The organism is Geodermatophilus sabuli (genome assembly GCF_900215145.1).
In the GTDB taxonomy this organism is placed as follows: domain Bacteria; phylum Actinomycetota; class Actinomycetes; order Mycobacteriales; family Geodermatophilaceae; genus Geodermatophilus; species Geodermatophilus sabuli.
Window position 1 is genome coordinate 55,965 of the sequence record NZ_OBDO01000006.1, and the last position, 115,343, is coordinate 171,307.

General features: G+C 70.3%; 98 protein-coding genes and 6 pseudogenes (2 of these 104 cut by a window edge). 64 read left to right on the plus strand and 40 right to left on the minus strand.

Annotated elements, in window-relative coordinates; genetic code table 11:
* On the plus strand, positions 1-3,032 hold the 3' portion of the coding sequence (locus CRP39_RS14545; RefSeq protein WP_097207108.1) for a LysM peptidoglycan-binding domain-containing protein. It extends 175 nt beyond the left edge of the window; the window shows 3,032 of its 3,207 coding nt (coding positions 176-3,207); its start codon lies beyond the left edge, outside the window; the stop codon is at positions 3,030-3,032.
* 59 nt (positions 3,033-3,091) lie between these two features.
* Here the strand turns inward: CRP39_RS14545 and CRP39_RS26855 are convergent, their stop codons facing one another.
* From CRP39_RS26855 to dndA, 3 genes and pseudogenes are all read right to left on the minus strand, one after another.
* Positions 3,092-3,265: a hypothetical protein gene (locus tag CRP39_RS26855; RefSeq protein WP_172442446.1), complete on the minus strand. Its 174-nt coding sequence runs from the start codon at positions 3,263-3,265 to the stop codon at positions 3,092-3,094.
* Positions 3,266-3,398: 133 nt separating this feature from the next.
* Positions 3,399-3,503 (minus strand): annotated as a pseudogene (locus CRP39_RS28360) (IS5/IS1182 family transposase); the annotation flags it as partial.
* 326 nt (positions 3,504-3,829) lie between these two features.
* Entirely contained in the window at positions 3,830-5,035 is a 1,206-nt protein-coding gene (gene dndA, locus CRP39_RS14550) for a cysteine desulfurase DndA (protein ID WP_097207109.1), read from the minus strand.
* 99 nt (positions 5,036-5,134) lie between these two features.
* Between dndA and dndB the strand changes: the two genes are divergently transcribed.
* From dndB to CRP39_RS14670, 25 genes are all read left to right on the plus strand, one after another.
* Complete coding sequence (dndB, locus tag CRP39_RS14555; RefSeq protein WP_097207110.1) at positions 5,135-6,274, plus strand: DNA sulfur modification protein DndB; 1,140 nt, start codon at positions 5,135-5,137, stop codon at positions 6,272-6,274.
* Positions 6,271-7,809: a DNA phosphorothioation system sulfurtransferase DndC gene (gene dndC, locus CRP39_RS14560; protein ID WP_097207111.1), complete on the plus strand. Its 1,539-nt coding sequence runs from the start codon at positions 6,271-6,273 to the stop codon at positions 7,807-7,809. Before dndB ends, dndC begins: the two co-directional genes overlap by 4 nt.
* The gene (gene dndD / locus CRP39_RS14565; protein WP_097207112.1) at positions 7,806-9,776 is read left to right on the plus strand and encodes a DNA sulfur modification protein DndD; all 1,971 of its coding nucleotides are present in this window, start codon (positions 7,806-7,808) and stop codon (positions 9,774-9,776) included. Before dndC ends, dndD begins: the two co-directional genes overlap by 4 nt.
* A gap of 4 nt (positions 9,777-9,780) precedes the next feature.
* Positions 9,781-10,173 carry a DNA sulfur modification protein DndE gene (dndE, locus tag CRP39_RS14570; RefSeq protein WP_097207113.1) on the plus strand — a complete coding sequence of 131 codons (393 nt, stop codon included), beginning with the start codon at positions 9,781-9,783 and terminating at the stop codon, positions 10,171-10,173.
* On the plus strand, positions 10,170-11,630 hold the full coding sequence (locus CRP39_RS14575) for a DNA phosphorothioation-associated putative methyltransferase (RefSeq protein ID WP_097207114.1): 1,461 nt from the start codon (positions 10,170-10,172) through the stop codon (positions 11,628-11,630). The genes dndE and CRP39_RS14575 overlap by 4 nt, the downstream gene beginning before the upstream one ends.
* A gap of 599 nt (positions 11,631-12,229) precedes the next feature.
* A complete protein-coding gene (locus CRP39_RS14580; RefSeq protein WP_097207115.1) occupies positions 12,230-13,837 on the plus strand; it encodes a sigma factor-like helix-turn-helix DNA-binding protein in 1,608 nt (535 codons plus the stop codon).
* A 53-nt stretch (positions 13,838-13,890) separates the two neighbouring features.
* Positions 13,891-16,008: a helicase-related protein gene (locus CRP39_RS14585; protein WP_172442447.1), complete on the plus strand. Its 2,118-nt coding sequence runs from the start codon at positions 13,891-13,893 to the stop codon at positions 16,006-16,008.
* The gene (locus CRP39_RS14590) at positions 16,001-16,186 is read left to right on the plus strand and encodes a hypothetical protein (protein ID WP_143426645.1); all 186 of its coding nucleotides are present in this window, start codon (positions 16,001-16,003) and stop codon (positions 16,184-16,186) included. The genes CRP39_RS14585 and CRP39_RS14590 overlap by 8 nt, the downstream gene beginning before the upstream one ends.
* A 24-nt stretch (positions 16,187-16,210) precedes the next feature.
* Positions 16,211-18,340 (plus strand): AAA family ATPase, encoded by a 2,130-nt coding sequence (locus CRP39_RS14595; RefSeq protein ID WP_143426646.1) that lies wholly within the window; start codon positions 16,211-16,213, stop codon positions 18,338-18,340.
* A gap of 193 nt (positions 18,341-18,533) precedes the next feature.
* Positions 18,534-18,890: a hypothetical protein gene (locus CRP39_RS14600; protein WP_143426647.1), complete on the plus strand. Its 357-nt coding sequence runs from the start codon at positions 18,534-18,536 to the stop codon at positions 18,888-18,890.
* Positions 18,891-19,753: 863 nt separating this feature from the next.
* Positions 19,754-20,497, plus strand: a complete 744-nt coding sequence (locus tag CRP39_RS14605) for a hypothetical protein (RefSeq protein WP_245853880.1) — start codon at positions 19,754-19,756, stop codon at positions 20,495-20,497.
* Between the two features lie 23 nt (positions 20,498-20,520).
* Positions 20,521-20,877 (plus strand): hypothetical protein, encoded by a 357-nt coding sequence (locus CRP39_RS14610; RefSeq protein ID WP_097207324.1) that lies wholly within the window; start codon positions 20,521-20,523, stop codon positions 20,875-20,877.
* Complete coding sequence (locus CRP39_RS14615) at positions 20,877-21,683, plus strand: hypothetical protein (RefSeq protein WP_097207325.1); 807 nt, start codon at positions 20,877-20,879, stop codon at positions 21,681-21,683. Before CRP39_RS14610 ends, CRP39_RS14615 begins: the two co-directional genes overlap by 1 nt.
* A gap of 28 nt (positions 21,684-21,711) precedes the next feature.
* On the plus strand, positions 21,712-23,316 hold the full coding sequence (locus tag CRP39_RS14620; RefSeq protein WP_245853881.1) for a hypothetical protein: 1,605 nt from the start codon (positions 21,712-21,714) through the stop codon (positions 23,314-23,316).
* Positions 23,313-24,824 carry an SCO6880 family protein gene (locus tag CRP39_RS14625; RefSeq protein ID WP_097207120.1) on the plus strand — a complete coding sequence of 504 codons (1,512 nt, stop codon included), beginning with the start codon at positions 23,313-23,315 and terminating at the stop codon, positions 24,822-24,824. The genes CRP39_RS14620 and CRP39_RS14625 overlap by 4 nt, the downstream gene beginning before the upstream one ends.
* On the plus strand, positions 24,821-26,329 hold the full coding sequence (locus CRP39_RS14630; RefSeq protein WP_097207121.1) for an ATP-binding protein: 1,509 nt from the start codon (positions 24,821-24,823) through the stop codon (positions 26,327-26,329). Before CRP39_RS14625 ends, CRP39_RS14630 begins: the two co-directional genes overlap by 4 nt.
* Complete coding sequence (locus tag CRP39_RS14635) at positions 26,326-27,462, plus strand: M23 family metallopeptidase (protein WP_097207122.1); 1,137 nt, start codon at positions 26,326-26,328, stop codon at positions 27,460-27,462. Before CRP39_RS14630 ends, CRP39_RS14635 begins: the two co-directional genes overlap by 4 nt.
* Before the next feature lie 55 nt (positions 27,463-27,517).
* The gene (locus CRP39_RS14640) at positions 27,518-29,428 is read left to right on the plus strand and encodes a type IV secretory system conjugative DNA transfer family protein (protein WP_097207123.1); all 1,911 of its coding nucleotides are present in this window, start codon (positions 27,518-27,520) and stop codon (positions 29,426-29,428) included.
* Complete coding sequence (locus CRP39_RS14645; RefSeq protein WP_097207124.1) at positions 29,425-29,997, plus strand: hypothetical protein; 573 nt, start codon at positions 29,425-29,427, stop codon at positions 29,995-29,997. Before CRP39_RS14640 ends, CRP39_RS14645 begins: the two co-directional genes overlap by 4 nt.
* Positions 29,994-30,593, plus strand: a complete 600-nt coding sequence (locus CRP39_RS14650) for a hypothetical protein (RefSeq protein ID WP_245853882.1) — start codon at positions 29,994-29,996, stop codon at positions 30,591-30,593. Before CRP39_RS14645 ends, CRP39_RS14650 begins: the two co-directional genes overlap by 4 nt.
* Positions 30,590-30,886, plus strand: a complete 297-nt coding sequence (locus CRP39_RS14655; protein ID WP_097207125.1) for a hypothetical protein — start codon at positions 30,590-30,592, stop codon at positions 30,884-30,886. Before CRP39_RS14650 ends, CRP39_RS14655 begins: the two co-directional genes overlap by 4 nt.
* A 3-nt stretch (positions 30,887-30,889) precedes the next feature.
* Complete coding sequence (locus tag CRP39_RS14660) at positions 30,890-32,188, plus strand: serine/threonine-protein kinase (RefSeq protein WP_097207126.1); 1,299 nt, start codon at positions 30,890-30,892, stop codon at positions 32,186-32,188.
* A gap of 250 nt (positions 32,189-32,438) precedes the next feature.
* Positions 32,439-32,585, plus strand: a complete 147-nt coding sequence (locus CRP39_RS26860) for a hypothetical protein (protein ID WP_172442448.1) — start codon at positions 32,439-32,441, stop codon at positions 32,583-32,585.
* A gap of 10 nt (positions 32,586-32,595) precedes the next feature.
* Positions 32,596-32,820, plus strand: a complete 225-nt coding sequence (locus CRP39_RS14665; RefSeq protein WP_097207127.1) for a hypothetical protein — start codon at positions 32,596-32,598, stop codon at positions 32,818-32,820.
* A gap of 201 nt (positions 32,821-33,021) precedes the next feature.
* Positions 33,022-33,243, plus strand: a complete 222-nt coding sequence (locus tag CRP39_RS14670) for a hypothetical protein (RefSeq protein WP_097207128.1) — start codon at positions 33,022-33,024, stop codon at positions 33,241-33,243.
* Between the two features lie 23 nt (positions 33,244-33,266).
* Here CRP39_RS14670 and CRP39_RS14675 read toward each other — a convergent pair whose 3' ends face one another.
* Positions 33,267-33,755: a hypothetical protein gene (locus tag CRP39_RS14675; protein WP_143426648.1), complete on the minus strand. Its 489-nt coding sequence runs from the start codon at positions 33,753-33,755 to the stop codon at positions 33,267-33,269.
* 380 nt (positions 33,756-34,135) lie between these two features.
* Between CRP39_RS14675 and CRP39_RS28235 the strand changes: the two genes are divergently transcribed.
* Complete coding sequence (locus tag CRP39_RS28235) at positions 34,136-34,414, plus strand: DUF6578 domain-containing protein (protein ID WP_311712152.1); 279 nt, start codon at positions 34,136-34,138, stop codon at positions 34,412-34,414.
* Positions 34,415-34,555: 141 nt separating this feature from the next.
* Here the strand turns inward: CRP39_RS28235 and CRP39_RS14685 are convergent, their stop codons facing one another.
* A complete protein-coding gene (locus CRP39_RS14685; RefSeq protein WP_143426649.1) occupies positions 34,556-37,279 on the minus strand; it encodes a tetratricopeptide repeat protein in 2,724 nt (907 codons plus the stop codon).
* Between the two features lie 365 nt (positions 37,280-37,644).
* The gene (locus CRP39_RS26415; protein WP_143426650.1) at positions 37,645-38,109 is read right to left on the minus strand and encodes a hypothetical protein; all 465 of its coding nucleotides are present in this window, start codon (positions 38,107-38,109) and stop codon (positions 37,645-37,647) included.
* A gap of 263 nt (positions 38,110-38,372) precedes the next feature.
* Between CRP39_RS26415 and CRP39_RS14690 the strand changes: the two are divergent.
* From CRP39_RS14690 to CRP39_RS14700, 3 genes and pseudogenes are all read left to right on the plus strand, one after another.
* Positions 38,373-39,295, plus strand: a pseudogene (locus CRP39_RS14690) (IS5 family transposase).
* Positions 39,296-39,651: 356 nt separating this feature from the next.
* Positions 39,652-40,587, plus strand: a complete 936-nt coding sequence (locus tag CRP39_RS14695) for a GntR family transcriptional regulator (protein WP_172442450.1) — start codon at positions 39,652-39,654, stop codon at positions 40,585-40,587.
* Between the two features lie 166 nt (positions 40,588-40,753).
* Complete coding sequence (locus CRP39_RS14700; RefSeq protein ID WP_446423267.1) at positions 40,754-41,716, plus strand: PDR/VanB family oxidoreductase; 963 nt, start codon at positions 40,754-40,756, stop codon at positions 41,714-41,716.
* A 124-nt stretch (positions 41,717-41,840) separates the two neighbouring features.
* On the opposite strand, the gene CRP39_RS14705 is transcribed toward CRP39_RS14700, so the two are convergent.
* Positions 41,841-42,296: a MaoC/PaaZ C-terminal domain-containing protein gene (locus CRP39_RS14705; RefSeq protein ID WP_097207133.1), complete on the minus strand. Its 456-nt coding sequence runs from the start codon at positions 42,294-42,296 to the stop codon at positions 41,841-41,843.
* A gap of 765 nt (positions 42,297-43,061) precedes the next feature.
* Here CRP39_RS14705 and CRP39_RS14710 point away from each other — a divergent pair.
* Complete coding sequence (locus CRP39_RS14710) at positions 43,062-43,538, plus strand: IS5 family transposase (protein WP_281253779.1); 477 nt, start codon at positions 43,062-43,064, stop codon at positions 43,536-43,538.
* Positions 43,539-43,559: 21 nt separating this feature from the next.
* Here the strand turns inward: CRP39_RS14710 and CRP39_RS14715 are convergent, their stop codons facing one another.
* From CRP39_RS14715 to CRP39_RS14750, 8 genes are all read right to left on the minus strand, one after another.
* Positions 43,560-44,831, minus strand: a complete 1,272-nt coding sequence (locus tag CRP39_RS14715; protein ID WP_097207134.1) for an NAD(P)/FAD-dependent oxidoreductase — start codon at positions 44,829-44,831, stop codon at positions 43,560-43,562.
* Positions 44,828-45,151: a 2Fe-2S iron-sulfur cluster-binding protein gene (locus CRP39_RS14720; protein WP_097207135.1), complete on the minus strand. Its 324-nt coding sequence runs from the start codon at positions 45,149-45,151 to the stop codon at positions 44,828-44,830. Before CRP39_RS14720 ends, CRP39_RS14715 begins: the two co-directional genes overlap by 4 nt.
* A 26-nt stretch (positions 45,152-45,177) precedes the next feature.
* Positions 45,178-46,662, minus strand: a complete 1,485-nt coding sequence (locus CRP39_RS14725; protein ID WP_097207136.1) for a glutamine synthetase family protein — start codon at positions 46,660-46,662, stop codon at positions 45,178-45,180.
* A gap of 32 nt (positions 46,663-46,694) precedes the next feature.
* The gene (locus CRP39_RS14730; protein WP_097207137.1) at positions 46,695-47,357 is read right to left on the minus strand and encodes a type 1 glutamine amidotransferase; all 663 of its coding nucleotides are present in this window, start codon (positions 47,355-47,357) and stop codon (positions 46,695-46,697) included.
* Complete coding sequence (locus CRP39_RS14735) at positions 47,354-47,626, minus strand: hypothetical protein (protein WP_097207138.1); 273 nt, start codon at positions 47,624-47,626, stop codon at positions 47,354-47,356. The genes CRP39_RS14730 and CRP39_RS14735 overlap by 4 nt, the downstream gene beginning before the upstream one ends.
* A 1-nt stretch (position 47,627) precedes the next feature.
* On the minus strand, positions 47,628-48,227 hold the full coding sequence (locus tag CRP39_RS14740) for an aromatic-ring-hydroxylating dioxygenase subunit beta (RefSeq protein WP_097207139.1): 600 nt from the start codon (positions 48,225-48,227) through the stop codon (positions 47,628-47,630).
* Entirely contained in the window at positions 48,224-49,420 is a 1,197-nt protein-coding gene (locus tag CRP39_RS14745) for an aromatic ring-hydroxylating oxygenase subunit alpha (RefSeq protein ID WP_216359745.1), read from the minus strand. The genes CRP39_RS14740 and CRP39_RS14745 overlap by 4 nt, the downstream gene beginning before the upstream one ends.
* Positions 49,421-49,731: 311 nt before the next feature.
* On the minus strand, positions 49,732-50,496 hold the full coding sequence (locus tag CRP39_RS14750; protein WP_172442451.1) for an IclR family transcriptional regulator: 765 nt from the start codon (positions 50,494-50,496) through the stop codon (positions 49,732-49,734).
* A 177-nt stretch (positions 50,497-50,673) separates the two neighbouring features.
* Here CRP39_RS14750 and CRP39_RS14755 point away from each other — a divergent pair, with 177 nt between their 5' ends.
* From CRP39_RS14755 to CRP39_RS14775, 5 genes are all read left to right on the plus strand, one after another.
* Positions 50,674-51,858: a M24 family metallopeptidase gene (locus CRP39_RS14755; protein ID WP_097207142.1), complete on the plus strand. Its 1,185-nt coding sequence runs from the start codon at positions 50,674-50,676 to the stop codon at positions 51,856-51,858.
* A complete protein-coding gene (locus CRP39_RS14760) occupies positions 51,848-53,626 on the plus strand; it encodes a hydantoinase B/oxoprolinase family protein (RefSeq protein WP_097207143.1) in 1,779 nt (592 codons plus the stop codon). The genes CRP39_RS14755 and CRP39_RS14760 overlap by 11 nt, the downstream gene beginning before the upstream one ends.
* A 21-nt stretch (positions 53,627-53,647) precedes the next feature.
* Entirely contained in the window at positions 53,648-55,744 is a 2,097-nt protein-coding gene (locus CRP39_RS14765) for a hydantoinase/oxoprolinase family protein (protein WP_097207144.1), read from the plus strand.
* A 101-nt stretch (positions 55,745-55,845) separates the two neighbouring features.
* A complete protein-coding gene (locus tag CRP39_RS14770) occupies positions 55,846-57,336 on the plus strand; it encodes a purine-cytosine permease family protein (RefSeq protein WP_143426651.1) in 1,491 nt (496 codons plus the stop codon).
* A gap of 425 nt (positions 57,337-57,761) precedes the next feature.
* Positions 57,762-58,709 carry a sensor histidine kinase gene (locus CRP39_RS14775; RefSeq protein WP_245853883.1) on the plus strand — a complete coding sequence of 316 codons (948 nt, stop codon included), beginning with the start codon at positions 57,762-57,764 and terminating at the stop codon, positions 58,707-58,709.
* Between the two features lie 34 nt (positions 58,710-58,743).
* Here the strand turns inward: CRP39_RS14775 and CRP39_RS14780 are convergent, their stop codons facing one another.
* Positions 58,744-61,335, minus strand: a complete 2,592-nt coding sequence (locus CRP39_RS14780; protein ID WP_097207146.1) for a SpoIIE family protein phosphatase — start codon at positions 61,333-61,335, stop codon at positions 58,744-58,746.
* Positions 61,336-61,940: 605 nt separating this feature from the next.
* Here CRP39_RS14780 and CRP39_RS14785 point away from each other — a divergent pair.
* Positions 61,941-62,687, plus strand: coding sequence for a GAF and ANTAR domain-containing protein (locus CRP39_RS14785; protein ID WP_245853884.1), 747 nt, complete (start codon positions 61,941-61,943; stop codon positions 62,685-62,687).
* A gap of 680 nt (positions 62,688-63,367) precedes the next feature.
* Here CRP39_RS14785 and CRP39_RS28240 read toward each other — a convergent pair.
* Positions 63,368-63,532: pseudogene (locus CRP39_RS28240) on the minus strand (site-specific integrase); the annotation flags it as partial.
* 15 nt (positions 63,533-63,547) lie between these two features.
* On the minus strand, positions 63,548-63,943 hold the full coding sequence (locus CRP39_RS27650) for a tyrosine-type recombinase/integrase (RefSeq protein ID WP_216359747.1): 396 nt from the start codon (positions 63,941-63,943) through the stop codon (positions 63,548-63,550).
* Positions 63,944-64,159: 216 nt separating this feature from the next.
* Here CRP39_RS27650 and CRP39_RS14800 point away from each other — a divergent pair, with 216 nt between their 5' ends.
* The 3 genes from CRP39_RS14800 (at position 64,160) to CRP39_RS14810 (ending at position 66,226) form a co-directional block, all read left to right on the plus strand.
* Entirely contained in the window at positions 64,160-65,416 is a 1,257-nt protein-coding gene (locus tag CRP39_RS14800; protein WP_097207148.1) for an IS110 family RNA-guided transposase, read from the plus strand.
* A gap of 127 nt (positions 65,417-65,543) precedes the next feature.
* Positions 65,544-65,948: a VOC family protein gene (locus CRP39_RS14805; RefSeq protein ID WP_097207149.1), complete on the plus strand. Its 405-nt coding sequence runs from the start codon at positions 65,544-65,546 to the stop codon at positions 65,946-65,948.
* Positions 65,945-66,226, plus strand: a complete 282-nt coding sequence (locus CRP39_RS14810) for a winged helix-turn-helix transcriptional regulator (RefSeq protein WP_097207150.1) — start codon at positions 65,945-65,947, stop codon at positions 66,224-66,226. Before CRP39_RS14805 ends, CRP39_RS14810 begins: the two co-directional genes overlap by 4 nt.
* Before the next feature lie 222 nt (positions 66,227-66,448).
* Here CRP39_RS14810 and CRP39_RS14815 read toward each other — a convergent pair whose 3' ends face one another.
* The gene (locus tag CRP39_RS14815; RefSeq protein ID WP_097207151.1) at positions 66,449-66,829 is read right to left on the minus strand and encodes a dihydrofolate reductase family protein; all 381 of its coding nucleotides are present in this window, start codon (positions 66,827-66,829) and stop codon (positions 66,449-66,451) included.
* Here CRP39_RS14815 and CRP39_RS14820 point away from each other — a divergent pair.
* The 10 genes and pseudogenes from CRP39_RS14820 (at position 66,822) to CRP39_RS14870 (ending at position 78,070) form a co-directional block, all read left to right on the plus strand.
* Positions 66,822-67,712, plus strand: a complete 891-nt coding sequence (locus tag CRP39_RS14820) for an MEDS domain-containing protein (protein ID WP_245853885.1) — start codon at positions 66,822-66,824, stop codon at positions 67,710-67,712. The two genes, CRP39_RS14815 and CRP39_RS14820, sit on opposite strands and share 8 nt — an antisense overlap.
* The gene (locus CRP39_RS14825) at positions 67,709-68,647 is read left to right on the plus strand and encodes an anti-sigma factor RsbA family regulatory protein (protein ID WP_097207152.1); all 939 of its coding nucleotides are present in this window, start codon (positions 67,709-67,711) and stop codon (positions 68,645-68,647) included. The genes CRP39_RS14820 and CRP39_RS14825 overlap by 4 nt, the downstream gene beginning before the upstream one ends.
* Before the next feature lie 279 nt (positions 68,648-68,926).
* Positions 68,927-69,411 (plus strand): annotated as a pseudogene (locus tag CRP39_RS14830) (histidine kinase).
* Positions 69,412-70,560: 1,149 nt separating this feature from the next.
* The gene (locus CRP39_RS14835; protein WP_097207153.1) at positions 70,561-72,000 is read left to right on the plus strand and encodes an ABC transporter substrate-binding protein; all 1,440 of its coding nucleotides are present in this window, start codon (positions 70,561-70,563) and stop codon (positions 71,998-72,000) included.
* A 307-nt stretch (positions 72,001-72,307) separates the two neighbouring features.
* The gene (locus CRP39_RS14845; RefSeq protein ID WP_097207155.1) at positions 72,308-72,655 is read left to right on the plus strand and encodes an ArsR/SmtB family transcription factor; all 348 of its coding nucleotides are present in this window, start codon (positions 72,308-72,310) and stop codon (positions 72,653-72,655) included.
* A gap of 434 nt (positions 72,656-73,089) precedes the next feature.
* Positions 73,090-73,281, plus strand: a complete 192-nt coding sequence (locus CRP39_RS14850) for an Asp-tRNA(Asn)/Glu-tRNA(Gln) amidotransferase subunit GatC (RefSeq protein ID WP_097207156.1) — start codon at positions 73,090-73,092, stop codon at positions 73,279-73,281.
* 4 nt (positions 73,282-73,285) lie between these two features.
* Positions 73,286-74,677, plus strand: a complete 1,392-nt coding sequence (locus tag CRP39_RS14855) for an amidase (protein ID WP_097207157.1) — start codon at positions 73,286-73,288, stop codon at positions 74,675-74,677.
* Between the two features lie 109 nt (positions 74,678-74,786).
* Positions 74,787-75,821 (plus strand): agmatinase, encoded by a 1,035-nt coding sequence (gene speB / locus CRP39_RS14860; RefSeq protein WP_097207158.1) that lies wholly within the window; start codon positions 74,787-74,789, stop codon positions 75,819-75,821.
* Positions 75,822-75,899: 78 nt separating this feature from the next.
* Complete coding sequence (locus tag CRP39_RS14865; RefSeq protein ID WP_097207159.1) at positions 75,900-76,523, plus strand: DUF1989 domain-containing protein; 624 nt, start codon at positions 75,900-75,902, stop codon at positions 76,521-76,523.
* A gap of 122 nt (positions 76,524-76,645) precedes the next feature.
* Positions 76,646-78,070, plus strand: coding sequence for an APC family permease (locus tag CRP39_RS14870; RefSeq protein ID WP_172442452.1), 1,425 nt, complete (start codon positions 76,646-76,648; stop codon positions 78,068-78,070).
* A gap of 531 nt (positions 78,071-78,601) precedes the next feature.
* Here the strand turns inward: CRP39_RS14870 and CRP39_RS27660 are convergent.
* Positions 78,602-78,808: pseudogene (locus tag CRP39_RS27660) on the minus strand (2Fe-2S iron-sulfur cluster-binding protein); the annotation flags it as partial.
* A 328-nt stretch (positions 78,809-79,136) separates the two neighbouring features.
* Between CRP39_RS27660 and CRP39_RS14880 the strand changes: the two are divergent.
* Positions 79,137-80,504 (plus strand): alpha/beta hydrolase family protein, encoded by a 1,368-nt coding sequence (locus CRP39_RS14880; RefSeq protein WP_183358941.1) that lies wholly within the window; start codon positions 79,137-79,139, stop codon positions 80,502-80,504.
* Between the two features lie 155 nt (positions 80,505-80,659).
* On the opposite strand, the gene CRP39_RS14885 is transcribed toward CRP39_RS14880, so the two are convergent.
* The 8 genes from CRP39_RS14885 to CRP39_RS14920 form a co-directional block, all read right to left on the minus strand.
* On the minus strand, positions 80,660-81,496 hold the full coding sequence (locus tag CRP39_RS14885; protein ID WP_097207163.1) for a TIGR03084 family metal-binding protein: 837 nt from the start codon (positions 81,494-81,496) through the stop codon (positions 80,660-80,662).
* Positions 81,493-81,702, minus strand: coding sequence for a hypothetical protein (locus CRP39_RS14890; RefSeq protein ID WP_097207164.1), 210 nt, complete (start codon positions 81,700-81,702; stop codon positions 81,493-81,495). The genes CRP39_RS14885 and CRP39_RS14890 overlap by 4 nt, the downstream gene beginning before the upstream one ends.
* A gap of 145 nt (positions 81,703-81,847) precedes the next feature.
* Positions 81,848-83,323, minus strand: a complete 1,476-nt coding sequence (locus CRP39_RS14895; RefSeq protein WP_097207165.1) for a purine-cytosine permease family protein — start codon at positions 83,321-83,323, stop codon at positions 81,848-81,850.
* A gap of 190 nt (positions 83,324-83,513) precedes the next feature.
* Positions 83,514-83,948 (minus strand): nuclear transport factor 2 family protein, encoded by a 435-nt coding sequence (locus CRP39_RS14900; protein ID WP_097207166.1) that lies wholly within the window; start codon positions 83,946-83,948, stop codon positions 83,514-83,516.
* A gap of 36 nt (positions 83,949-83,984) precedes the next feature.
* A complete protein-coding gene (locus CRP39_RS14905) occupies positions 83,985-85,088 on the minus strand; it encodes a 2Fe-2S iron-sulfur cluster-binding protein (protein ID WP_097207167.1) in 1,104 nt (367 codons plus the stop codon).
* A 21-nt stretch (positions 85,089-85,109) separates the two neighbouring features.
* A complete protein-coding gene (locus CRP39_RS14910; RefSeq protein ID WP_143426652.1) occupies positions 85,110-85,574 on the minus strand; it encodes a hypothetical protein in 465 nt (154 codons plus the stop codon).
* A gap of 136 nt (positions 85,575-85,710) precedes the next feature.
* Positions 85,711-86,721, minus strand: a complete 1,011-nt coding sequence (locus CRP39_RS14915; RefSeq protein ID WP_097207169.1) for a helix-turn-helix transcriptional regulator — start codon at positions 86,719-86,721, stop codon at positions 85,711-85,713.
* Positions 86,722-86,934: 213 nt separating this feature from the next.
* Positions 86,935-88,161: an aromatic ring-hydroxylating oxygenase subunit alpha gene (locus tag CRP39_RS14920; protein ID WP_097207170.1), complete on the minus strand. Its 1,227-nt coding sequence runs from the start codon at positions 88,159-88,161 to the stop codon at positions 86,935-86,937.
* Positions 88,162-88,355: 194 nt separating this feature from the next.
* Here CRP39_RS14920 and CRP39_RS14925 point away from each other — a divergent pair, with 194 nt between their 5' ends.
* The 7 genes and pseudogenes from CRP39_RS14925 (at position 88,356) to CRP39_RS14945 (ending at position 95,452) form a co-directional block, all read left to right on the plus strand.
* Positions 88,356-89,393 carry an NAD(P)-dependent alcohol dehydrogenase gene (locus CRP39_RS14925; RefSeq protein ID WP_097207171.1) on the plus strand — a complete coding sequence of 346 codons (1,038 nt, stop codon included), beginning with the start codon at positions 88,356-88,358 and terminating at the stop codon, positions 89,391-89,393.
* A gap of 195 nt (positions 89,394-89,588) precedes the next feature.
* Positions 89,589-90,935, plus strand: a complete 1,347-nt coding sequence (locus CRP39_RS14930) for a glutamine synthetase family protein (protein WP_097207172.1) — start codon at positions 89,589-89,591, stop codon at positions 90,933-90,935.
* Positions 90,936-90,943: 8 nt separating this feature from the next.
* Positions 90,944-92,242 carry a YlbE family protein gene (locus CRP39_RS14935; RefSeq protein ID WP_097207173.1) on the plus strand — a complete coding sequence of 433 codons (1,299 nt, stop codon included), beginning with the start codon at positions 90,944-90,946 and terminating at the stop codon, positions 92,240-92,242.
* A 142-nt stretch (positions 92,243-92,384) separates the two neighbouring features.
* Positions 92,385-93,218, plus strand: a pseudogene (locus tag CRP39_RS28365) (APC family permease); the annotation flags it as partial.
* Positions 93,219-93,285: 67 nt separating this feature from the next.
* Entirely contained in the window at positions 93,286-93,735 is a 450-nt protein-coding gene (locus CRP39_RS27670) for a hypothetical protein (protein ID WP_245853888.1), read from the plus strand.
* A 56-nt stretch (positions 93,736-93,791) separates the two neighbouring features.
* A complete protein-coding gene (locus CRP39_RS27675; RefSeq protein WP_245853889.1) occupies positions 93,792-94,316 on the plus strand; it encodes an Lrp/AsnC family transcriptional regulator in 525 nt (174 codons plus the stop codon).
* An 80-nt stretch (positions 94,317-94,396) separates the two neighbouring features.
* On the plus strand, positions 94,397-95,452 hold the full coding sequence (locus CRP39_RS14945; RefSeq protein ID WP_097207175.1) for a LacI family DNA-binding transcriptional regulator: 1,056 nt from the start codon (positions 94,397-94,399) through the stop codon (positions 95,450-95,452).
* On the opposite strand, the gene CRP39_RS14950 is transcribed toward CRP39_RS14945, so the two are convergent.
* The 5 genes from CRP39_RS14950 to CRP39_RS14970 form a co-directional block, all read right to left on the minus strand.
* The gene (locus CRP39_RS14950; protein WP_097207176.1) at positions 95,404-96,039 is read right to left on the minus strand and encodes a flavodoxin family protein; all 636 of its coding nucleotides are present in this window, start codon (positions 96,037-96,039) and stop codon (positions 95,404-95,406) included. The two genes, CRP39_RS14945 and CRP39_RS14950, sit on opposite strands and share 49 nt — an antisense overlap.
* Before the next feature lie 73 nt (positions 96,040-96,112).
* Complete coding sequence (locus CRP39_RS14955) at positions 96,113-97,645, minus strand: purine-cytosine permease family protein (protein ID WP_172442453.1); 1,533 nt, start codon at positions 97,643-97,645, stop codon at positions 96,113-96,115.
* A gap of 29 nt (positions 97,646-97,674) precedes the next feature.
* Positions 97,675-98,343 carry a gamma-glutamyl-gamma-aminobutyrate hydrolase family protein gene (locus tag CRP39_RS14960; RefSeq protein ID WP_172442454.1) on the minus strand — a complete coding sequence of 223 codons (669 nt, stop codon included), beginning with the start codon at positions 98,341-98,343 and terminating at the stop codon, positions 97,675-97,677.
* Positions 98,340-99,698 (minus strand): glutamine synthetase family protein, encoded by a 1,359-nt coding sequence (locus tag CRP39_RS14965; RefSeq protein ID WP_097207179.1) that lies wholly within the window; start codon positions 99,696-99,698, stop codon positions 98,340-98,342. Before CRP39_RS14965 ends, CRP39_RS14960 begins: the two co-directional genes overlap by 4 nt.
* 58 nt (positions 99,699-99,756) lie before the next feature.
* Positions 99,757-101,004 (minus strand): YlbE family protein, encoded by a 1,248-nt coding sequence (locus tag CRP39_RS14970; protein ID WP_216359748.1) that lies wholly within the window; start codon positions 101,002-101,004, stop codon positions 99,757-99,759.
* Between the two features lie 451 nt (positions 101,005-101,455).
* Between CRP39_RS14970 and CRP39_RS14975 the strand changes: the two genes are divergently transcribed.
* The 5 genes from CRP39_RS14975 to CRP39_RS14995 all read left to right on the plus strand — a co-directional run bounded on the left by CRP39_RS14975 (position 101,456) and on the right by CRP39_RS14995 (position 105,825).
* The gene (locus tag CRP39_RS14975; RefSeq protein ID WP_097207180.1) at positions 101,456-101,881 is read left to right on the plus strand and encodes an organic hydroperoxide resistance protein; all 426 of its coding nucleotides are present in this window, start codon (positions 101,456-101,458) and stop codon (positions 101,879-101,881) included.
* Between the two features lie 245 nt (positions 101,882-102,126).
* The gene (locus CRP39_RS14980) at positions 102,127-103,041 is read left to right on the plus strand and encodes a sugar ABC transporter substrate-binding protein (RefSeq protein ID WP_097207181.1); all 915 of its coding nucleotides are present in this window, start codon (positions 102,127-102,129) and stop codon (positions 103,039-103,041) included.
* A 45-nt stretch (positions 103,042-103,086) separates the two neighbouring features.
* Complete coding sequence (locus tag CRP39_RS14985) at positions 103,087-103,998, plus strand: sugar ABC transporter substrate-binding protein (RefSeq protein WP_143426653.1); 912 nt, start codon at positions 103,087-103,089, stop codon at positions 103,996-103,998.
* Positions 103,995-104,879 (plus strand): SDR family oxidoreductase, encoded by an 885-nt coding sequence (locus CRP39_RS14990; protein ID WP_172442455.1) that lies wholly within the window; start codon positions 103,995-103,997, stop codon positions 104,877-104,879. The genes CRP39_RS14985 and CRP39_RS14990 overlap by 4 nt, the downstream gene beginning before the upstream one ends.
* A 61-nt stretch (positions 104,880-104,940) precedes the next feature.
* Positions 104,941-105,825, plus strand: coding sequence for an SDR family oxidoreductase (locus tag CRP39_RS14995; RefSeq protein WP_097207183.1), 885 nt, complete (start codon positions 104,941-104,943; stop codon positions 105,823-105,825).
* 36 nt (positions 105,826-105,861) lie between these two features.
* On the opposite strand, the gene CRP39_RS15000 is transcribed toward CRP39_RS14995, so the two are convergent.
* Entirely contained in the window at positions 105,862-106,833 is a 972-nt protein-coding gene (locus CRP39_RS15000; RefSeq protein ID WP_216359749.1) for a hydroxymethylglutaryl-CoA lyase, read from the minus strand.
* Positions 106,834-106,955: 122 nt separating this feature from the next.
* Positions 106,956-107,171, minus strand: a complete 216-nt coding sequence (locus tag CRP39_RS27680; RefSeq protein WP_097207184.1) for a hypothetical protein — start codon at positions 107,169-107,171, stop codon at positions 106,956-106,958.
* 682 nt (positions 107,172-107,853) lie between these two features.
* On the opposite strand from CRP39_RS27680, the gene CRP39_RS15010 reads away from it, so the two are divergent.
* Entirely contained in the window at positions 107,854-108,594 is a 741-nt protein-coding gene (locus tag CRP39_RS15010; RefSeq protein ID WP_245853891.1) for an IclR family transcriptional regulator, read from the plus strand.
* A 156-nt stretch (positions 108,595-108,750) separates the two neighbouring features.
* Here the strand turns inward: CRP39_RS15010 and CRP39_RS15015 are convergent, their stop codons facing one another.
* The 5 genes from CRP39_RS15015 to CRP39_RS15035 form a co-directional block, all read right to left on the minus strand.
* Positions 108,751-109,800, minus strand: a complete 1,050-nt coding sequence (locus tag CRP39_RS15015) for an FAD-binding oxidoreductase (protein WP_245853892.1) — start codon at positions 109,798-109,800, stop codon at positions 108,751-108,753.
* A gap of 257 nt (positions 109,801-110,057) precedes the next feature.
* Positions 110,058-110,915 carry an IclR family transcriptional regulator gene (locus CRP39_RS15020; protein WP_097207187.1) on the minus strand — a complete coding sequence of 286 codons (858 nt, stop codon included), beginning with the start codon at positions 110,913-110,915 and terminating at the stop codon, positions 110,058-110,060.
* Positions 110,916-110,958: 43 nt separating this feature from the next.
* Positions 110,959-112,221, minus strand: a complete 1,263-nt coding sequence (locus CRP39_RS15025) for an aromatic ring-hydroxylating oxygenase subunit alpha (protein WP_097207188.1) — start codon at positions 112,219-112,221, stop codon at positions 110,959-110,961.
* Between the two features lie 167 nt (positions 112,222-112,388).
* Entirely contained in the window at positions 112,389-113,564 is a 1,176-nt protein-coding gene (locus CRP39_RS15030; protein WP_172442457.1) for a M24 family metallopeptidase, read from the minus strand.
* 142 nt (positions 113,565-113,706) lie between these two features.
* Positions 113,707-115,343 carry the 3' portion of a BCCT family transporter gene (locus CRP39_RS15035; RefSeq protein WP_245853893.1) on the minus strand. Its footprint extends 139 nt past the window's final position, so only the last 1,637 of its 1,776 coding nucleotides appear in the window; its start codon lies off the right edge, out of view; it ends in the stop codon at positions 113,707-113,709.

A 115,343-nucleotide genomic window follows, 5' to 3' on the forward strand; every position in this document is an offset into this window, starting at 1 on the left:
GCGCGGTCTTCCTCGGGCTCCTCGTCGTGCTCGGCTGGGCCGCGTGGGCGGTGTTCGCCCTGTCCGTGGCCGTCGAACTCGTCACCCAGCTGCGCGGCCGCCCGCCGCTCCGGCTGCCCGGGCTCGCGGCCCCCCAGCAGCTGGCCGGCCTGCTGGTGGCCGCCGTCGTCGGTGCCGGCGGAGCACCGCTGCTCGTCGCCCCCGCGCTCGCCGGCCCACCGGTCGTCGCCGAGCAGCCGGCCGAGGAGGCTCCGCGGGCACCCGCCCCGGCACCGGAGACCCAGCGGGCCGCGCCCGCCGCGGCCGGGCCCGCCTACACGGTGCAGCCCCGCGACACCCTCGGCCGCATCGCCGCCCGCTACCTGGGGGACTGGGCCCGCTTCGAGGAGATCCTCGACCTCAACCGCGGCCGCCCCCAGCCCGACGGCGGCGCGCTCACAGACCCTGGACTCGTCCGCGCCGGCTGGGTCCTCGTCCTCCCGCCCGATGCCACGCTCCCCGCCCCGGAGCCGGCCGCCGATGAGGTGGTCGTGCAGCCCGGGGACACCCTCGTCGATATCGCCGAGCAGCACGGCTTGGACAGCTGGCAGCCGATCTTCGACCTGAACGCCCGCGAACCCGTGCCTGGCGGCGGCCGGTTCACCGACCCCGATCTGATCCGCCCCGGCCAGGTCCTCGACCTGCCGCCGACCGATCCGCCGGCCCCCGTGCCCATCCCGCCAACCGGGCCCGAGCCACCGGCGCCGGGGCCGCCGCACGAGGACGGCTCCGGCGCGCCGACCGAGTCGCCGCCGGCGTCACCGACGTCGCCCGCGACGGAGAGCCCGTCCGATGCTGACTCGGCCGCGGCCGCCGGGGAGGCCGACGCCGCCCAGGAGTCCCCGTCCGACCTGGCGATCGTGTTGAGCGGCAGCGGAGCCCTGCTCGCCGCCGGCCTGGGCGCCGTCTGGCTCGCCCATCGCCGCCGGCGCCTGCGTCACCGCCGCCCCGGGCGCAGGCTGGCGCCCCTGCCGGCCGAGCTGTCCGCCACGCAGACGGCCGTGACCACCGCCGCCGACGCCGGCCGGGCCGACTACGCCGTGCTCGATCGGGCACTCCGCGGCCTTGCGGTGCTGGTCTCCCAGGACCCCGACGGGGCGCTTCCCGACGTCGTCGCCGCCCGGCTCGACGGCCAGCGGCTGGGACTACGGCTGCACACCGCCGCGGACCGACCACCGCCCGCCCCCTGGACCGCCGACGAGACGGGCCGCTGGTGGTCCCTCGAGCTGAGCGACGACATGGGCTTCGACATCGACGTGGCCCGTGCCCGCCTGGCGCCGTACCCGACGCTCGTCACCATCGGCAGCGACGACGGACGACGCTGGCTGCTGGATTTGGAACGCATCGGCGTGCTTCGCCTGACCGGCCCGGCCGACCGCTGTGAGGACTTCGCCCGGCACCTGGCCGCTGAGCTCGGCGTCAACGCGTGGTCGGACCTGCTCACGGTCACCACCGTCGGGTTCGGCCAGGAGCTGGTCGACCTCGCCCCGGAACGGATCCACCCGGCCGACGTTCCCTCCGACGCCGACCTGCAGCCCGCGCTCAAGGACGTCATCGAACGCGACGGCGAAGACACCCTGCAGGGGCGGCTGCACGCGGCGACCGGAACCGGCTGGATGCCGCACGTCGTCCTCGCCCCCCTCGTGGCGGACGACGACGATGCCCTCGCCAAAGCGGCCACCACGTTGGAAGGACGGAAGCATCGCAGCCCGATCGTCGTCGTCCTAGGCGCCGACTCGAAGCAGGAGATCGACGAGTGGCTGCTCACGCTCGACGACGATGGGTCCCTCCTGCTACCGGCACTGGACCTGCGGCTGCCGGCGCCGCAGCTGACCGCCCAGCAGGCCCGCGACATCGCCATCCTGCTGGCCTTCGAGCGCGACACCGCAGACCAACCCATCCCTGCAGCCGACGGCAACCGGCCCTGGCAGGTACACACCGACGCCGCTGGCGCTCTGCGCGGCGATGTGCTTCAGCTCGACGAGAGCGAGCCACCCACGCACGTCCCCGCACCCCGGCCGCCCCGACGCCGCTCGTCGGCGGCCGTCGCCCCCGACTGCACGCCGCAGCCGGTCGATCGGGCAGCGTGCCCCGCGCCCACCGCGGGCGAGTATGCAGCGGCGGTTGACCACAGCCGGGCGCCCGAGCTGCAGAAGCGGATCGAGGACGATCTTGAGCCGCTCGACCGCGACCTCGCCGACTGGGGGGATCCCGACTGCACACGCCCTCGTCTGACCCTGCTCGGCCCCGTCACCCTGCGCGCGCACGGCGACGAGCAGGCCGCCGCCCGGTCCGGGCTGCGCCGCCGCTACGAGGAGGCGATCGCCTACCTCGCCACGCGTCCTCACGGCGCAACCGTCGATGAAGCTGCCACCGCTCTGCAGCCCGCGCGTGGTGGCAGAACCGACCCGGTCAGCGCTCGCGCCTACGTGCACCGGATTACCGCCGGCGCCCGAGCCTGGCTCGGCACCGACCCGACCACCGGCGAGAAGCACCTCAGCTCCGGCCACCGCGGCCCCTACGCGCTGACCAACGTCCTCGTCGACGCCGACCTCTTTCGCCAGCTGCGTGCCCGTGCCGGCGTGCGCGGTAGCGACGGCATGCCCGACCTGCTGGCCGCGCTGGAGCTGGTGTCCGGGCCGCCCTTCGCCCAGCGTCCTACGGGCTACGAGTGGCTGGGCGGCCTGGACCTGTCCCTCACCGCGGGGATCTGCGATGTCGCCCACCAGGTCGTCACGGCAGCTCTCGCCGACGACGACCTGAACGCCGCCCGAACCGCTAGCGCCACCGCGCTCCTGGTTGCGCCCGACGACCAGAGGGTCCTGCTCGACGCCATGGGGGTCGCCTACCGCGGAGGTAACCCGGCCGAAGCCGAGACCTACGTCGCACGCATCATCGATGTCCACGACGGCGACGACGAGATGGACCTACCGCTCAGCACCGCCGAGGCCATCAACCGCGCTCGCCGTCAGTACCTCGATCGCGCTCCGTAATAGCACCTGCTGGCAAGACGACGCCGTCGTACTAATCCGCGTGACTTGCAGCGGATCGACTATCGCCGGAGATGCGGCGCCCCCGGCCGCCTGCTGTTGCCGTCCGTGTTGACTTGTTCGACCAGATCGACGCTGGCCGCCGTGGTGAGGACGACGAATGCGCGCTGATGATCTCCCGGCCGTGCAGTGTTCGATGAGTCGCAAAGCCAGATATCGAAGTAGGCGATCTGCACGGTAGCGCCCTAGCGGACGGGAGGATTCCGTAGCGACAGTTAGCGGTCCAAGTTGATGGTCAGCGGGCGGCGGCCACCGGAGCCCTTCTTCGCCGATGGCCTGCGGGTCGGCCTTGTCCGGGACGGTCTACGGGAGACCTCGACGGCGCAGGTAGGTCCCATCTCCGCGGCTGGAGTGAGTCTTGTCGCCGAACACCCACTCCGGGCGGGTACGCGGCCGTCCCGGTCCCGGCCGGCGCGGCACCCGGCTCTGATTGAGCCCAAGCACGCACAGCGTGCTGTTGGCTGACCTTCCGCGCTTGTGCCCAAGGCCTCTTGACGGGGCCAGGGGAGCGGTCGACCGTGCAACGCGCGAGCAACGCGCGAGGTCGGACGGCGCACGGTGTCAGGCCGAGCCAAGATCGGGTGTCGCAAGGGCCCTGCGCGGGTGCGGGCACGCCTCCGATGGAGATCATCGAAAGCAAGGAGAAGTCGGATTGGCGATCCGGTTCGGCCTGGTTGCCGCCGCGATCGCCCCGCCCCTGTGGCTCCGTCAAACCTGCAGCGGCTCGGATAACCCCTAGGTCAATCACCTGCAATTCTGAGTTGCTTGAGACGGTCAACGATCTGCGGCCAAGGGATTGCTCCTGTCATGTGACACCAGGACAAGCGAATCGCGCCCGCGATGCGCTGGTCTGAATACCCAGCGGCGGTCAGTACATGGCTCGGCTTGTAACTCTGGGCGGTGCACGCCGAACCGTTCGATAGGGCCACGAGGTCCCTCAAGGCAACGATGGCTGCTTCCGAGTCGATCTCGGGCATCGAGAAATTGATGGCATTAGGCAGGCTGCGGTCGGGGTCACCGTTGAAGGACGCACCGAGTGACGCAAGCGTCTCCACGGCGTCTCGCTTGAGGGCCTCGTTGTGCGCCGTGCGCTGCTCATGTTGCTGCAGGGCCAGTCGAGCGGCGGTGCCCAAGCCGGCGATCAAGGCCACCGGCAGCGTGCCAGGTCGCAGACCTCGTTCTTGGCCGCCGCCGTACATCAGGGGCGTGAGTGGGGGTCGCGTGAACCCGCGCCGGCGGGCGACCAGGGCGCCGACGCCCTTGGGGGCGTACAGCTTGTGCCCGGATGCGGAGATGAGATCCATCCGGCGGTTGCGCAGAGGGTTGATCACCTTGCCGAACGCCTGCGCCGCGTCGACGTGGAAGAAGGCCTCGTGGCCAGCGAGAGTCGAGGCGATCTCGTCGATCGGCTGTATGACGCCGGTCTCGTTGTTCGCCGCCATGACGGACACCAGCAGTGTGTCTGGGCGCAGGGCGGCTGCCACCGCCTCGGCTTCAATCCACCCGCCTGCGACCGGTGGGAGCAGGGTGATGTCGAAGCCGCGAGCGCCGAGCGCCTCCAGCGGCTCGAGGACGGCCTTGTGCTCGATCTGCGTGCTGATGATGTGCCGGCGGCCAGTGCGCTCACCGTGTGCGGCCAGCCCGAGGATGGCCAGGTTGTTGCTCTCGGTGGCACCGCTCGTGAGGATCACCTCTTCGGGCTGAGCGCCGACAACGGCCGCTAGCTCCACCCGCGCCTGCTGGACGCGCTCCTTCGCAGCCTGGCCGTAGGTGTGGGTCCGGCTGCCGGCGTTTCCGTACTCCTCGCTCAGGTAGTGCATCACCTCGGCAAGAACCGCCGGCTCGACCGGCGTGGTGGCGTTGCAGTCGAGGTAGACGGGGCGACCGTGGTCGCCCGGCGCGAGCCGGTGCGCGGTCCTGTCAGTGCTCGCCTCTACCGTCCTCATAGGTCGCAAGGTACGGCAACGGGACGACAGGTGTTAGGACACGACAGGCCCTCTGTACGGAACTTGCGATCCGTACATCAGGAGCGTAGACAGACGGGCATGGCCGCACCGCGTGTCAGTCCCGCGGCCCCCGCCAGGACGCGGGCGTCCGCCTTCGAGTACGTCTTCCCGGCGATCCGGGGCATCCAAGCCGGCCGCGAGTACTACGTCACGATGTGCCCCCTGCGCCTCATTCCCCGGCTGTTCGTCTTCGACGAGGAGGAGCTGACGCCGGAGCTGCGCGCGCAACGCACCCTCAACAAGGCGCGAGTCCCCGAGATCGCCCGCTACATCCTGGACAACCCGACCAGCTACGTCTTCTCAGCCCTCACCGCGTCGGTCAACGCCGACGTTCGCTTCGAGGCCTTCGACGCCGACGGCCGCGGCGGCGAGCGGCTCGGCACCCTGACCATCCCGATGGAAGCCAAGTTCGTCATCAACGACGGGCAGCACCGCCGGGCCGGCATTCAACAGGCGCTGGCCGAAAACCCGGAACTCGGGGACGAGAGCATCGCCATCGTCATGTTTCTGGACATCGGGCTGGAGCGCTCCCAACAGATGTTCGCCGACCTCAACCGCCACGCCATCCGGCCGGCCAAGTCGATCGGCGTGCTCTACGACCACCGCGACGAGATGTCGGCCATTTCGCGGCTGGTCGTGTTCCGGTCGGACCTGTTCAACGACCTGACTGAGACCGAGACGAGCAACCTGTCGGCCCGGTCTCGCAAGCTGTTCACCCTGTCGGCCTTCTACAACGCCAACCGTGCGCTGCTCGAGGACATCGAACCCGATTCGCTGGAGCGGCGGGTCGACCTGGCGACGGCCTACTGGGAGGTGGTCGCCGAGCAGTTCCCGGAGTGGACGATGGTGCGGCAGCGCGAGCTGAGCGCCGGTGAGATCCGCCGCGACTTCATCCACAGCCACGGCATCGTCCTGCACGCCCTCGGCATCATCGGCAACAGCCTGCTGCGGGCGAGTACGAGCCGGACGAGCTGGCAGAAGACCCTGAAGGGCCTGCGGCAGCTGGACTGGCACCGAGGGAGTGCCGCCTGGGAGGGCCGCGCCGTCCTCGGCGGCAAGGTCTCCAAGAGCCGCGCCAACGTGCTGCTGACGACGGCGGCCATCCGCAGCGCCCTGGGCCTACCGCTGCCGCCCGAGGAGCAGCAGATCGACGACACCTTTCGACGAGGAGACGCATGACGCGCAGCCTGCCCATCCGGCCCCGCTCCGCCTTCGACGGGTCCGGCTTCGCCGCCACCGTCGAGGCCCTGGTGGGCCAGACACAGCAGCTCTACCTCGCCGACAGCGTTCCGTGGGTGATCGGGTACTCCGGTGGCAAGGATTCGACGGCGGTGCTGCAGCTGGTCTGGCTGGCCCTTGCCGGGCTGCCGGCGGAGCAGCGCACCAAGCCGGTGCACGTCATCAGCACCGACACGCTGGTGGAGAACCCGGTCGTCGCCGCCTGGGTAACGCACTCGCTCGAGGTCATGGCCGAGGCCGCTGCCACGGCCGGGCTGCCGCTGACGCCGCACCGCTTGACGCCTGCCGTGGCCGACACCTTCTGGGTCAACCTGATCGGTCGCGGCTACCCGGCACCCCGGCCGAAGTTCCGCTGGTGCACCGAGCGGCTGAAGATCAAGCCGTCGAACACCTTCATCCGCGAGATGGTGCAGGCGCACGGTGAGGCGATCTTGGTGCTCGGCACCCGCAAGGCCGAGTCGGCCGGTCGGTCGCACCGGATGACCGCCCTGGAGTCGCGCCGGGTCCGTGACCTGCTCAGCCCGAACGACTCGCTGCCCAACTGTCTCGTCTACTCCCCGGTCGAGGACTGGTCCAACGACGACGTCTGGACCTTCCTCATGCAGGTCAAGAACCCCTGGGGCTACTCCAACAAGGAACTGCTGACCATGTATCAGGGGGCGTCGGCGGACGGCGAGTGCCCGCTGGTGGTCGACGCCAGCACCCCTAGCTGCGGCGACAGCCGCTTCGGCTGCTGGACCTGCACGCTGGTCGACCAGGACAAGTCGATGGCGGCGATGATCCAGAACGACGAGCAGAAGGAGTGGATGCTGCCGCTGCTGGAGCTGCGCAACGAGCTGGACGTGGCCGACGACCGGCCCCTGCGCGACTTCCGGCGGATGAACGGCACCGTCCAGCTCTTCAACGACAAGCCGATCCCCGGCCCGTACACCCAGGCATCACGGGAGCGCTGGCTGCAGCGGCTGCTGGAGGCGCAGTCTTGGATCCGCGAGCACGGGCCGGACTACGTTCGGCGGCTCGAGCTCATCACCCTCGATGAGCTGGAGGAGATTCGCCGGCTCTGGGTGGTCGAGAAGCACGAGTTCGAGGACCACCTGCCGGGCATCTACGAAGTGGCCATGGGAGCGCCGTATCCGGGCCGGCCCCTCGATGAGCACCTGCCGCTGGGCCCCGCCATGGTGGCGATCTTGGAGCAGGTGGCCGGCGAGGATCGGCTGCACTTCGAGCTCGTGCGCGAGCTGCTGGACATCGAGCAGCGCCACCGGGCCCAGGCCCGGCGGTCGGGCCTGTTCGAGTCGATTGAGAAGGCCCTCCGCCGCGGCTTCTACGACGACGAGGCCGACGCCGTGCTGCGAGCCCTCGAGCGCAGGACGGCGCTGGACGAGGCCGCCGCCGGGACCGATCCGCAAGGGCCGGATCCGCGTGAGGAGGCTGACCCCTACGTCAACCTGCTCGGGGATCAGGTCACGCGGTGATCCTCGACGAGCTCGTCCTGCACAACGTCGGCACCTTCGCCGGCCGTCACGCCATCGAGTTGACGCCGCCCGCCCGGAACAAGCCGGTCGTGCTGATCGGCGGTCTCAACGGTGCTGGCAAGACGACCATCCTGGAGGCGATCCATCTCGCCTTGTACGGCTCCCTTGCGCAGGCGTCGGGCCGCCGCACAGGAAGCTACGAGAACTATCTGCGCAGCCTGATCCACCGCGGTGTGCCACACAGCGAAGGTGCCGCCATCGAGCTCGCCTTCCACGCGCATCAGCAGGGCAGCGAGCGGCACTACCGGATCCGGCGCAGCTGGCGCAGCACCGGCCAGTCCATCCGCGAGATCGTGCTCGTCTCGGTCGACGGGCGCCACGACAACGCTCTCACCGCGAGCTGGAGTGACTACGTCGAGACGTTCCTGCCGCGCGGCATCGCTGGCTTGTTCTTCTTCGACGGCGAGCAGATCGAGGCCCTCGCCGACCTGGAACGGTCACGGCAGGTACTGGCCTCGGCGTTGGCCGCCTTGCTCGGGTTGGACTTGGTGGACCGCCTCAGCACCGACCTGGCAGTGATCAAGCGGCGGCACCGTGCCCAGCACGTGCCTAAGGAACTGCGTCAGACGGTCGACGAGCGGCGGCTCAGGGTGACGGAAGCGCGGCAAGCGGAAGAGGCCGCCGCGACCGCGGTGGCGACGGCCCGGGGGGACAAGGAGCAGGCCGACAAGCTCGCCTTCGAGCTGACCGAACGCTACCGGGCGGCCGGTGGCGAACTGCTCGATCAGCGGGACGCGGCCGAAGCTCGGGCGAACGTGCTGAAGAAGCAATTCGTCGCCTATGAAGACGAGCTGCGCGCCGAGCTGTCCGAGGCGGCGCCGCTGCTGCTGAACAAGACGCTTCTAGGCCAGGTGGCTGCCCAAGCCCGGGCCGAAACGGCGGCCGCACGAGAGCGCATCATCACCGACGTCCTCGCGGAGCGGGATGCCGCGCTGCTCTCGCAGTTGCGCGTCGCCTTGTCCGACGATGCGCTCCGCTCCGTTGAGCAGCACCTCACTGCCGACCGCCAGACCCGAGCCGGTGCCGCTGACGTGCCAGTGATCACCGGACTGCGGGAGGTCGCGTCGATCGAGCAGATCGCGACCGCCGCGCTGCCGGCAGCGCAGCGTCGCGTGGAGCAACTCGTGCAGCGCCGCGCGGAGGTTCGGGCGGAGCTGGATCAGGCCGAGCGTGTCGTTGTCGCCATCCCCGACGCGGCCTCGCTGGCGCCGCTGTTGGCGGAGCGGGATGCCGCCGCAGCGGAGGCCTTGCGTCTAGATGCCCGGCTCGTCCAGCTCGAGGAGCACTTGGCCGCGCTGCGGCAAGAGCTGGCCCGCGCCGACGCTAGCTACGAGGCTGCCCTCACCAAGTCAGCCCAGGCAGGCTTGATTGCGGACGACGGGCGACGGCTCGTCGACCACGTTGACCGCGTGCAGGTCACGCTGGAGCGGCTCCGTTTGGCGGCCATCCAGCGGCACCTCGACCGCATCGGGGCGCTGGTGCTGGAGGCCCTCGGCCGGTTGCTGCGCAAGTCCGACCTCATCGCGCGCATCGCCATCGACCCGAAGACCTACGGAGTGCAGCTCACCGGTCCCGGCGGCCACCCAGTGTCGGCCGCTGCGCTCTCGGCCGGGGAGCGCCAGCTACTGGCGGTCGCGCTGCTCTGGGGTCTCGCCCGGGCCGCAGGGCAGCCCCTGCCGGTAGTCATCGACACGCCGCTCGGTCGGCTCGACGGCACCCACCGAGCCCACCTGCTGGAGCGCTACTTCCCGTACGCCAGCCACCAGGTGATCCTGTTGTCGACCGACACCGAGATTGACGACGCCGCCTATGACCGACTGGCCCCACACATCGGCCGCCGCTATCAGCTGTGCTTCGACCCGGCAACGAACGCGACGGCGGTCGAACCCGGCTACTTCTGGGAGTAGATCCATGCCTCTGGAACACATCCGGCTGTCGCAGGCGGCGCGGGACCAGCTGGTCACCCTGAAACGCCGAACCGGCATCATGCACTGGAACGTGCTGTGCCGGTGGGCACTCTGCCGGTCGTTGGCCGAGCCGGCGCCACCGCCAGCGGTCAAGCTGGCTCTCGACAGCAACGTGGAGATGACCTGGCGGGTCTTCGCCGGAGACTACGGCGACGCGCTCTGGGCTCTCTTGCGCTACCGCTGCCACCAGGATGGCTTGAGCCTGGACGAGGAGACCCTCGCACAGCAGTTCCGGCTGCACCTGCACCGAGGGATCGGCTACCTGTTCGGCGATCCCCGGGTGACGGATGTCGCCGGGCTGGCCAGCCTGGCGCTCGCCGAGGCGCCGGCCGCATGACGTCGGCGGTGGCCCGCCACCGGACGGCCATGGCGCGGTCGCGCCTGTCCCGGCCGCTCGCCACCGCCCTGAGTGATCAGCTGCTGTCTCCGATGCAGCGCATCTTCGACTACGGCAGTGGCCGAGGTGATGATGTGCGCCACCTGCGCGCGGTCGGCTTCGGAGCTGACGGCTGGGATCCCGTTCATCGCCCAGGCGTCGACCGCACGCCGGCCGAGGTGGTCAACCTCGGTTACGTTGTGAATGTCATCGAGGATCGAGTGGAGCGCGCCGCCTGCCTTCAGGACGCCTGGTCGCTGGCCAAGCGACTGCTCATCGTGAGCGCACGTCTCACCTGGGATGCACGCGACCTCGTCGGCCGGCCGCTGGGAGACGGACTGCTCACGCGCACCGGCACCTTCCAGAAGTTCTTCACCCAGACCGAGCTGGCCGCGTGGATCGAAACGGTGCTCGGGGTGGCCCCGCTCGCCGCCGCGCCGGGCATCTTCTACGTGTTCCGTGATCCCGCCGACGCACAGAACTTCCTCTCCACCCGGGTCCACAGCTACCGGCCGCGGGTCGAGGTCGATCCGCACGCCGTCTACGAGACATACCGCGAGACCGTCGCACCCCTGCTCAACTTCATGACGGCGCACGCGCGACCGCCGCGGCGCGGAGAACTGGACGAGTCGGAGAACGCCGCCCTGTGCACGGCCGTCGGCGGAGTGGGTCGGGCTGTCCGCCTCATCCAGGAGGTGACCAGCCCGGACCTGTGGCAGCAGGTCACGATCCAGCGACGCGCCGAACTGCTCATCTACATCGCGCTGTCCCGCTTCAGCAAGCGTCCGCGCTCTGCGCAGCTGCCACCGACGTTGGCCGCCGACATCCGGACGTTGTTCGGCTCCTACCAGGCGGCTTGTGTGCAGGCCGACCGCCTGCTCCTGGCCTGCGGCGACCCAGCGATGGTGCTCGTGTCGGCCCGCAGCGCCAAGGCCGGCAAGCCGACGCCCAGCGCCCTCTACGTCCACCGCAGCGCCCTTGGCCACCTACCGCCCGTGCTGCAGGTCTACGAAGGATGTGCCCGCGTGCTGGCCGGCATGGTGCAGGACGCCAACTTGATCAAATTGTCGGTCACCCAACCTCAGGTGTCCTACCTGTCGTACCCGACGTTCGACCGGGACGCTCACCCGACGCTGGCGAGCGCAGTCACTGTCCACCTCAGAAGACTGACAGTGGACTGGCGGGACTATCGCCAGTCGGACAACCCGCCGTTGTTGCACCGCAAGGAAGAATTCCTTGGTCCCGACGATCCCAAGCGTTCGCGGTATGAACGACTGACGAATGCGGAGACGCGTGCCGGGCTCTACGCCCATCCGGAGCGCATCGGCACTCTCAAAGGCTGGGAGGCGACACTTGTCTCGGCTGGCGTCCGTCTACGTGGGCACAGGCTCGTCCGACACTCAACCACCGTCAGCTGACGCCGTTGGACGACTGGTAGACCGATACGGGTCGGCGACCCGTCGTCGGTGACTCCGCCAGCCACTGGGTTAGAACGGCGGAGGTAGCGGTGCTCTGAGGCGGCTGCGTCCCACGGTGGCGACGAGCCCAACGGGGTGACACGCAAGCCTCAGTCGCCCCGATTGCCCGTCGACGCTGGCATCCTTCAGGGAGGTCCATGAGCACGGGGGCGCGATGAGTAGGAGCAAGGCGTGGCGATGATGGCACGCCACCTCCTGATCGCTTGGCTGTGCGCGCCGGTCGCAAAGGCGCTCTCATGTCAGCACGCGCGGTCCGTCCACCGCCGTCACGACCGGAGCTCGGCTCCGTCAGGCTCACGACCGGCCCGTCCTGAAACTGCCGCCATGGCCGCACCGCGGAACGACCTTGCAGACCCAAACGCCCTCCGCGGGATGGTGCTCGTGCTCAGCGGCTATCCAGAGGTCGCAGGCCAAGCCGTCGCCAGGCTAAGCCGCCTAGACCCGCCGTGGTTGAAGGGCGGGGCGCCAAACGTCAGGATCAAGGTGAATCGCCTGCGGTCGGCTGGTTGCGGCAAGCGCAAGCCGGCGGACGGCGCTCTATGACGGACGCCTTCAGCTCACCCGGCGAGTGTCTGTTGTTTGATCCCGCGACGTTCGATGCAGATCACGGCGCTGATGCCGTGGGCCTCGCCCTAGCCCGCGTTATCGCATGCGCTGGCGTCCAAGGCGCGGGGCATCTTAGCGACCTCGTTGATCATTGGCCGCCGGCCGCCGCAGGGTCGAGCCTCTCCGATGCGCTTGCTTTCCTCGGCTTCAAGCCTGTCGGACACGCGATACTCGCCGCTTTAGATGCCCTCACCGCACGAGATGCGCACCTCGTAACCGAGCGGCTGTTGCCTGCCCGACCACGATCCGGTGCCGAGGTTGGCGCCGAGCTCGGGATCACGAGGCAACGTGTTAGCCAACTCGAAGTCAAGGCGGCAGCGAGATGGTGGCACAGAGTCGACTCTGACTGGTCGATTCGCATCTGGGGCGAAGCAGTGGATGCGTGGCTCCCCGCGGTCGCCCGCCTATCCGACGTCGCGGCGCTGGCGGACCGGCTCACGGAGGGCATGGTCCCGAGCGAGGTGGCTGTGCCCGTCCTCCTGAGGTTCGGCCAGCGCGTCCTTGACGGCAGTTGGGTCTTGGCCCCCTCGGCTCTTGAGCCGTGGAGTCGTCTGCCAACCATCCTCCGGGACGTCATTGCCTCCGGGCGCCTCGACGTAGCTATCGAAGAAGTGGACAGTTGGGTGCCAGGCCTCTTTTCAACGCCGGACCACCGAAAAGAGAGATTGATTGAGTTGGGTGCTCAGATCTTCCTCGGGCGCTTGTTGCCAGCTCCAACCAGTCGCGCCCGAGCATTGGTTGCCCTACGGCTCAGTGCAGCTCCAATGACAGCGCAGGAGTTGGCGCAGTTGGTCGACGCTACCTCCAGCTACATTACCAATATCCTGACCGAAACTCCCGAGATCGTCCGGACCGATAAGGAGCACTGGGACTTCGCTGATCGCGTTGATTACCCTTACCAAGGGATCGTGGAAGCCATCAGGGATAGAATCGACCAGGCCGGCGGCGCCGTGCCGCTCACCACGTTGCTGCGTGAGTTGCCTCAACGCCTCAAGGTTGCCGAGGCGTCTGTCCGTGCGTATGCCGGCGGATCTCTATTCGAGACCGACGAAGCGGGCTTCGTGCGCCGAGCGGCCACCTACGGGTTTGTGCCCAAGCCTCTCACCCCCAGCGGGACCGTTCGTGAGTTTGCCGAAGGTTGGGGGGAACGGGTCGATATAAAATCGGACCACCTACGGGGCTATTCCCTGCTGCTGTCCCCCCACGTGGCCTACGCCAACGGGCTGCGTCCCGGAGCCAACTTCCGGCTTCCGCTCGCCGACGCGGACAGCGAGGTGAGCGTCATTTGGCGCCTTACAGGCGTCGCTGATCGTCTGGAGATCGGCCGTCTCAGGACAGTTCTCGAAACTCGTCGACTACTCCCAGGCACCGCTGTGTGGCTCATCCCGAGGCCGGACAAAGTTTTCCTGTTCGAAACCGCGTCGGTAACATCCCCGCTGCCGCGCGAGGACCCGAAGCGCGCGGCGCTGACCCGATCTGCAGAGGACGCAGATGAGAACGATAATGCCTTGCTGACTCGTCTTCGTCGGAGACGTTCATGAGATTGTCTTCGGGGGCGTGGAAGACGAATTACGCAAGCGACGAAGATGACCTAGTGCGCGACTTCTACGTTCCTGCGTTGGAACTTGCGGACACTTACGATCGTGCGGTGGGGTTCTTCAGCTCACACGCCTTGGCACTGGTCTCGACGGGGCTCGACTCGTTCGTTGCGCGGGGTGGCCGGATGCGGGTTCTGGCCTCTCCCAAGAATCTGTCCGAGGAGGATCTTGAGGCGATCGTTCGAGGGGAGGCGGCGAGGCAACTGCTAAAAGACTCATTGGCGGATGGTCTCGCGCAGCCGGAAACACCCAGCGAGCTGAACAATCTTCAATTGCTTTCGTGGATGGTCTCTCAAGGGCTGCTCGACGTCCGGATCGCGCTCCGCGTAATGTCAGACGGACGCGTTACGCTGTACCACAAGAAGGTGGGCGTCTTCACATCCTTCGGCGACCCCTTGGAGTGGATGACTTTCACGGGGTCGCCGAACGAAACCGCAGGAGGATTGACCCTCAACGCCGAGGCATTCCCGCTGCACCGAAGCTGGATTGACGGCCAGCGTGAGTTCGCAGTTAGCGAGCGTTCGCTGTTTGATTCGGCCTGGAACAAGAAGCGCCCCGAGATTTGGACGTGGACCGCCACGAGCTGGCTGGGCGACGCCCTTAGGGAGCGTTTTGGCGAGCGGCCTCCGCGTACCCCAGTCGTGTACATTGACGTGCCTGCAAAGCGACCTAGCGCCGAGGACGAGCGTTGGCCGTCCATGCCTGAAGACTTCCGCCCTCGGCCCTACCAGCGCGCTGCCGTTGACGCGTGGATACAAGGTGGCGGGCGAGGCACCTTCGCGATGGCCACGGGCACGGGCAAGACGGAAACCGCACTAGCGGCGAGCGTGGAGGCAGTGGCCGCATCTGTATCCGCGAAGCGGCCGCTGGTCATCCTGGTAACGGTGCCGCTCTCGGACCTTGTTGATCAATGGCTGTCACGTGCGCGCAGGTTTGGCTTCCGCCCAATTCGTTGGGATGGTCAATCATCACCTGCCGAACGCCAGACCGCCCTGGACGCCTTCAGACGCGCTGATGCTGGTCGCACCGGGCCTTATGTGGCGATGGTGGTCGCAACCGCGGACAGTCTTACCGGCGCACTACGAGAAGTCGTGCGCGAATTCCGCGGCGGCCTGATGATTATCGGCGACGAGATGCACTCACTGGGCACACCTAACCGCCTCGATGCGCTTCCGCCGTTGCCGACCTTTACTCTAGGTCTGTCTGCCACGCCGAAGCGACATCATGACGACGAGGGAACCGAACGGCTGCTGGCCTACTTCGGGGATCCGGTCCTAAGTATCAACATCAAGCAAGCAATCTACGAGTATCGAGCTCTTTGCCCCTATCGCTACCACATTGACTTCGTCGAGCTTTCCGCTGACGAGGCGGCTGAGTACAAGCGGTTGTCTCGACTTATTGCCGCTGCTTTGGGCGTCGGGCGAGATGCGGACGCTCACATTCGAGCGCGCAGCAACGTCGTCTCTCATGCCGAAGCCAAAGTGCAAGCGCTCGCCGCTATCATGTCGAGCCCCCCTGACTTCAGGAGCGCGCAACACCTTCTGGTCTACGTCGGTGAGGGGGCTGCACGGGGCGCCCACGAGAGCTCACTCCGCCGGGTGGCCGACCTGCTGGGGAACCGTTTCCAGATGCGGGTCAGTTCCTACACGTCGGAGACTCCATCGGACGAGCGCCGGCGGCTTCAGGAACGCCTTGCGTCGGGCGAGCTTCAAGCTTTGATCGCGATGCGGTGCCTCGATGAGGGAGTTGACATCCCTGAAGCTCGTGTAGGAATCATGATGGCGAGCACGCAGAATCCTCGACAGTTCGTTCAGCGTCGCGGGCGGATCCTTCGGCGGTCTCCTGGAAAAACGATCGCGGATGTGCATGACATGCTCGTCCTGCCGCCCATCAACCACGACATGTTGGATTCCGATCGCACGCTCCTGGCGTCCGAGCTAGCAAGAGCGTACGAGCTCGCCGATGCCGCGGAGAACCGGAACAGTGCAATGCAAGCGGTACGCGAGCGAGCTCTGGCGGGTGGTCTCATCGATGAGGACTTCCCCTGGATGTCGGATCTGACGGACGATGCTTGGGAAGAGTGGACGAGGAGTGAGGGGCGCGGGCGTGGCTGACCGAACGATCGACGACGAAATCGATGAAGTAATCACTACGCTGGATGACAACGTGGCGCGTTTAATGGAGCGGGTGGTGAAGCGAGAGTTGCGTGACCGTCACGCACCGCAAAGTTCAACGCCTGAGGACTATGCCGCTATGGCTATCGAGATCATGAACCCGACAGCGAAGGGTTGAAGGGTGCACTTTACATCGCTGCAGATGCACAACTGGCGGCAGTTCCTCGGGAGCCAGCCGCGGATCGAGTTCGCGGTGGACGAGCGAGCGCCGATGACCCTGCTTCTGGGGCCGAACGGTTCCGGGAAGACCGGTCTGCTGAACGCGTTCACCTGGTGCCTCTACGAAGACTTCACCCCAGGCTTCGATGAGCCTGACAAGCTCATCCATGACCTCGCCCTAGCTCGGGGAGGGGACCCCTATGTAGAGGTGAGCGCAAGTTTCAACGATGACGGTGACGAATTCACGGTAGTTCGCCGAAAGCGACCTGGTGAGACTGGCTCGACCGTTGCGGTGAAGCGCAAGCCTGGGCCTGGGCGCCCGCGCGCCGGCGAGACGCTTGATGCGAGCCTGAATGATGTCTACAACGTGTTGCCCAAGTCACTGAAGGACGTCTTCTTCTTCCCGGCAGAGTCGCTACAGACACTGAGCATTACCGATGGCACAACGGGTGGCGGGATCGACCTTCGCAAGGCAATCGAGAGCCTGTTGGGATTCGATCCCTACATCAGCGCGTCGGCGAACCTTCGCGCAGCCGTAGGTTCCGAGATGCTCCGCATGCCCCCTCGTCTGCGCGATGAAACCATCGAGACGGCGCGTGTTCGTTGGGAAGAAGCGCAGGAGGTGGTTTCCCGCCGCAAGCGTCGTAGGTCCGAGCTTCCCGACGTTATAGCGGCAGCGGCTGTTGCGCTCTCCGAGGCGGAGGAAGAAGAGCGACAGAACAATCAACAGGCGATTGAGCAGTGGATGCGTCAGCGCGACGCGTTGCGTGGCGACCGAGAAGGTGCAAAGGTCGCGGCGGAGGAGGCCGCGGCGGTCTTGAACGAGTGCTTCAGGGATATGGAGCATGTCGTGTATGCGACGTCCTTCGTGGACGACGCTGTCGCCGCTCTCAACAGAGCTGAGCGCGCTGGTCGCATCCCGCCAAGCATCTCGAGTGACATCTTGGACAAGATCCTTGATGACCCAGCGATGCCGTGCGTCGTTTGCGGACGTGAGATGGATGAAGCCGCACATCAACACGTGAAGTACCTACGAGGCGCGGTGACCGACAGCAACATCGCCGCCAATGCCCTGAGTGTCCGCAGCACGTTGACGGCTTGGGGGCGTAATGCTCGCACGCAAGCATTGCGCCTTGCGCAGCGCCTCGACCTAGATACTTCCGATCTCGGAGAGGGTTTGTCTGAGGTTATCTCTCGAGTGATTGCAGAGGCGGACAACGCACTGATCGCAGCCAAGGCACGGCTCGCGGAGGCTGAACGCGCCCTTGAGGAGTTCGAGGCGGACCAGGATGAGGTCGACCCCGACCAGGGCGCGCTGGCGCGGGCCAAACTTCGCGCCAGACAGAGAACTCTGCATGAACTTGAGACCGAGGCCGAGCAGATCGACCGGCTGATCGAGGATGCCGAAGGTGAAGAATCCGAGGCAAAGCTCGAGTATGAACGTAAGGCCTCCCGGCAGGATGAGTACCGGCAGAAGCAGGTCGTGCAAACCTTGCTCGCTGATACAGCCGGTGTCTTCGACAGGATTGCCGATGCGATGCGTAGGTACGGGCGTACTGACTTCCAGCGTGCCCTCAACGCGACTTACTCTCGCATGATCAATAAGCCCTACGTCCTCGAGGTTGCAGACAACTTCACGGTGCGGGCCACTGTTAATGGACGGACACGGGCCTTGTCTCAGTCGGAGAAGACGGCTCTCACGTTAGCGTTCTTGGGCGCAGTCGCTGGCCTTGCGCCACAGTATCGCAATCTGGCCCGAAAGGCAGAGTTGGCCGACATGGGTAATGTGCGGATTGGGGCCGATGCTTATCCGGTCGTCCTGGACGCTCCTTACAGCCCTTTCGATGAAACGTATGCAGGAACGATCACGACTGCCATCGGCGACCTGGGGACTCAGGTGGTAATGACCGTCAGTAAGGCTGCCCTGAAAGACCTTGAGCGAATCGAGCATCGTGTCGGTAAGGCGTACGTATTGGAGCTGAAGACCTCGTCGGATGGGGGTCCCGAGGGGATCTTCGAGAACGAGCTAGTTCGCTGGCGCGGCAAGGATGCGCCGTATGTGACCATAGATGAGTCGTTGAAGGATGCGGTCACGTCGGTGCGGGTGATCTGACGTGGCATCAGTCCGGATCGACCCTAGGCATCAGAGCGTTCTTGATCTGCTGATCACTAGCAGTCGAGTCTCCTCAACGGCGGGACGCGCCCGAACTGGGCCGTTCAACGAAATGCGGCAGATAGTTGCATTCGCTGCCGCCCTTGGTGCGACCGCAGGGCGTCGGCGGCCAGTTGTCACCGGCGGCACAACCGTGCGGGACAACATCATGTGGGAGGCTACCGGCGCATTTGAGTTGGCGTTTTCCCTTGCCTATCGCGATGGCGAGTGGGACTTGTCTGTCATAGCCGACGGTGCAACAGCGGAGGAAGCTAGATTGCGGGCCTTAGAGGAGTATGCGGCGGGAGGCTTTGATCTCTTACTCGAGAGGTATGAGGCGATGGGTGGCAACGTCTCGGCGTCGGACCTGCTATTGGACGTCAACAAGCAGACGCCGGCTCGTGGAAGTGCCATCGTTGACAGATCCGAGGAGGGGCTCGTGGAAGATCCGTTGATCGCGGCGCTTCGTCGCCGCGGCAAGCTGCCTGCTCACCAATCCGTGGCCGACTAAGCAGAAGTTGCACTAGTAGGTCGTGAAGAATCCGTTTCGTCCTCACGGTTTGGCGCGGCGGGCAGGGCATGCCCTTGTCGGTGCTGCCCCCCGCGCCGGCTGGGCCACACCATCTGCGCGCGCTGTTTGAGCCGATCGAATCTGCAGGAGCCGGCGGTTGGGGGCCCACCGCCCGCCCGCACGGTGCCTATCGGCATGTGCTCGGGAGGGTCTTGTCCGTGTCCCTACGGAGTCGGCTGGGCCTCATTGCTCAGAGGTCGGAGCTACGGGTCGTGCTGGATCTGCTGGGGGCGGTTGGGCTCGCGGAGCCAAGCCGGTGTCGGCTCGGTCGTGCACCCGACGGCCTGGCCTCGCTGGGAGCGTGGTCGGGAGACGGTGTGCTTGGCCAGTCTTCGCGTGGTGCCCTACAAGGGGGGGGCGTTGCGTCGCTGAGCAGGTGATCCTCCAGTGAGCCTTGAGTCAAACGGCTGAGTGCCTAGCCCGCTCGCGTGGCGGGCTCTGCAGGGTCCCCGAGCTAAGGCTGGTGCGACCGCTGCGTACCTGAAAAGTCGGCTGGCCTTCGACGACTGGAGGAAGACCGGAGCCGCGTCGACATGGTCGGCGGCATGCGTCTCTCTGCAGCGGCGTTCGGTCGCGACACCACGCCGTACCCCAGGGGTCGTTCCCCGATGTGCCCGGCGTCGACGGCGACCGCCGATCTCACCGGGATCGGTGAGCCACGGCCCGTGACGGTCGAGGTGATGAGGGCGGCCGTCCTCGCGATCCGGGCCGGCGCCTTCGACGGCCGGAGCAGAGCTGAGGCGGCCGTCGGCGGAGGTGGGCAGGACGCCTCGCTTGAGTCCCGGACGTCTCGCTCGGATGGCGTGCGTCTGCCCTGGGCCGGCGCCCACCTCGGCGGTCCCGTGGTGCTGGTCCTGGCGGGGCATGCCGGAGCGGGCGCGTCGACGGTCGCGCTGGCGATCGCCGAGGGACTGGCGTACCGCCGACCGGTGCAGCTCGTGGAGTACGCCAAGCCGGCGCTGTCGGGGCTGGCGGCTGCGTCGAGCATCGAGCTCGGGGCGGACGGCCCCTGGCGGCGCGGTCGTCGCGGTGGGCTTGAGGTCCTTCGCCTTGCTGGAGGTCCGGCCGAGACAGGGCCACCGCGGCTACCTGAGGCAGCCGGCGTGGAGCGGTTGTTGGTCGTCGATGCCGGCTGGTCTCTGACCACTGAGCTGCTCGGGGCCGAGTCCGTGCGGGCATTCGGGCACGGCGAGCGGGTGGTCGTGGTGACTCGGGGGACGGTGCCCGCCGTCCGGCAGACCGAGCATGTTTTGAGCACCATCGGCGGCGAGGCCCTGGTGGCTGCGGTGGGGCCGGCCCGCTGGCCACGGGCGGTGGAGGCCAGCTCCGGACCGCTCCTGAGCAAGTTGCGGTCCTGCGGGCGAGTGGTCCCGGTTCCGGTCGACCGGCGGCTGGAGACAGCCGGCCTGACCGCGGACGGGTTGCCGAGGCGGGTGGCGGCCGCGGGGCGGTCGCTGGCCGCGCTGGTGACGCCGGTCGTGCCGTCGCCTGACCAGCAACACCGCGTGCCGTCGACGCGGACGAGCCCGGCGCGAGGCCTCCGATGACGAGCGCACGCACGACCCGGGCCATGGCGGTGGAGATGGTGGATGCCGTCGTCACCCTTCTCGCCGGGCCGCATCTGCTGGACACCTGGCATGTGGCCGCTGCGCGCGGGGAGGTGGTCGCGGCGGTCTGCCCCGAGGCGCCGCCGGGAATGCAGACGTTCGCCGACGACGTGACGGCGTGGACGAAGTGGGGAGTCCTGGCGCTGATCGGGATCGGCGCCGTGGTATCGCTGGGCTCCATCCTGGTGGGGCGGATCTTCTCCCACCCACACGCCTCCCGCTACGGGGCGATGGGAGTCGCGGTCGTCGTCATGGTGGCGATCACCTACACGGTCATCCTGGTGATCCTGGATTCGATCACCGGCAGCGGGTGCACGTGATGCGCCGCGGTCGAGACGTCCACGGCGTCAGTGCGCCGGAGTGGGGCCCGGCCCGGCTGCTCGCCGTCCTCGGGCTCGGTGCTCTGGTCGCAACGGCGGTGTTCGTCGGGCTGGTTCTCGCGGTGATCGAAGCGGTGACCGAGGACGGACCGGGCACCACCGAGGCACCGCGACAGGCGGGTCCCTCCACGGACATGTCCCAGAAGGACGCACTCGCGGCCGCGCCGATGCCGTCCGCCGAGCCCGAGGCGGCGCTGCCCGGCCCGGTGTCGTCCCGTGTCGCCGGCGGGCTCGAGCTGCCCCGCCCCACGAGCATGGGTCCGGCGGACGTGCCCACCGGCTTTCCCCGCACTCCGGAGGGGGCGCTGGCGCAGCTGGCGGCGATCGACGTGACCGCGATGGAGAGCGGGTCACTGGACGGCGTGCGGCGGGTGATCGCCGAGTGGGCCGCCCCGGGCGGCCCCACCCCGACGACGTGGTCCGGGGTGGACGGCATGGCCCGGCTGCTGTCGGCCGCCGGCCTGTCCGGCGCCGGATCTCCCCAGCTGGCCGTCGTGGTCCGCCCGGTGATGGGAATGATCAAGGGCACCGTGGGCCCGGACTTCGCGGTGGCGTGCGTCGACTTCGAGCTCACCGTCACCGTGGAGCGGACCTCGCGGACCGCGATCGCCGACTGCCAGCGCATGACCTGGACCGGGGACCGGTGGGTGATCGGCGCCGGGACCGAGCCGGCGCCGGCGCCGTCCATCTGGCCCGGCACCGAGGCGGCCATCGCCGCCGGCTGGCGGGACCTCCGCCATGTCTAGGGCGCTGCCGCGACGGCCCATCGGATGGATGCGCCTGTGCACGATGGCCGTCCTGCTGGCGATCACCCTGGGGGCCTGCCTCGCGGCGACCGCACCGGCGTCGGCCGACCAGGTGTGGGCCTTTCCTCCGGCGCCGGCCGCGGACGACGGTGCGCTGTCGTGCCTGCCGACCGACCCGTTCTGCGTCGCCGGCGAGGCGGCCGGAGCGGTGGTCACCGAAGTGTGGATCAGCGCCATGGTGTCGCTGTGGGAGGCCGGGCTGTGGCTGCTGCGCCTGGCCTTCGCGGTGGTCGGCGCCCTGACGACCCCGGACCTGTCCGCCGACGGCCCGCTGGCCGGGGTCTATCCGGTGACCTTCGGCATCGGCGCCACGGTGGCCGGCCTGATGGCGCTGCTGCAGCTGGGCGCCGCGGCGGTGCGGCGGGACGGGCAGACGCTGGGCCGGCTGCTGGTCGGGCTGGTCCAGTTCGGGCTGGTCTGGGCCGGCTACGTCGCCGTGGCGGCGCTGCTGGTCACCGGCGTCTCCGGGCTGACCACCGCCCTGCTGCGCAGCCTGCTGGGCATCGACACCCTCGCCGCCTTCGACCCCTCGATCAGCGTGGGCCGCGACCTGGTCGACGGCACGGTCGCAACCGTCCTCGGCGTCTCCTCCATCTTTCTGCTGGTGCCGGCCAGCGTCGGCTACCTGCTGCTGATGCTGGTCCGCGAGGCGGCGCTGATCGTGCTGACGGCCACCTCGGCGATCTCGGCCGGCGGCCTGCTGGCCCAGGCCTCGAGCGCCTGGTTCTGGCGCAGCCTGCGCTGGTTCCTCGCCGCCCTGCTGGTCTCCCCGGTCGCCGTGCTCGTCCTCGGCGTCGGCGTGACCATCACCGAGGGCATCCTCACCGGGGCCGAGGAGACCAGCACCGAGGCCGCGGTCGGCATGGCGGTGGTCGGCTGCCTGCTGGTCCTGCTGGGCGCCGTCTGCCCGCTGGCGCTGTTCCGGCTGCTGGCCTTCGTCGACCCGGGCACCTCCAGCGGAGCGGCGCTGCGGCAGTCGCTGACCGCCTCCGGCGGCGTGCTCGGCGCCCTGCAGCGCCTCGGCGGCCGGGGTGGTGGCGCCGCCGCGGGCGCGTCCTCGGCCGCCGTCGGCGGGGCGGCCGCCTCGGGCGCGGCGGCCCGGATGGCCGGGAACCGCACGCAGGGTGAGTCGACCGCCGACGCCGCGACGCAGGGCCGGTTCGCCGGTGCGCTGTCCGCGCTGACCGCCGGGACCACGCAGGCCGGCCGGCTGGCCGCCGGGGTGGCCGCCTCGGCCGCCGACGTGCTCTCCGGTGCTGGCGTCGGGCACACCGATCCCTACTTCGGGCAGCCGGTGAACGGCCGCCCGGCGGCGGGCGGCGTCGGGAGTGCAACGGGGGCGCCGGGTCGGCGGCGGGGCGGGCGGTCGGTGCGCCCGGGCGGCGGCCCGCCACGGGGCGTTGCGGGTGCCGTTGCGCACCCGGCGGTCGACGGCGATGCCCGCGAGCGGCCGGTGGTGGTCTGGCCGGCCCAGCAGGCCGACGGCACGGGCCCCGGAGGCCGGGACGAGGTCGAGCCGACGGTTCCCCGGGCGCCGCGGGGCGATCCGCCCGCGGACGGCGGTGGGCGATGAGCGCCCGCTACGGCGACTACGCCAAGGACGACGCGGGCTGGTTCCTCGGGATGACCGGCGCCCAGCTGGCCTTGGTCGCCCTCGCCGGCGTCCCGCCGCTGCTGGCCCTGAACGCCCAGGCGTGGGGGCTGCTCGTCCTCTGGCTGCCGGTGTGGGCGCTGTTGGCCGCCGTGCTGCTGGTTCCCGTGCGGGGCCGCGCCGCCGGTCGCTGGTTCGGCGATCTCTGCCTGCACGGCATCGGAGGCGCCATGGGCTGGACGGTGTTCGGCTCCCGGGCCGCGGCAGGAACGGCCGACGACCTGACCACGGCGGACCTGCCGGGCGTGCTGGCCGGCATCCGCACTCACGACGGGCCGCCGTTCGGGCAGCTGTTCACCCGCCCGGTGATCGTGCAGGACCTGGCGGCGCGCACCTGGGCGGCGGTGGCGCGGATCGACCATCCCGGCATCGGGCTGGCCGAGCCGGCAGACCGCGACCGGATGGGCGCCGGGCTGGCCGAGCTGTGCGAGCTGGCCGCCCGCACCGAGCTGGTCGACGTGCTGGCCCTGCAGGTGCGGACCGTGCCCGACGACGGAGCCGAGCGGGCCGCCTGGGAGCGCGCCCACACCCGCCCCGAGGCGCCGGCGCTGGCCGTGCGGGTTAACGCGCTGCTGGGGGCCGCCCTCACGCCGGCCGCGGTGCGCACCGAGGCCTTCGTGACCGTCGTCGTCGGCGAGGCGCGGACTCACCGGGCCGCCCGGGAGGCCGGTGGGGGCGTGGACGGCCGCGCCCGGGTGCTGCACGGGGTGATGGCCGAGGTGGAGGCCGCGCTGCGCGGACCGGTCGGCTGCACCTCCGTGACCTGGCTGGACTCCGCCGCGCTGGCCGCCGCGGTCCGCACCGGATTCGCCCCCGGCGACCGCGCCCAGCTGGTCGCCGCGGACCTGGCCGCCGCCGCGGATCCGCAGCTGGCGGCCGGCGTGCCGATGGCCGCCGCCGGCCCCACGCTGGCCCGCGCGGAGCTGCGGCACTACGTGCACGACGCGTGGGCGTCGGTCACCGACACGATCCTGCTGCCCGACTCCGGCGCGGTGCTCGGCGCCCTGGCGCCGGTGCTGGTGCCCACGACGGCGGGGGAGCGGCGCAGCCTAACCATCTTCCTCGCCCCGCTGCCGCTGGAGCGGGCCGCCCGGCTGGTCGGCCGGGAGGACATGAGCGCCAGCACCGGCAACGAGCTGCGCGCCCGGATGGGCTTCCGGCAGCGGGCCCGGCAGCGCCGGGACACCGAGCGGATCGGCGCCGCCGACGAGAAGCTCGCCGCCGGGCGCGCGCTGGTGCGCCCCGCCGTCGCCGCCTGCGTCACCGTGCCCGGCACCTGGCCGGTCGCCGAGCACGGCCGCCGGCTGGACGCCTCCATCCGCGCCGCCGGCTACGTGCCGCTGCGGCTGGACCTGGCGCAGGACTCCGGGTTCGCCGCCGCCGCCATCCCCCTCGGCGTCGGCCTGCCCCACCGGCGGGGCCGACGATGACCCGGCGCTGCGACCGGCGGGGCCGCGAGGTCGCCGTCCTGCTCGACGACTTCGGCCACCGGCTGCCCGCCCGGCCCACCGTGGAGCAGCCGCCGCGGGAGCGGGGCCCGTTCGCGCAGCCGGTGCCGCGCCGCGGGCCCCGCGGCCGCGGTCTCGGCCGGGCGGCGACGCCGGCGCCGCTGACGGTGTGGCGGATGACCTCGGAGCAGACGCCGGTGGTGTGGCCGCTGATCGCCACCAGCGGACTGCCGCCCACCGGCGCGCAGATGGGCATCGACCTGCTGTCGGGCGGGGCGTTCTACTGCGATCCGATCGGCTGGGTCACCGACGACGACATCCCGGTCACCAATCCCAACGTCGTCGTCTTCGGCAAGCCCGGCCGCGGCAAGTCCGCTACCGTCAAGGCCCTCGCCCTGCGGATGCTGGGCTTCGGCTACCGCACCCTGGTCCTGGGCGACACCAAGGACGAGTACGAGCCGCTGTGCCGGGCGCTGGGCGTGGAGCCGTTCGTTCTCGGCTCCGGCCTGCCCGCCCGGATCAACCCGCTGGCCTTCGGCCCGCTCGGTTCCGGGTGGGAGCGGCTGGACGAAGCCGAGGCCCGGCGCCGCGGGGCCATCCTGTTCGCCCGCTGGCTGGTGCTGCTGCGCGGCCTGGTCGGCTCCCAGTCCGTGCCGTTCGGCCCGGTGGAGGAGACCGCGGTCGGGGAGGCGCTGCGGCTGCTCACCGGCCACCGCACCGGCGCCAGCCGGCTGACCGAGGTCACCATCCCGCGGCTGTGGCGCGCCCTGGACGAGCCGCCCGACGAGCTGGTCGCCGGCTGCCGCTACGCCGACCGCCGGCACTTCCTCGACGCCACCCGCACGCTGCGCGACGCCCTCGGGTCCCTGGTCAAGGGGTCCCTGGCCGGGCTGTTCGACGACCACACCACCATCGCCGTCGACTGGCGGGCACCGATCCAGTCCCTGTCGCTGTCCCGCCTGGAGCCGCTCGGCGACTCCGCCGTCGGCATCGCGCTGACCTGCCTGAACTCGTGGGGGCAGGCGATGCGGGAGATCGCCGACCCCGGCGACCTGCGCATCGTCATCCGCGACGAGACCTGGCGGCAGATGCGCCTGGGTGTGGAGGCGGTGCGGAGCCTGGACGCCAACCTGCGGCTGTCCCGCCGCGACGCCGACGTGCAGATCCTGCTGGCCCACAAGCCCTCGGACATGCTCACCGCCGGCGACGCCCCCTCCCAGGCGGTCGCCATCGCCCGCGACCTGCTGCACCTGTGCGACGTCAAGGTGCTGCACGGCCAGGACCAGGCCGTCGGCGACGAGCTCGGCGCCATGCTCGGCCTGGCCCCGACCGCCCAGCGGGTGGTCACCGGCTGGGCGGTCGCCGGCCAGGGCCGCGCCCTGTGGCTGGTGGGGGACCGGGCGTTCAAGGTGCAGACCGTTCTCACCGCGCCGGAGCTGCGGCTGACCTTCACCAACGAGGCCCTCACCGCCGGCGGCCCGGCGTGAGCGGGGCGGCGCGGGCCCGGCTGTGGTGGGCGGCCGCTCCCGCCGCGGTCCCGGTGGTCGGCGCCCTCGCGCTGCTGCTGGTCCCGCTCGCGGTCCTCGCCGCCCCCGAACCGACGGCGTCGTCGGCCTGCGCGCGGGCCGGCACCGGCGCCACCGTCGCCGGCCTCGAGCTGGACGCCACTCAGATGGGGCAGGCGCAGACCATCGTCACCGTCGCCGCGACGATGGGCCTGGACCCGTACGCGGCGACCGTGGCGCTGGGCACCGCGCAGCAGGAGTCCCGCCTCCGGATGCTGGCCAACGACGGCCGCAGCCCCGAGCTGACCGCCGCGCAGGCGGCCGTGACCGCGACCAGCCTGCAGTACGCGCACGACGGGCTCGGCGCCGACCACGACAGCGTCAACATTTTCCAGCAGCGCTGGCTGGCCGGCTGGGGCACCGTCGCGCAGCTGATGGACCCCGTCTACGCCGCCGAGGCCTTCTACCGGCGGCTCATCCAGGTGCCGGACTGGCGGACCCTTCCGCTCACCCGGGCCGCGCAGGCGGTGCAGATCTCGGCGGCCGGCGGCGCCTACGCCCGTTGGGAGCCGTTCGCCCGCGAGCTGACCGCGCTGCTGTGGCCGGCCGCCCGTGCGGCGGCCGCCGACCCGGCCGGGGCTGTGGCTGGGATCTGTCCGGGCCTGCCGGTCGCCGCCGGGGCGTGGAGCCGGCCCACCGCCGGCACCGTCACCTCCGGCTACGGGCCCCGCTGGGGAACGCTGCACGCGGGGATCGACATCGCCGGACCCCGCGACGCCCCCGTCTACGCGGCCGCCGACGGCACCGTGGTCGTCGCGGCGTGCACCAGCGCCTACTGCGACCGCGACGGCGGCCTGGATCTCGCGGGTTACGGCAACCTCGTCGTGCTCGACCACGGCGGCGGCGTAACCACCCGCTACGGGCACCTGTCGGCCTACGCGGTCCGGGCCGGGCAGCCGGTGCGCGCGGGGGCGCTGATCGGCTTCCAGGGGTCCACCGGCAACAGCACCGGCGTCCACCTGCACTTCGAGGTTCGCCGCGACGGCGTCCCGGTGGATCCGGCGCCGTGGCTGGCCGACCGCGGCGTCGACCTGCACGCCCCCGGCCCCGGATGACCACGCCCGCCATCGGAGGAGGAGCCATGCACGGACCAGCGTTGGGACGGCGGCGATGAGCGCCGGCCCGTCGCGCGCCGACGTCGGCCCGGCCTCCTGGGAGATCCCGGTCGCGGCCGCGCTGACGTGGGCGGCGGCCGCCGCGCTGCTGCTGCCGGCCGGCCGCGCCGCCGCCGCGGCGCTGGCCGGCGGCGGCTGGGTGTGGCCCAAGGGGGCGGCCGCCCTGGTGTCGTCGGTCGGCGGGCTGCTCACCGGGGACGCCACCGCGGGCCTGAACGCCGGGCAGGCGGCGGCGGTGCCGTCGTCCGCCCTCGTGTACGGCGTCACCGCGGCGGTGCTCGGGCTGTTCGGGGCCGGCAGCGGGGGAGCGGCCCGGGCCGCGCACCGGCGGCTGGGCGGCCCGTCCGGGATGGCCACCCGCGGCCAGGTCACCGACGTGCTCGGCCGCGGGCGGCTGCACCGGGTCGCGCCGGTCGTCCGGCCCGACCTGGCCGCGGCCCGCCGGCGCGGAGCCCGCCGCGCCGCGCACCGGGAGGTGGGCTGGCGGCTGGGCCGCGCCGCCGTGCCCGCCGCCGGGGAGCTGTGGGTGCCGTTCGACCGCACCACCGGCGTCTACGGGCCGCAGGGCTCGGGCAAGACCCTCGACCTGCTGGCGCCGGCGCTGCTGTCCGCGCCGGGCGCGGCGCTGGTGACGCTCACCAAGGCCGAGGACCTGCTGCTCACCGTCGGCCCGCGCGGCGACGGCGACCGGCCGGTCGCCGTGCTCGACCCCTTCGGGGCCGTGCCCGGCCTGCCGGAGCTGGTCTGGGATCCGGTCGCCGGCTGCGCGGATCCGATGGTCGCCGAACGCCGCGCCAAGGCCTTCACCGCCGGCACCGTCACCGGCGCGGTCACCGACGGCAACACCGACAGCGCGGCCCGGTTCTACTCCTTCGAGGCGGCCAAGGTGCTGCAGGCCTACCTGCACGCCGCCGCACTCACCGGCGGCACCCTCGAGGACGTCCTGGCGTGGGCCGCCCATCCGCAGGCCTCCACGCAGCCGGTCGACATCCTGCGCGGCCACCCCGGTGCCGCACCGCTGTGGGACGGGCTGCTGCACGGCGCCCTGCAGGGCGACCCCCGCACCGCCGGCAACACCGCCACCACCGTCCAGCAGGCGCTGGCCCTGTTCTTCCAGGCCGGCATCCGCCGACGCTGCGTGCCCGGGCCCGGCCGCCCGGCCACCGACGTCGCCGCCTTGCTCGCCGCCGGCGGCACCCTCTACCTGCTCGGCCGCGACGATCCCTACGCGTCGGCGTCGCCGCTGATGACCGCGCTGGCCGAGCACGTCCTCGACACCGCGCTGCAGCTGGCCGCCGCGGCGCCCACCGGGCGGCTGTGCCCGCCGCTGCTGGCCTGCCTGGACGAGCTGCCCTCCACCGCGCCGCTGCCCACCCTGCGCACCCGGATGGCCAACGACCGGGCCCTGGGCGTCAGCTTCCTGTACGCCGCGCAGACCTGGCGGCAGCTGGTCATCGTCTACGGCGAGGACGAGGCCCGCGCGCTGTTCGGGCTCACCAACGTCGTCGTCGCCTTCGGCGGCGGCAAGGACGGCGGCTTCAACCGCGACCTGTCGGAGCTGACCGGCACCACGCGGGTGCGGCGCGCCACCTACACCTACGGCCGCGCCGGATGGGGCCGCTCCACCCACGGGGAGAGCGTGCCGGTGCTGCGGCCGGAGGAGATCCGCCAGCTCCCGCCCGGCCGGGCGCTGGTCGTCGCCGAGCACGCGCCGCCGCTCCTCGCCCGGCTCGACCGCTGCATCTTCGGCCGCGGAGGGCGGCTGCTGCTGGACGCCCAGGCCGCGGCCCGCTCCCGGGTCGCCGCCGTCCGGAACTCCGCATCCGGGCTGGGGGACTGTCTTGGATCGGCACCCGCCCCGACCGCGGCCGCCGGCCGCGCACCTGCCGACCGGCGGACACGGTGACCGCCCCCGAGCTCGTCACCCCCTTCCCCACGCCACCGCGGGCGGTGCGCACCGCCCTGGAGCAGCTGCGGCAGGCCGAGGACGGCGGCCTCGAGCCGGCCGGGCTTCCGCTGCTGGACCGGCCCTGGAATCCGGCCGGCTGCTCCCCGCACGTCCGCGCGCAGCTGTGGACCTGGCTGGACGACGTCGCCGCCTGGCTCAACCACACCTACGCCTGGCAGACCGCCGCTGCCATCCCCTCCTGCTGGCCCGCCCACCCCCACCTGGTGTCCGAGCTCGCGGTGCTCGCCTGCCTGCGGGTCACCGCCGCCGACGCCCTCGCCCCGCACGCGCTGGAGGAATGGCACCGCTACGCGCTGCCCGGCTTCCACCTACGGATGACCGAACGGCTCGGCATCGGCTGCCCACCCGGCCGGCACACCGACTGGCCTGCCCGCTCGTGGGCCGCCGAGTACGACACCCCCCGGGCCGCCGAGGCGCGGCGGGCCCTCTTCGACGGCGACGCCGGGCCCGGCCGGGCGGCCGGCACCGTGCGGCCGGGCCGGAGCACGCCGGGAGGAACACGGTGAGCGGCGATCCTCCGGCCCGTCCCGGCGACGGCGACTGGGTGAGCCTCGTGGACGGCGTCCGGGTCAGCCGCACCTGGATGACCCGGCACACCCCGCGGCTGCTGGCCGCCTGGCTCGACGCACTCACCCCCGAGGAGCGGCACACGGTCGCCGCCCGCATCCTGCGGATCGCCACCGAACTGGAGAGCGAACCCGACGACGGGAACGAGCCGGCCGCCGCACCGGCGTGGGAAGCCGTCGCCGAGCGGATCGATCCGCGCCTCCCACTCGGGCCGGACTGGCCGCCGTTGGCCGCCGCGCTCGACCGCGCCGCGGCCGCCGGCTACGACGTCGTCGGCCGGCTCCCCGCGCTCGCCGCCGCGGTACCGCTGCCGGACCGGCACCCGGCCCGGGAGCTGCACTGGCGGCTGCTCGACGACTGCCCGGCCGCCCTGCCGACCCTCGACGCGGCGACCGGGCGGTCCGCCCCAGGACCCGGCCCCGGCGTCCACAGCCCGGCCGGCGCTCCACACATCCCCGGGCCCATCTCACCGAATGAAGCGAACGGCGAAGCGTCGACCCGTGCCCCGACCACCCGAGGAGGAGATCCGCCGTGACCGCCGCATCGATCACCGATCCGCTCAGCTACGCCGCCGCGCTGCTCGACGCCGTCGGCGCCGACCGCGACCAGGTGCCCGCCGAGATCGCACTGCAGTGCCTGTACGCCGCCGAGCTCCTGGAGCGGGCCGGCGCCCGCCCCCGACCCACCGCGCTTCTCGACGGCGATCCGCGCGCCAGCCTCCGCACCGCCATGGGCGCCCTGGCCGCCCTGGCCGAGGACGTCTTCACCCACTCACCGGTTCTCGACGCCGCCCGGACCGCCCGCCATGCCCTGCGCCGGCTGGGCTGAGCGGTGGCCACCACGCTGCAGCAGCTGCTCGATGACCTCGCCGAGCAGGCTGGCGCACCAGCTCCGGCGGCAGCCATCGAGGACGTCACCGGAGCGCTGTCCCACCTGGGCCGGGCGCTGACCGGACTGACCGACGACGGGCTCACCCCGACGGCCAGTGCCCGGCAGTCGACCAGCACCGAGCTCGCCGATGCCTGCGCCACCGCCGGCCGGCTGTGGCCGACCACCGGCGGACCGCTCACCGACCTCGCCGGCGCCGCCGCCGACCTGATCGGCCGGGACCGGGTGAGCATGGGCCGCGCGCATCGGTGGGCGGTCACCGTGGAGCTGGCCGAGGTGGCCGATCGGTGCGCGCGGCTGGGGCGCCGGTTGCTCCCGGAAAGTGCGGCCCCGGAGCTGGCGTTCGTCCGCATGATCGCCGCCGCCGTCGAACGCGACGCACAGATCGATCCGCCGAACGCCGAGGGGGCCGCGGTGCTCGACCGCCTCGTTCCCATGCCCCGTCCGCCGTCCGGGGAGACCGCCGTGACGGCCCTGGACGCCTCGGCGGCGCTCGTCGCGGCTCTGGACCGGGCTGGGCAGGCCGGCAATCTGGCACTGCGGGACTTTCGTGCCGGGGTCGCCGCCGCCGAGATCACCTGCCGTTACGCCGCTTTCACGACGGGCCGGGCCGGGGGAGACGCCGGACCGCTCCTGGTCACCGGGCTCGCGTGGCAACTGGCCGGCCGCGCCAGCACGGTCTTCCACGACGGCCAGCGAGAAGAGGCCGGCGACCGTCGAGGTGTCGTCGCGTGGGCGCAGGCGCTCGTGGGCGCGCTGCGTCACGAGGTGGAGGCAGACGCCGGCACAACCGCACGGCGCGATGGCAGCGAGCCGGTGGACGTGGCCGCAGCGGCCCAGCGGGTCACCGGCCAGTTGCCGGCCCTGGGCGGCAAACTCATCGTCGCTGTCGGCCGCTGGTCCCGCACCGGTCGGCTGTACGCCAACGCCCGCGACCTGCCGCCCATGGAGAACATGCCGTTGGATCGCGTGTCGGCGGTGATCGCCGGACGCCAGGTGCGGGCCAGCGGCACCGACCTCGACCGCCTCCGGCTGGCCGTCGGCCGCGCCGCGGACCTGTCAACCGGACTGACCCACGTACTCGCTTGCGCCGCGTCACCGGCGACCGCGTCCCAGCGGCCTCTCCCGAGCGCGCCCGAGCGTCTACTCGACCGCGCGCACGCCGCCGCCCTGTCTCTCGCCGCCGTCCGATCCGGGCCGGATGCTGCTAGGGGTGTCCTTCCAGCGCCGCCCGACCTCTGATCACCCGGATCCGGCCCGCCCCTGAGGGTGCGGGGCGCCGGGCAGCGCCGCTGGCGGCCATCTTCGTTGACGGGCTCCCGTGCCCGCCTCCACGACCGGGGCCCTGTCGTTCGGGTGGTTGTCGGCCAGGACGGTGTGCTGGGGGCCGTCGTAATCCCTCTGTCGAGTGGTGTGCGCCTCACGCCCATGTCCCCCGACCGCGGGCGGTCGCGACCATCGGTTCCTGGACCGTGCGCTGAGGGGGACGACCGTGGTGCTGGATCTGCTGCAGGTGTGGTTGAGCCTGACGGGGGTGGCGGTGGCGCTGATCGTCGGCGTGCTGTTCACCGCGGCCCGACTGTGGAACGACTCCCGGGCGGTGGACGACGAGCAGCCCGTGGGCGCGGTGGCCGACTGACGACCCGTTCATGACGAGCTACTCGGCGACGACGGCGCTGCCGTACGAGCACCTGGAGCGGGCCACCGCCGGACTGCGGGGCGCGCTCCGCCAGTTGGTGCTCGACGACGGCGCCGGCGAACTGCCCGACTGGTCGACGCTGCAGGTCGCCGGCCCGGTGACGACGACCGGCGCCCGTGGGCGGACCTGGAACGAGTACGCGGCCACCGTCAAGAGCCGGTCTCTCCGGGCCTGACGATCCCACTCCGACAGGGCATTCTGGTGGCGGGCTGACCTTGAAGGGCCGACTGCCGTGACGAGCTACCTCCTGCGGGTTTCTCCGCGCGCCCGAGCGGGAGCACAGGCTGTCGGTGCGATCCGACGGTCTGGCCGCTGAACGGATGTCTCCCTAAGCGCCCCTTAAGGGCTGGTCATCGAGCGTCCCTAGGCTCTCGACGTGGCTCAGGCTGGCGCGATCATCAACATCATCGGAGCGGTCCTCGTCGTCGCGGATGCCGTCTGGCGAGTGGCGAAGAAGACCAACGTCATGGACGGGGGAACCCCGGCCACGGACTTCGATGCCGAGCTGCGGAGGGACAAGTGGCGGGCGCTGGCGATGTCTCTCCCCGGCCCAGTCCTGGTCGTCGTTGGAGCCGTCCTGATGTTCATCGGGGACTGAACGCCCCCTGGTGGCGCGCCAGCTCACTGTCCGAGTGGAGAGCTTGCGGCGGCTCGGGCGGCGTGCCGGAGACTGGTGACCTTGCTGCTCCATGAGTCGATGTCCGCGATCAACTGGTCGAGCAGTGTCCGGTCAACGATGTAGGCCTCGGCGGCTGGCTTCGGTCCGGCGGTCCATCGATACAGCGTCTGTTGTCCGTCGGGCGCCGTTGCGGGGCGGGAGTGCATCACGCCGTTCCGTCGACTGGCGAGGTCGCTGAGCGCCTGGCCCGCGGTAGCGATGAACTGCTGGATGTCGGGATCGCTGATCTTGGCGACTGCTGCAGTGAGCCGCTGGGCGATGGCGCCGGTTGACTGGCCGGCCAGGTCGTCCACGCTCAACCCGCCGGGGTTGCCGAGCGCTGAGAGATCGCCGAGAACGCCCCACTCGAGGTGGCCCACCATGTACACAAGCTGTCCGATGCGCGTCAGGTAGTCGTCGGCGGGCAGCGGTACACGGGTGGGTTGAGCCATGGCCGGCACGTTATGGCGTCGCCGCACGGGCCCGCTCTCCGAGGTCCTGGAGTCCCCTACCGGGGCCCGGTCAGAACTTGCGGAGGCGACCGGGTGGCTGAAACTGGTCGTAGTTGACCCAGGCCTGCCCGGCGCCGTCCACGTCGGCGATGTCGGCGTTCCGGGGGTCCGCGTCGGCCGCGAAGGTGGCCGACGCGGCGATGCCTAGACGCTACGGTGAGTCGGTTGGGGAGAACGGCAGCAGAGCCGGGTCGACCTTGGCGGCCCGGTCCAGCGCAGCCGCTCCCTGTGACCCATAGGCCGCCCTTACGGCGGGGCTAGGCGGGTGTCCCCAAGCGGCCCACTACGAGACATCCAGCAGCCGGGCACAGTTGCATGTCGTGGACGTCGTCGTAGAGGTTGGTGACTGGGAGCACGAATGCTGTGGGGAAGCGATCGAGCGGAACCAACTCGTCGACTTCCAATGCATCCGCAGCACGGGGCCAGATGGCCGTCGGCGCTTCGTGGAGACTCACCACGGCGGCCTTGACGTTCAAGCTGATGCACGCGTTCAAGGGCGGGTGACGTGGATCGAGGTGGTGCAAGACGGCGGGCTAGCAAATCCTCGCCTCGTGGCACGCCATCCGATCCCGCAACCCCCTGGGCCCGGCGTTCCATAGCGGCCCACTCTAGGGCGCCGAGACGCAACGCCAGGCGGCGAAGATGTCCAGCGCTCGTGAGAGGAGCCGAACTCCGGCCCAGGGTCCCCTCCATCTCTGACGGACCGTGCGAGGTGGCACCGTTGCAGCGCGCCTTGACGTCTAAGTCCCTACGCCGCTTGTTTTAGCCTTCTCATGCGATAGTTGATAAAGACGCGAGGCCCGCTCTGAAGCGGCGTCTCCCTCGTCGTGCCGCCCGGCATCCTGCAGGATCGATCCAAGCCTGTCCAATTCGCCTGCCTCTGCTCCATGGTCCCCGAGTTGTCCGTAAAGCTCGACGGCACCGGTCAGCGCGGTGATTGCCTGCTCCACCTGTCCCACATCAAGCAGAACCGAAGCGACGTGGCCGCATGCCCTGGCAGCACCCGCGAGATCTCCGGCATCCAGAAGCAATCTTCGGGCATTGTCAAAGGCGGCGATCGCCTCCGGAGGCCTTTCTGCAAACCAAAATACCAGTCCCCGACTCATCCAGGCGTGTCCCTGGCCATGCTGATCCTCTGTCTCCTCGAAGGCGCTAAGCGCCTGGTCGAGAGTCGCGAGCGCTTGATCCTTCTGCCCGACTTCCTGTAGCGCAAGGGCTAAACTGAGGGACGCGAATCCTTCACCACTTCGATCGCCGATTGCACAGTAGATCTTCTGGGCGGACTTCAGAGTGCTGACGGCCTGATCTAAGTCTCCTTCCTCGGAAAGGATAAGGCCGCTAGTCAGCAATATCTCTGCCTGACGGCGCCCGTCGCCCGTCGCGCGATAGCCCTCAAGTGCGCACCTATCTGCCGCGAGAGAGGGGTCAAACTGTGCGTCGCGTCGGAGGATCGAGGCGAGGTTGCTCCATGCCTGTGCCTCCTCATGTCGGTCGCCTCCTTCCTTATGGATAGCAATAGCCGTCCGGCAAGCTGCAATCGCTTCAGAATATTGCTCTTCGTCCCCGAAGGCTAGGGCGAGATTGTTCCAACTTAACGCCTCGTGATATCGGTCCTCCAAGCTGCGATGAATTTCAATTGACTCCTTCAAGACGACTATGGCGTCTCCTCCTCGCGAACTTGCCCGTAGTGCCAGGCCAAGGTTGGTGCATGCCAATGCGTCTCCATGTCGGTCATCCAGATCCCGAAAGAGAGCACGGGCTTGCTCCAGCACCGCAACAGCATCTTCGGGACGCCCTACCTCCTGCAAAGCAATGCCGAGGTTTGTCAATGCTTTGGCCTCGCCGTAGCTGTCATCCGTTTCCTGGCAGCAGGCTCGCGCCTGGTCGAGTGCGGGGATAGCTTCCTTGAATCGCCGCACCTGAAGCCTCACCAAGCCAAGGTTATTCAACGCCTTTCCCTCAATTCCCCGGTTACCGATAGCTTGTCCAATTTCTCGAGCGCGCTCCAATGCTGGCTGGGCTTCGCCGAATCGCCGCATCTGCTGCAAGGCTGTCCCCAGGTTAATCCAAGCGCTGACCTCGCCGCGCCGATCTGCAATTTCGACACAGATGGCCCGCGCCTTGCGAAGCGCGCTACAAGCCTCCTCAAATTGCCGCATTTGCTGCAGCGCTGCCCCCAGGTTGCACCACGCTTGCCCTTCGCCGTACTGGTCTCCGACCTCTCTGCACATACTTGCGGCCGAGCGAAGTGCGACACAGGAATGAGGGAATTTCCGAGTCTCCCTCAATGCGCCTCCAAGGTTGATCCACGCCCGGCCCTCCAGGAGTCGATCTCCGGTACTTTGTGCGCACGAAAGGCCAATTGATGCCGTCATGAGCCAATCTTGCAGGTGGCGTGTGTGCGTGAAGAAGGGAGAGAGGGACACGGCTAGGTTGGCGCAGGTGGACTGATGAGAATCCTCTTTGCTCGCCGATCGGATTACTGAGACTAGGGATGTGCGCTCCTGCCTGAACCACCCTAATGCGCTCTGCTGGGTGTCAAAGTCCGTCGGCGCGGCGTCTCCAGGGACCGCGATGTAGCGGCGTTTGGCAGCCGACGCGGTAGAGGCGCAGTGCCGAACTAAACGATCCAGCGCGGACTTGCGCTCCCCTGGCCGCAGTTGCTCCGTCGCGTATAGTCGGACCAAATCGTGCATGTGCCATCGCTTGGCTCTTCTATCTATTAGGTGTGCCCGGCCCAATCTCATGACGCTGAGTCGAGCTTCCGCGATTGCTTTCCCGCAGGCCGCCGAGATCATCTCGAGGCTACTATCTGGGCCGGGCGTGACAGAAGCTATCCGAAATACCCAAGCCAAGTCCTCGCTGAGGCGAGCATAGGAGAGGTCGAAGGCCGCTCGAACTGCCCAGTCCTCGGTGAACGTCATCGCCGAGAGCCGCGTGCGCTCTTCTATCAGGCCATCAAGTAGCTCGGCAGCTGGCAGGTCGGCTTCTACGGCTAGCAGAGCCGCCACAATTTGAAGCGCGAGTGGAAGGCCCGCGCATACTTCCGCCAGCCGGCGCACAGTGTTGGGGTCATCGGCAAGCCGACTATCACCGGGATGACGGCGCCTTAGGGCGACCTTCAAGACCTCGATACCGTCGTCCACTCCAAGGGCGCTGATCCCAAGCAATTGTGCTGGGAGTTCTCCGAGCGTGTCTCTCGAGGTGATTAGGACTCGATGGATGCGGTCTTGTGGCAAGAGAGACCGTACTTGCCGGGAATCGCTTACGCTGTCGAAGATCAGCAATACAGATTTCCCGTTGGCGGCAAGACGGGAGAGTCGATCATGGTACGCCGTGGCTTGCTCATCCTCCGAGGCCGGAATGTCGTCTATATTGACTCCGAGGGCACGGAGAAGCCCGCCAAACAACTGTGGCGGCCAAATGCGCTCCTCCGGATCTAAGTCATAGCCGTTCAGATCCATGAATAGCGCTGCGCCGGGGAACCAGTGGCGTGACACAGCAATCGCCGCAGCTTTGCGAACCAACGCGGTCTTCCCGACGCCCGGCAGCCCAGATATTGCCGCGGCCCCGAGGTAGCTTAGGTTGCTGGAGCTCTTGTCAACTGGGTGTGGATTGAGGATGCCCAACAGCTGTTCAAGGTCTGCGACGCGAGCAACGAATCCCGTCGCGTCTTGGGTCGGGCTTATCGTCAGGACTGCAGCCGCGGCGCGCCGCGTCCGGTTGAAGATCGTGATATTGCCGCCTGCGGTGACATTGGTCAGGCGGACCTCTACTTTGCTTAAGCCCGACGCTTCTGCCGCGGAAGGGGCGGGCTGACCTCCCGCACCTAAGGGTTTGTCGGACTTCGGCGCTCCTCTTCAATGCCAGCGGTTATTCCGGTTATCTCGATCTCGCTGTTCACTTTCCAGTCTTGGCCATGTACTCCTGTGTCGCGAGAACGCACGTCTCGAATGCGAACCGCCTCGGCCTCAAGTCGAGCCAAGTCGATGCCTCGTGCCGTTGCCACCGTTGGTTCATGTTCTCTGACGGCGGAGATCAGTCGCCTAGCGGCCTCCAACAACTCGGCGTCCTCATTGGCATTGGCGGCGGTGAGGTCTTCGGCGAGAGAGAGTCGTTTAGGCTCGGACTCAGGCTTGGACTCCAGCGGGGTGACGCTTACGTGTTGGTATCGCTCTCCGAAGAGGCGCTTGAGTGCGGCGTAGGCATCCTTAACGGCCTGACTAGCAGTGTCCTGCAATCCGGCCGATGCTCCGAGGACAACCGCTGTGACGATCACTGAGACCGGATCCATGCTCGTGATGGTCTCACGGTCAGGGTTTCTTGAGATCCCCTCTCAGCGCCGGAGAGTGCCTTCGCGCCAGAGCAAGGAGTCACATGGCGGGCTGCTCCAGGCCTACGTCCCTTAGGCCGCCTTTAGGGCGAGCTTGGGTGGCGGTACTAGGCCCTGTTTGAGAAGCCGTTCGCGGGCCGGGGCTGGCGTGTCGGTGCCGGGAAGAAGGCGAGGTCTCCGGTAGAGGGATCAACGACCAAGAAGACCCTCACCACGGAGACCTCGTGGACGGCACCCTACCCGCCGGTGCCCGCCATGACCTGACCGACGAGCAGTGGGCGATCCTGGCGTCGCTGCTGGAAGCGCTGCTGCCGGTCGGGCCGAAGCCCGGCAGACCCCGGAAATGGACCCTTCGCCAGCTCGTCGACGGCATCCGCTTTCGCACCCGGACCGGTTGTCCCTGGCGCGATGTGCCGGAGCGCTACGGCACCTGGCAGAGCATCTACGGGCTCTTCCGCGCTTGGCAGTTGGCCGGCACCTGGGCGGCGATCCTCACGGGCCTGCAGGCGCTGGGCGCCGAGGCCGGGTCGATCGAGTGGGTGGTGTCGGTGGACTCCACGATCAACCGGGCCCATCAGCACGCCGCCGCGCCCGCCGCCATCCCGAGACCCAAGCCGAGCCGCCGGTCGGGGAGCCGACCGATCATGCCCTCGGCCGCTCCCGCGGTGGCCTGTCGACCAAGGTGCATCTCGCCGTCGAGCAGGGACGCAAGACGCTGGCCACCGCGTTGACGCCCGGGCAGGCCGCCGACAGCCCCCAGTTCACCACCGTGCTCGGGCGGATCCGGGTGCCGCGCCGGTCCGGCCCGGGCCGGCCGCGCACCCGCCCGGACCGGGTGCTGGCCGACAAGGCCTACTCCAGCCGCGCCAACCGGGCCTATCTGCGCCGGCGCGGCATCCCGGCGACCATTCCGGTCAAGGCCGATCAGCAGGCCAACCGGCGGAAGAAGGGCTCCGCCGGCGGGCGACCGCCGACGTTCGACTCGGACCGCTACCGGCAGCGGCATGCCGTCGAATGCGGCATCAACCTGCACAAGCAGCACCGCGGCTTCGCCACCCGCTATGACAAGCTCGCCGTCCGCTACGAGGCCACCGTCCAAATCAGCGACATCGACATCTGGCTGCGCGACCTTTCAAACAGGCCCTAGCAGCCGTTCCCCGGAGGCGCAGCCTCAGTGCGCGCCCTCGCGATGGTCGTTGGGACGGAGGTTGGATGCCCCGGACAAGGCAGAGTCAGCGTGGAGGTCCACGGCGCGTGTCCTGACTGCTGGGATCGCCTGAGCCGGCTGCTTACCAACGGTAGTCCGGAGACGGGTCTGGCGTTGAGCACAGCCGTGTGGACGGTGCCTGGAGACACGTTGAGGGCCTCGGTCACCCGATCGATGCGGTCCAGCCATCGGGACGGCGGCGAGGCGGAGATGATGACCGCCGCCTCGCGGACCGTTCGCTGGACAGCGCCCGGGCGCCTGTCGTGCGCGGTGCCCATGACGCAGGCGTCGAGGAGGTGATCGGCGAGGTTGCTCGCGGTCTCGATCGCCGCCCGGAGTGCGGCGGCGCCTTGCTGAATGATCAGCCGCATCCGGGCGGGCGAATCGACGCTGGAGATCTTCGGCCTCGACCCGGGAAAGGTGCGCTGACTATCGTGGTGAACACGCCACGTCCGGGCAGAGCCGCCGGCCGGACGAACTACCATCTGGTCGCCACCCGGGCCACGCGCCGGGTGCCAGGACGAACGGACGGTGAAGTGGCGGGGCGGACACCCGGGACGGCTGGCGGTGGGCAGGCTCGGGGTGCGGTCGGGACCGCGCTCCGCGCGCTGCGTCAGCTGGTCGTCCAGGGTGAGCTCAAGCCCGGCGATCAGATCCGGCAGGACGAGATGGCCGCCGTGCTCGGAGTCAGCCGTGTCCCGTTGCGTGAGGCGCTCCGGGTCTTGGCCAGCGAGGGTCTGCTCACGCACCGACTCAACCAGGGCTACTTCGTGGCCGAGCTGAGCATCGACGAGTTCCGGCAGATCGTCGCCCTCCTCGAGTATCTGGAGACGGAGCTCATCAGGACTGCTCGGTGGCCGTCGCCCGAGGAGGTCGACCACCTCCGGGAGCTCAACGCGCGGCTGTCCGCGGCGACCTCGGACCTGAGCTCCGCGAGTGAACTCAACCGCGAGTTCCACTTCGCGGTCTTCCGCCTGTCGCCGAAGAAGGTCTTCGTCTCGGAGGCCGAGCGGTACTGGAATCTCGCCGAGCCGTTTCGAATGGTTCATGTCGCCACGGCCGATCGCGAAGAGATAGTCACCCAGCACGAGGATCTCGTCGATGCGCTCGCGGCGCAGGACCGAGTGCTGACCATCCGTGTGATGAACGACCACCGCCGCGACACGCTTGCCTCAGCGCTGGCCACATTGACAGCTCGCCCGGGCAGCCACTCCGACCGCGCTGTGAGCTGACAGCCACATTTGGCGCGAGCACGACCGTCTGCGTGAAGCCACGCAATCACCAGCCGAACCTCCGGCCGCGTAGGGGGCTCTCGGCGTTTCCGCCTTTGCTCGACTCATCCGAACTGGCGTCCGCCGCCGGTCTGAGGCCAGAAAGAAAGAGGAATCGATGCGGACCGTGAGCCACAACGAACACGATCTCGATCTGGTGCTGGAGAAGAAGGAGACGGTTGCTCTGGGAGTCATCCGCCTGACTCTGCGCAGGGTCGACGGCCTCGACCTGCCCGAATGGGAGCCCGGCGCGCACGTGGACCTCGTGCTCACCGACGAACTCACCCGTCAGTACTCGTTGTGTGGGGATCCGGACGACCGGTCAGTACTGCAGGTCGCCGTACTTCGAGAGCCGGCAGGTCGCGGGGGGTCGGCGTATGTGCACGACGTCCTCGCCGCGGGTGACACGGTGCGTGCACGGGGCCCTCGCAACCTCTTCCCACTGGATCTCGCGAAGCGGTATGTGTTCATCGCCGGCGGCATCGGCGTCACGCCGATCCTTCCGATGATCGCCGCCGTCGACGCCGCGGGGGCGGACTGGCAACTCGTCTACGGCGGCCGCACCAGGGCATCGATGGCCTTCTGTGAGCAACTCGAACAGAGCTACCCCGGGCGCGTGACGGTGTACCCGCAGGACGAAGCAGGCCTGCTCGACCTGGCTACGATCTTGGCCGAGCCCGGCGAGACCGCTGCCGACACCGCTGTGTACTGCTGTGGTCCCGAAGGACTTCTGTCCGCCGTGGAGCAGCAGTGCGCGCGATGGCCCCGCGGGTCCCTGCGTCTGGAACGGTTCGCTCCCAAGGCCGGAGCCACAGACCCCGGAGAGTCCTTCGAGATCGAGTTGGCCCAAACCGGCGCTGTTCTGCCCGTGCCCGCTGACCGGTCGATACTCGAGGTGGTCGAGGATGCTGGCGTGGACATCCTGTCCTCCTGCGGCGAAGGTACCTGTGGGACGTGCGAGGTTTCCGTGGTCGACGGAACGCCAGACCACCGCGACTCCGTTCTGACGGATGACGAACGAGCCACGAGCACCACGATGATGGTCTGCGTATCCCGGTCGCGCTCACCTCGACTCGTGCTCAACCTGTAGCGCGGACCGATTCTCGGTGAGCCGCTCACCCGGAGGGCATCCACGCCGGGGGCGGGCGAGAGCGAGGACGGCGGCGCGGCAAGGGCGCACAGCCGGCTCGACGCGTGGAAGGGCCATGCGGCGCCTAGGGTCGGCCGCCGGGACGGAGGCTCACCAGCAAGGGGAGCTCTCCCTCCTGGACGTCCTCGTCGCGCTGGTTGAGGAGGGTGAAGCGCCGCCGCAGGATGCCCGCATCCCCCTTGCTGGTCAGCCTGGTGTCCAGAATCTCCACGCGGCAGCGCACCGTGTCCCCGAGCATCAGGGGCCGCCGGAACCGCCATCCGTCGATGCCCAGCAGCGCGATCGAGCAGGACTCGAACACCCCGAGCCGCGATGCCAGCCCCAGCGCGACGGACAGCCCGAGAACGCCGTGCGCGATGCGTTCACCGAAGCGTCCGTGCCGGGCGGCTTCCGCGTCGGTGTGCACGGGATTGGTGTCCCAGCTCCAGCCGGCGAAGCTGACGACGTCCGCCTCGGTGATGGTGCGCGCCTGACTCAGGAACACCTGACCAGGCCGGAAGTCCTCGTAGTAGTGGGTCACCGTGACTCCTCTCGTTCGCGCGCCGAGGCTGCCTCGTCGGCCTCGCGCCCCAGGTGTCGATCGGTCGAACAGGGCGGCCACCGCCGGGAGCCGGCGGCCGTGTCGGCATGCGTGGCGACGACTCGCTCCCGAGGTCATGCATCTTCTACGCATCCAATACTCTCGAAGGCGGCCCCCTTCAGCCATGCATGGACAACGCCACGCTGGCCGCTTCACCTGCACATTCATCGCGGCTCGACAACGACCAAGCATCCCGGCATCAAGTTGCAGGCTTGGGTGTGAATCCGCCGGAGGCGAGGGCGTCCAGTATTCCGCGCGGACCAACCGGAGGAAGACTGGAGGAAGCCAGCGGCGCTACAGGCGTCATCCAGGATTCGCTCAGCGTCATCAGGCGAGAGAGTCGCCGGGCGCGCCTGGCGGGATGGTGACGGCATCAGCCCGTCAATCTCCCGGGACTGCCGCTCTGTTCGGCGCGTTCTCAGCACACGACTTGGCATTGGCGTTACACGCCCGAGCGCGGGGGAGAGTTACAGCAACGGGTACAGCAACGCGTTCCGAACGGCGGCGAACAGGACCGGACGCCGACGGACATCCCGGGCCACTGACCTGCGCTGATAGGACTTTGGCGAACCGCAGGAAACCCCTCGGATGTGACTGGGGGTCAAGGGGTCGCAGGTTCAAATCCTGTCAGCCAGACAGCGAAAACGCAGGTCAGGGGCCGTATCCGGGAAGATCCGGAACGGCCCCTGGCCCGTTCCGGCGGTCATCGACTCCGCCTCGGTGCGGGGCGCGGACACCGTGCCGGCGCGCTCGCGCGGCTACGACGCCGGCAAGCGGGTCAACGGCCGCAAACGCCATCTGGCCGTGGACACCTCCGGGCTGCTGCTGGCCGTGGTGGTCACCATCGCCGGGATCCAGGATCGCGACGGCGCGGTCCGACTGCTGGCCGCGTTGCGGGCGATGTTCTCCACCGTCGCCCTGGTCTGGGCCGACGGCGGCTACACCGGACGACTGGTCGACTGGGCCAAGGCCGTGCTGGCCTTCACCGTCACGATCGTCGAGCGCACCGATGATCTGGCCGGCTTCCGGGTCATTCCGCGCCGCTGGGTGGTGGAGCGAACGCTGGCCTGGATCAGCAAGCACCGCCGCTGCGTGCGCGACTACGAGACCCTGCCCGAACACGCCGAGGCGATGGTCTACGTCGCGATGATCATCACCATGTCCCGCCGCCTGGCCCGCTGAACCCAGTTGTGAGACGCGTTCTCAGGCCCTCGCAGCAGCATCAGCGGGCAGCCCACGCGCTTCGGTGAGCAGCGTGCGCAACGGCACATCGGTGTCCTGTGCCAGGATCGGATCGAGGGTGCGTCCCTCGGCCAGGGCGCTCCGAATCGCGGTGAAGTCGCGAGGGTTGCCCGCCACATCGGCCGCGATGAGTCGGCCCCAACGGTAGTAGAGGACGGTCAGGCGCCCTTCCCCCGCGCTGCCGCCGCGTCGGACGACGAGCTCGTCGTACCCGTCGGAGATCCCGACGAGCTGCAGTCTGAGGTCCCCTTGGTTGGACCAGAACCACGGCACCCCGCGCGGGGCCGGCTCGTGGCCCAGCAGGACAGCGGCCGCTGCGGTGGCCTGCTCGACGGCGTTGTTGACCGACTCGATGCCGAGCAGCCGGTCAGGGGCGTGGGGATGCGGTTGGACCGTGCAGTCGCCGACGGCGACGACGCGCGGGTGGCTCGTGCGGCCGGCCACGTCAGTGACGATGCCGCGCTCGACGTCGAGGCCGAGCTCCTCCGCCAGGCTCGTGACCGGCGAGGCCCCGACGCCGGCGACGACGAGGTCTGCGGGCAGGGTGCGGCCATCGCCGAGGGTGACGCCGGTGACCCGGTCGGTGCCGGTCAGCCCGGCGACCGCGGCGCCGGTGAGGACCGTGGTGCCCCGGGCCTCGTGCCAGGTCCTGACGTGTGCGGAGAACGGCGCCGCGACGACCCGGGCGAGCAGCCGGTCGGCTGCCTCGACGACGGTCACCCGGCGTCCCTGGGCACGCGCCGTCGCGGCCACCTCGAGCCCGACGAAGCCTCCGCCGACCACGATGATGTCAGCGGCATCCGCCAGGCCCGCGCGGAGCTGCTCGGCGTCCGCCACGCTGCGGAGGGTGAGCATGCCGGGGAGGTCCGCGCCGGGAACCGGCAGCCGGCGCGCGGTCGCCCCGGTCGCGAGACCGAGACGATCGAAGGCGAGCTCGCTGCCGTCGTCGAGTCGGAGCAGGCCGCCCGCCCGGTCCAGGACGGCACCGACCACCCGGCGACCGGCGTGCAGCTCGATCCGCTGCTCGGCGAGAAGCGACGGGTCACGCAGCTCGAGCTCCTCGTGCGGGACCGTCCCGGCCAGGAATCCCTTGGACAGCGGCGGCCGCTGGTAGGGGAGTCCCGGCTCGGCGCCGACCAGCACGATGCGGCCGTCGTACCCCAGGGTTCGGAGGGTGGTGGCGAGCTGCAGGCCGGCCTGGCCCGCACCCACCACGGCGACGCAGCCGGTCACTGCTGCTCCTTGGCGATCGTCACGCGGAGGCCGTCGAGCGCGTCGCTCATGGCGATCTGGCACGACAGCCGGCTGAGCTCGGTCGGCGGGGTCATCGCGTCCTCGAGCATCTCCTCCTCGAAGTCGGTCGCCCGGCCGGTCACGTCGATCTGGTCGACGTCGACGAACACATGGCAGGTCGCGCAGGACAAACCGCCGCCGCATTCGCCGACGATCCCGGGCACGCCGAGCTTTACGGCGGTCTCCATCACCGACGCGCCCGCGCGCGCCTCGACGGTGCGACGGCTGCCGTCTGGGCAGGTGAACTCGATGGTGGGCATGGCAGCTCCTGTCTCGTGGCGCCCGGTCAGAACAGGTCGAAGTACTCGCGGTGCTCCCAGTCGGTGACACCGTTGACGTAGGTCGTCTCGTCGGGGTTGGCCTCGACCCAGGCGCGATGCCGGTCGACCTCGCTGCGCTTCATCGTCACCAGGTAGTCGACGAAGGCGTCACCGAACGCCTTCCGGTAGAAGGCATCCCCCTCCAGCGCGTCCACCGCCTCGGCGAGCGTCGTCGGCAGCTGGGGGACGTCCGCGGCGTACGGGTCGTCGCTGATCGGGCCCGGGTCGATCCGGTTGACGATGCCGTCGAGACCGGCGGCGGCCTGCGCCGCGACGTAGAGGTACGGATTGGCCGCCGAGTCGCCGACCCTGTTCTCGACGTGCGAGGCGGTGTCACCCGGTGCGCTGATGACACGCATCATCGCCGCGCGGTTGTCCTGGCCCCAGGTGAGCCGGTCGGGGGCGAGCGAGTAGGGCCGACGCCGGCGGTAGCCATTGACCGTCGGCGTCGTGAACACCGAGGCGGCGACACCGTGGGCGAGCGTGCCTCCGACGTAGTGGCGGCCGAGCTCGGAGAGGGACTCGCCATCGTCGGGGACCATCAGGTTGCGGCCTTCGGCGTCCACGATCGAGGTGTGCAGGTGCCAGCCGTTGGCGTAGAAGCCGGCGATCGCGGGAGTGCACATGAAGGACGCGTGGTGGCCGTGCCGCTTGGCGACCTGCTTGACCGTCGTCCGGAACAGCGCAGCCGAGTCGGCCGCGGCGAGGCCCTCCAGGACGTCGAACGTGGTCTCGACCTGGCTCGGCGCCCACTCGTCGTCGAACGAGCGCAGCGGGAGACCCATCGCCAGGAGGGCATCGCGGATCGGCGCCAGGATCGGGTCGATCTCGTCGAGGTGCTCCACCAGCAGGTAGCTGTAGCCCCGCGCCACCGGTGCGACCGACGGCGGGTCGGCGGGCGTGCCCGGGGCGCCCAGGGAGACTCCTGACAGGCTCTCCTCGAGCACCTTGGTGAGGTACCACTCCATCTCTACGCCCGTGATCAGCCGCATCCCGGCGTCGGCCATCTCGGCCAGGATCTGCTTGAGGATCGAGCGCGGTGCGAGCGGGAACGGCCTCCCGTCGGCCAGGTAGAGGTCGCAGAAGACCAGCGCCGTCTTGTCCAGCCAGGGCAGCACGGTGAGGGTGCCCGGGTCGGGCACCATCTTCACGTTCGGGCTGCCGGCCAGGCCGTCGACGGTGAAGCCGCCGTCGGGCGTGAACGGGTTGAACACGATCGCGTTCGCGGGGTCGAAGAAGAAGGGCGCCATGGTGATGTCGTTGCCGGCGGCCAGGGCGGCCCGGTACGCGTCGGCAGTCAACGCCTTGCCGCGCAGGAGACCGTGCTGGTCGGGCCAGACGAGCCGGACGATCTCGATGCCCTCACGCTCGATGATCTTCAGCGACTGCTCCGCCGCAGTGGCCTGGTCGGCCGTGTAGAGGCCGTGCTTCTCGATGAACTTCGCGGACATGGGAGTCTCCCTGTGTAGGTCGAGTGATGGGGTCAGCGGCGGGCCGGGAGTCCGGCCAGCCAGGTGTCGATGAGGCGTTCGCCCGCGGTCGGCAAGCACTGCGGGATCGCGGCCTCCTCCCGCAGCGCCGGCACGTCGACCCCGAAGCGCCGGAGTTTCTCCTCCTCGCCATCGAGGAGGGCCGCGAAGCCGGCGGCGTCGAGCTCGGGGTGGAACTGGACGGCCAGCGCGGTGCGGTGGCGCCAGGCCTGGAGGTACCGGTCGCTCTTCGCCAGGAGCTCGGCGCCCGGCGGCGGCTCCATGGAGTCCGAGTGGAACGAGTAGTACCGGCCCGACGGCGGCTGCGCGGTGGTGGAACAGACCTCGACCAGGCCACTCTCCAGGCCATGGAGGCCGGCGAACGCTCGCCCGCCGGTGGCGACCGCGAGCAGCTGGGCGCCGAGGCAGATCGCGAGCATCGGCACGTCGTGCTCGATCGCAGCGGTGAGGACGTCGATCTCGGGCTGGAGAGCCGCGCGGTCCGCATCGACGCTCTGTGGGCCGCCGAGCACCACCCAGGCCTCGTGCTCCCCGGGGTCGGGGAAGTCGCCGCGGTAGGCGGCGTAGACGGTCAGCTCCCGTCCGACGGCCGCCGCCCTGTCGCGCAGGACGGTGACCGACGGCTCCCGGACGTGGCTGAGGACGGCGATGCTCATGGCTGGGGCCTCGGTTCGATGGGGGTGCGCCAGGGCGCCCAGTGGTCGATCCCGGCGAGCGCCGCGAGGAGCTCCTCCATCCGACGTCGATCGACGGCGACCCAGTCGCCGTCGGGTCGCACCTGGTACGGCGTGAAGTCCCACGGGGCGAGCCGGCGCGCGGTCCGGACCAGCGGCTGGACGGAGCAGAGGTCACGCTCGAGCCGCTGCACCCGCGAGCGCAACAGGACGAGCTCGCGCTCGAGGCGCGCGATGTCGGCGGTCTCCACGTCAGAACACCAGAGTCAGGTTCTCGTGGTACTGCTCGGAGTCGAGCAGGTTCACCATCTTGAGCCGGATCAGCCAGTCGTCGCCGTGCGGCAGGAGCACGTGTCCGTACCAGCCGGCGTACGTCTTGGCGACGCCGGCGCGGAACTCGTGCACGACGAACGTCGACCGCACGAGGCGGCGGCCCTCCGGGTCGACGACGGTCTCGACGTTGGTGATCGCATGCCGAGTGCGCGACGCCGGGATCTGGCTGTACGCCAGGCCGGTGCGCAGCCAGTAGACGCGGTCGGTGAGCCGCCGGTGGTCGTCGAAGGCGTGGCTCACCTCGCGGCGCGGGTCGCCGCCGCCGGCGGTCACGGGGACCCAGTACAGGCAGTCGCCGGCGAACAGGTCGAGCCAGTCGTTGAACCGGCCCTCGTCGACCAGCCGAGCCTCACGGGAGAGGAAGGACTGCGCCAGGTGCCACTCCTCGACCGGCGCGGCCGGCCAGTCGTCGGCGAGCAGCGCGCGGAAGGAGTCGAGCTCGTCGTACCAGTCCGCGTCGGCGTGGAAGGAGTGCGCCGACGTGTCCCGGAACTGCGGGGGGAGTGCGGAGAGCCTCATCGGACCTCCTCCCGCATCCGGCGCAGCCACTCGTCGTAGTAGCTGCGCATGTGCAGCTCGTCGGTGACGGCCGTGACGATCACGCCGTCGACGAGGGACTGCCACTCGGTGACATCGAGACCGCGGTTCATGAGGATCCACTCCGCCTCGGGCGCGGCGAGGCCGCGCTGGGCCTCCTCGAAGTTGGCCTGGTCGTCCGGCTCGCCGAACGCCGGGAAGTCCTCCTGAGTGCGCATCCGCAGGATGCTCACCTCGTCGGGGACGCCGCCGATCCTCGTCGCGTGCCAAGTCAGCTGGGTGCGGTCGACGGCCAGCGGCTCGATGACCTGGATCTGGTTCCCGATGATCAGCAGGTTCGGGAAGATGCTGAGGTTGATCTGCGCGCCGATGGCCAGGTCGAGCAGCCGGTCGGCGTCGTCGCCGTGCTCCGCGCGGATGCTCTCCTCGAAGAACTCGCGCCCCGGTTGCGGCCGCTGATTGCGCCAGAAGCTGCCCGGCTCGTCGCCGTGGGCTGGGCGCTGGTCGATCACGCTGTGCCCGTTGCCGAGGGAGTACGACACCATCGGGCCGTCGTCCGGGGTGCGGCCGAAGTACGACATGTCCTTCGACTCACCCATCCGCGAGGCCATCTCCAGCAGGGAGCGGTGCGAGAAGGACGGGTGGTATCCGTCGCCGGCGTTGTCGTAGGCCAGTTTCCAGTTGCCGCGGAAGCCCATCCGGTAGGCGGCGGAGCCGAGAAGCACCTCGCCCTCGGGAGCCCTGTCGAGCCAGTGGTCCAGCCAGGGCCGGGCGTGGCCGAGCCACTCTTCGACCGACGGGGCGTCGGCGTTCATCGTCCCGAAGACGAAGCCGCGGTAGCTCTCGACCCGGGTCACTCGGGTCAGTCCGAACTCGGCTCTGTCCATCTCGCCGTAGCCCTGGGGCCAGGGGACGCCGACGAGCTCGCCGTTGTTCTTGAACGTCCAGCCGTGGTACGGGCACTGGAAGCTCTTCGCCGTGCCGGACTCCTCACGGCAGACCGTTGCCGCGCGGTGCGCGCAACGGTTGAAGATCGCGTGCAGTCCGCCGTGCCGGTCCCGGGTGACCAGTACCGGGCGCAGGCCCATCCGCACCGAGACGAAGGCGTTCGGTTGGGGTAGCTGGGACTCGTGGGCGAGGTAGACCCACGACTCGCCACCGAAGACCTTCACCATCTCCTCGGCAAAGACCTGTGTCTCGGTGTATAGCGTCCGGTGCACCCGATCCGGGCGGACCAGATCGGTCCATCGGTCGATGCGTGCGGCCATTGCTGCCGGCCGTTGTTCCTGGATCGTCATGTCGCCCCTCGCACTGATCGCTTCGTCGATCTGCGGCAGCAGGCCCGCCCGGTGGCGGTCGCCTCCACTGCCCTTCAGGTGGCGGAACGCTATTCACGGCGCGCTGAGTCACACCACGGGCGACGTCGACGATTCCCTTCTCGGGAATTCCGGCAGGTCGGAACCCGGCCCGACCTGGCGTGGGGGAGTCAGGCCGTGCGTGCGCCCAGCGCTTCCTCGGTCTGCTCCACGGCGTAGCGCAGGGCCTCGACGTAGTCCGGGACCCGCCCGCGCTCGAAGCGCGAGCTCGGGATCGCGAGCGAGATCGCGAAGATCGGGCGCCCGAGCGAGTCCTTCGAGCAGACCGCGACGCCGTCCACGCCCTGGGCCGACTCCTCGATGCTGATCGCGTATCCGCGGGTGCGTACGGCCTGCAGGTGCCGCTTGAGCGAGGCCAGGTTGGTGATGTGCGAGGCGCGGGCCGGTGGCAGACCGCCAGCGAACACCTTCTCGAGCTGCTTGCCGTTGAGCTCCGACAGCAGGGCCTTGCCGGCTGCGGATGCGTACGCAGGCACACGGTCCCACCGGTCGGAGGGCACATGGGCCGGCGCGGTGCCCTCGACACCGTCGACCCAGCGCAGCAGCGGGCCCTGCCGGACCCAGACGTGGACGGTCTCGCCCACCGTCTTGCTCAGCCGGTCGATCACCGGGTGCACCAGCGTGCGGAACTCGTCGACGTCCATGCCGCGCACCCGCTCGGGGCGCAGCTCGGGACCCAGCCGGTACTGCCGGTCGCGGTCCTGGATCGCGAAGCCGTCGAAGCAGAGCGCCGTGAGCAGCCGGTGCGCCGTCGAGGGCGCCACGCCAAGCAGCTCGGCCGCGTCTTTGACCCCGAGGACCCGGCCGTCGCGCAGCTCCCTGAGGAGGACGAGCCCGCGGTGGAGGGACTCGATCGGCGGTGTGGAATTCGCCACAACGAAAAACTTAGCGCCGATCGTTCTCCGCGCAGACGAGCCGGCCCTACGGTCGGGGCACTCCGAGGACGCCGGCCCCCGATCGAGCGATTCTTCTCGATCCGGACCCACCGAGCCTCACGCGATCCAGGTGCGACGGAGCCGTCGTACACCCCTGCCCTCATCGGAGGTCCTCCCATGTCGCAGTCCATCGACGAGCGGGATCGGCGTTGGGCCGCTCTCGACAAGGCGATGGCCGAGCACGACCTGGACGCCCTCGTCTTCGCGGCCAACGACTACCGCGGGCACAAGGGATCGTTGCGCTACGTCGCCGACTACAACCTGTGCCACAAGTACGGCAACGCGGTCCTGTTGCGCGCCCGCGAGCCTGTGCTGGTGCTGTCCGGAAGCCTGGTGAGCGCCCGCAAGCCGGCGTCGGGCTGGGTCAGTGACTACCGCTTCCCGCAGACGACGGGCGCGGGCCTGGTCGAGGCGCTCAAGGAGGCCAACCGGCTCGAGAGGGTCGGCGTCATCGGGCTGGGCCAGGTGCTCAAGGTCAACGAGTACCTCGCGCTCACCGAGGCGTTCCCGGGCTGCGCGTTCGTCGACTTCACCAAGGGATTCGAACGGGTCCGCGCGGTCAAGAGCGCCTACGAGCTGGCGGGCGCCGAGGAGTCGGCGTACATCCTCGACCAGTGCTTCCACCGGCTGCTCGAAATCGCGCACGCCGGGATCACCGAGCGCGAGATCGCCGCGGAGATGCACCGGGTGGGCCACCTGCTCGGCGGCGAGGACCCGATCTTCCTCTCCATGCACACCGACGAGCAGAACGAGCACTCCCGCTCCACCTTCGACAGCCCGCGCGACCGGGTGCTCGGCACGCACGACGTGCACACCTTCTCGTTCGAGATGATCGGGCCTCGCGGCTACTGGACCGAGCTGGCCCGGATGGTCACCTTCGCCCCGGCCGACGAGGTGACCACCCGGATGGCCCGTGCGGTCACCGACGGCATCGGGAACGGCGCCCGGGCGATGACCCCAGGCGCGGTGCCCAGCGACATCCAGCGCACCGTGCTCGACGGCGTCGAGCAGCACGGCGCCACCACGTCGTACTGGTCGGGGCACTCGCTCGGGCTCGATGTCATCGAGGACCCGATGATCGGGCTCGACGTCGTCGAGGAGCCCGACCAGTCGACCGACAACACCATCGAGGCGGGCATGGCCCTGACACTCCACCCGATGGTCCAGGACACCGAGGGTCGCAGCAGCGGCTACATGTCCGACACCTTCATCGTGGGGCCGGGCGGGAGCCGGAAGCTGTCCGAGCACCCCACCGGCCTTCACCGAATCTCCCGAGGAGGGGTCTCCGTCCATGGTCACTGACCAGAGCACCGCGCCGGCCGCGACGGCCGCCGACATCGACCCGATCACGGCCTCCGTGCTGCAGCGCCGGGTCGACTCCATCAGCAAGGAGATGGCGACGATGCTGATGCGCTCGTCGCGCTCGCCGATCTTCAACGAGATCGGCGACCTCGTGACGGTCATCTTCGACCGAAACGGCAACACCCTTGCACAGGCCGAGTTCGCCGCGATCATCGCCTTCGGGGCACACCCGTCGCTCGAGTACATCATCGAGTACTTCGGGGATGACATCCACGAGGGCGACGTCATCATCCACAACGACGTGTACCACGGCGGCAACCAGAACGCCGACACCGGCATCTTCCTGCCGATCTTCACCGAAGGGCGGCTCATCGGCTGGGCCGCCGCGAAGGGACACCTCGCCGACATCGGCGGCATGACCGCGGGCGGCTACAACCCCAACGCCCGCGACATCTGGCAGGAGGCGTTGCGCATCCCGCCGCTCAAGCTCGCCGAGAGGGGCGTACCGCGCAAGGACGTCTGGGACCTGCTCGCCGCGAACATCCGGTTCGGCTTCGTCATGGAGGACATCCGGGCCATGGTCGGCTGCTGCACCGTTGGCGCTCGCCGCGTGGTCGAGGTGGTCGAGCGGTACGGGCTCGAGAGTTACGAGTCGCACTGGGAGTACATCCTCGACAGCTCGCGGCGCCAGGTGGAGGCCGAGGTCGGCCGCTGGCCCGACGGCCGGTACCACGGCGAGAGCTTCATGACCTCCGACGGCGTCGACCCCACGAAGAAGTACAAGATCGCCGTCGACATCGAGATCACCGGCAGCGACATCGTGTTCGACTTCTCCGGCTCTGATGACCAGTCGCCCGGGATCTGCAACATGCCCCCGGCCGCGGCCAAGGGCGCCGTCCGCATCGCCTTTCTCATGCTGATGGCGAGCGGCGGCATCCGGATCCCCACCAACCAGGGGCTGTTCGCGCCGATCGCGACGCGCTTCCGCAAGGGCTCGATCGTCGACCCGGAGTTCCCGGCTGCGACGATCTACGGCAACCAGCTCTGTGACGAGGTCGTCGAGGCGATCATGCTGGCCCTCGCCGACGCGCTGCCCGATCGGGTCTGCGCCGGCTGGAACAAGTACATGTGCACCGCCACCAACGGTATCGACCCGCGCACCGGTGAGCCCTTCGCGGCGTTCACCGTCTTCCAGCGCACCGGCCCGGGCGGCGTCCAGGGCCAGGACGGGTGGGACGCGCTCGGCTTCACCGGCACCGCCGGCCAGATGCGCTACCCGGACCCGGAGATGCTCGAGATCACCACGCCGCACTTCCTGGAGTACAACGAGTACCTTCCGGACTCCGCGGGCTCGGGCGAGTTCCGCGGCGGCTACGGCACCCGCTCCGCCTGGCGCACGTACGGCGAGGGGCAGATCGGGGTGACCCTGGCCGACAACATGGCCCACGAGGGCGCCTATCCCGCCCGCGGCTTGTTCGGCGGCCACGACTCCGGCCTCAACGAGCTGCGCGTGGAGTACCCCGACGGAAGCAGCCAGGAGTGGGGCTCCAAGGAGATCATCGACCAGCCGGTCGGCACCCGCGTCATCTCCTCCGCCGGTGGCGGTGCCGGGTACGGCGACCCGCGTCGCCGTCCCGCCGACAAGGTGCTGGCGGAGGTCCGCGACGGCCTCCTCTCGCCCGAGAAGGCCCGCGCCGACTATGGCGTCGTCCTCAACGCCGACGGCACGGCCGTCGACGAAGCCCACACCGCGGCGCTGCGCGCCTGACCCGCTCCAGAAGGAGCCACCATGAGCATCCGCATCGGAATCGACGTCGGCGGCACGTTCACCGACTTCCTGGTGATCTACCCGGACGGCAGCCGCCGCATCCACAAGACCAGCTCGGTCCCGTCCGACCCGCCGCAGGCGGTCCTCAACGGCCTGCGCGAGCTGGCCGAGCTCGAGCGCACCCCGATCGAGGAGTTCGTCGACCGGATCGGCCTGATCGTGCACGGCACGACGGTCACCACCAACGCGCTGCTGACCCGGCGGGGCCCGAAGACCGCCATGCTGGTCACCGAGGGCTTCCGCGACGTGCTGCCGATGCGGCACGGCACCCGCGAGGACGGCTACGACAACCACCTCGCGATGCCGGAGCCGCTGGCACCGCGTCACCTCCGGCTGCCCATCCGGGGCCGGATGGACTACAAGGGCAGCGAGGTGACCCCGCTCGACGAGGACGGCGTCCGCGCCGCAGCGAAGGTCCTGCGCGAGGAGGGCGTCCAGGCCCTCGCCATCTCCTTCATGCACTCGCACGCCAACGGCGCTCACGAGCGCCGTGCCGCGGAGATCCTGGGCGAGGCGCTGCCCGACGTCTACCTCACCGAGTCCGCCGAGCTGCTCGGGCAGGCGCGGTACTACGAGCGGTCGAGCGCTGCGGTGCTCAACTCCTACGCGGGGCCGATCATCTCGTCGTATCTCGCGACCCTCACCGGCATCCTGGAGGAAGTGCGCTTCGGCGGCCTGCTGCTGATGATGCAATCCAACGGTGGCGTCGCGACCCCGGCCGAGCTGGCGCGCCGGGCCGCGCTCTCGCTGCTCTCCGGACCCGCATCGGGGCCGACAGCCGGACTGCTGGTCACCGCCGAGCACGGCTGGGACTCGTGCCTGACCGTCGACATGGGCGGGACCAGTTTCGACGCCGCCGCCGTCAAGGGCGGCAAACCGCTCGTGATGACGGACGGCAGCATCGACCGCTGGTCGCTGGCGCTGCCGTCGGTCGACATCCACACCATCGGCGCGGGTGGCGGCTCGATCGCATCGGTCGACGAGGGGGGCCTGCTCAGCGTCGGCCCGCAGAGCGCGGGCGCCGTACCGGGCCCCGCCTGCTACGGCCGCGGCGGCGAGCGGGCGACGACGACCGACGCCGACGTCGTGCTCGGCTACCTCGACCCCGACAGCTTCCTCAACGGCCAGATGTCGCTGGACAAGCAGGCCGCCGAGGGCGCGATCCGTCGCCACGTCGCCGAGCCGCTCGGGATCAGTGTCGTGGAGGCGGCGGCCGGCATCTACGAGATGGTCAACGTCTCCATGGCCTCGGGCGTCCGTGACATCACGGTACGGCGCGGCCTCGACCCGCGGGACTTCCCGATCGTCGTCGCCGGGGGTGCCGGTCCAGTCCACGCCGCCGCGATCGCCGGTGAGCTGGACATCCCCGTCCTCATCACGCCGCGCGACTCGTCGATCTTCTGTGCCGCAGGCATGCTCGTGTGCGACTTCAAGCACGACTACGTGCAGAGCGCCAACGACCGCCTCGACACGCTCGACCTGACCGGACTGCTCCGGACCTGGAAGACGATGGCCGAGGAGGGCCGCGCGACACTGCACGGCGAGGGCGTCGGCGACGACGCGATCGCCTTCGAGCCCTCGCTCGACCTGCGCTACAAGGGGCAGTGGTACGAGCTCAACATCCCGCTCGACGAGGCGATGCTGATTGCACCCGACGCGGCGGCGATCGCTGCGGCCTTCCACGCCGAGCACGAGCTGCTCTTCGGGTACCACAGCGACGAGATGCCGATCGACGTCCTCAACGTCCGCCTGTCGGCGGTCGGCCGGACCTCCGACGAGCGCATGGACCTCAGCTCCGAGGTCCCCGTCGACAAGCCCGAGCGCCCCGCCCGGCGCGCGATCTGGTCGCCGGCGCAGAAGGCGATGGTCGAGGTCGACGTCCACCAGGGCACGGCGATGGGGCCGAACGCCCGGGTCAGCGGTCCCGCCGTGATCGAGCTCGGCACGACGACGATCGTCGTGCTCGACCAGTACGACTGCGTCGTCGACCGCAGCGGCTCCTTCGTGATGTACCTGCGCGATCGCGCGGCGGAGATCGAGGCCCGGCTCAACCTCTGACCCGGAGCCTGGTCCCACTCCCGGGCTTCCGCACCCGCCCGGCGCATCCGCGCCGGGGCGGCCTTCACCGCCCCCGCCTACCGCCCCTCAGGAGTTCCGTCATGCCCGAGAACGCCACCCGACGGCCCGACCTGCGGGCCGTCATCGAGGACAACGCACTGCAGTCCGTCCCGCTCGACCAGCGCAGGAGCGGCTGGTCGCTGTTCGCCAACACCGCAGGTGTCGGCTCCACGCTCGTCGTCCTCGGGGTCGGGGCCGCGGTGACCTTCACCGCCGGCACCAAGTGGGGCTTGGTGGTCGCGGTGATCGCGGCTGCCTTCGGATCCATGATCGGCTGGGCAGTCGGACGTGTCTGCCAGGCCACCGGGACGTCGTCGACGGTCACCGCCCGTTTCCACGGCCTCGGCACCCGCGGCTCGGCGCTTGCCTCGCTGGTGTTCGCCTTCATGATCCTCGGTTTCCTGGCCCTGGAGAACGCGCTGCTCTACCACGGCACGATCTTCATGTTCGGCTGGGAACCATCGACCGCCAACAAGATCGGGATCTACGGTGTGCTGACCGTCGTCTGGATCGTGCTGACCACCTTCGGTCTCGGCCTGGTGCAGAAGGTCTCGTTGCTGCTCACCGTCGTGTGCGGCTTGCTCTTCGTCGTCGTCACCGTGGTCGCGCTCGACAAGTCCGCGGTCTCACTCGCCGACGTGTGGGCCTACACCCCGCCGCAGGTGGGCTTCACCGAGATCACCGCCGCCCTGTCGATCATCGCAGGCATCGCCGGCGCGCTGGCACTCGTAGGCGCCGACTTCAGCCGCTACGCCCGCACCTCGGGCGACGTGAAGATCCTCGCCGTCGGCGGCGCCATCGTGGTCAACATCGTCGTCGTCGCGATCGGCACGATCGTCTTCCAGGCGGGGAACCTCGTGGTCGCCGAGCACCTGGCAGACCCGACCAACGCCGCCCAGGCCGCGAGCCAGGCGGGTGCCACGATCCCGGAGAAGATCGCCTTCATGTCGTCGGCCAACCCCGGCGCGTACTTCATCGTCCTGTCCGGCTTCCTTGGCTTCCTCGTGATGTACGCCGCCCAGGCCAAGGCGCAGAGCCTCAACACCTACTCGGGGTCGCTCGCGCTGAGCAACCTCTTCGACGCCGTCTTCCGGCGCAGCCCGGGCCGCCTGGTCATGGTCGTGCTCGGCAATGTGATCGCGCTGCTCGCCATCTGGGGCGACATCCTCGACCGGATCAACTCCTTCCTCGGTCTGCTGGGCATCCTCACGACCGCGCTGTGCGCGCTGATGATCGTCGACTTCTTCGTGCTGCGGCGCGGCGCGGCGCGGCCGGCCGAGCGGGTCGAGCAGTTCAACTGGGCCGGCATCGTGGCCATGCTCGGCTCGTCGGCGCTGGCCTCCTGGCTGCAGGACTCTGGCCGTACCAACCTCGGCTTCCTGGTCGCGCTCGTCCTCTGCCCCCTGCTGTACGTCGCCCTGCGCTCCTCCCTACTGCCGGAAGGTCGCGGGACGAGCACAGTCGCGGCCACCGCGGCGCTGGAGCTCGCCGAGAAGCCGACACTCCGGCCGCACCATGACCTGGCGCGCTGACCCTCGGGTCAGCGCGCCAGCTTCTGTGAAGAAGGCTCGTGGAAACGTTCGCGGTAGGCCTGCGCGAACCGGCCCAGGTGGAAAAGCCCCAGCGCGCTGCCAGGCCGACCCACTGCGGGACGACGCCAGCATCGTGGTCCTGGAGTGGCTCACCGGCACCTCCCGGCACCCCCCGGGACTTCCCGGGACCTCAGCATCTGACGCGGCTGCCGCCGCGGCCCTGCGGCCGGTGACCGCCGGTCTGCCACGGTGAGGCGCGCCACGGCTGTGCTCGCCGCGTCGCCCGCGTGTCCGGCGATGAGCCGGGTACAACCCGAGCCGTTCTACCGTGGGGTGACGTCGCGCCCGACACGGCGGCGGTCACGATGGAGGACGCAGTCTTGAGCTGGCACCACGGGGGCACCACCGAAGATCGCGGACACGCCGTGGTGGACCGCGGTGCCGCGCCGGGGTTCCGGCATGACGCGCTCGTCTACGACGACGTCGAGCAGCTCACCGCGATCGCGGCCCCGTGGCTGCTGGAGGGGTTGGCCGCCGGGGACGCCGCGCTCATCGCGGCCGGTCCGACGGCCACCGGCGCGCTGCGCGAGGCCGTCGGCGACGACCCGCGGGTGATGATCGTGGAGCGACACGCCCTCTACCGCGCCCGCACGCCCACGGCCATCACGGCGTTCCGCCGGTTCGCCGCCGAGCACGCCGCGCCGGGCCGCCGGTTGCGCGTGGTCGGCGAGACCGACTTCGGCACCACGCCCGCCGACTGGCGCGAGTGGCAGGCCTACGAGGCCGTGGTCAACGTCGCGTTCGGTCCCCACCCGCTGTGGGGCTTGTGCGTGTTCGACGCCGCCTTGCCCGAGCCGATCCTGGCCTCGGTTCGCCGGACCCATCCCCAGCTGGTCACCTCCGCCGGGCCTGCGGCCAACGCCGACTTCGTCGACCCGGCCAGCTACCTGCGCGCCCTGCCGGTGCCCGAGGAGCCGCTGGAGGCCACGGCCCCGGCGCTGGCCGACGACGACATCACCGACTGCATCGGCCCACGGCACGCCGTGCGCGACCTGCTGCGCACCGTCGACGGGCCGCCCGACGTGCTCGAGGACTTCCTCATGGCCGTCGACGAGATGACCTCCAACGCCGTCCGGCACGGCACCCCTCCCGCGGGCCTGCGGCTGTGGACCCCGCCCGGCCGGCTGGTGTGCACCATCCGGGACTCCGGCCACGGCCTCGACGACCCGTTCGCCGGTTACGGCCCTGCACACGGCGAGGACCTGTCGAACGGCGGGATGGGCCTGTGGCTGGCCCGGCAGCTGTGCGACCACGTCGCCATCCGGCGCGATGATCGCGGCGTCAGCGTGCGGCTGTCCACCAGCTGGCGCTGACCTGCGGCCTCGTCGCCGGTGCCCCGTGGGGCACTCAGTCGACGGGGAAGCCCGGCGGCACCCTGTTGGGGCCGGCCTCGGCCGGACGCGGCCGGTCCTGCCGGTGCAGGCGCACCGCGACCAGCGCGACGTCGTCGTCGGGCGCGTCGGACAGCATCCGGGCCAGCAACTCGTCGCACAGCTCGTCGAGGTCCCGGCCGGCGAGCTCGGCCAGCGTGGCCTGTAGCCGGGTGATGCCGGTGTCGAGGTCGGCGTCGCGGCGCTCGATGAGCCCGTCGGTGTACAGGACAACGACCGTGTCCCAGCCCAGCGTCACCTGCGACTCCCGGCGCGGTGCGGTCGGGTCGACGCCCAGCAGCAGGTCAGCGCGCTCGGCGGTGAGCACGGTGACCGTGCCGTCGGGCGCGACGGCCATCGGCGGCGGATGGCCGGCGTTCGACCAGCGCAGCCGGGTCAGCCCGGCGTCCTTCTCCGGGTCCGTCTGCTCCAACCGCGCGACCACGGTGGTGGCGAGGATCGGCGCCTGCAGCGTCTCCATCACCCGCTCCACCTGGCGCAGCACCGCGGCCGGACCGTCGTGGTCCAGCGCCCCGACGGTCCGCACGATGCTGCGCAGCTGCCCCATCGCGGCCGCCGCCTGCACGTCGTGGCCGGCGACGTCCCCGATCACCAGCATCGTCGCGCCACCCGGCTGCATGAACGAGTCGTACCAGTCCCCGCCGACCTGGGCGGCCTGCGATGCCGGCACGTAGCGGACCACGACCTGCAGATGGTCCGGTTCGAACGGCGCGGTGAGCAGCGACCGCTGGAAGCCCTCGGCCAGCCCGCGCTGCTGCCGGTACAGCCGGGCGCCGTCCAGGACGAGCCCGGAGCGGGCCGCGATGTGCCGGGCGGTGACCAGGTCCTCGGGGGTGAACGACCCGCGGGCGGCGCCGTTGGCCAGGCTGAGAATGCCCACCGGCCCGTTCCGGCCGGGCAGCGGCAGGACGGCGACGGCCTCCGGCGCGAGCGCGCCCATGAGCTCCTGCACCGGGCCGCCGGCGAGCATGTCCTGCACCTGCCCGGTCGCCCCGGCGTCGATGAGCTGCAGCTGCCCGCTGCGCATCGCGCGGATGAGGATCGCGTCGTCCTCCAGTGAGCCCAGCCGCGCCTGGGCGTAGGCGGCGGTGGTCTCCCGCATCGCGGGGTCGACGTGCCAGGCGGCGGCGGTGCGCAGGCCGCGGCGGGAGCCGGCGGCCAGGTCGTCGTCGCCGATGGTGACGACGCACCAGTCGGCGATCGCGGGGACGACCAGCCGGGACAGGCGCTCGGCGGCCTCGTCGGCGTCGAGGGTGCCGACGAGTTCCTCGGTGATCCGGCCGAGCAGCCGCTCCCGTGCGGCGGCCCGCTCGAACTGCTGGGCGGCCTGCGCGCGGGCGGTGATGTCGACGAAGTGCAACGCCACCCCGGCCGGGCGGGGAACCGCGCGCACCTCCACCCAGACGTCCAGCGGCTCGGGGTAGTAGGCGTCGAAGGACACCGGCTGCCCGGTGTCGGCGGCGCGGCGGTAGTGCTTCTCGAACGCGGTGTCCACCGTGGCCGGGAACGCCTCCCACAGCGTGCGGCCCAGCAGCTGCTCGCGGGGCTGCCCGGTGATCCGCTCGGCCTCGCGGTTGACGTGGGTGATCACCCAGTCGGGGTCCAGCGCGATGAACCCGACGGCCATCTCGTCGACGATCTGCGCGGTCTGCTCCTGCGGCTCCCGCTGCGTGGTGGTGTCGATCACCACGCCAACCAGCCGCGGATCGGTGCCGTCCACCCCGCCGACGGTCTGGCCCCGGGCGGCGATCCAGCGGTGCGAGCCGTCGGCCAGCACGATGCGGTACTCGGCCTGGTAGGTCCCGCCGGTGGCCACGGCCTTCCGGACCCGGGCCACGACCTCGGCGACGTCGTCGGGGTGGACGTGCGCGTAGACGTCCTCCGGACGGCCGGTGAAGGTGACCCGGTCCATCCCCGACAGTTCCAGCAGCCGGTCGTCGACGGTCAGCGCCCCCGTGCCCAAGTCCAGGTCGAAGGTGCCCACCTGGCCCGCGTCCAGCGCCAGCGCCCACCGGGACCGGTCGACCTGCTGCTGCGCCAGCAGCCTCCGCGCCTGCGCGGCGGCCTGATCCGCGCGCTGCTGGGCCGTGCGCAGCTGCAGCTCCGAACTACACGCGTCGGCCAGGTCGATGAGCACCGCCAGGTCCTCGTCCGACCAGGTCCGCGGCCGGCTGGCGATGGCGCACAGCGAGCCGACCACCGCTCCGTCGGCGTCGGTAATCGGCACGCCGGCGTAGGCGATGACGTGCAGGTCCGGGATGGCCAGGTTGTCGGCGACCCGCGGGTCGGTGCGGGCATCGGAGACGATCAGCGGGGCTGCCGAGCGCACCACGTGCTGGCAGAACGAGTGGCTCAGCGGCGTGCGGCGGGTCGACCGCCACGGCTCGGGCAGCCCGACCGCGCCCGGGAACACCTGCTCGTCCGCCGACACCAGGGTGACCAGCGCGACCGGGACGTCCAACTGGCGGCGGACCAGGCGGGCGAACCGCTCGAAGGCCGGATCCGAGCGCGAGGGCAGCGCGGTGCCCGACGGCAGCGAGCCAGCCACACATTCCCCCTGGGAACCAGACACACCGCCCCGTCTGTTCGAGTGCGCACGGCGAGGATACCGAGCCGACGGGTCGGACCCGGCGGTTGATCAGTGCCTGCGCTGGGTGGCACTGCGGCGCCACCACGACCAGGCCGTCCGCCGCGCCGCTGCCCGTCGACGACTGCCAGTCGGCCGGTCGGTGCGTACGCCGGCGCGCCGTCGGCCGGCCGACCGACGGGGATGTGTGGTTCTGCATGCGCGGGCACGGCGTCACCTCCGGCCGGTGATCATGCCCGCAGGAACCGACAGATGGGTGGCCCCGCCGCCGGCGACGTTCCCCAGGCAGACCCAGCTGTGCTGTGCCAGGACGTTGCTGCCGCGTGTTCCGCGGTCCCGCCCCCGGCGGCGCAGGCGTCTGCTACTGCCCCGCGCTTCGTGGAGTGCGCCGTTGGCGTCGGCGATGTCTCCCGTGGGCGCCGGGGCGCGTAGCGTTTCTGGTTGGTCGTCGAGGATCGCCCGGCGACCAGGCTGCGCCCCGGCGGCGCAGTGTGCGCGCGGACCCCAGGTCGGGGTTCGTGGCCGAGGTCGCCCATCCCCGGTGTCAGCAGGCCGGAGGCCCGCCCGTGGCCAGTGACCAGACTTCCTCACCGACTTCCGCCGTTCAGGCGCTGGAGCGCCTGGGTTCGCTGTCCCTGCGCACGGTGTCGATGGAGGAGCTGCTGCAGACGATCGCCGACCTGGCGAAGACCGTGTTGCCCGGCAACCCCGAGGCGTCGGTGTTGCTGCTGGTCAAGGGCCGCCCGACCACGGTGGCATCCACCGGGCAGCTGGCCACCGATCTCGACGAGACCCAGTACGAGCGAGGCCACGGACCGTGCCTGCACGCCGCCCGCACCGGCGAGCAGACCGAGATCGCCGACACCCGCACCGACAGCCGCTGGCAGGACTACATGCCCCGAGCCGTCGAGCACGGCAACCTCAGCTCCCTGTCAACCCCGCTGGTCATCGACGACGACGAGGTCACCGGCGCACTGAACGTCTACGCCCGCCGGCCGCACGCCTTCGACGAGGACAGCCGAACCGCGGCCACCAGGTTCGCCCCTTACGCGGCGGTCGCCGCCGGCAACCTGCACGCCTACCTGAGTGCCCGGGACAGGGCCGACAACCTGCAGATCGCGCTGGAGGCCCGGGGCGTCATCGACCAGGCCAAAGGCATCCTGATGGACCGCCACAAGCTCACCGCGGACCAGGCGTTCCAGGTCCTGGCCCAGATGTCGATGAAGACCAACCGCAAACTGCGCGCGGTCGCCGACGACCTGGTGCACACCGGCGAGCTACCTCCGGGGAGCTGGCTGCCGCCGGCGCGCTGACTCGTCCGGCCTCCCACGGAGTCGCCCGGGGCCGGAGACCTCCGGAGACTGATGAGCAGCCGCAGCGGCTTCCGCGGAGGCCGATGCGGTCAGGTCCCGCCGTTCCAGCACAGGGACGGCGGGGCCGCCCCTGCTGTCGCCGCCCCGACAGCAGCGTCGTGAACGACGAGACCTAGCGCGGGCGCGACCGGCCGGAGGTCGGCCCGCGAGCCTCCAGCTCGGCCTGCTCGTGCGCCCCGCCCCGGCCGGATCCGAAACGCCCTCACCGTTTCGTCGACGCCAGTCCCGGCGAGCCACGAGGCTGTCGTGGGTCTCGATGACGGCTGCTCCGACGCCTCTACGCGCGATGTCGTGCTTGTCCAGGAGTTGCGCACAGCTGAGAACGACCGGCCGGTCAGCGCTGCGATATCGCGAAGCGACCGACCGGCGGGGTATTGGGCGAACACGAAAGCCTCGACTCGGACCTGGACGGAACGGTTCGGTCGGCAACTCGCTGTACCGGCAAACTCGGGCAGCGCTTGCAGCTGACGCCGCGGCGGGTACGGGCATCCGAGGGGCGTAGATGCGTGAGTGAGCTGGGCAGGATCCCCAGAGTGAGTGAGCTGCGGCTGACTCCGCCAGCTGGCTAGTGGGCATCGGTAGGGAGCTACCCGGAGGTGTTCGCAGAGGTGGTTGACGTGTCATGGCGCGAGGACCTCGAGTACTGCGGCGGCGCCGGTGGCGGCGACCTTGCGGCCGACGTAGACGTCGGTGGTCATGGAGGTGTTGGCGTGGCCGAGCTGGTCGGCGGCGGCGCGGCGGGACAGGCCGGCGTGGTCCATGAGGGTGGCGACGGTCTTGCGGAAGGTGTGGGTGGTGACCTAGTCGAAGCCGGCGCTGGCAAAGGCGTCGCGTAGGTCGGCTTGGGTGTTGGAGGGGTCGCGCCAGCCGCCCAAGGGGGCGGGGAACACCGGCCGGCGGCCGGGGTCGTCGTCGGTCGCGGTGAGGTGTTCGGCGCGGTCGCGCAGCATCGCGGTGCACCAGCGCGGCAGGACCAGGGTGCGGGTGCCGGCGTCGGTCTTGGTCGACTTCACGACCAGGCCCTGTCCGCGGACGCGGACCGCGGACACCCGCACCTCGATGGTGCCGACTTCGAGGTCGACGGCGTTCCAGGCCAGGCCGCAGGCCTCGCCGATGCGCAGCCCGGTGGCCATCAGGAACCCGACGAGGCCGGGCAGGTCGCGGGCGATGGCTGAAGAGTGTCCCTGAAGTCCCATTGGCCCCTGCCGGGGAGCGCCGTTCCGGGCTGAAAATCGTGCGCGGCCACCCGTTGACGTCGTAGTCGCCTGGTCGTTCGAGGCCGTTCTGAAGTCGGGCGCCGGGAGCTGTGCTGTGGGCCGTTTCGTGTGCTGCGAGCACGAGGATCAGATTCGCCGATCCCTGCAGCTCCCACGGATGACCGCCTCCACACGCGCACCGAGGAGGCGAGGGCGATGCAGGTCGAGACCGACGAGCCCGAGGTCATCGAGCGGGTCGCGGCGCTGGATATCGGCAAGGCCGAGGTGGTCTGCTGCGCCCGGGTACCCGGGCCGGCCGGGCAGCGGATGCAGGAGGTCCGCACCACCTCCACGATGACCGCCGCGCTGCTCGGGCTGGGCGACTGGCTGGCCGGCCTGGGCGTGACCCGGGTGGTGATGGAGGCGACCAGCGACTACTGGCGGGCGCCGTTCTACCTACTGGAGGACCGCTTCGAGACCTGGCTGGTCAACGCCCACGACGTCAAGCACCTGCCCGGCCGACCGAAGACCGACCGGCTGGACGCGGTCTGGCTGTGCAAGGTCGCCGAACGGCAGATGCTGCGCCCCAGCTTCGTGCCGCCGCCGGCGATCCGGCAGCTGCGCGATCTGACCCGCTACCGGGTCGATCTACTCGCCGTGCGCACCGCGGAGAAGCAGCGGGTGGAGAAGCTGCTCGAGGACGCGCTGATCAAGCTGACGGCCGTGGTGAGCGATCCGTTCGGCGCATCCGGGCGGGCGATGATGGCCGCGCTCATCACCGGCGAGCGCGATCCGGCGGTGCTCGCCGAGCTGGCCCGCGGCAGCCTGCGGTCCAAGACCGCCCGGCTGACCGAGGCACTGACCGGCCGGTTCACCGAGCACCACGCCTTCCTGCTGACCCAGATGCTGCAGCGAGTGGATGCGATCACCGCCGACATCGCCACCGTGCAGGCCCGTATCGACGCCCGGATCGGCGAGCTGGCACCGTCGGTCGCGCGCCTGGATGCCATTCCCGGGATCGGGCCGGTGGCGGCCCAGATGATCCTGGCCGAAATCGGCACCGACATAGGCCGGTTCCCGACACCGGCGCACCTGACCTCCTGGGCCCGCTTCGCGCCCGGAGTGAGTGAGTCCGCCGGCCGCCCGAAGGGCAACGCCGGCACCGGCAAGGGCAACCGCTACCTGGCGCGGGTGGTCGGCGAGGCCGCGGTCAGCGCCGCCCGCACCGACACCTTCCTCGGCGAGCGCTACCGACGGATCGCCCGACGCCGCGGCAAGAAGCGGGCGATCGTCGCGGTCGGCCGATCGATCCTGGTCATCATCTGGGCGCTGCTCTCCGACACCGAGGCCCAGTTCGTCGACCTCGGCCCGGACTACTACGCCGCCCGCACCAACCCCGAACGCAAGGTCCGCCAACACGTCCGCGAACTGCAGGCCCTCGGCTACTCCGTCACCCTCAACCCCGCGGCCTGACCGGGGTCACCGGAGGATTTTCGGATCAGGCGGCTTCAGGAAACGAAAGCTCTCTCGATGAACACGGCCCAACTTGAGTGCGCGGCCGGGACTTGACGTCACACTTGCATTTTGCAAGTGTGACCGCATGAGCCTCTTCATCACCTGCCCGGTCGAGAGCGTCGAGCGCGCGACCGCCTTCTACACCGCCCTCGGCTGGACGCTCAACGCCGAGATGTCCGATCACAACGTGTCGTGCTTCGCGATCGCGCCCGAGCAGTACGTCATGCTCGGCAGCCGCGAGATGTACGCGAGCGTCGGTGGCGTCGGGGAGCTGGTCGGCGGACCCCACACGCCCTCGAAGGTCACGGTCTCGTTCGACCTTGGCAGCCGCGAGGCGGTCGACGAGCTCGCCGAGCGCGCCGGCGCCGCCGGCGGGCGGATCGGTGACACCGACGACTACCCCTTCATGTACCAGCGCCAGTTTGACGACCCCGACGGCTACCACTACTCGCCGTTCTGGATGAAGCCGGACGCCGATCCGACCGCGTGAGCGACCTCGCCGCGGCCCTCGACATCGTCGGAGCACGGTGGGCACTGCTCGTCGTGGAGCGGCTGCTCGACGGGCCGCAGCGCTACGGCGATCTGCAGCGCAACCTCGGCGTGCCGACGAACATGCTCGCGACCCGCCTGCGCGAGCTCGAAGCGGCCGGCGTACTGACCCGTCTGCCGCTCCGGCACAACACCCGGGCCTACGCGCTGACCGATCGCGGGCTTGCCTTGCGCGAGGCGATCGTCGCGCTCGGACGGTGGGGCGCCGAGGAGGCCTAGGTGTGGCGCGGAATCGCGATGCGCTCCGACACACTCTTCCGCAGTTACTGCGCCGCCCTCAGCCTCGCCGCCACCCTGATCGGGATCAAATCATACTTGATCAACACGGCCTAGGTGGGCCGCTTCAGGTGACGCCCAGCCAGCTAACCGAGGGTGCGGCTTACGGGGACGCTTGCCGACCGGCGATGCCAGCTACGCGACGCTCACCACGATCGAGCAGACTCACCGACGGACGGCGTAGCGAAGCAGGACGTTGTCGGATCCCTCGGGGCGGCGAACGTCAAGCAGGTGCAGGTCGGTGGGCCGGTCGACGGTCGGTGTGCCACCAGCGAGCGCCCGAGGCCTCACCATGAGATGGATCTCGTCGGCCAGACCCTGAAGAAGCGGCCCGTTCCACATTGTCCGGCTTCCGAAGACCAGGATGTCGCCGGTCCCGCGCCGCTTCTCGGCGATGACTCGGGCGGTCGCGGCGGCACGCGGAACGACGCTTGTCACGTCGTGCCACGGGGTTGTCGGCCGACACGACGAGCCCGTCGCTGACAACCGAGGGGCCGCAGCGCTCGGCGACCGGTCCGGCCGGGAGAGTGCGACGACCATGACCATCCGCGTCCTGTGCGCGATGCGGGGTAGCGTCGTCGGGGTGACAGCCCTGCGGCAGCTGGCATCGCCGACAGGCCTGAGGCCCGGAGACCACGTCTTCTGGACGTTCGACGATCCCTCGGATTTCTCGGCCGCGGTCCTGCCCTATCTCGACGAGGGACGGCGGCTGAGCGAGCAACTGCTCCTGATCGGGGCGTCGCGAGTGGCTCTGCTGGGGGCACTCGCTTCGCTGCCCGGGCGCGACGAGATGCTGGCCAGTGGGCAGCTCGAGGTGCGGCTCATGGCCGAGATCGTCGACCCGGCGCGCGGGCTGGAGCCGGTGGAGCAGGTGGAGTCGTATCGCGGTGAGGTGGCGGCCGCCCTCGGGCGTGGGCGCACCGGTTTGCGGGTGGCCGCGGATGTCACCACGTTGGCCCAACGGGGTTCCGTTGACCGTCGGCAGCTGCACGTCTACGAGCGACTGGCCGACGGGATGACGGCAACTGTCGCTCTGACGGCGTTGTGCTTGTACGACTCGTCGCTGGATGACGACGTCCTGCGGCCGCTTGCCGTCCTGCATCCCGATCAGCACCACGGGGGACGGGAGCCGCTGGGATGCCTCTGCGAGCGAGGACCGTGGCTGTCCCTGCGCGGGGAGGTGGACCAGAGCCTCGCGGACGCTGTGCTGCGCGCCCTCGTCGACGTGACACGGGATGCGCCCGGCGAGGTGGTGCTGGATCTGGCCGACCTCGACTTCCTGGACGTGGCCGGCGCGCGCATGCTGGCCACGGCTGTCCGCCTGCTGGGTGAGGTGGGCGTCCACCTGCGGATGGTCCGAGCTCGCCGGCTCGTCGGCCGATGCCTGGAGCTGTTCGACCTAGCCGATGGGCAGGCGATCTGCACATGACTTCGATGCGTCCGACCGGCGAGTGGGACGGCACGGACTTCGCCCACGAGGCGTTCCTCTTCGCCACCGACCAGGAGGTCCTCGACCGGATCGTGCCCTTCGCGATGGAAGGGCTGTCCCGTGGGGAGCCGGTCCTCGTCGTCGCCGGCGAGCGGGTCCGCAGGCTCCTGGCCGAGGAGCTGGGGCAGGACGTTCGCCGGCTGGCGACCTTCGCCGCGGCGGAGACCTGGTGGCGTGGCGGACACGGGACACTGCAGGCCTACGACCGCGACCTACGGACCCTGCGATCCGCTGCGCCGACCTGGCGGCTGGTCGCGGAGCCGGTGTGGCTGGCACGCGAAGACGGTCGGGAGTGGAGTCGCTTCGAGGCCGTCGCGAACCAGTGCTACGCCGCCATGCCGTACTACAGCCTGTGCCTGCACGACCGGCGGCGGCTCCCAGCGTCGGTGCTCGACGCGGTCGTCCGCACGCATCCGCTCACCTGGAGTGGGCACGCACCGGTGGCGGCGGCCGCGTACGAGGACCCGCAGGGGTTCCTCAGATCGGTGCAGCCGGAATGGGACGCCAGACCCGGGCATTCGGTCGTGTGGACCGTTACCGCACCGCGGGAGGCACGCCGGGCGTTGGCCGCGGCGGTGGTCGACGGATGGCGGGCGCGGGCCGAGGATGTCGTCCTGGCGACGCACGAACTGCTCACCAACGCTCTGCGGGTCGCCGCGTTCGTCGAGGTCGCGTTCTGGACCGACCACGAGACCCTCGTCGTCGAGGTCTCCGACACCGGGCCAGGGCTGCCCGATGAGACCTGCGGCTACGTCCCTCCTGCCGATGATCTCGAGGGGAGTCGCGGGATGTGGCTCGCGTGGAGTCTCGCCGACGACGCCGCCGTCGCCTCCAGCCCCACGGGGACGGCCATCCGCCTGTACTTCCGTCGGTGAGCCACTGAGCGCATTCGCGTTCGGGGCGGCAACGGGCGGGGACGACGAGGCGGCAAAGGACGCCGACGGTCGCTCGGTCCACACCGGGTGCTCCCTCCAGGGCCCTGCCGAGGAGGGGCCCGGCCCTCAGGGTTTATCGCGGCCCGCCCCGGGCCTTGGCGTCCTGTCGGCACTGGCCCCTCCCCGGTGGGCGCCATCCGGGGTGATCATGGCGGCGTGTCCCGAGGGATCCTGCGCATCTACCTGGGCGCCGCGCCGGGCGTCGGTAAGACCTCCGCCGTGCTCGGCGAGGCGCACCGCCGCCTGTCCCGGGGGACCGACGTGGTCGTCGGGCTGATCGAGACCCACGGCCGCGAGCACACCACCGAGCAGCTCGAAGGGCTCGAGGTCCTGCACCGCGCCGAGGTCACCCACCGCGGCGTCATGCTGACCGAACTCGACGTCGACGGAGTCCTCGCCCGACGCCCCGAGGTCGTCGTGATCGACGAACTCGCCCACACCAACGCCCCTGGCTCCCGGCACGCCAAGCGCTGGGAGGACGTCGAGCAGCTGCTGGCTGCCGGGATCAGCGTGCTGACCACGCTGGATGTGCAGCACCTGGAGAGCCTCACCGACGTGGTCGAGCAGATCACCGGTGTCCGCCTCAGGAGACGGTGCCCGACGCCGTGGTGCGCCGGGCCGATCAGGTCGAGCTGGTCGGCATGTCCCCGGAGGCGCTGCGCCGCCGGAGGGCCCACGGCAACGCTGCCCAGCCGAGAAGGTGACGCGGCGATCGGGGACTACTTCCGGATCGGCAACCTCACCGCGCTGCGCGAGCTCGCCCTGCTGGGGCTGGCCGACCGGGTCGACGAGGGCTTGCGGAGGTACAGGACCGAGCACGCGATCGACCACGTGTGGGAGGCGCGGGAACCTCCTGAAGCTGGGGTGTCCGCCCATTCGAAACACTTTCAGTGCCGGACTTAGCGTCGAAGTGACGCGCCCGAACGCGGGGAAGGACTACAGCAACCGGTACAGCAACGCGCCTCGAACCAAGGCGGATTGGGGCGGACGGCCGCGTACGACGCAGGCCCTACACCTGCGCAACCGGCACATCGGCGGACGGCAACGAACCTCCCGAATGTGACTGGGGGTCAAGGGGTCGCAGGTTCAAATCCTGTCAGCCCGACAGCGGGAAACCGCAGGTCAGGGGCCGTGTCCGGAGAGATCCGGAACGGCCCCTGACCCGTTCCGGCGGCGGTTTGACCACCATTAGGCCACCCTTACCTGCGGTTCGGGCTGTGGACGCGGGCCGGGGAGGGGCTCTCCCCACCCACGCCGCCGAGACAAGGCGCCGCGGCCACGCTGAGTCACAACCGCGCGGTGAGCGCCCGTTCGCGACCCGGCGAAGGCGTCGCCGGGCGCTTGGCAGGGCGTCCGCTCGCCTCATCCGTTCGCGACTGTGCCCGTTCCGGCCGGCGTCCTGCTCGTCGCTTCGAGCCCCGTTGACCCGACGTCAAAGGGTCGTGGGGGACACCTGAGCGTCAGTGCACAGCGCTGTGACGGCCGTACTGCAGGAGGTGTGTGGCACCTGGTCTTGCGACTTCTAGCGAGCGTGGCGCTGGCAGGGCTCGGTTCTGAACCCGGGGCGGTTCAACCATCGGCCTGTACCAGACTGAACTGATCGACCGGCAGCGCTCCTGGACGGACGCAACGAGGTCGAGCGGGAGACCGCCTTCTGCGTCCACTGGTTCCAACAACGAGCGAGTGCATTCGGGGATCGGCAACCGACCACCGGTCGAGTTCGAAGATCACCACTACCGTGACACCACCGCCACCCCGGTCCTCGAGGTGGCCCAAGTCCGGCCTCCGTCAGATCCAGGACGGTTCAATTGCCTGGGCTGGCAGCAGCTGTCGTTCGTGGGGTTGGTGGAGACGTGGCTGGCACGATGCTCTCGGCGGACTCGGTGGTGGACCTGCCCCCGAAAGTGGCATTCGGTCTCTTCGGTGGGCGGGGGTCGGGTAGCTGGCTACTCGACGCGCGATGTGATTCCGTCGAAGTGGGCGCCCCGGTGCGGCTGACCCTGCCCAACGGCGGCCATGACGTCGATGGGGAGAGTGTCGAGCTCCTCGGGCGGATCACCGCGATCCGGCCGCCGTCGATGATCGTCGTCGACCATTCCCAGCCGTGGCGGGGTCGGATCAGGCTGCAGTTCGATCCATCAGGGCCGAGTGGTACCCGGATCCGGGTCAGCGTCGAGGTATCCCCGGCGGGCGTCGAGTGGCTGGTTCAGCACAGGGGCGGCGTCATCCCGGCGCCACCGCTGCGGCCTGGCGTCGTTCGTATCGGCTTGATCGCCTCCAAGACGGGGCCTGCCGCCCTCTGCGTGCCTGCTGCCGAATACCTCGCCGAGCTCGCCGTGGACGAGATCAACGTCGAAGGTGGACTAGCCGGTCGTGAGGTCGAACTGCTCGTTGCGGACGACGGCTCGAACCCGTGGACCGCCGAGCGAGAGGCCAAACGCCTTGTCCGCCTCGGATGCCGGGTCATCTTCGCCTGCGTGACGTCAGCCAGCTTCACTGCCATCACGCGATCGCTCCCCGATGGGGCAGCACTACTCGTCCATGCGACCACGAACGAACGCGAGAACAGCGACTCGCCATGTGTCGTGCGGATCGGCGAGCAGCCGGCAGCTCAAGCCGATGCGATGGTCGGGCGGATCATGAACGAGACGGGAGGGTGTGGCTGGTTCCTGGTCGGGCAGGACTACAGCTGGTCCTTTGCCGCGCATCGAGTGACGCGAAAGGCGATCGCGGATGCCGTGGGGCAGGTGGCGGGCGAGGTGTTCACGCCGCTCGGGACCAGTGATTTCAGTGAAGTCATCGAAGCGATACGGCGTTCGGGCGCCGATCTGGTCATGTCGTCACTCGTCGGACGCGACGAAATGGAGTTCCAACGCCAGTTCGCCGCGTCCGGACTCCGGTCCGAGACAGGATCCCTGTCGTTGCTCATGGACGAATCGACCCTGGAGAACATCGGGCCTTCGGCAGAAGGTATCTGGACGGCGCAGGCGTACTTCCAGGATACAGCGGTGCCGGGGAATGGGGAGTTCCTCAAACGCTACCGGTCGGCGCATGGCAGATGGGCTCCATCGGTCTCGACATTGACGCAAACCGTCTACGAGGCAATTCATCTATACGCGCGAGCCGTCCACGTGTGTCCCGACGACCACCCGCGTCAGCAAGGCCGAGCCTTCGTCGAGGCCGCTGCGAGGCGGGTCGGCGCGGCTGTGGGTGGGCGAGACCTGCTGTCGCCACGGCTCTACCTCGCTGAGGCGCGGATGGGACGGTTCCGAATCTTCGACGATGTCGAGTAGCCGCTGCCGGCCGGTTCATGGGCGGGCGGTCCGGTCGGCGCGCTCGATTACCGACCGAGTTGCACCCTTGCGGCGTATGCGGATCTCCAGCACCCCGTCCTTGACCGGGGCCGTCTCCTCGGCAACGGCGCCGTGCTTGCGGTACAACGCCTGGACGCGCGTCCAGGGGCGGGGGCCCGACATGGCGATCCCGACCAACTCGCCATTCCGTCGGCGACGGCTCCCGACTGCGACGACTGCGCGTCGTACGCGAGTCGCCAATACTTCGTCACGTCGACAGATGTCGACGGATGTACACTGACATGCTGTGAGCGCGAACGAAATCCTCGCCTTCGACGCCCTGTCCGACCGGGTTCGGCGGCAGATCCTCTCTGCGCTGGGAGAGGACGGCGAGCTCACTGTCACCGAGATCGCGGAGCGGGTCGACGTCGTCGGCCGCAGCACGGTTTCCAGTCATCTGCGGATCCTGCGCACATCGGGCGTGGTGAACGAACGTCGTGACGGCCGTCGGCGCTACTACTCCGTGGATACGGATGGGTCGATCCGTGACGCGTTCCGGTTCCTGCAGGGGCTCCTCGGAGCAGGCGTTCAGCTCGACATGTCGGCGTCCGAGGCGATCGAGTCCGAAGGGCAGCCACACAAGAAGGTTGGCTGACCGGTGGGCGGTGTAGCGCAACTTCTCGCCCGAGTGGCCGGTTGATCGCCGCCGGCCCGTCCCGTCGGGGCCGACCGCCTTCGCGCCCTGCACCCGCCATCCTGCGCACACCCACCCCTCAGTGCGTTGCCGAGCTCGGCGCAGGTGTCGTCACGACCTGGCTGTCTCTTGGCTGGTGACCAGTCAAGTCGCGCGGTCGGGGTCCCGTCCTGCGTTGGCCCAGATCACGAAGCGACCGGCAACAACCGACGTGCCGACAGGTATCGACGCATCCACTCGACATCGCTACGGTGACGCGCACCACAGGGCGACGAAGGGGTGCGCGACATGGACGGTGCTCAAGTGGCCGGCCACCACCACGCGTCGACGACCTCCGATCCGCCATCCGGCTCGCGCCTCCGAGACGGGTCACCACAAGTCTGAACGGGACGGCCATGCCGCGCGACAACTTCGACGAGGCGGGACTCACCGCGTTGGTGTCCTTTGCCCGCCTGGACCTCTCCCCTGAACGCAAGGCCGCCATGGCCCCGGCTCTCGACCTGATCGTCGGGCTCATCGACAGCCTCGATGCCGTGGACGTCGGTGAGACTCCTCCGGCCTCCGCCTACGACCCACGCTGGGAGTGAGCAGATGAAGCCGTACCAGCTGAGCATCACCGAGGCTTCGCGCCTCGTCGCGTCCCGGGAACTGTCACCCGTCGAACTCACGCGTTCTGTGCTCGAGCGCATCGACGAGGTGGACGGCCGGCTGAGCGCGTTCGTCGTCGTCGCCACCGAGCAGGCGATGGAGGCGGCGGCGATCGCCGAGAAGGAGATCGCCGACGGCAGCTACCGGGGGCCGCTGCACGGCATCCCGATCGGCATCAAGGATCTCTTCGACGTGGCGGGGTTCCCGACGTCTGCGAGCTCGAAGGTCCGCGTGGACCACATGGCCACCGAGGACTCGGCCTGTGTGCAACGGTTGCGGGACGCAGGCGCGATCATGGTCGGAAAGACGCACACGCACGAATTCGCCTACGGCGTCATCACGCCCACCACCCGCAATCCATGGGACCTCGCGCGTATCCCGGGTGGCTCCAGTGGTGGCTCCGGCGCGGCTGTCGCGTCCGGGGAGTGTCTGGCGGCCATGGGCAGCGACACGGGCGGGTCGATCCGGATCCCCGCCTCGGTCTGCGGCACCGTGGGCCTCAAGCCGACGTACGGCCGGGTCTCCCGACACGGGGTCACTTCGCTGTGCTGGGCTCTGGACCACGTGGGCCCGCTGACCCGCACTGTGCGGGACGCTGCCTTGATGCTGGGCGTTGTCGCGGGCTTCGACCCTCGGGACCCGGCGACCGCGGAGGTTGCGATTCCCGACTACACCGACGGCATCGACGCCGGGGTCTCCGGCCTGACCATCGGGCTCCCGACCAACTACTTCTTCGACGACGTCGACCCACAGGTGGAGACGTTCGTGCGCGAGGCCGTGGCCGTGCTGGCAGCGAATGGGGCCACGGTGCGGGAGGTCGAGATCCCCTACGCACAACAGATGATGGCCGTCGAGTTCGGGCTCATCGTCCCCGAAGCCTCCGCCTACCACCAGTCGATGCTGCGTGCTCGCGGTGAGCATTACCAGGACGACGTCCGCATCTTCCTGGAAGTCGGCGAAGTAATGCTGGCCAGCCAGTATCTCAAGGTCCTCCGAGTCCGCACGCTGATCAAGGAGGCCTTCCGTGAGGCCTTCGAGGGTCTCGATGCGATCGTCTGCCCCACGTTGCCGGCGACGGCAGCCCGTGTCGGTCAGCAGGAGTTCGAGTTCCCCAAGGGGGTCCGCAAGAGCGTGATCAACGCCTATGTCGGGCACTCGGCACCGGGCAACGTCACCGGCCTGCCGGCTCTGTCTCTGCCGTGCGGCTTCGACTCGAACGGCCTACCTGTCGGTCTGCAGGTCATCGGACGCCCGTACGACGAGCGGACCGTGTTGCGCATCGGGCACACCTACGAGGCGGCGACCGACTGGACGGCTCGTACTCCCAGCCTCTGAGCTCTCGGGCATCACGCCTCGGACACCGCAAGCATCGACGCGCGGCGAAACCCGACGTCGCCGCCGAGCAAAGCCAACTCCCCGCATCGACGTCTGCAGGAGAAGGACCATGCCAGACCGGCCGCCAGATCCCCGGACGTTCCAGGACGGGCCCAGCTACCTCGGTCTTCCCAGCTTTATGAAGGTTCCATATCTGGCGATGCCGGAGGAGTTGGATGACCGCACTCCTGACGTCGCCATAGTAGGCGCTCCCTGGGATGACTCCGTGGTGAATCGTCCGGGAGCACGCTTCGGACCGAGATCCATCCGTTTCGCCAACTACATCTATCCGTTTTGGCACCTGGACCTGCAGGTGGCGCCCTTCGACGTACTCGACGTCATCGACTTCGGCGATGCCGCATGCGTGCCGGGACTGGTCGAGGAATCACACAAGGCGATTCATGACCGCGTACTGGCGGTTGCCCAGCGTGGCATCGTCCCCATCGTTCTGGGGGGCGATCACTCCATCACCTATCCCTCGGCTTCAGCGGTGGCCGAAGCCGTGGCCCCTCGTGAACTCGGGGTGATCCACTTCGACGCCCACGCCGACACGGCGGACGAGGTCTGGGGAAATCTCCGCTCCCACGGAACGCCGATGAGACGTCTGATCGAGTCCGGAGCCGTCGCGGGGAGGAACTTCGTCCAGGTCGGGCTCCGTGGCTATTGGCCCCCTCCGGAGATCCTCGAGTGGATGCACGCGCAGCAAATGAGATGGCATCTCATGGGCGAACTGCTCGACCGTGGCGTGGACGCCGTCATCGATACGGCGATCGAGGAGGCCCTGGATGGCCCGGACGTCATCTACCTCTCGGTCGATATCGATGTTCTGGATCCGGGGTTCGCGCCCGGAACCGGCACGCCGGAACCGGGTGGAATGCAACCGGCCGATCTACTGCGCGCCATACGGCGGATCGCCGAGAAGACGAACGTCATCGCCATGGACGTGGTCGAGGTATCACCCCCCTATGATCACGCCGAACTGACTGCGCAGAATGCGAACCGTTGCGTCTTGGAGGCAATCAGCGCTCTGGCTGTGAAGCACAGGGACTCGATTACCCGTGCGGAACGAGGTTCCGAATCGCCGCGCTCCATGACCAACCCGTAAGCGGTCCGCACTGTGAAGTTTTTCTGAGGAAAGTCAGACCACTGGATAGAACCACAGGCACGTTCATCAGGAGGAGAGATGTCCATTCAAGACAGGACACGGGGTGCGCTGACGATCCCGTCCGCAGAAGGCCGTGGTTTCAGTATCGGCGCCGGCGAAGAATTCCGGGTCGTGGATGTGGAAGGCCAACAGATCGCCGACTTCGTCGCACTGGCGGCTGACGACATCTCGGAGACCTCCTCCCCGGCGAAGACGGTACTCTTCAACAACCCCAAGTACCGGCTATCGCCTGGCGACCATTTCTATTCGAGCCGAGGGCGACCGATGTTCGAAATAGTCTCCGACGACAGCAACGGCGTGCACGACTTTCTCTACGCTGCCTGCAGCGCGACGTGGTACGCCAGCCTCGGTCATCCTGGCCACCGGAATTGCTTCGACAACCTCGTCTCTGGGTTGTCATCGATCCGTTCGATCAGCCCCGACGACCTGCCCGATCCGATCAACCTGTTCCAGGACACATACCCTCAGTCGGATGGGACGATCGCCTTGCGGCCCTCGCCGACCGGGCCCGGTGATTCGATCGTTCTCCGCGCGGCCATGCCTTGCATCGTCGGAATAACCTCCTGCGCTTACGACCTCGAACCGCCGGAAGACAACGTCAACGGCGCGGCGCCGTCACCGATTCGTGTCGAGTTCCTCTAACTCCTGATAGCTATGGGGAGGGCCCCGCTCCGCGGCATCGGGAGTGCGGTGGTTTATGAGGCCAGGCGGTTCCTTCGTCAATGTTGGGCCACGACTCGAGATCAGCGCAAAGGAGACCACAGATGACGGCATCTCGAGACACCAGACCTGCGCAAGCTGAAACGGGACTGGCCAAGAACAGGTTGGGCACAAGTCACGTCGCCTTCTTCGTCGTCGCGGCAGCCGGCCCGTTGCTCCTGATGGCGGGCGTAGCTCCGATCGGCATTGCGTTCGGCGGCATCGCGACGCCTCTCGGTTTCCTTATCGCCGGCATGGTCTTCGCGCTCTTCGCGGTGGGCTATGTGGCCATGAGTCGCCACGTTCACAATGCAGGAGCATTTTACGCGTTCGTGCGTGAGGGCATCAGTCGCCCCCTCGGCGTGGGGTCGGGTCTGACCGTCCTGACCGCGTACAACCTCATCGCAGCCGGCCAGGTGGCGGCCACAGGGTTCTTTGCGCAACAGGCGTTGCTCGCGATAGCGGACGTAGACGTTCCGTGGTGGGTGTTCGCCATCATCGTCTGGTTGCTCATCGGCTGGCTCGGCTCTCGCACCATCACTCTGAGCGCTCAGGTGCTGGGTTTCTTCCTCTCCCTCGAAGTCATCATCCTCCTGATCCTCGCCGTGCCCGTTCTGCTGCAGGGCGGCGCGTCCGGTATCAGCGTCGGCTCGTTCAACCCCGCCAACCTCACCGGCGGTACCGGGGCGATGCTCGTCTTCGCCTTCGGCGCCTTCCTCGGCTGCGAGGCAACGGTCGTCTACTCCGAGGAGGCTCGAGAGCCACGACGGACGATCCCTCGAGCAACGTACGCTGCGGTCGCCTTCCTAGGGCTCTTCTATGCATTCATCTGTTGGACGATCGTCATAGCCTATGGGGAGCAATCGGTCGTCGAGGCCGCTACGAATGATCCTGTGAATCTGGTCTTCAGCGCGATGGAGAGCTATGTCGGCACACCGGCCGCCGACATGATGCTGGTGTTGCTGTGCACGGGCACCTTCGCCTCGACTCTCGGGTTCCACAACGAGGCGGTTCGCTACTTCTTCGCACTCGGCCGGGAAGGTGTGCTGCCTCGGGCGCTCCGACATGTCCACCCGGGTAGCGGATCTCCGCGGACGGCCGTGGCCGCCCAGTCGGCGTTCAGCGCATTGTTCGTGATTCTTCTCGGAGCGCTGGGCGCAGACCCTTATCTCCAGATCTTCATCCCCCTGGCCGGCGCCGGCGTGGTCGGCATCATTGCGATGCAGGCATTCGCGTCGGCCTCGGTCGTCGGCTTCTTCAGGCGGAACCCTGACCTGGAGGCCACCTCCTGGGCGCGGGCAATTGCGCCGGGGATCTCCACAGTGTGCCTGACGGCGGCCGTAGTGCTGATGGTGACTCGCTTCGAACTGCTCACTGGAGTGCCCTGGCCCAATTGGGTCAACTTCGCGCTCCTCCTGCCACTTCTCGCGATCCTCATCGGTGGCACGGTATGGGCTCGGTTGGGTTGGCGGGCGGAGGTCGAAAAGTGAAGCAGTACGCTCAGGGGTTCCCGCTCATCGGCCTGGTCGATGAGCGGTCGCCCGGACGATCGGTGGTCCGACACCCGACCTGAGTTCGGTCACTGGCTCGCGGATCGGCGCGCGGCAGCGTGCTGGGATGCGGTGATCATGTTGAGTGATCATTTCTTAGGCATCAATCAGGGGGCTACGGTTGGGCGGTCACCGATGTCGCGGAGTGGCCAGCCCACCGTGCCTGGGAGGAACTGCAGGCTCGGGTCGACCGTGCCGTTTCCTGGTGGCTGACCCGGATGCTGCACCGGTTCACCGACATCATCGACTTCGACCGCCCTAACGCGGAACTGGACATTGGTCGTGAGCTCGTCGTCGGGGTCGAGGCTCCACGCGGAGGACTACGCGGGCATGCCCCTGGACTGAGCTTCGACGCAGGACGGCCCGTCGGCGGTTGCCAGGGCCGTCCTGTCGGTCGAGGTCGAGCGGTCCATCGCCATCCCGGCGTCGAGCTCCTCGCTCGGGCGAGGCCCGACTGGGTCATGGAGACGATCAGAGCTCGAGGACCAGTCGGGGACAGGCGGCTCGGGAGACGCAGATGAACATGGTGTCGTTGGTGGCCTGCTCGGCCGGCGTGAGCAGGGAGTCGCGGTGGTCGACGTCGCCCTCGAGCACCGGCGTCTCGCAGGTGCCGCAGGTGCCTTCCTGACAGGACGAGAGCACCGAGATCCCGGCCTCCTCGACGACGTCGAGGATGGTCCCAGGCGCCGATCGTCGCCACGGTGACGTACTGGGTAGCCGGTGGGATGCGGACCTGGCCGCGGTAGGGGCCCACGTGATTCACATGCACCCTCCGGGTCGCGTGCCGGGTGGTCGTCCTCCGGCTCGGTGGGGCAGCCGGATCGAAGCCCCACCGTTCGCTCGCCGGGACACGTCGAACGCCTCGCCTCCGCAGCCACCACCGTGGAGATCGACTCGCAGGATCCGTGGCGGCTGCGAGGGTGGTCTGCGTCACATGGAGTCGATGCCGGGTTGCCCGGCGGGGACGAGGCGGTCGATGAGCAGGTGGACGACACGACTGACGGCGGTGGCTGGAGCCGTCACGCTGGTCGGTGGGGGCGCGTCGGTGACCGTGGCCAGTGCGGACACGACACCGCAGCCGGAGGTGGGCGCCGGGGCGTACGACGGCGTGCTCGACAACGGCGCCACCTGGGTGGCACACGTGCCGCAGCGGTGGAACGGCACCGTCGTCCTCTTCGCCCACGGCTTCGGCCCGCTGCGGGCACAGGACGCGCCGAACGAGGAGACCCGGCAGGCTCTGCTGGACCGTGGATACGCCCTGGTCGGTTCGTCGTACTCGGGGCCGTCGCTGTGGGCGCTGGAGACCGCGGTCGACGACCAGTTCGGCGCCCTGGCGGCGTTCGAGGACCTGCTCGGCGTCGAACCGGAACGGACCATCGCCTTCGGCCGGTCCATGGGCGGACTCGTCAGTGCCCGGCAGGCGGAGGACCCGCGGGGCGAGATCGACGGCGTCCTGACCACCTGCGGGATCGTCGCCGGCGCGCTGAACCTCAACAACTACCAACTCGACGGCGTGTACACGCTGTCCCACCTGCTGGGTGTGGACGTTCCGCTGGTCCGGTACGAGAGCGCCGAGCAGGCGCAGCAGGCGGCCGACGCCCTGATCGCGGCGGTCACCGCAGCCCAGGGCACGGCGGAGGGACGGGCCCGGATCGCGCTCGCCTCCGCCTACCTCGACCTGGCGACCTGGTACTCCGGCGACGCCCCCGCACCACAGGACGACCACGCCGCCCAGCAGGTGCAGCAGTACCAGGCGCTGATCGACGGCGGCGGCCTCGAGCGCTACGTGACCGGTCGCCAGCAGATCGAGCTGGCCGCGGGCGGCAACAGCGCCTCCAACGTCGGTGTCGACTACCGCGAGCTGCTGGAGAGCAGTCCGCACGCCGAGCAGGTGTGGGGTCTGTACCAGGATGCCGGACTCGACCTCGAGGCCGACCTGGCGACGCTGACCCGCGACGCGGACGTCGAAGCCGACCCGGAGGCCATCGCCGACCTGACGCGCTCGTCGATGGTCACCGGCGACCTCGAGGTGCCCGAGCTGGCGATCCACACCGTCGCTGACGAGCTGGTGCCCGTGGAGCACGAGGACTGGTACGAGGAGCTGGTGCACCGGGCCGGGGAGGACCGGCAGCTGCGGCAGGCCTACGTCCAGGGGACCGGACACTGCGAGTTCCAGCCGGCCGAGCAGGTCGCGGCGCTGCAGGCCCTCGAGCAGCGGCTCGACACCGGTCGCTGGCACGGGGTCGCGGAACCGGAGCGACTGAACGCGGCCGCCGACACCCTGCAGCTCGGGACCACCGCACGGTTCACGGAGTTCGACCCGCCGCGGCTGGTCGGCGGGCTGGGGGAGCCGGGCCGCGAGCACCGCCGCTGAGCGGAGGGAGGACCGGCAGGTGTCCTCCCGGCGTGAGGGCCGACCCGCCTCCTGCATGACCACAGCAACGCGGTTGCAAGGACATCTACGGTCGCCAGCGGAGCGGCTGGTCGAACAGGTCGGCGGCGTCACGCTGCTGGGCGGGACCGACCCGGTCAGCCCCGCACGGGGAGCGGCGGCGCCGAGCGAGGCGGGGCCGCGGCGCGCGGCGGTCGGCCCGCTCCGGGTGGGCCGGCGAAGGCCTGGGCCAGGTCCAGCCACCGTTGGGCGTCGGCGCCCACGGCCTCCAGGGCGAGGTCATCGCGGTGCCGGCGCTGGGTGACCCGCAGGCAGAAGTCGAGGGCCGGCCCGGTGACCTGCTGGGGCGCCTCGGGTGGGCCCCACGTCCAGACCTCGCCGTCCGGACCGGTCAGCTCGACCCGGACCTCCGCGGCCGGGGGTGTCAGAACGTGCTGCCGGAAGGCGAAGCCGCGGGTGCGCACCCCCAGATGTGCGACCGCGCGCAGGCGGGACGTGGCGGGGATCGGCCGGTCGAGGGCGTCGCGGACGTCGACACCGTGCGCCCAGGTCTCCATCAGCCGGGCGGTCGCCATGGAGGGCGCGCTCATGTCCGGGCCGAACCAGGGGAGGGCCGTGCCCGGCGGCAGCGCGGTCAGGGCCGAGGCGAGCGCGGCCCGCGACGTCCGCCACCGGGCGAGCAGCTCCGGCGGGGAGGTGGCCGCGCCCGCCGCGGCGGCGGCGTCCACCGCCGCGGTGACGTCCGGCGCGCTGGCGACCACGTCGGCGCGGAACCCCTCCAGGTCGGTGGCCGCCCGCAGCGCCACCTCGTCGGTCCAGACGAGGTGGGCGATCTGGTGGGCGATCGTCCAGCCGGCTGCGGGCGTGGGCGTCGTCCACGCCGCGGTCGGCAGCGGGGCCACCAGGTCGTCGAGCTCCCGCCCCTCCGTGGCCAGGTCGGCGAGCAGGCCGGTCAGCAGATCCGTCGGGCTCACCGGGTCTCCCCGGAGAGGTCCGGGGAGCGGCGCTGCAGTACGGCCTGCACCGGACCTGCGCTCTGCCGGTACGTGGTGCTGCGCAGCTCTCCTGCTGGGTCCGCGGTCGTCACGACGACCTGGCGGGGGTTGATGCGGACGCTCAGCACGCGCTCGGGTTCGTAGCCGAGCATGGTGCAGACCAGGTGGAAGAGCGTGTCGTCCATGGTTCTCCTGTGGATCCGACGCCGGCCGTGCCGGACGTACGGCTGTTCGGGCGGCTGGTCGCGCCGTGCCTCGGGGCCGGGGTGCGCGCGAGCGGCCGGCCGGTGTCGATGCCCGGCCGGCCGCCCGTGCCTCAGACGGCTGTCCTCACTCTGCCCGCATCTGCTGGGGCGCCGCGGGGGCGGGCGCCCGGAGCGGGTCGCCGTCCGGCCGGGCGAGCGGGCGCAGCGCCAGGTAGGCGATCGAGGCGACGACCGCGCCGACGATGACCGACAGGTCGGCACCGTCGAGCGCCACCGCGATCGGGGCGGTCCAGAGGGTCGTGTTGACGCAGAGCAGAGCGGTGACGCTGCCGAGCAGCAGCGCGATGGCACCCGCCCAGTTGACCCCGCCGCGATACCAGAACGGTCCGTTGGGCGTCTCGTCGTGCAGCGCCAGGCCGTCGTAGCGGTTCCGGCGCACCGCGATGTCGGTCGCGTACACGGCCATCAGCGGGGCCAGCACGGTGATGCTGAACTGCAGGAAGTTGCTCACCGTCACCAGGAAGTCGGTGGCGAACGAGGCGTAGGCGGCCACGGCGGTGATCAGCACGCCGATGAGGAGCACCGAGCGCACCCGGCTCAGCTTGACGCCCATGCCCTGCTGGTACAGCCCGGCCGAGTACGCGAGCAGCACGTTGTTCGACACCGAGCCGCCGACGACGACGAACAGGAACAGGGGGTAGAACCAGGTGGGCACGATCTCGGCGATGCTCACCTGGGGGTCGGTCATGTCGATCCGGGTGCCGGCCAGCACGCCGAGCAGCGAGATGACCACCGAGGGGAGCATCCCGCCGGCCGCCGTCCAGAGGGTCACCTTGCCGCGGGACGAGGAGACCGGCAGGTACCGGGCGAAGTCCGCGCCGTTGACGTAGGACATCGCCGGGGCGGCGATCAGCGTGAAGCCGATGAGGAGCGACGCCAGCAGCGGTGAGCCCTCCAGCGGTGCCGCCGGCACGTAACCGAAGTCGGCCTCCCGGACGACGAAGACCCCGAGGAGGAGCAGGACCGCGCTCATGACCAACCCGAAGACCGGGCTGAGCTTCACCATCGTCGCGTGCCCGTAGATGCAGACCGTGAAGGTCACCACGGCCAGCACCAGCAGGATGACGACCTGCACCGGCACGTTCACCGGGATGCCGAGCTCTCCGGCCAGCGCGAAGCCGGCGAGCGCGCCGAGGGCCAGGTTGATGGCGCCGTAGACGACGGCGATCACCCACATGACGCCCGACATGAGCACCCGGTTGCCGTGGACGCCGAAGAAGGCCCGGGACACCACGGCCGACGGCGTTCCGGAGGCGAACCCGCTGGTGGCCAGCCAGCCCACGAGGACGTAGACCAGGTTGGCGACCAGCACGACGCCGATCGACTGCCACATCGACAACCCGAGCAAGATCATCGTCCCGCCGAGCACGAAGAACAGGTAGAGCATGTTCGCGGAGAAGTAGATCCAGGCCACGTCCCGAGGACCGCCGTGGCGTTCCTCGGGCGGGACGAAGTCGATGCCCCTCACCTCGACCTTGCCTGCGACGTCAGTCGCGGGGGCCGCGGTGCTTCCCTGCGGGGTGAGAACGGTGTCGGACATGGGAACTCCTCGGAACGGGCGCCGCGTCTCCGCGCTGCCGATCGTGCGGTCGTCCGCCGGGGCTCGAGCGGACGCCGTGGTGCACACGTGCCGGGGCACGTCGGAGCCCGGGTGCAGGCGTCCCGCGAGGGGGCACCTGCACCCGGTGGAGCTCGGGCAGCGCAGCGCTGCGTGCCCGCGACCGTGGGGATCAGCCGGCCAGCGACTCCAGCGCCTCGTCGACGCCGACGAGGCGGGACTCGTGGTGGTGGACCAGCCGCCAGCCCGCCGGGGTGCGACGGAGGACGAACGAGCAGCGGACCTCACCGTCGAAGGTCGGGTCGGCGCCGTGGAGCTTGATCCGGGTGCGCAGCCGGCTGAAGCCGAACGCGGCGTCCCCGAGGACGGCGACGTCGGTGGCGATCTCGTCCCACTCCAGCATCGACTCGACGTGCCCGGTGTCGCCTTCCCAGTAGCGCAGCAGCGCGTCCCAGTCGGTGATCGGGAGGACGTGCTCCTCGGGCTGGTACACGAGGCCGTCGAAGTCGCTGTCCCAGTACTGCCGGCCGGCGGTGAAGTCCAGCGCCTTCATCGCCTGCACCCAACCGGTGATGGTGGCGCGGATGGACTGCTCGTCGCTCGTCACGTACGGGTCTCCTCGGGAGAGTGGGGAAGGGGTGGCTCAGGCGTCCAGGTCGAGGACGACCCGGTTGCTGGTGGGGCGGGCCTGGCAGGTGAGGACGTAGCCGGCGCCCAGCTCGTCGGCGTCCAGCCCGGTGGTCCGCCGCATCACCACCGAGCCCTCGACCGTGAGCGCTCGGCAGGTTGCGCAGACGCCGTCCCGGCAGGAGTAGGGGACCTCGGGGCGCACCGGCAGCACCGCATCCAGGACCGAACGGTCCGCGGCGGTCACGCGCACCGTGGTCTTCTCGCCGCGCGCGATGATCGTGACGTCGCTGTCGACGACGTCTCCGGACGGCTCCTCCTCGGCGTCGTCCTGACCGGAGGTGAACAGCTCGTGGTGGATCGAGCGCGCCGGCACCCCGAGTGAGGCGAGCAGCGTGGTGACCTCGCCGATCAGCTCCTCCGGCCCGCAGAGCAGCCAGGCGTCCACGCCGTCGGCCACGACCGTGGTGCGCAGCAGCTCACCGGTCAGCCGACCGGACAGGTGGTCGCCGGACGCGGGCTCCCGGGAGAGCACGTGGTGGACGGTGAGCCGGCCGGGATACCGGGTGACCAGCTCGTCGATCTCGGCGGCGAACATCGTGCTGGCCCTGGTCCGATTGGCGTAGACCAGCGTGACGGTGCTGTGCCGCTCCACCTCCAGCACGGTCGCGACGTGCGACAGGATCGGGGTGATCCCGCTGCCGACCGCGATCGCGGCGTAGTGCTTGCTGTGGGTGGGCAGCAGCTCCAGGCAGAACCGGCCCATCGGCGTCATGACGTCGAGCTCGTCCCCGGGGCGCAGCTCGGTGGTCGCCCAGGTGGAGAACAGCCCGCCGTCCTGCCGCTTGACGCCGACCTGGAGCCGGCCGCCCGCGGGACTGCAGATGGAGTAGGTCCGCCGGGTCTCGCCGTCCGGGTGGACCAGCACCAGGTGCTGCCCCGGGCGGAACCGGAAGTCGTCGCGCAGGCGGTCCGGCACCTCGAAGCTGATGCTCACCGCGTCCTCGGTGAGCGGGTGGACGTCGGCGACGCGCAGCCGGTGCAGGGCGGGTGCCCGCCGCCGCGCGAGGGGGTTGAACGCCGGGGTCGTGCCCGCCGAGCGTCGGGACAGGGGAGGCATGGTGCCGGACCGCCGTCGCGCTCAGGCGCCGAGGCTGGGGACCGACATCTCGCCCTCGCCGTCGACGAAGCCGTAGTTGCGCATCGGCCCGGTCGGCGGCATCACCTGCTCGTGCTCCTCCTCGTCGGTCCACACCGCGGCCTCGACGACGCCGCTGGCGTCCTTCCACTTCCCGGTGCCGCCGAGGAACGTGTAGACGCCGCCCTGGTAGCCCTCGCGGACCACCCAGTCGACGCGGCCGAAGAGCTTGTCGCCGTCCTCGTCGTTGCCCTCGATGTGGCCGAACCCGCCGCTGACCGACGCGTTCGCGCTCAGGTCGATGTCGTCGACGCCGGCGTAGCGGGTCTTCACGTGCACGACGCGGCCGTTCTCGAAGGTGTACCGGGTGACCATCCAGGTCTCGTAGTTCACCCGCCACTGGTCCAGGCCGATCTGGACGGGGGTCTTCCAGTTGGCGGTGCCTGCTGCGGTCATCCGGACCCTCACGTTCTTCACCTCTGTCTGTTCGGCGGTTCTTCGTGACCGATCTCACAGGCAGGGGAGGGAGCCGACAATTGGCGCAAACGCCGATCTTCGACCGGAGAAGCCGGTCGAGGATCGGTTTTCGACCGCCGCGGCCCGCTCAGCGGGGGAGGATGAGCCCCTCGGCCAGGGCGCGGGACACCGCGGCCGAGCGCGAACCGACCCGCAGCTTGGCCATGACGTGCTCGACGTGGGCGCGCACGGTCCGGGTGGTCACCGACAGCTGGTCGGCGATGTCGCTGTTGGAGTCCCCGGTGGTGAGGCTGGTGAGGACCTCCAGCTCGCGGGGCGTGAGGTCGTGCATCCGACCGGCGTCCCGGACGGCGAGGACGGCGACGCCGTCCCGGCAGCGGAAGGCCTGGCAGGCGTACCAGCCGCCGTCGCGGGGCCACAGGAACGAGGCGGTCCACCGGCCCCGGGGCAGCACGCGTGCGACGATCTCCGGGACGGGGAGGGCCAGCACGGGGGAGTCGGTCCCCCCGGGCACGTGCAGCGGGACGACGGTCCCGTCGGGCCGGACGGCCACCGACGTGGCGTCGGCCTCGAGGGTCGTGGCCAGGACCCGTGCCGACTGCAGCGGGTCGACCATGTTCGCCAGCGCCAGGGACAGCCGCCCGACCACCGCGCACGCCTCATCAGACGGGGACTCCTCGCTGGACCCGGAGAGCATGAGGAAGCCGGTGTGCCGGCCGTCCGGCGTGTGGAGGGCGCTCACCATGCCCTCGTAGAGCCCCTGGGCGCGGCCGTACTCGGCGATCCCCCGGACGGTCATCGGGTCGACCGGCAGGTCCCGCTCCCGCAGCGGCCACCCTGTGCGCGGCATGCCGAAGGGCTCGATGAGCTCGGCCTGCCACTCGGGGCTGAGCAGGTACTCGACGAAGGCGTCGTCGTAGCCCCGAGACACGATCGGTGTCCGGGAGCCCGACGGCGTGGTGGTCGAACTGGTCACGATGCCGGCGTCGAAGGGGAAGACCCGCCGGAGCTGGTCGAGCACCTCCTCCATGCGCTCCTCGACCGAGGTGCTGGAGGTGACGATCCCCGCGACCTGCGAGACGACCTCGACGGCCTCACTGCTGAGCGGGATGCCCTGCCAGGGCGGCATGCCGGCCATGAGCGACCTCCCGTCGGATGGGTGAGCACCGGGCGACCGCATGGTGCTCTTCTTTCGACCCGAGGTACAGGAATTCGACTGGAATTCACGTGCCGGTGAGGCGATCCGTACCGACCCAGCCGCGCGGGGTGGGCCCCGGCACGACGCAGGCCCGCCGCGTCCCCCGAGCTCGGGGCTCGGGGGACGCGGCGGGCCGCGGGGCGGTCGCGCCGGTCAGTCGACCAGCTTCTTGGCCAGGTACCGCTGGAAGGTCTGGACGGCCACCTCCAGGTGCGACAGCGGACCGCCGTCGACGTTGGTCCGGGTGGTCAGCGCGATTTGGACGTCCGCCTGGGCCTTGGCGTCCTCACCATTGACGCTGGTGAGCCACTCCCGGTACTCCGCGACCTTCTCCGTCAGCTCCGGGTCCGACAGGGCGGACTCGTGGACCAGGATGTCCAGTTCCGCGTAGTGCGACGTCGGGCCGGTCGGCAGGAAGGTGATGGTCAGCGTGGCGTCCGGGCCGGGGACGAGGATGAAGCCCGGATAGAGCCCGGCCACGGTGACGAACGACCGCTCGTAGGCCGTCAGGTTCGGCGCCCCGGGCAGTAGCAGCGGCTGGAGGTGGTGGCCGTCCTCCTGCCCGCCGGCCGCCTCCGGGGAGACGAACATCCGGGCGAAGAAGAAGTCGCTGCTCGCGACCTCGTCGAAGTCGACCATGTGGGCCGGCCACATCGCCTCGAGCGAGTTCAGGTGCGTGCCGATGTGGTGGTAGGCCTCCCGGCCGTTCTCCATCCCGATCTTCCAGTTGGCCTCCACCTCACCCCAGATGATGCGGTCGGCCAGCCGCCACTCGCTGATGTCGTAGTTGCCCAGGCGCGGCTCGATCTGGTCGGTCAGGTCGCTCAGCGGGGCGGGATCGGCGTCCAGGTTGACGAAGACGAAGCCCTGCCAGACGGCGGTCGTGAAGGTCGGCAGCGCGATGTCGTCCTTCGTCCGCTGATACAGGTTGCTCTTGTTCATGTGGGCCGCGCCCTGCAGCTTGCCGTCCAGCCCGTAGGTCCACTTGTGGTAGGGGCAGGCGAAGGTCTCCGCGTTGCCCTTCTGCCCCTCGCACTCGGCGAGGACGTCCATGAACCGGTGCTGGCACACCCGGGACAGCGCCCGGATCTCACCGTCGGCGCCGCGGGTGATCAGGATCGGCTCGCCGGCGATGTCGCGCTTGATGAAGTCACCGGGCTGGGCCAGCTCCTCCACGCGGCCGACGCGGATCCAGGACTGGCGCCAGATCTTCTCGATCTCGAGCTCGTAGAGCGCCTCGTTGGTGTAGAAGGCTCCGGGCAGGGCGCGGGCCTCCTCGAGGGGACGGGCGGCCCGCTCGGCCAGGACCTCGAGCAGGCCCTCGACCTGCTCGGCCCCACGCATGGGCGCGGCCGGGGGCGTGGCTTCCGTCAACGACATGGTGGGACCTCCGCGTGGGTGTGAAGCTCGTCACCCCGAATGCTGGGCGGTCGGTGGTGCGCGGTCCATTGGCGCAAAGGCCAGTCTTTCCAGGCCGGGCGGCCGCGGAGGCCGCAGCCATGGCCTTTCGGCCAATTGCGACGAGCGGCGCTGATGAGGACGGTGAGGCCCCTGTCACATCCCAGGAGGAAGCAATGAAGGCCGTCCGGCTCCACGAGTACCACACCATGCCCCGGCTCGACGACGTCCCGCAGCCGGACCTGCAGGGGCCGAACGACGTCATCGTCCGGATCGGTGGCGCCGGGGTGTGCCGCACCGACCTGCATGTGCGCGACGGTTGGTTCGAGCAGGTCATGGGCCCCGAACTGCCCTTCGCCCTAGGGCACGAGAACGCCGGCTGGGTCCAGGCCGTCGGGGAATCGGTCACCAGCGTGGAGGTCGGTGACACCGTCATCTGCCACCCGCTGGCCACCTGCGGCGTCTGCGCCGGCTGCCGGCGCGGTGAGGACATGTACTGCGTGGCCGGCATGTTCACCGGCGTCAACGCCGACGGCGGCTACGCCGAGTACATGCGGACGTCGGAGCGGGCGCTGGTCGTGCTGCCGCAGGAGATCGATCCGATCGACGTGGCCCCCTACGCGGACGCCGGGCTGACCGCCTACCGCGCGGTCCGCAAGGCCTCGAAGATCCTCCAGCCGGGGCAGACGGTCGTCGTGCTCGGCGCGGGTGGCGGCCTCGGGCACATCGGCGTCCAGTTGCTGAACGAGATGACGCCGGCCCGGGTCGTCGCCGTCGACAAGAGCGAGCTCGGCCGTGACCTGGCCGCCAAGGTGGGCGCCGAGGCCGTCTTCGGCGTCGAGGACGCCGCGGCGGGGGTCGCGGAGCTCACCGGCGGAGCCGGCGCGAACGTGGTCCTCGACTTCGTGGTCGAGGGCGACACCCCTCAGCAGGCCGTCTCGATGCTGGGCCAAGGCGGCACGTACTCGATCGTCGGCTACGGCGCCCAGCTGGGCCTGGCGTCGATGGAACTGATCCTCAAGGAGGCGACCGTCGTCAGCACCATGGTCGGCAACTACGCCGACCTCTCCGAGCTGATGGCCCTGGTGGTCCGCGACCGGGTGAAGCTCGAGACCAAGCGCTACGCCCTGGAGGACGCCGTCTCGGCCCTCGACGACCTGGACAGCGGCCGGGTCCGCGGCCGCGCCGTCCTCACGCCGAACGCCGCTTCCTGACCCGCTCTCCGAGCGCGCCACTCCGTGGCCGGCCCGAGGGGCCGGCCACGGCTGTGGCATGCCCGGGGACCGGTCGTGGGGGCGCTCCGGCGACCGCGCTGTACCGATCGAAACTCCGCAACTGATACAGCCTTAGCTGTTGACATTCGATCGTAACCTGCGAAGCTGCTACGAAATCCGATCAAGGAGTGACTCATGACACAAGCGCAGGAGCTGCGCGACCAGCTGATGGAGCAGGGCGTCGAGTACGTCTTCGGCTGGTACACCGACATCCACGGCGTGCCCAAGAGCAAGTGCGTGCCGGTCCAGTCGCTGCCCTCGATGGCCAAGGGCTCGGAGCTCTACACCGTCGGGGCGCTGGAGGGCATGGGCGACCTCGGCCCGCACGAGGACGAGTGCGCGGGCCTGCCCGACCTGGACCGGCTCGTCGTCCTCCCCTGGGACAAGCGCTTCGCCCTGGTACCCACCCGGCTGCACCTGGACGGCGTGCCCTACGAGCAGGACGCGCGCAACGCGCTGGTCCGTCAGGTGGACGCCGCCGCAGCCGCCGGGTTCACCGCCAACGTCGGCATCGAGCCGGAGTTCTACGTCGTGCGGGAGACCGCCGACGGCTGGGAGCCGCTGGTGGCCAGCGACCGGGCGCACGCCAAGACGCGCGGTTACGACCTGGAGGCCACGGTCCTGGCCGAGCCGTTCCTGGGCCCGATGGTCCAGCACATGAACGGCCTCGGCTGGGGCGTCTACTCCTTCGACCACGAGGGCGGCGACGGCCAGTACGAGTTCAACTTCGACTACACCGACGCGCTGACCATGGCCGACCAGATGGTGCTGTTCCGGTTGATGGCCAAGCACGTCGCGCGCGAGAACGGCTGCATCGCCACCTTCATGCCCAAGCCGTTCCAGGACGACTTCGGCTCGGCGGCGCACATCAACATCAGCCTCGCCGACGTCGACACCGGCGAGAACGTCTTCGCCGCCGGCGACGGCACCCGGGCCTACAGCGACCTCTCCCGCCACTTCGTGGCCGGGGTGCTGGCCCACGCCGGCGCGATCAACGCGGTCATCTGCCCGACGGTGAACTCCTACAAGCGCTTCACCAGCAAGGGCTACATGGACGAGATCTCCTGGGCGCCGGTCCACCGGGGCTGGGGCGAGAACAACCGCACCCTGATGTGCCGCATGCCGGTCAACCGGCACTGCCTGGAGGTCCGCACCGCCGACAGCGCGGTGAACTACCACCTGGGCATCGCGATGGTCCTGGCCGCCGGGCTCGACGGCATCAAGCGGCAGCTCGACGCCGGTGAGCCGCTCAACCGCGACACCTACAAGCTGAGCGAGGAGGAGCTGGCGCAGTACGGCGACCTCGCCCTGCCGGCCACCCTCGACGAGGCGCTGGACGAGTTCGAGACCGACGACGTCGCCAAGGACGTGTTCGGCCCCGCCTTCCACGCCACGTACCTGGCCTACAAGCGGCAGGAGGCGCACGAGTACCGGTCGGTCGTCACCGACTGGGAGACGCGCACCTACCTGCAGCGGATCTGAGGCCGCGGATGAGCATCGACTCGCAGACCGCTGCCCTGGACCTGCCCGCCGACGTCGAGGACCGCCGCCGCGCCGCCAACGCGGAGACGCTGTCCCGGCTGACCGGTGCGGAGCCGGTCCTGGTGGACGTCGCACCCGCCGGGGAGGTCGTGCCGGGCATGACGGCCTCGACGATCCTGACCTCGGGCGCCCCCCTGGAGTGGCACGAGTACACCGGCGGTCAGCGCCGCGCGGTCCTCTACGCCACCGTCTACGAGGGGCTCGCCGGTGATCCGGCCGACGCGGAGGAGGCCATCGCCGCCGGCCGGGTCCGGGTGCGCAGCACGCAGCAGCACGCCTGCATCGGCTCGGTCGCCGGCATCTACACCGCCTCGATGCCGGTGCTCGTCGTCCGCGACGAGACCCACGGGAACACCGCCTTCTGCAACCTCTACGAGGGGGAGAGCCGGCACCGGCTCAACTACGGGTCCTACAGCGAGGAGGTCGTCCGCGGTCTGCGGTGGCTGGAGCAGGTGATGGGTCCGCTGCTGGCCGAGTGCCTGCGCCGCACGGGCCCGATCCGGCTCAAGCCGCTCATGGCCCGGGCACTGCGCCTGGGCGACGAGTTGCACAGCCGCAACACCGCCGCCACGCTCCTGCTCACCCGGGAGCTGACCCCGGCGTTCCTCGACCTGGAGTCGACGGAGCACGCGGCGGCCGCCCGTGCGGTCTTCGAGTTCCTCGGCCGCAACGAGTACGCCTTCCTCCGGGTCGGCATGGCGGCGGCCAAGGCCACCGCTGACGCCGCACACGGCATCCCGTACAGCAGCGTGCTCACCGGCATGGCGCTGAACTGCCGCGACTTCGGCATCCGGGTCAGCGGGCTGGAGGACGAGTGGTTCCGCGGGGCGCACCCGCGCCTCGAGGGCCGGTTCTTCGACGGGTTCACCGCGGCCGACGCCGAGTGGATCGGTGGGGAGAGCTGCGTGACGGAGACGATCGGGCTGGGGGGTTTCGCCCAGGCCTGCGCGCCCACCCTGCAGGCCTATCAGGGCGGCACCAGCGAGGCGATGCGCGCCAACAACGAGGCGATGTACGCGATCACCGTGGGGGAGCACCCGGACTTCCGGCTGCCACCGTTGGACTTCCGCGGCTCCCCGATCGGCATCGACGTCTTCGCGGTCCTGGGAAGCGGGGTCGTCCCGGTCATCGACGGCGGCCTGGCCGGCAAGGACGGCGGTCAGATCGGCGCCGGCGTCCTGCGCCCGGACCTGGACTGCTTCACCGACGCGGCCGACGCCTACCGACGCCGGTACGTCCCCGCCTGACCGAGCCGCCCGGGCGGGCTGACCCGCCCACCCGGGCCGACCATCCGCGCACCGCCCGGCGAGGGCCTGGTCCATTCCCCCCGCCGGGCGCGTGCCGGCAGCACCACGCCCGTCCGCAGCCCCCCGGTCGCATCCGCAGGAGATGCTGGTCGTGGCCGGCTTCGCCCCGCTGGCCTTCCTCATCGGCGGGGTCGGCGCGCCGGGAGCCCAGTTGGTCGCCGCCCTGGTGCTGCTGCTGTTCGCCGTCGGGTTCACCCGGATGGCGCTGCGGATCCGCAATCCCGGGGCGTTCTACTCCTACATCGGGCGCAGCCTGGGCCGGCCGATGGGTGGCGGCGCCGCCGTGCTGGCGCTGTGCGCGTACTCGGTGATCGCGATCGGCCAGCTGGGGGCGTTCGGGTCGTTCTCGGCCGGCACGGTCAGCCGGCTGACCGGGGTGGACGTGCCCTGGCCGGTCTTCCCGCTGTTCGCGATCGCGATCGTCGCGGTGCTCGGGCACCGGCGCATCTCACTGTCGGCCAAGGTGCTCGGCATCGCGCTGCTCGCCGAGGTCGCGATCCTGCTCGTCCTCGCCGTCCCGGTCCTCGTCCAGGGCGGCCCGGAGGGGCTGGACCTCGGCTCGTTCTCCCCGTCAGCGATCTTCGCCGGCGGTGGCACCGGTGCCATGTTCGCCGTCGTGTTCGGCGCCTTCATCGGTTTCGAGTCCACCGCCATCTACGCGGAGGAGACCCGGGACCCGGCCCGCACGGTGCCCCGGGCGACCTACCTGGCCGTCGGCTTCCTCGGCGTGTTCTACACGTTCATGGCGTGGATCGCCGTGGTCGCCTTCGGGGAGTCGGGGATCGTCGCGGCGGCGTCGGAGAACCCGACCGAGTTGTTCTTCATCGCCACCGAGCAGTACGTGGGCCACGGGGCGACGGTGGTCATGGAGCTCCTGCTGATCACCAGCGCGTTCGCCTCGACGCTCGCGTTCCACAACACGACCTCCCGCTACCTGTTCACGCTGGGCCGGGAGGGGCTGCTGCCGGGTCGGGCTGGCGTCGGTGCACCCGCGGCACGGGTCGCCGCACGTCGCCAGCGCGGTCCAGGCGGCGGCCGCGGTGGTGGTCGTGCTGCTGTTCGCTCTGGCCGGGGCCGATCCCTACCTGGGGCTGTTCCTGCTGATGGTGGGACCGGGCATCCTGGCGGTCATCGTGCTGCAGGCGCTGTGCGCGGTGGCGATCGTCGTCTACTTCCGGCGGCACGCGGCCGGGCACGGGATGTCGGTCTGGGCGACGCTGGCCGCCCCGCTGGCCAGCCTCGTCGGCCTGGGGGTCGCCACCTGGTTGGTGGCCATCAACTTCGACCTGCTGAGCGGGCGGACCGACTGGGTCAACGTGCTGTTGCTGGCCTGCCTCCCGGTCGCCTTCGCGGTCGGCGTGGTGGTCACGACCGTGCTGCGCCGGCGCGACCCGGCCCGTTACCAGGCCTTGACGCAGACGCAGATCTACTGACGGGTCCACCGGTCGGGCGACCGCACGGAACCGGCCGGACTCCTAGGCTCTCGCCCATGCCCCGTCGCAGCTCACCGGCCGAGTCCGACGGCCGCCCCGCGGACGGCGTCGTGCCCGGCGCCCTGCCCCCGACGGCCATCGACGACACCGATCGCGAGATCCTCCGCGTCCTGCAGGTCGACGGCCGGACCAGCAACACCGAGATCGCGCGCCGGCTCGGGGTGACCGAGACAACCGTCCGCAAGCGGCTCGCGGCCCTGCTGGAGGCCGACCTCGTGCAGATCGTCGCGGTGCCGACGCCCCGGCTCGCCGGGCTCACGGTCTCGGCGATCATGGGCATCTCGGTCCAGCTGAACGCGCTGCAGAAGGTCGCCGACGCATTGGTCGAGCGGCCCGAGGTGCGCTACTGCGGTGTCTCGGCGGGGCGATACGACCTGATCCTGGAGTCGTTCTTCACCGACCACGAGCACGTCGTCCGGTTCTCCACGGACGTGCTCGGCCGGATGGAGGGGATCACCGACGTCGAGACGTCGCTGATCCTGAAGACCGAGAAGTTCTCCTACGAGTGGGAGATCCCCTGAGCCGGTGGACGGCGTGTCCTCGGTGGGCAGAACAGTAAGCTCGCCGCCAGTGGGCTTGGCCCCGGACAGATGGGGGCGGCGTGCCGACCACGATTCGTGAGGTCGCGGAAGCGGCGGGCGTGTCGATCACCACGGTGTCCCATGTGCTGAGCGGGAACGGCCGGATCGCGGAGGCGACGCGTCGCCGGGTGGAGCAGGCGGTCGCCGACCTGGCGTACCGGCCGAACGTCCACGCCCAGCAACTGGTGACCCGCCGCAGCCGCACGCTGGCCGTCCAGGTCGCCTGCTTCACGGGGGACACCAGCTCCAGCGCGCTGATCCCGCGGTCGGACTACTTCCTCGACCTGCTCAACGGCGCCGCGGCCGCCGCCGCCGAGCGGGGGTACGCCCTCATCCTCACCCCGCCGAACGCCGACGCCGCCACGGTCGAGGAGTTCGCCGTCGACGGCGTGATCATCGTCGACCCGCGCGGTGACGAGCCGCTGTTCACCGAGCGGTGGCACCACCCCCGCCGCATGGTGACCACCGGCCGGCCGACGCTCGTCGAACCCGTCGTGGCAGTCGTGGACAACGACCACCGGGAGGCCGCCGGCGCGATGCTGGACCACCTCGCCGAGCAGGGGTACCGGCGCCCGGCGCTGATGATCACGAGCACCGCGCGGTCCTACACCTCCGACATGCTCGAGGCCTACACCGCCTGGACGGCGGCCCGCGGGGTCGAGCCGGTCGTGGTCCGGGTCGACGAGCCGCCCACCGAGAACGCGGCCGCCGAGGCGCTGGGCGAGCTGCTCGACCGCGACCCCCGGCCCGACGCCGTCTACGCCAGCTCCGAGGACCTCGCGCTCGGCGTGCTGCACGAGGCGCAGCGACGCGGTCTGAGCGTGCCCGAGGAGCTCGGGGTCTGCAGCGCCGTCGACAGCTCGGTGCTCCAGCTGACCTCTCCGCAGGTCACCGGGACGTTCCTCAACCCGCGCGACATCGGCCGGGCGGCCGCCGGCGCTCTGCTCGACCTCGTCGAGGACACCCGGGCGGCCCCGCACGACGTCGCCGTCCCCGTGGAGCTGTGCGCGCGGGGTTCGACGCTGCGTCAGCCGGCCGACCAGACGGCGTTGTCGCGAGGCGTGTCGAACCGGTAGTCGGTGATCCGGAGGTCGAACAGCCGCCGGCCCAGGTCGGCGGCGGCGCGCAGCGGGTCGCCGGGGTCGTGCCGGACGTCACCGCGGCTGTTGCCGATGCCGACGACGACGCCGACCAGGTCCTGCCGGAGGTACCGGGTCAGCTCCTGGAACTGCCCCTGCAGGCCCAGCGTCGCGCCGCGGTAGCTCTCCTCGCAGGCGATGAGCACGGCGACCCGCTTGCCGGGCAGCCCGGCCAGCACGGCGGCCGAGCCCGGATGGTCCTCGGACATGAAGCAGAAGAGCCGGTCCACCGTGCTCTTGAGCCGCGCGCTCATCCCGTACCAGTAGAGAGGGGTCGCCAGCACGAGGGCGTCGGCGGGGACCAGGTGCTCGGTCAGCAGCCGCTCGTAGCCGTCGGGGATGCCGCAGGCGCCGTCATCGTGCCGGCAGGTACGGCAGTCGCGCAGCATCCCCTCCACGAAGTCGTCCAGGTGCAGGACGGTGACCTCGTGCCCGGCCTCCCGGACACCGGCGGCCGCGGCGTCGGCGAGCAGGGCCGAGTTGCCGTCGCGCCGCGGGCTCGCCTTGAGGACGAGGCCCCTCACCGCGGCGTCCCGGGACGGAGCCGGCCCAGCCGCGCGGACGGCCGCGCGGCTGGGCCGGCCGGGGCGGAGCCGATCACACCAGCTCCGTCTCGCTCGCCGGCTGCGGCCAGGCTGCGGGGCCGGCGGACGAGTCGTCCGACGGGCCGAACACCTCCGGCGGTTCCGGGAACAGCCGGAGCGCGAGCGGGTAGAGCACCGCGGCGACCATCCCGGCGACCAGGAAGCCGACGTCGATGCCCCCGAGCAGGTCGGCGCCGGGGCCGACGAACCAGGTGTTGGCGGAGAAGAACAGCCCCGTCGTGGTGGACAGCCCCCACACCGTCATGGCCGGCAGGTGGAACCCGTGCCGGAACCAGTAGATACCGCCCTTCTCGCCCCGGTTGAACACCTGCAGGGCGTCGACGTCGTACCAGCCCTTCCGGCGCAGGTGGCCGATCGTCACCATCACGATCCACGGGATGGAGAAGCTGGCCAGCAGGGTGAGGAACACGCTGACGCCGTCCTCGATGCCCTGACTGAACTCGCCGATGTACACCAGCGCCGTGGCCAGGACGCAGGCCAGCAGGGTGGCTTGGACCCGGTTGAGCTTCGGGATGATCGCCGAGGTGTCCAGGCCGGTGCCGTAGGTGTTGATCACCGCCTGCGCCGTCCCCGAGGCCAGACCCATGTAGATCAGGCCCGGCACGAACCACAGCGGAGCGGCGTCGACGAGGGCGAGCACGTACGGCGTCCCGGCGTCCGCGGTGCCGGCGGAGAACATGGCCGCCGAGGTGAAGGTGCCCCACATGAACGGGCCGCCCATCCCGAACAGGCCGCCCAGGAACAGCGACCGCACGATGGACCCGTTGGTGTGCAGCTTCGTGGAGATGTGCCGGGTCCAGTCGCCGGCGTAGGCGCCGTACGAGGCGACGGTCGAGCCGCAGATCAACGCCGAGAGCACCCAGGTGGCCGCGGCCGAGCCGAGCGCGTATTCCCCTGTCCCGGCGTAGGAGGCGTCGAAGTCGCGCCCGTACACGACCAGGCCGACCACCATGACCAGGCCGGCCGTGGGGAGCATGAACCGCTGCGCGGCGACCATGTTGGCGTGCCCGAGGATCGACACGACCGTGACGATCACCGACAGGACGCCGTAGGCCACCAGCCGCGGCACGGTGTCGTCCTCGATCCCGAAGAAGGCCTGCAGCGCGCCGGCCAGCGCGTCGCCACCGGTCCAGATGCTGAGCGCGGCGAAGGCGAGCGACGCCGTCGCCTCCAGGAACGAGCCGATGAGCCGCCCGGCGACGCCGAAGTAGGCACCGCTGGAGACCGGGTTGTTGGTGCCGGTGCGGGGCCCCATCAGGCCCATCGGCGCCAGCAGAGCGGCGCCGAACGCGGACCCCACCGCCACGGCGCTCGCGGCCTGCCACCAACTGAGCCCGAAGCTGATGGGGAACCAGCCGATGATGATCAGGCTGAAGGTCAGACTGCCGCCGAAGAGGATGGCCCGGATGTTCTTCGGCCCGGATCGGCGCTCGCCCTCGGGGATGTACTCGACGCCGTACCGCTCGATCCTGCCGACCTGGTCCTTGGCGGCGGGCGGTGCTGCGGTGCTGCTGTCTCCGTTCACGTGCGCAACCCCTGTTCTCCGTTGACGAGCTACTGGAAGGGACGTAGGTGCCGGGGATCGGTGGCGCAGAGGGTCTCGGGGTGCCACTGCAGGCCGAGCAGGCCGGGACCCTCGATCGCCTCGATCACGCCGTCGGAGCTCCACGCGGTGGCGGTCAGCCCCTCACCCGGGGAGCGCACCGCCTGGTGGTGGTGGGTGTTGACCTCGTCCAGGTCACCGAGCACGGCGCTGGTCAGCGTCTCCGGCTCGGCTTTGAGCCCGTGCCGGAGCGTCGCGTAGCCCCGGTCGTGCTGGACGTCGACGTGCGCGTCGAAGCCTGCTGCCGGCAGGTCCTGGAACAGGCTGCCGCCGTGCGCCACCGCCATGAGCTGCGCGCCCCGGCAGATGCCGCAGACCCGGACGCCGGCCCGTTCGGCCCACGCCAGCGTCCGCAGCTCCATGTCGTCCCGCACGGGGTCGACGTGGTCCAGCGTGGTGCTGGGCCGGGCGCCGTAGCGCTCGGGGGAGATGTCCCCGCCGCCGGTGAGCAGGAGCGCCTCGACCGGGCGCAGCGCCTCCTCCAGGCGGTCGTCGCCCGGCCCGAAGGCCGCGGGCAGCACCACCGGCGTGCCGCCCGCGGCGAGCACGGCGTCGACGTACGCCCGCAGGAGGGAGAGTGCCCCGTCCGCGTACCCCGCCACGATGCCGACGACGGTCACAGGTTCAGCAGGTAGGCCGCGCGCTCGCGGTCGGTCACCTCGAGGTTGGCGCGGTCCCACTCGGCGACCTTCATCTCGGCGTACTCGCGGATGAAGTTGGGGTGGAACACCTCGTGGGTGAGCGGGTCGGCCTCGAAGGCCTCGACTGCCTCCAGGAGGCTGCGCGGCAGGCTGTCGACCTGGGCCATGTAGGACAGGTCGTCGCGTGCCTCGCCCGGGTCGATGTTGTTGCGGATCCCGTCCAGCCCGGCGGCGAGCATGAAGGCGGCCGTCAGGTAGGTGTTGGCCGCGCTGTCCACCGCGCGGTTCTCGACGGCCGGACGGTTGGCCGGCAGCCGCAGCATGCAGGACCGGTTGTTGTAGCCGTAGCTGATCTTCGTGGGGGCCCACGAGATCTGGCCGTCGGCCAGTCGGGGGACCAGCCGGCGGTAGGAGTTCGTCGTCGGGTTGGCCAGGGCGGTCAGCGCGCGGGCGTGCTTGAGGATGCCGCCGACGAACGCGTAGGCGAGCTTGGTCCAGGCCTCGTTGCCGGTGCCCTCGCGGAAGACGTTCTTCTCGGTGTCGGCGTCCTCGAGGCTCATGTTGAAGTGCGCGCCGGAACCCCAGAGGTCAGCAAAGGGTTTTGGCATGAAGGTCACGAGCAGGCCGCACTCCTTGGCCGCCTGCCGGGCCATGAAACGGAACAGCGTCAGCCGGTCGGCCGACTCGAGTACGGGGGCGTGCGCGAAGTCGAACTCGTACTGACCCTCGCCGCCCTCGGCGTCGAAGCTGAACAGCCCGAAGTCCAACTCCGCCATGTAGCTGGCCATCTTGTCGAGGAAGGGCAGCGAGTCGACCGTCGTCTCGACGTCGTAGGCGGGGGACGGCTTGATCTCACCGCTCTGCGCCATCGGGATCAGCTGGCGGCTGCCCTCCTGCAGCGACTCCGGCTTGAAGACGTAGAACTCTGGCTCCACCCCGAGCTGGGCGACGAAGCCCAGCTCGGCGGCCGCCGCGACCTGCTTCTTGAGGATCGAGCGCGGGCAGAGCGCGTACGGCTCCCGGCCGCCCCAGGACATGTCCGCGACCATCCAGGCAACCCGCCGGTCCCAGGGGAGGATCTTCAGGCTGGAGGGGTCCGGGATGCCGGCGACCTCGTCCTCGACCGGGTCCATGACCCCGATGCCGCCCATCCCGCGCGGGGTGTACCGCTCCGACCCGGCCAGCAGGTTGGGCAGGTGGTCGATCGGGACCGTCTTGGACTTCGGCCGGCCCAGCACGTCGATCCAGCTGGCGAGGGCGTACTTGACGCCCTGCCCGGCCAGTTCCCCGGCGAGCCTGCGGTTCTCGTCGCTGATCTCGTTGACGGTGTCCATGTGGTTCCTCCTGTCGGTGCCCCGCGCAGATGTGCGGGGGAGTGGATGGGGTGCAGGGTCAGGCAGTGGCGTCGAGGGCCGCGGCGGCATCCAGGAAGGGCTGGAGCGGCGCGCGGAAGCAGCCGGCACCGATCTGACCGCCGGCCCGCCCGGCGATGCCGACGTCCATGACCGGGGTGATCCCGGTGGCGGCCACACGCCGGGCGTCGATGCCGGCCGGAGTGCCGCGGTACTCCAGGAACGGGATGCGGAACGTCGGGTGCTCGGCGACCGTGATCTCGTACATCTCGAGGTTGCGTTCGACCATCCGTTGGGGCGTGCCGCCCTGGTAGGCCTGCAGCGGGAACGCCGCGGCCTGGGCCAGCCCGCCCAGGCCGTTGACCTCGGTGATCGGGCTCTCGCCGCCCATGACCTCGATGTCGTCGGCGGTGAACCCGGGGAAGAGTCGGTGGGTCTCCGGGGTGGGCAGCGGGCCGCGGAACCAGCGCGACCCGAGGCCGGCCACCCGGATGCCGAACTCCCGACAGGAGAACGCCATCGCGGTGACGACGGAGGAGCCCGGGACGTCGTAGGCGCGGTCGGCCGTCGACTTCGACGCGGCCATCGACAGGCGCAGGAAGAAGTAGTCCCCCGAGGTCATGTAGTCGGTGAGCGCACGTGCGTGGGGTGACGCCAGGTCGAGCAGGGCCGGCACGATCTCGCGCAGGAACAGCAGCGACGCGGCCGTGTTCCGGCTGTGCAGTTCGTCGCCCTGCCGCAGGGCCCGCTCGATCAGCGGCCGCAGCGGGATGCCGCCCTCAACGGACCGGACGACCTCGCCCAGCGTCGGGCCGATCACGTCGGCCAGGAACTCGAGGTTCTGCTGGACGTCCTGGTCGTAGAGCCCGTAGTTGAGCCGGGCCTTGGTCTCGCCCTCGAAGAGCGTGCAGTGCCCGCGGTGGCCGCTGTTGCGGTCCTCGACGACGAGCACCGGCATCGAGGCGGTGGTGACGCCGGCCAGCGAGCCGACGGTGGCGAAGTCGTGGCAGCCGGCCACCCGGACGTCGCCGTTGGCGAGGGCCTTCTCGGCCCCCTCCAGATCGGGGGCGAGCCCCTCGTAGACGACGCCGCCGAGGATGGCCTGGCGCTGCCCGCCGGTGTACTCGGACCAGGGGAGCGGCGGGCCGGACGTGAGGACGGTGTCCCTGGTCATCCCGGGGAGCGCGTCGATCGCCGGCCGGACGTCCACCAGCCGGGGCTGCCCGTTGAAGAGCCGCTGCACCGCGTCGCGGTTCGCGGCCTCGGTCCGGGCGTCGGGGTCGTGCACGGGTACCTCCAGGTTCTCGCCGGCCGAGGGCAGGCAGTCGCCGGCCGGCCGGGCGGTTCAGGGGTGGAGCGGAGCGCCGAGGCGGACGTCGGCCACGGGCGCGGACCCTGCGGAGACCGCGCCGCCCGCTACGCCGGGGCTCCGAGGATGTGGCGCAGGACATGCCAAAGCGTTTTGGTAGCGGAATGGTGGCGATGGCCGGGAGGTGTGTCAAGCACCGGTTTCCCGGAGGGTTGGTGTCGACCGGCGACTCGGTGCAGCAGCTCCAGCCCGACGACACTGCTGACGACCCGTGCCATGGCGCGCAGGTCAGCGGCTGATCACCTTACGGAGCGGTGGGTCGTATCCCGTCGCATCACCGGCTGGTTCTTGCCGGATCCCGGACGGGAACCTAAGTTCGGGCTCGAAAGTCGCTTCCGTTCGGGAAGCGCCTGCGATCCGGGAGAGCCACGTGCGCATCCTCTACTCCACGGCAGCAACCGCCCGCGGCGGCCGCGACGGCGAGGTCGTCAGCGACGACGGCGTCCTCGACCTCGACCTGGCCATCCCCGTGGAGCTCGGCGGACCGGGCGGCGACCGGACCAATCCCGAGCAGCTGTTCGCCGCCGGCTACGCCGCGTGCTTCTCCTCCACCGTGCAGCACCTCGCCGGTCAGCGCGGGCTCGACGTGACGGGGCTCGAGGTGACCGTGAAGGTGGGGCTGGCCCACGAGCGCGGTGTGTCCGACCTGGTCGTCACCCTGGTGGTCGCCTTCCCCTCCTCGGTCGATGCCGGACAGGTCGCGGAGCTGCTGGAGGCGGCGCACCAGATGTGCCCGTACTCCCGGGCGACCCGGGGCAACGTCGAGGTCACGCTCCAGGTCGCATCGCTGGTCTGACCCTCGCCCGTCAGAGGCCTCCCGGTGCCGGCACCGGGAGATCCCTGGCACGCCTGAGACGGACATCGACGCTTTCCCCTGTCTTCGGCTCCGAATTCGACCCAAAATGGACCGCTGGGCATTGACTCTCGAACGAACGGCGTCCTAGCGTCCGGACCACGCAGCCGTCACCGGCACCCCGGACCCGTGGCGCGCTCACGGTCCGCGCGCCGGGCGCACCCGGACCACCGAGGAAGGAAGCTCGCATGCGCGTTCTCTACGTGAACCCCCTTCCCGAGGGTGGTAACCCGGCCATCGACGCGCTGGCGTACGGGTTGGACGCCGCGGTGCGGCAGGCCGGCGGCGAGACCCGGGTCCTGACGACGGACTTCCGCCTGCCCGACATCGGACAGCAGACCGCGGAGGCCTTCGATGCCGGGATCGAGGCCGGCGTCGACGTCATCGTGATGTACGCCCTCGATCCCGCCCAGCCGGCCGAGGCTGCCGCCCGGGTCCGTGCGGCCGGCGGGCGGTTGGTCTCGCTGGTCCGGCCCGACTTCGAGGTCGACGGTGCGGTCGTCTACCCCAACTTCAACCAGGGGCTGTTCATGGCCGGCTGGCTCGCCGCCCGGCTGACCGGCGAGGACCGGATCGGGATCATCGGCGGGCCCGGGACCCCGGACGACAACGAGGAGGTCGCCGGCCTGCTCTTCGGCTTCCGCCGGGCCGGGATCCCGGTCGTCAACGATCCGGGCCTGGACGAGTGGCGCAACATGATCGACGTCGCCGACGGCGGTCACGAGGTCGCGGTCCGGCTGCTGGCGAAGCACCCTGAGATCACCGCGCTGGTGCCCTACAACGACGAGTCGATGCTGGGTGTGTTGCGGGCGCTGGAGGGCGACCCGCGGCGGGGCCGACTGCCGATGGTGTCCCGCAACGCCGCTCCGAAGGCCGTCCAGGCCGTCCGGGACGGCCTCACCTCGGGCACCTGGGACATCGAGCCCACGGGCATCGGCTGGGCCGCGGGTGCGCTCGCCGCCCGGCTCGTGACCGGGGACGCCGCACCGGGGGAGCTGGCGATGAGCCCCGTCGGCCGGATGGTGCACGCCGGGAACCTCGACGCCTGGCAGCCGTGGGAGCAGCGCGTGGCCTGGCGCCCGCTGGTCCACGGCCTGGACTGAAGCCGCGCCCGAGCCGGCTTGCGACGAAGGAGCAGACAAGTGCGCGTGTTGTTCGTCAGTCCCATGGCCTACGGGTCGAACCAGGCCGTGGACGCGCTGGGCCACGGCCTGGAGAGCCGGCTCGCCGCCGACGGCATCGAGTGCCGGCTGAGCTTCCCGGACTTCCGCGGGGAGAACTGGATCGACGGCTACGGCCGGGCGGTCCGGGCCGGCGCGGACGCCGGGGTCGACGTCATCGTGGTCTGGGTCATCGACGCGGCGGAGCCCGCCGAGGCGGTCGCCTACGCCCGCAGCAAGGGCGTCAAGGTCGTCACCCTCGAGAAGCCGAGGTACCCGGTGGACGCCTCAGTCGTCTACCCCAACTTCAACCACGGCGTCTACATGGCCGAGTCCCTGGCCGGGATGCTGCACCCCGGGGCCGAGGTGGCCGTCGTCGGCGGCCCGGACGTCGTCGACGACATCGAGCTCATGCTCGGCATCACCCACGGCGTGCAGTGGGCGGGGCTGCGGCTGGTCAACGACCCCGAGGACCCGCGCTACAAGAACACCACCGACGTCGCCGAGGGCGGCCGGGAGAAGACGGCGAACATCCTCGCCGACTTCCCGAAGCTCGACGGGCTCATCCCGTACAACGACGAGACCATGCTCGGCGCCGTCCAGGCGCTCGAGGAGGCCGGTCGGCTCGGCGAGGTCACGATGGTCTCCCGCAACGGCACCCCGAAGGCCGTCGACCTCATCCGCCGCGGCGTCCACCACGGCACCTGGGACCCCGACATCCCGGGCATCGGTACGGCCGTCGGCGACCTGCTCGCCCGGCACCTGGTGCACGGCGAGCCGCTGGACGGCCAGGTCTTCGTCAGCCCGATCGGCCGCATGATCACGGCCGACACGATCGATGCCTGGGTTCCGTGGGAGCAGCGGGTCACCTACAACGAGCTCAAGGAGCTCGACACGTGAGCGACGGCCGGATCCTGGTCATCGGCGGCACCGGAGCCACCGGCAGCGAGGCGGTCCGCCATCTCGTGCAGCGGAGCCTGCCGGTGCGGGTCGTCAGCCGCGACCCGTCGCGAGCGGTGGAGAACCCGGCGCTGCGGGGTGCCGAGCTCGTGGCCGGCGACTCCTCTCGGCCGGAGACGCTGGCCGAGGCCTTCCGGGACGTCGAGAAGCTCTACCTGGTCCCGCCCACGCACCCGGGCTGGGACGAGACGCAGTCCGCGATGATCGACATGGCGGCCGCCGCAGGTGTGCGGCACGCGGCCAAGCTCTCGGTCTTCGGGGCCGACCCCGCCGAGCCGTCGCTGATCCTGCGTTTCCACCACCGCGGCGAGCAGGAGATCCAGCGCCGGGGGATCGGGTTCACCCACATCCGGGCGAACTCCTTCTTCCAGAACGTGCTGCTGCTCGACGCCCCGGCGATCAAGGCCCAGTCCGCCTTCTACTCCTGCGTGGGCGATGCCCGGTTCGCCAAGGTCGACGCCCGCGACATCGGCGAGGTGGTGGCGACGGTGCTCAGCGAGCCCGGCCACGAGAACCGGACCTACGAGCTCACCGGGCCCGACCCGCTGACCTACGACGACATCGCGGCCGAACTCAGCCGTGCGCTCGGGCGCGAGATCCGGTACGTGGACATGCCGCCGGACGACTACGCCGCCCTGCTGATCTCGGTCGGCGTCCCGCAGTGGCTGGCTGAGGAGTTCGCGACCCTCTACGGACGCGGCAAGCAGCGCGCCGGCGCCAGCGCCCGGGTCACCAGCACGGTCGAGGACCTCCTGGGGCGGCCGCCCCGGTCATTCGCCGACTGGGCCCGGGAGCACGCCGACGTGCTCCGCGCGGCCTGACTCCCCACCTCATCGCTCCTGCCTGCGCGCTGCGACCCGACACTCCTCGAACGGAAGATCAATGACGACGACCCCGCACGTCCTGGTCATCGGCGGCACCGGCGGCACCGGCAGCGAGGCGGTGCAGCAGCTGCTCCGGCGCGGCGCGGAGGTGCGCGTCGCCACCCGCGATCCCGAGCGGGCCCGCACACTGCCCGCGCTCGCCGGCGCCGAGGTGATCGCGGGCGACTCCGCGGTGCCGGAGACACTGGCACCCGCGCTGGCGGGCGTCGACAAGGTCTACTACGTCCCGCCCACCCTCCCGGGCTGGGACGAGGTGCAGTCGGCAACCGTGGCGCTGGCGGCCGACGCCGGGGTCCGGCACTTCGTGAAGATGTCCGCGATCGGGGTCGCTGCCGACGAGCCGTCGATGAGCCTGAGCTTCCACTGGAAGGGTGAGCAGGAGGTCCAGCGGTCGGGGATGGCCTGGACGCACATCCGCCCCAGCTCCTTCTTCCAGAACGTGCTCCTGCTCGACGTCCCGTCCCTGCGAGACGAGGGCCGGTTCTACGCCCCGCTGGGCGACGCCCGGGTGGCCAAGCTCGACACCCGGGACATCGGTGAGGTCGTCGCCGTGGTGCTGACCGAGCCGGGGCACGAGGGGGCGGCCTACGAGCTGACCGGACCGGCCGCGGTGACCTACTCGGAGATGGCCGACGTCCTCAGCGAGGCGCTCGACCGGCGGATCGAGTACGTGGACCTGACCGCGGATGAGTACGAGGCCCACCTCGTCGCGACCGGATGGCCGGAGTGGGTCGCCGTCGAGTTCGCCTCGATCTACGGCCGCGGCTTCTACCGGGCCGGCGGCAGCAGCTTTGTGACGACGACGGTCGAGGACCTACTGGACCGTGCGCCCCGCTCCTTCGCCGACTTCGCCGCCGACCACGCTCACGTGATCCGCGGCTGACGGTCTGCGCACTCCCGTCCCGCCGCGTTCCCGTCCTCAGTTCTCCCACAGGGAGGGGGCGAGGGCGGCGAGGGCGCGGGACGGGCTGGGCCGGCCGAGCTCTCCAGCCAGCCAGAGACTGGTGCGGGCGAGGGCGGTCAGGTCCACACCGGTGTCGATGCCGAGGCCGGACAGCTGCCAGACGAGGTCTTCGGTGGGCAGGTTGCCGGTGGCGCTGCCGGCGTAGGGGCAGCCGCCGAGCCCGCCGGCGGAGGCGTCCACGGTGGTGACGCCGTGCTGGAGGGCGGTCAGCGTGTTGGCCAGCGCCTGCCCGTAGGTGTCGTGGAAGTGGACGGCGAGCCGATCGACGCCCAGCCCACCGCGCCCGAGCAGGTCCAGCAGGGCGGCGACCTGGCCAGGGGTACCGACGCCGATGGTGTCACCGAGGCTGATCTCGGTGCAGCCGAGCTCGGCCAGCCGCAGCGCGACCTCCGTGACCTGCTCGAGCGGGACCGCGCCCTCCCAGGGGTCGCCGAAGCACATGGAGACGTACCCGCGCACGGGCAGCCCGGCGGAGCGGGCCTGCGCGACGACGGGGGCGAACACCTCCAGCGACTCGGCGACGCTGCGGTTCAGGTTGCGCTGCGCGAACGACTCGGTGGCCGAGGCGAACACCGCCACCTCGCGCGCACCCGCTGCGACGGCGCGCTCGAGGCCCTTCTCGTTGGGGACGAGCACGGGGGCGCGCGGGGGCTGGTCGTCGCCGAGCAGCCCGAGCAGCTCCTCGGCGTCGCCGAGCTGGGGGATCCACCGTCGCGGCACGAAACTGGTCAGCTCCACCGTGCGCAGACCCGCGGCGACCAGCCGGCGCACGAACTCCGCCTTCACCGCGACGGGCACGACAGCCGACTCGTTCTGCAGCCCGTCGCGCGGGCCCACTTCGTAGATCTCGACCCGGTCGGGCAGGCCGGGCAGCCGCGTCCTCGCGGCCCCCCGTACGGACGGGCCGTTCTCAGGGGCTTCCACCACGCTCACCTCCACCTGCGGGTCCACGGTCCGGTGGGCCGGCGGTCATCGACTGCGCGGCACGTTAACGCACGTTCACGTCGCCGTGGCGCATCCGGTGTGTGACCCGGTCACCCGGGGTCGGGCTACGCCCGGCCGCGCCCTCTGCCCATGGTCACCGCGCTCAGCAGAGGAGCGACCCGGGAGGAACCGGGGTGCTGAGCGCGATCTCCGTGGCTGTGTGCAGCACCCGCGGTGACGGCCTCGGTGAGGGAGTCCAACAGCTCCACGTCGAGGGCGCCGACCCGGCCGTGCTCGATGCGCAGGGCAGCAACCTCATCCCGATCCTCGGCGATCAGCATCGGGCCATCATCCAGTCAGGGGGATGTGGTCCCGGACGACGGGAGTTCCCGCAGGATCGGCCTGACGAAGGTCAACCACTTCCGGCAATCGCCGTCGATCGGAGGGGACGCTGTGGCGAGCACCCCGTCGGCGGCGACGAGCGGCGACAGCCGAGAGCCCGGCCAGCAACCGGCGCGCTCAACCCGCCCGGGCGCGGAAGGGCAATACAGCAACCGGTACAGCAACGCGATCGGAACGGCGGCGAATCGGACCGGACCTCGACGGATGTCGTTCGCCGTCGAGCTGCGCAGACAAGACACGCGCGATCCGTGGCGAACGCCCCGAACGTGACTGGGGGTCAAGGGGTCGCAGGTTCACATCCTGTCAGCCCGACAGCGGGAAACCGCAGCTCGGGGGCCGTGTCCGGAGACTCCGGCACGGCCCCTGTCCGCTGGGCGGGGCAGGCGCTCGTTCTCCAGCCGCCGGTCCCCACGCCGGACACGGCACGGACGGTGAGTCGTTCGTCGATCCTGCGGCATCGGCGTCTCACGTACGCAGGTCCGTGCGGACGGGAGCGCGCCCAGGCGGCTCGGCTGCGCGGTCGTGTCGCCCGTCCGCAGCTGGTGGCCTCGACAGCCCGGCTACGGCTACCTTTTCGCCATGCAGGACAGTCGCACTCCGCGGGACAACTCTGTGCAGTCCGTGGATCGAGCGATATCGATCCTCCAGGTGCTCGCCCGCCGTGGCAGCGCCAGCGTCACGGAAATCGCCGGCGTCCTGGGCCTGCACAAGTCGACCGTGTTCCGACTGCTCGCCACCCTGGACGCGCGCGGGCTGGTCGAGCAGAACGCCGAGCGCGGTAGGTATCAGCTCGGCTACGGGGTGGTGCAGCTGGCTGCGGGCGCGACGAGGACCGGCCACCTCTCCCTGCTCGAGCTCACAGTCTGTCGGGAACTCGCGGAGACGGTGGGCGAGACGGTCAACGTGGCGGTGCGCGACGGTCGGTGGGTCGTCAGCGTCGACCAGGTGATCGGCGCCGCGGCGGTGACGACCGTGAACTGGGTGGGGCAGCGCAGCCCCATGCACGCGACCTCGGCCGGCAAGGTGTTCCTGGCGCACATGCCGCCCGACCAGGTGGACGCCGTGCTCGCCGAGGACCTGGAGAGGTACACCCCGCACACCATGGTGGACCCGATCGTCCTCAGGGAGCAGCTCGGGCTCGTCCGGGAGCGGGGCTACGCCTCCACGAGCGAGGAGCACGAGATGGGCCTGGCGGCCGTCGCGGCTCCGATCCGCTCCATCGACGGCGGTGTGGTCGCCTCCGTCACGGTCTCCGGGCCCACGTTCCGGGTCAACGAGGACACGATCCCGGGCCTGGCCAAACACGTCCTCGCGGCGGCTGACGAGATCTCGCAGCGCAACGGCCATCCCAAGCGCGGCTGACGGGGCGGCGCGCAGCCCGTCGCGCGCTCGTCCGTCGCTGGGGCCGGCGATGGGCTGCCATCCCGCGTCACGCCGTCCCCCGCGGACGGCGGGCCCGCGGCCGCCGTCGTGCCGGGTGGCCCGCGCTGGGCCGGTCGCCGGACGAGCACGAGTGGGTCAGGCGTCGATCCGGAGGTCACTGAGCGGCTTCGAGCAGCAGATGAGCAGCTTGTGCTGCGCGATCTCGCGCGGCCGGATCCCGCCCTGGTGCTGCATGTCCACCGTGCCGGAGAGCACGGTCGTCTTGCAGGTGCCGCACATGCCCTGGCCGCAGGACGAGGGAGGGGTCAAGCCGGCCTCGTACGCGGCGTCCAGGACGTTCTGGTCGGCACCGCAGCGGAACGTGCGACCGCTGCGGACGAACTCGACGGAGAACTCGGCGGTCTGCGCTCCAGCGCTCGGGGGCTGGGACTCGTCCGGCCCATCGGTGTCCGCGCGAGCCGGAGACTCCTCGACCGTGAGGTCTTCGAAGGAGAAGGACTCCTCGTGGTAGCGCGCCATGTCGAAGCCCGCCGTGACGAGCATCCGGCGGACCGCGGCCATGTACGGGGTGGGTCCGCAGCAGAACACGTCGCGCTCGTGGAGGTCGGGCGCGAGGACCCGCAGCATCTCGCCGCTCAGGAAGCCCCGCAGCCCGACCCACGGCTCCCGAGGGGAGTCCCGCTCGCAGATGTGGGCGACGCGGATGGTCGGGGCCGTGCTCGCCATCACGTCGAGCTCACGCCGGAAGATGATGTCGGACGGCGTCCGCGCACTGTGCACGAACAGGACGTCGGTGTCCGAGCCGAGGTCGTACAGCGTGCGCGTCATGGACATGAGCGGGGTGACGCCGCTGCCTGCCGACAGGAACAGATACTTGCCTGCGGGATGGCGGGCGGGCGAGAAGAGCCCGAACGGTCCGTCGGCCGATACGCGCTGGCCAGGGCCCATGGTGTCGTGCAGCCAGTTGGAGACGAGCCCTCCGGGTTGTCGTTTGACCGTGATCCCGATCAGATGGGGCCGCGTCGGTGGCGTGGAGATCGTGTAGCACCGGTCGACCGCGCGGCCGCCGATCTGCAGTCGCAGGGTGATGAACTGGCCGGGGTCGTAGTGGAACAGCGCGGGGTCTTCGGACTCGAACAGGAACGTCTTGACGTCGTGGGTGACGTCGAGGACCTGCCGGCACACGAGCGTGGAGTCGTCCGTCTCTCCCCAGACCGGGAGCACGGACGGGTGGGCCGTCAGACCGACGTGCCCACCAGCGGGGGCCGGCGCCGGCGGGCCTGCATCCAGTACCGCCACGGGACTGGGGGGCGCGGTCATCGGGAAGCCTCTCGACGTGCTGGCTCGGGTACCGGGTGTGTCGGCCGGCGACGGGCTGGGTGGGCAGGGGCGGGTCCAGGCCCGGGTCGGGCCGCCGCGCGGCAGGGCCGCTCGGCGTCGGGTCAGAGGGCCCGGGCGCGCTCCCGCCCCTGATGGAGTGCTGACTCGATGCGGCCGGCCGCGTGCGCCAGGACGTCGGCCGCTCGTCGCGCCCGGCGCCCGTCGAGTCGCTGCGTGGGGCCGCTGACGGTGAGCACGCCGACGAGCTCGCCGGCCGGCCCGTGGATGCCCGTCGCGACGCCCGACAGGCCTTCTTCCGCCTCGTCCATGGAGAGGGCGTGCCCTCGCTCGCGGACGCGGCGGAGGTCGATGCGCAGCTCGTCGGCCGTCGTGATCGTCGCGGGGGTCAGACGGACGAGCGGATCGCGGAGGAAGCGCTCGAGCTGCTCGTCGTCGAACGTGGCGAGCAGCACCTTCCCGCTCGCGCTGGCGTGCAGCGGGAACCGCTGCCCGACCCAGGATCCCGGTCGGAGGTGGTGGGGTGCGTCGACCTGGTGCACCAGGTCCAGGCCTCCGTCGGGGGCCACGACGCTCAGCGTCCCGGTCTCCCTGACCGCGGCAACCAGCTCACCGAGAACCGGGCGAGCTGCCTCCAGGAGGAGGAGCCCTTTCTCGGTGTTCCGGGCCAGGCGCAGCAGCTCCGGCCCCAGGAGCACCCGGTCGTCACCTGCGACCCGGAGGAGGAAGCCCTCCTGTTCCAGCGTCTGGATCATCCGGAGCGCCGTGGCCCGCGGGAGCCCGGCAGCCCGGGCCAGCGACGAGACGTTCGCCTTGTGGTCGTCGGCCGTCGCGCGGAGGAGGGTGATCGCCTTCCTGACCGATTGGTTGAGCTTGGCTCCCTCGTCACCGGTCGTCGTGCGGCCACGAGGTCCCGGGCCCGGCAGCGCCGATGGCCTCGTCCGGCCTTCCGTCTCGTCCATGTCCCACCTCTGCGGTTCTGCGGCCTCGACCGTCGATGTGTCCCTAGCGGGACAGGTGAGCGGCCAGCCGGGAGACGTACCAGGTGACGAAGGCATCGACGTCCCCTTCGACCGTCGAGTACGGGCCCGGCCGGTAGCCGGGGTCTTCGACGCCCTTCTGGGTGCGGGCCACCAGGGTCCCGTCCTGCTGGTTCGTCGCCTGCCAGACCCTGGTCAGGGTGGCCACGTCGTAGTCCACGCCCTCCACCGCGTCCGGGTGGACCAGCCAGGTCGTCCGCAGGAGGGTCCGGTCCGGGGCGAGCGGCAGCACGGAGAACACCACCGCGTGGTCGGCCAGCAGGTGGAACCACGAGTTCGGCTGCACGTGCAGGGACAGGTCACCGAACTGGTCCGAGGTCATGGACCCCATGAGCCTGCTGCACACCGACTCGCCGTTCGTGTTGAACGACTTCCCGGCACCGTCGAGCGGGGCGTGGGAGAGCTGGAACCCCGTGGCGCGGGTGTCGAGTTCCCGAGCTCCCTCGACGGGGAAGCCCTGCCGGACGCACGCCGACCGGAGTGCGGCAGCGGCCTCGACGTAGCGCTGGTGGACCGGCCGCAGCCGCGGCGGGACGTCCTCGGCGGTGTAGCCGAACAGGGGGAAGTAGGCGCTCACCAGCTCGGGGTGGCCGTCGCAGTGGTAGCACTCACGGTTGTTCTCCATGACGAGCTTCCAGTTGCCGGTCTCGACGATGTCGATCTGGTGGGCGACCTTCGCCTGGCGCAGCCCGTACGGGGCCAGGAAGGGCTCGATGCGCGCGGCGACCTCGTCGAAGTCGGCCGGTGGGTCATCGGCGAGGCACAGGAACACCAGACCGCCGATGCTGCGCACCTGGACCGGCCTGAGGCTGAAGCAGCTGCGGTCGAACGAGGCCGGCTGGTTGTCGGCGTGCATCAGTCGACCGTCGACGCCGTAGGTCCAGTGGTGGTAGGGGCAGACGAGGTTCCCCACGCTGCCCCGCGGCTCGTCGAGCAGCCGCGATCCCCGGTGCCGGCACACGTTGTGGAAGGCGCGCAGCTCTTCGTCGTCGTCCCGGACGATGATGACGGAGTAGCTGCCCACCGCGACGGTGACGAAGTCGCCCGGTTCAGGGAGTTCCGCCTCAGCGGCCGCGAAGAGCCAGTGCCTGGCGAAGATCGCGCTCAGGTCCAGGTCGAAGACCTCCTGGCTCGTGTAGAAGGGCGCCTCCAGGCTGTACCCGGGAGCACGACGCTCCACCAGGTCGACCAGGTCGTGTCCGGTGGGGCGCTCGAGGTGGATGGTCATGGTGCGTCTCCTGGGTGGAGGGGACGAGCTCGCTGATCGCGGTGCTGGCGCGGCGTCGGCCGGCTCGGTCTGCAGCCGGCGCTGGGGTGACCACTGAATGGATGGGCGTATCCACTAGGTGAGTGGTAGCACGCCGTCTCGGGAGCAGTCAACAGCGCGGGAGCCCGTCAGCCGCCGGACAGGCGCTCGTCGTGCGGTGCGTGGCTGAGCACCTCCACGCCGCCGTCGGTCACGAGGACCTGCTCCTCCAGCTTGAGCCCCTCGTCCTCCCCTTCGACCCCCACGTACGCCTCGACGCTGAACACCATCCCGGCCTCGATCTGGCCGGCGTGGTGGTCCTCGAAGACGATGGCCGGGTACTCGTCGCTCAGCCCGCTGCCGTGGGCGATGAACGGGTACCGCTGCGGGTGGTAGGCACGGGGGAGGCGACTGCTGAGTCGTCCGCCCACCTCGTCGAAGGCGGCCCCCGGCCTCAACGCACCGATGACCTCCCCGAGGAAGGCCTCGGCATCCGCGTACAACCTCTGCTGCCGAGCGGTGGGCTTCCTGTCGCCGGCCAGGTACGTGCGGGACACGTCTGCGAGGTAGCCGGCCGGACCGATGAGGTCGGTGTCGAAGGAGACCAGGTCGCCGGACTCGATGCGGCGATCGCCGGCCTCGCGGAACCAGGGGTTCGTCCGCGGTCCGGACGACAGCAGGCGTGCCTCGACGTACTCGCCACCCAGGGCGAACGCTCGGCCCGTGAACAGCGCCCAGGCCTCGTTCTCGGTCAGGCCCGGCCGGATCGCCTGGTGCAGGTGGGTGATCGCCGCGTCGCATGCCCGAACCGATCGGCGGATGAGCTCGATCTCCGCCGCCCCCTTCGTGGCGCGCGCCTGCTCGATCGCCAGCTGTGCCGGTTCGAGGTGCAGGCCGGCCGCCTGGAGAGCCAGGAACCCGTACGTGTCGAGCCTGTCCACCCCGATCCGGTCGTCTCGGACCCCCCGCTCCTGCAGGACGTCGGCCACCTCTGCCGCGAACCGCTCGGCGCGGCCCTGGGCTCGCTCCGCAGACCCGAAGACCGACCAGCTCGTCGCCGTCCGGGTCTCGAGGTGCGGATGCGGGGACACCAGCTCGGCCGGTGCCGACGCGTACTCCCACAGGATCGGCTCGCTCTCGGCCGGCACCAGCACGTAACGGTCGATCACGTGCAGCGTCCAGACCGGCATGGTCGACGTCCCGGAGACGTACCGGATGTTGACGGGATCCACGAGCAGCGCGGCTGCCAGGTCGTGGCGGCGCAGCGCGTCGCGGGTGCGGGCGAGCCCGTGTTCGACGGCCCCGCGGACCAGCGGGGCGTCCACCTCGGGCTGCGCCTCGCGGGTCCGGGCCGACGCGACCGACCGTGGGACGTCGTACCTCGGTCTGGTGGCCTGGCGGAGCGACGTGTCGGGTGACCCGGTCACGCGCGGCTCACTGCCGATGCGCATCCGGTGGCTGCACCGGTCAGATCGGTGTCCGTGACGCCGTCGGCTCGTGGGTGGCAGCGGCGGTGCCGTTCTCGGGGCCGGCCGGGGTCGGCTGCTGGGCCGCGTCCGGTTGCTGGACCGTGTTCGATCGCATCTCCGCGACCACCGTGCGGACACCTGGCGGGACCGTGGTGACCACTGGCTCGCTGCGCAGTTGCTTGAGCAGGCTGTAGCAGACACCGAGCATGACGACCAGGAAGGGGACGCCGAAGACGATGACCGTGGTCTGGATCGCCTCCAGGCCACCGGCGAGCAGCAGGGCGATCGCGACCGCGCCGATCATCGATCCCCACGTCACCACCAGCCAGGTCCGGGGGTGCAGCGAGCCGCCCTGGGAGAGCATCCCGAGCACCAGGGACGCCGCGTCGGCGCCGGCGACGTAGAACAGCATGATCAGGACGACGACGAGCACCGCGGTGAGGGTCGAGAACGGCAGCGCGTCGAGCATCGTGAACAGCGTGTTCTCGACGCCGGTGCTCAACGACGCAGCCATGTCGGTGACCCCGGTGAGCTGGAACCGGATGGCGGTGCCACCCATCACGACGAACCACACCGTGCTGACGAGCGTCGGGACGACGAGCACGCAGATCACGAACTCGCGGATGGTCCGCCCTCGGGAGATCCGGGCCATGAAGGTGCCCACGAACGGCGCCCACGACATCCACCACGCCCAGTAGAAGATCGTCCAGCCGGCGAGCCACTCGCCGCCACCGGCGGCGCCGGTGCGGAACGACATGGGCACGAACTGGGCCAGGTAACCGCCGAAGGACTCGACGAAGGTGTTCATCAGGAAGATCGTGGGCCCGAAGGCGAACACGAAGACGAGCACTGCTACGGCCAACCCGGCGTTGGTGTTCGCCAGCCACTTGATGCCCCGCTCGGTGCCACTGACCGCAGAGACCACGAACAGGGCGGTCAGCACGACGATCACCACGATGGAGACGGTGTTGCTCTGGGGGGCGTCGAAGACCCGCGTCAGCCCGCTGTTGATCTGGAGGGCGCCCAACCCCAGGGACGTCGCTGCCCCGAAGGTGGTGATGAACAGGCCGAAGATGTCGACGGCCCGGCGGGCAGGGTGCGAGGGGTCCTTCCGCGGGAAGACGATCGAGCTGAGCAGGTTGGGCAGGCCCTTGCGGAACGTCGCGTAGGCCAGGGCGAGCCCGACGACGCCGTACAGCGCCCACGGGTGCAGCCCCCAGTGGAAGATCGTGTACTCCATGCCGAGTTGGCTCGACTCCGGCGTCTCGGCCTCCGCGAGCCCCAGCGGCGGGGTGAGCAGGTGCGACAGCGGCTCGGCGACGCCCCAGAAGATCAGCCCGATGCCCATGCCGGTGGCGAACATCATGGAGATCCAGGAGACGGTGCTGAACTCGGGCCGCTCGTCGTCGCGACCCAGCCGGATCCGGCCGTAGCGCGAGAGTGCGAGCAACAGCATGAGCGCGACGAAGCCGGCCGTCGCGAGCACGTACACCCAGCCGGTGGCGTCGATCATCTTCGCCAGGACCGTCGAGGCCGCGGTGGCCAACGAGGTCGGCGAGATGACACCCCACAGCACGAACGCCAGGGTCAGGGCGAGGCCGGCGACGAAGACGGTCCAGTCGACCGGTTGGTCCA

Excerpts from the sequence above, each read along its gene's own strand:
- dndA (WP_097207109.1), bottom strand. The coding sequence starts at position 5,035 with ATGAGGACGGTAGAGGCGAGCACTGACAGGACCGCGCACCGGCTCGCG.
- dndB (WP_097207110.1), top strand. The coding sequence starts at position 5,135 with ATGGCCGCACCGCGTGTCAGTCCCGCGGCCCCCGCCAGGACGCGGGCG.
- dndC (WP_097207111.1), top strand. The coding sequence starts at position 6,271 with ATGACGCGCAGCCTGCCCATCCGGCCCCGCTCCGCCTTCGACGGGTCC.
- dndE (WP_097207113.1), top strand. The coding sequence starts at position 9,781 with ATGCCTCTGGAACACATCCGGCTGTCGCAGGCGGCGCGGGACCAGCTG.
- CRP39_RS14575 (WP_097207114.1), top strand. The coding sequence starts at position 10,170 with ATGACGTCGGCGGTGGCCCGCCACCGGACGGCCATGGCGCGGTCGCGC.
- CRP39_RS14580 (WP_097207115.1), top strand. The coding sequence starts at position 12,230 with ATGACGGACGCCTTCAGCTCACCCGGCGAGTGTCTGTTGTTTGATCCC.
- CRP39_RS14595 (WP_143426646.1), top strand. The coding sequence starts at position 16,211 with ATGCACAACTGGCGGCAGTTCCTCGGGAGCCAGCCGCGGATCGAGTTC.
- CRP39_RS14610 (WP_097207324.1), top strand. The coding sequence starts at position 20,521 with ATGGCGGTGGAGATGGTGGATGCCGTCGTCACCCTTCTCGCCGGGCCG.
- CRP39_RS14615 (WP_097207325.1), top strand. The coding sequence starts at position 20,877 with ATGCGCCGCGGTCGAGACGTCCACGGCGTCAGTGCGCCGGAGTGGGGC.
- CRP39_RS14620 (WP_245853881.1), top strand. The coding sequence starts at position 21,712 with ATGCGCCTGTGCACGATGGCCGTCCTGCTGGCGATCACCCTGGGGGCC.
- CRP39_RS14625 (WP_097207120.1), top strand. The coding sequence starts at position 23,313 with ATGAGCGCCCGCTACGGCGACTACGCCAAGGACGACGCGGGCTGGTTC.
- CRP39_RS14630 (WP_097207121.1), top strand. The coding sequence starts at position 24,821 with ATGACCCGGCGCTGCGACCGGCGGGGCCGCGAGGTCGCCGTCCTGCTC.
- CRP39_RS14640 (WP_097207123.1), top strand. The coding sequence starts at position 27,518 with ATGAGCGCCGGCCCGTCGCGCGCCGACGTCGGCCCGGCCTCCTGGGAG.
- CRP39_RS14665 (WP_097207127.1), top strand. The coding sequence starts at position 32,596 with ATGACGAGCTACTCGGCGACGACGGCGCTGCCGTACGAGCACCTGGAG.
- CRP39_RS14675 (WP_143426648.1), bottom strand. The coding sequence starts at position 33,755 with ATGGCTCAACCCACCCGTGTACCGCTGCCCGCCGACGACTACCTGACG.
- CRP39_RS14685 (WP_143426649.1), bottom strand. The coding sequence starts at position 37,279 with ATGGATCTGAACGGCTATGACTTAGATCCGGAGGAGCGCATTTGGCCG.
- CRP39_RS26415 (WP_143426650.1), bottom strand. The coding sequence starts at position 38,109 with ATGGATCCGGTCTCAGTGATCGTCACAGCGGTTGTCCTCGGAGCATCG.
- CRP39_RS14720 (WP_097207135.1), bottom strand. The coding sequence starts at position 45,151 with ATGCCCACCATCGAGTTCACCTGCCCAGACGGCAGCCGTCGCACCGTC.
- CRP39_RS14725 (WP_097207136.1), bottom strand. The coding sequence starts at position 46,662 with ATGTCCGCGAAGTTCATCGAGAAGCACGGCCTCTACACGGCCGACCAG.
- CRP39_RS14730 (WP_097207137.1), bottom strand. The coding sequence starts at position 47,357 with ATGAGCATCGCCGTCCTCAGCCACGTCCGGGAGCCGTCGGTCACCGTC.
- CRP39_RS14740 (WP_097207139.1), bottom strand. The coding sequence starts at position 48,227 with ATGAGGCTCTCCGCACTCCCCCCGCAGTTCCGGGACACGTCGGCGCAC.
- CRP39_RS14745 (WP_216359745.1), bottom strand. The coding sequence starts at position 49,420 with ATGGTGAAGGTCTTCGGTGGCGAGTCGTGGGTCTACCTCGCCCACGAG.
- CRP39_RS14755 (WP_097207142.1), top strand. The coding sequence starts at position 50,674 with ATGTCGCAGTCCATCGACGAGCGGGATCGGCGTTGGGCCGCTCTCGAC.
- CRP39_RS14760 (WP_097207143.1), top strand. The coding sequence starts at position 51,848 with ATGGTCACTGACCAGAGCACCGCGCCGGCCGCGACGGCCGCCGACATC.
- CRP39_RS14765 (WP_097207144.1), top strand. The coding sequence starts at position 53,648 with ATGAGCATCCGCATCGGAATCGACGTCGGCGGCACGTTCACCGACTTC.
- CRP39_RS14770 (WP_143426651.1), top strand. The coding sequence starts at position 55,846 with ATGCCCGAGAACGCCACCCGACGGCCCGACCTGCGGGCCGTCATCGAG.
- CRP39_RS27650 (WP_216359747.1), bottom strand. The coding sequence starts at position 63,943 with ATGGGACTTCAGGGACACTCTTCAGCCATCGCCCGCGACCTGCCCGGC.
- CRP39_RS14800 (WP_097207148.1), top strand. The coding sequence starts at position 64,160 with ATGCAGGTCGAGACCGACGAGCCCGAGGTCATCGAGCGGGTCGCGGCG.
- CRP39_RS14805 (WP_097207149.1), top strand. The coding sequence starts at position 65,544 with ATGAGCCTCTTCATCACCTGCCCGGTCGAGAGCGTCGAGCGCGCGACC.
- CRP39_RS14820 (WP_245853885.1), top strand. The coding sequence starts at position 66,822 with ATGACCATCCGCGTCCTGTGCGCGATGCGGGGTAGCGTCGTCGGGGTG.
- CRP39_RS14815 (WP_097207151.1), bottom strand. The coding sequence starts at position 66,829 with ATGGTCATGGTCGTCGCACTCTCCCGGCCGGACCGGTCGCCGAGCGCT.
- CRP39_RS14825 (WP_097207152.1), top strand. The coding sequence starts at position 67,709 with ATGACTTCGATGCGTCCGACCGGCGAGTGGGACGGCACGGACTTCGCC.
- CRP39_RS14850 (WP_097207156.1), top strand. The coding sequence starts at position 73,090 with ATGCCGCGCGACAACTTCGACGAGGCGGGACTCACCGCGTTGGTGTCC.
- CRP39_RS14855 (WP_097207157.1), top strand. The coding sequence starts at position 73,286 with ATGAAGCCGTACCAGCTGAGCATCACCGAGGCTTCGCGCCTCGTCGCG.
- speB (WP_097207158.1), top strand. The coding sequence starts at position 74,787 with ATGCCAGACCGGCCGCCAGATCCCCGGACGTTCCAGGACGGGCCCAGC.
- CRP39_RS14865 (WP_097207159.1), top strand. The coding sequence starts at position 75,900 with ATGTCCATTCAAGACAGGACACGGGGTGCGCTGACGATCCCGTCCGCA.
- CRP39_RS14870 (WP_172442452.1), top strand. The coding sequence starts at position 76,646 with ATGACGGCATCTCGAGACACCAGACCTGCGCAAGCTGAAACGGGACTG.
- CRP39_RS14890 (WP_097207164.1), bottom strand. The coding sequence starts at position 81,702 with ATGGACGACACGCTCTTCCACCTGGTCTGCACCATGCTCGGCTACGAA.
- CRP39_RS14895 (WP_097207165.1), bottom strand. The coding sequence starts at position 83,323 with ATGTCCGACACCGTTCTCACCCCGCAGGGAAGCACCGCGGCCCCCGCG.
- CRP39_RS14905 (WP_097207167.1), bottom strand. The coding sequence starts at position 85,088 with ATGCCTCCCCTGTCCCGACGCTCGGCGGGCACGACCCCGGCGTTCAAC.
- CRP39_RS14915 (WP_097207169.1), bottom strand. The coding sequence starts at position 86,721 with ATGGCCGGCATGCCGCCCTGGCAGGGCATCCCGCTCAGCAGTGAGGCC.
- CRP39_RS14920 (WP_097207170.1), bottom strand. The coding sequence starts at position 88,161 with ATGTCGTTGACGGAAGCCACGCCCCCGGCCGCGCCCATGCGTGGGGCC.
- CRP39_RS14925 (WP_097207171.1), top strand. The coding sequence starts at position 88,356 with ATGAAGGCCGTCCGGCTCCACGAGTACCACACCATGCCCCGGCTCGAC.
- CRP39_RS14930 (WP_097207172.1), top strand. The coding sequence starts at position 89,589 with ATGACACAAGCGCAGGAGCTGCGCGACCAGCTGATGGAGCAGGGCGTC.
- CRP39_RS14935 (WP_097207173.1), top strand. The coding sequence starts at position 90,944 with ATGAGCATCGACTCGCAGACCGCTGCCCTGGACCTGCCCGCCGACGTC.
- CRP39_RS27675 (WP_245853889.1), top strand. The coding sequence starts at position 93,792 with ATGCCCCGTCGCAGCTCACCGGCCGAGTCCGACGGCCGCCCCGCGGAC.
- CRP39_RS14965 (WP_097207179.1), bottom strand. The coding sequence starts at position 99,698 with ATGGACACCGTCAACGAGATCAGCGACGAGAACCGCAGGCTCGCCGGG.
- CRP39_RS14980 (WP_097207181.1), top strand. The coding sequence starts at position 102,127 with ATGCGCGTTCTCTACGTGAACCCCCTTCCCGAGGGTGGTAACCCGGCC.
- CRP39_RS14995 (WP_097207183.1), top strand. The coding sequence starts at position 104,941 with ATGACGACGACCCCGCACGTCCTGGTCATCGGCGGCACCGGCGGCACC.
- CRP39_RS27680 (WP_097207184.1), bottom strand. The coding sequence starts at position 107,171 with ATGCTGATCGCCGAGGATCGGGATGAGGTTGCTGCCCTGCGCATCGAG.
- CRP39_RS15020 (WP_097207187.1), bottom strand. The coding sequence starts at position 110,915 with ATGGACGAGACGGAAGGCCGGACGAGGCCATCGGCGCTGCCGGGCCCG.
- CRP39_RS15025 (WP_097207188.1), bottom strand. The coding sequence starts at position 112,221 with ATGACCATCCACCTCGAGCGCCCCACCGGACACGACCTGGTCGACCTG.